Consider the following 115,343-nt stretch of genomic DNA (forward strand, 5'->3'; position numbering starts at 1 on the left):
GTATCCCGTAACCGCTTTCGCTTGCTTTTCCTTCCTCTACTATGGTTTTCCACAGCTCCGAACCTTCGGCAAGGGAAACACCTAAAGCTACCAACCCAGAAGGTTCTGAACCGAAGGTGGTCACCCCTTCCATGAACATAAGAACAGGCTTTCCTTCAATAGAAATCGGGACAATTAAAGACACTTTCCCAGATTGCTTCAACAGATCCAGATACTTGGAATATTCTTCGTAATCCTTCTCTACAAGCTTTTCAGGAAGAACTAAATATGCCGAACTGCTCATTTCATCAACCACTATTCCTAATTGAATGGTACTTGAAGCATCTTGAAGAATGGTTCGGAGGTTGGAAGCAACGGAGTACCCTCCTATAAGAGAGCTCCCAACGATTGTTTTCAAGTATCCACTGACTTCTTTAAACTTTTGGGAAACATACTTAGCAAGTGAGGAGACTGACTTTTCGGAAAACTCTTTTGTGTTGTTAATCAAAAGTTTTGAAGTGCTCCTTTGAACAAAATAGAAACTGACAACAAACGAAAGAATGACAACTACCATAACCAGAAGAACTCTCGACCTGACTTTCACATTCATCTCCCCTTTTTTTATTTCTATGGAAAGTACCCGGTGGCACTAACAACCACCGGGTACGGTTACCACCTTATTATCACCGAGCTGGTGTAATACTGACATCATCGAAATAGATCGTTGTAGGAGTATGCAGGCCAAGTTCAAAACTGATCTGAACAATCTCGTCCGCATCGCTGGGATGGGTGTAGGTGAAGGTAAAGGTTTGCCATTCGTTAGTGAGCTGCACTGTCTTTGCAAAGTAATTAGTCCATGGATCGTGATTTTGAAGGATCTTTACATTTATCGGTCTAGGCACATCTGCTTTTGCTTTGAAAGAAATGGTGTATGTTTTCCCAGGATACAAACCTATCCACTGGTTGAATTGTATGTGCCAGGTATCCGTTCCAGAATCCTCAACGGTGATATAAGCGTAACCATTTTTTACACCGTAATCAGACACACGTGCCCCACTTATTCCGTAATTTCCAGCTTGCCAGATGAACCACTCATCTGGATTGTTGGCCTGATCGTTAACTATAGGTTCATCAAAGGTTCCGTTGTTTATCGATTCGTATGTCACTTCGTGCCCTTGTGATTTTCTATACTTAATTTCATACCCACAATTGTCTACTTCGCCCGTGATTTTTTCCGGATTCATATCTTTGTAGACCCTTATGTAATCTATGTACATTCTCTGTGGAAACTGGGTTGTATTGTCTGGGTAGCCAGGCCAATATCCTCCCACAGCAACGTTCACAATCAAGAAAAATGGATGGTCGAAGACCCACTCAAGACCAAGTTCTTCCAATTCGTCTTTGCTGAGAACATGATATAGCTGACCATCTACATACCACTCAACTTCGTCTTCGTCCCACTCAATTGAAAAGACATGGAAATCTTCCGAAAAATCAGGGACTCCTTCAGGTAGCTTATAGGCTACACTTATACTTGCTCCGCCTGAATATCCCGGACCGTGCGCTGTTCCATAGACTGTTCTAGTGTCATGGCCCAACATTTCCATAATGTCGATCTCACCACAAGCGGGCCATCCCACTTCACCTATGTTGTTTCCAAGCATCCATAATGCAGGCCATATACCCTTCCCTTTGGGAAGCTTTGCTCTTATTTCTATCTTTCCATACTTTATCTCAAATTTGCCCTCTGTGGTCATTCTAGCAGACGTATAATCGTAAGTACCATACTCGTCTGTGACTTGTTCTTTCCTCGCTTCTATGACCAAACATCCGTTCTCAACGAACGCGTTTCTATCTGTATAGTACTCGAGCTCCCCGTTTCCCCATCCGGGAATACCCTTTGCATGGCCGTTACCTATTTCAAAATTCCACACGTTTGGATCTACCACACCATCGTCAAATTCCTGACTCCAAACAAGCTGCCAATCCTCCACTTTATCCTCGTCCTCCTCCGTGTAAATCTCGTTCTCTTCTCCACTCACTTTAAGAACTCCCACATCTTCCATAACAACGTCATCAATCCAAATCGTTCCCACCTGTTTTCCAAGCTGAAATTCAAAACGCGCATTGGGATCAGTTTCTTGTCTCATGACAAATTCGAATTCATAAGTTTGCCAGTCCGTTCCAAGCTCGAACACCATTCCACCGGATTCGTCTGTTCCCGGATTGTAGGCAGGCCATCCTCTTCCTGCTGTCCCACCTATCTTGACACCTATGTTTCGCTTAATCGAGGATTTTGCCCTGAAAGAAACTCTGTACTTGTGAAGTTTTTCAACGAGAATGGGAGATTGAAGAAGCTGGACAGACCATGTATGATCTCCTCCTCTCGAGATTTCCACCACAAGGACACCGTTTTCCACACGAGCTGTTCCCTCACCGTTGGAATTCGTGAAGAATACCCAGTTACTGTGCGTGTCTATGGAACCATCTGCAGCCGGCGGTTCAACATCAACTCCCGCAATGAATATGGGCTCATCAAAAGAGGAATTCCCAAGGATATTTTGTGCTAAGAAAACAACGGGGATCATCAACAAAGCAAAAACTAGCTTTTTCATACTTTCTACCTCCTCATCTTCACATCCCAAATTTTCTTTCCTCTTCTATTTTGAACATATCCTTCAATCTTATATCTCTCGAGGAGGCTCCAATCCTTACTTCGTATTCACCTTCTTCCACAATCCATCCGTTTCCATCGAAACTGGCAAGATCTCTGATAGGTATCCCAACGGAGATTGTCTCAGATTCTCCCGGATTCAATTCTTTGGTCTTGTAGAAAGCCTTGAGTTCCTGCAAAGGTTTGTCTATCTTTCCCTTAGGAGCTTTGATATAAACCTGAGAAACTTCTTTTCCTGACCTTTCACCAACATTGGTGATGGTGTAAGAAACTTTCAGTAAGTCGTTTTCAAGAGAAACTTTCAGGTTTCCATACTCGAATTTCGTGTATGAGAGACCATAACCGAATTCATAAGCTGGTTCCACCCCAAAAGTATCGTAATATCTGTATCCAACGTAGATATCCTCTTCATAAACGACTTTCAGTGGATTGTCTCTCGGTTCTCCAGGGAAAGTCCAAGACGGAACATCATGATAATCTTTCGGGAACGTAGTAGGTAATTTTCCAGATGGGTTTGCTTCCCCACTCAAAACGTCCGCCACTATCCTTCCCATTTCCTGACCTGCTTGCCAGACGAGAAGAATTCCATCCACTAAATCTCTCCAACTTGCGATTTCAATTGGACTACCAATGTTGAGCAAAACGACTACCTTCTTTCCAAACTCGTGGAACTCTCGGGATACCGTTTGAATGAGTTCCATTTCGTCGTCAGAGAGATAGAAATCTCCTTTTATCGGTTTTCTATCGTATCCTTCACCGGAAATTCTGCTGATCACAATTACTGCAACATCGTTCTTCTTCGCTATCTTCTTTATCTCTCTTTCGGAAAGAAAATTCTCGGGAAGCTTAGGCTTTATAACCGTTCCCCAAGAATCTGTTCTCGGTTTGTACTCTTCGGTTTCTCTCATTTTCTTAATATACTCTTTGTAACTGTTTACCAACTCTCCGTCGAGTTTCAAACCTCTTTCTTCCATTCCTTCAAGAATGGAAATGGTGTACCTCGGGTGAGTGTCTCCACTTCCAGTTCCACCTTTTACGGTCTCTATCTGACCCGTTCCAAAAAGAGCTATGGGAGTACCTTCAATCAACGGCAACACATTCTCGTTTTTGAGAAGAACAACCCCTTCTAATCCTGCCTTATAAGCAATCTTTGCGTGTGCGTCTAAGTTCGGTTTGTTAGAATATTTGTATCCTTTGAAAGAGGGAGCATTCATGAGAACCTTTAAAATGTTTCTCACACATTCGTCGAGAACTTCTTCACTCAATTTACCCTCTTTCAATGCTTCTTGAATCTCTTCTATTTCGTCTCTTCTTTCGGTGTTCACTTGATACACCTTTCCCGGCATTATGAGATCGTTCCCGGCTTTGAGCTGCTCCACAGGATTGTCTCCCGCGTACCAATCACTCATCACAAAACCTTCAAAACCCCATTCTTTTCTCAACACCTTTTTTAATAGCCATTCACTTTGAGAGCAGTATTTACCGTTCAATTTGTTGTAAGCACTCATTACACTCCAAGGTTTTCCTTTTTTAACAGCGATCTCAAAACCTTTCAAATACACTTCTCTTAAAGCCCTTTCAGAAACGATGGTATCCACGATCATTCTGTTGGTTTCTTGATTGTTCGCCACAAAATGCTTTATGCACGCACCAACCCCCTGCGATTGAACCCCCCTCACAAAGGCAGAAGCCAACTCCCCCGAAAGAACAGGATCCTCAGAGTAATACTCGAAATTTCTACCACACAATGGATTTCTGTGTATGTTCATAGCAGGTGCAAGAAGAACGTCTACTCCGTATTCTCTCGTTTCTTCCCCCATCGCCTTTCCAACTTCCTCAAGCAACTCTTTGTTCCAAGTGGAAGCAAGCATGATCTCCACAGGAAAAGCTGTCGTATAATAGGTGTTGTCATCACCTTCACGCGTTGGATTTATTCTGAGTCCTGCCGGTCCGTCTGCAAGAACAAACGCCGGTATTCCAAGCCTCGGTATCGGATGAGTTTCTCCAGCCGCACCTGCTACCCTTGAGTGAGGATTCCCAAAAAGTCCTGGGAGTCCCACTCCTACAACAAGTTTTATTTTCTCTTCTAAAGTAAGCTGAGAAACAATTTCATTCACCTTTTCCATTATCTTTTTCCCTCCTTTTCCTCTCCTTGAGCACTATGAAAAACAAGCAAGGAACAGTGAAAACAATCAAGCCAAGGTTCAAATAAAACTCAAGAGGTCTGATGCCTCGCCAGATGTAATAGGCAAGAACCATCATCTCAAGAATCAAAGCCCAAGAAAGGATAGTTATTACCGCTCGCGTGAACATCACAGATCCTCCAGTTTTCTGTACAACTTGGGGATACTACCAACAAGAATTTTCGTGTATTCATGGGAAGGTTCGAGAACCACTTTATCAGGATGTCCTCTTTCTACTATCTCTCCTTCTTTCATAACGAATATGTTGTCTGAAACGTAATAAGCAAGCCCAAGATCGTGCGTAATGAATATAATAGACGTTCCCTGTTCTTCTCTAAGTTCCTCAAGAAGTTTGATAATTCCTCCTCTCGAAGAAGCGTCTATCATGGAAGTTGGCTCGTCTGCAACTATCAAAAGAGGCTTTAAAATCCAACACCTAGCGATCATGATTCTCTGTTTTTGCCCGCCAGAAATCTGATGGGGATATTTTCCCAGTACATCCTTTGGATCTATTCCCACCCTGAAAAGGGATTCTTTTATGAGTTCAAGCGCTTCCTTTTTGTTCGAAGGCTTCTTTTCAAGGAGGTTTATCGCCTGCCAAAGGGTCCTTTCAACGGGATAAAAGGGATTGTAACTTGCAAATGGATCTTGGAACACAGCATGAACTTTCCTACGGAAATCCACAAGAGACTCTCTATCTTTCAAATCCTTCCATATGTCCTTACCCTCAAAGCGAATTTCTCCAGAGGTTGGTGGAAGAAGCCTCAGAATCATCTTCGCAGTCGTTGTTTTTCCGGATCCGCTTTCTCCCACCAAAGAGACAATCTCTCTTTCTTTAACCTCAAAAGAGACATTCTTCACCGCTTCTACATACCTCTTGGAGAAAAATCCCAACGAGAAAATCTTCGTAAGATTTCTTACTTCTAACCTGCTCATATTCTCTCCTCCATGTACAACCAACATGCCACTCTTCTTCCAGGTTCTATCTCAACGAGAGGCGGCTCCTTTTCTTTGCAAATTTCCATTGCGTGAGGGCATCTTGGATGAAACCTACATCCCGACGGCGGATTTATGAGGTTTGGTGGAGCTCCCGGAATGGTGGTAATGCCCCTCTTCTTGACCTCCGGCTCCGGTGTTAGAACCGAGTTGAACAATCCCTGAGTGTACGGATGAAATGGTTTTTCTAAAAGGGCCTCCACAGGAGCAAATTCCACGATCTTTCCAGCGTACATAATGATCATTCTATCCGCGATTTGCCTCACCGTAGCAATATCGTGTGTGATGAAGATAATGCTTTTCACAACACCTTGCTTTTTCAACTGCATGAGAACCTTCAAAAGAACCTTTTGATTCACAACATCCAATGCTGAAGTCGGCTCATCCGCTATCAGAAGACTTGGGTTCAATATGGTTGCAATCGCTATAACGGCTCTCTGCCTCATCCCACCACTGAGCTCGAATGGATACCTTTTGATCCACATGGGTTTCAAACCAACCTCTTCGAATCTCTTTTTTACTTTTTCCAAAAGCTCGTTTTCATCTATTCCATGGGACTCAGCAAGATGTTTTACATACTTTTCCATTCTGATAGTCGGCATCAACGCGTTCATAGCAGATTGGGGAATGATCGTAATCTCCTTTCCCCAAAATCTCTTCTTCACCTCGTCCCTCGTCATAGAGGAAATCTCCTCATACTTTCCGTTCACCTTCATAAAAATTTTCCCTTCAACCAAAGTGAGAGGCTTAACCATGTTCATGAATATCACGTTCGAAAGCGTTGTTTTACCACAACCGGATTCTCCTACAACTCCTATGACCTCATCTTCTAATATTTCGAAAGAAACTCCGTCTACCGCTTTCACAGAAACCTTTTCCAATTTATAGTAAGCCCTTACGTTCTCCGCTTTCAGAAGAATTTCCTTCATGTTCACTCCTCCCTCAAGCGTGGATTGAAAACTTCGTCCATTGCAGTGCTTATGACAAGCAAAGATGAGGTCAGTGCCACAATTGCAACTCCTGGTGGTACGAACCACCACCACAACCCTCTTCTCACAGCTTCCATTAAGACTGCCCACTGAAGCATGAGCCCAAGAGAAATTCCTTGTGTTGGTCCAAGACCTATCAAACTCAAACCAGCCTCTCCCATTATTCCGCCGTTTATGAAAAGAACGAAGGACATGAAAGCGTAAGTCGCTATAGTGGGAATCAGATCTTCTATTACAAGCCTAAGGTCTGAATACCCAGCCATTACCGAGAGGTACACATACTCTCTAGACATCACACTCATGAGTTGCGCTCTTATCGCCCTTGCAAACCACGGCCATTGAAACAAACCCAATATGACCGCAACCATTTCTATGCTTCGAACTTTCAAGTAACTCGCTATCAGGATTGCGATTAGAATGGAAGGAGTAGTTAGTACTATGTTCGTTAAAGCCATTAAAGTGTCGTCGACGATACCTCCCTTAACTGCTGAAAAACTACCTATGATTGTTCCTATTACGAGAGAGATAATAGCAGCCAGAAATCCTATGTAGAGAGAAGAACGTATTCCATGCAGGAGTTGAGCAAGTATATCTCTTCCATAAGTATCTGTTCCAAGCGGATGAGTTAATGAAGGTGGTTGTTCGACATCCCATGTCATTTCCGTTGGATCAACTCTGTAGAAAACTGGTCCAAAAATTCCCAGGAATAGGAATAACAAGAAAATTGAGAATCCTATTATGAATTTCTTGTTTTTGAAAAGAGGTCTTATCATCGCCGAAAACATATCTCATGCCTCCTGTCCTATTCTTATTCTTGGATCTATCAAGGCGTAGAGGAAGTCCACCACAAAATTGGCAATGTAGATAGACGCGATAAGAATCACAAAGATCCCCTGAATCAACGGATAATCAAGCGTAGTTAAAGCTCTAAACAACAGATATCCCGTTCCGGGATAATTGAACACGATCTCAGTAATCAGAGCGCCTCCCAATGCTCCCCCCAAACTTAAAGCGAGTCCTGTTATTTGTGGGAGAAGAGAATTCCTGAACACATATCTGAAAATCCTTCTGTCTTTCATTCCTAAGTACTCAGAAAACATAGCATAATCGCTTCCAAGCTCGTATATGACCATAAGCCTCATTCCGATTGCCCAGCCACCCATAGCAGAAACGACTATCGACAGGAAGGGAAGGATGTAATGTTTTGCCACATCTATGAAGAAAGACCAGCTGAGACTTGGAATGGTACCCTGGGAGTAAGCACCTTGAACAGGTAGCCAGTTGAGCTTCACACCGAAAAAGAAGATAAAAATCATTCCGAGCCAGTAGTACGGTATTTGAGACAATATGAGCGATGCCGTAAGAACACCTTTATCTATCCATGTGTTTCTTCTGTAAGCAGCCCACGCCCCAAGACTGTTTCCAAGGATCCATGCCACAATCGTTGCTGGAAGCAAAAGCGCTAACGTCCACGGTATAACAGGTATGATCAGGTCTATCACCTTTCTGGGGTAATAAGTAATCGACGTTCCAAGATCTCCTCTTAATGCCTTCCCAATGAACTCAATGTATTGAATATACAACGGTTTTCCTAAACCGAATTCTTCCATCAAATTTCTTTCAGCCGCCCTTATCGCTTCAGGATTGGCTTGAGCGACTCTGGAAAGATTAGACAACAATTGCGCCAAAGGATTTCCAGGTATAGCCCTTGGCAAAATAAATACGATCGTTGTCGCAACTATATAGGTAACTAAAAGAAAAATGAATCTTCTCAGAAGATACTTGAGCATGGACTTTGATCCCATCTATCTCTCACTCCCCGTTCAGTTTTTAAAACCCCGGCCCCGAAGGACCGGGGGAGAAAATCATTTGCCTGCCATCTGAAGATCTTCAAATATCTTTGCAGTCGGTATTTCTATTCCGCCTTCATCCACTGTTCCAAGCCAGGAAGGAATTGGTTGTGGATCGCTCTTCTTGGAAATCACAAACAAAGTGGGCCATGTATCCGCATGCCAGGGGGCCGGTCTGTACCAAGCAGGATTGTCCTCGTTTGGCCAATTGATCCAGTACCTCGTCGAGTATTCATACCAGTGAGCTCCATAGAACGCCGGAATGGATGGCAAATCTCTGTAGACTATCTCTTGAAGTCTGAAGTAGACCTGCTTTCTCGTTTCCAGATCGAGGGTAGAAACTGCTTTGTCAAGAAGTTCTACAACTTCATCGTTGTCGTACCTTTCCCAATCGCCAGCCCAGGTAACTTCACCTATGGGCTTGGACAATCTCTTGTCGAGAACGAATCTGTAGACGTTGAACGGATGATCAAAGCTTGGTCCAACACTCCAAGATATGATGAGATCAAAGGTACCCTTTGTCATTCTGTCTGCCCAAACTGAGAAGTCTGGGAATTCGGTTCTTACATCGATACCGATACTTCTCAAGTTCTTTGCGATCATTTCACACATCATCATCCAGTCAGTCCAACCGTAAGGAACAGATATCGTGTAAGGACCAAGCTTTGTCCCATCGGGCCCTACTCTTATACCATCGGGCCCTTTCTTATAGCCCGCTTCGTCGAGTATCTTGTTCGCCATTTCGAGGTTAGTCGGTATTCGCCCATCTTCTGTACCCCATGTTTTTCTGGCAAGATCGTAATCTATGTACTGCTTGTAGGGTTCGAAGAGGTCGATGACCATGGAAGGATGTGCCTGACTACCGTATCCGAAGTATGCTTTCACGAGCATTTCTTCGTAGGGGATAGCGTAGGCTATGGCTTTTCTCACAGCAGGATCTGAGAGACCGGGTTTCGTGTTGTTCACATACACGAGATCAAGACCATCGGGCAAGAAATATGGTTTGTTCTTGTACCATGTGCCAATAGGAAGACCTTTCTTTTCCCAGAGTTCCCAAACACTTGGAATGAAGAGCCCAGCCCAATCAACATCTCCTCTTTCAACCGCCAAGCTGGCGCTTGGATTGTCCTTGTAAATGGGATTAGCCAAGTATTTCGGTCTTGGAAGTCCAAAGATATCTTTGCCCCACCAATCATCGACTCTCTGGTAGACAACGATGTTGGGATCGTAATAGTAGAGCTTATAGGGACCTGAAACAACCTGTTCTTCAGGTTTGTCGTTGAGCCAGTCTTTTATGTTCATCTGTGCCCTGACTCTTTCATACACATGTTTAGGCATCGGTTGTGCTCCCAGAGAATAAGCGAGGAACTGGTAGTAATTCAAATTCTCTTCTTTTGCTTTGAACTCGACTACTTTGGTATCCACGGCTTTAACGTACTCGATGTAGGTATCCCAACCCGCACCTGGACCTATTCCGAGTTCCTTTGTTAATTCTAAAGCGTAAACAAAATCATCTGCCGTGATGGGAACTCCATCGCTCCATCTCGCCTCAGGTCTGATGTAGATTCTTAGAGTTTTGTCATCAAGGAATTCGTACCTTTCTGCAATGACGGGGATCCATGCGTCTCTACCAAGATCATATTGGAAAGCAGGAAGATACAAGAATTGATCCGTACCATACGTCGACTGAGGCGCATAGAGATTCCAAGTGGTAGCTGACCACAAAGCTCCTGAAATGTAGACAGTGTCCTCACGTGGCAAAGACACTTGGGCCAAGGCGAGAGCGAAAACAGTGAGGATCAACAGAAGAACAACGAAACGTTTCATAAAAACACCTCCTTATAAGAAATGGGGTAACTAACTCATATTTTTTAAAAATTCCTCAATGGCCAAAACGTTGGCTCCAACGAGAGACGGAGGAACTTCTTTGAAAATCGTATCTCTGATGATGACATTAGCTACCTCCCTGTCGGTTATCTTCTCTAACTCTTTCTTTATGAAAGAACTGAATGTATCCCACAAATCGTTCACTATTCCTCCAAGAACAATCACACCTGGATTGAGAAAGTATATAACATTTCTCAGGACAATTGCCACATAATAAAGGTAATCTTCCATTACTCTTTTCACATTGTTGTCTCCTGAAAACCACAATCGTTTGAGATATCTATATTTTTCTTCCAAGGATTCTCCTTGAAGATTCACAAATTTCTCCACTTTTTTTATCAACTTTGAAACAGAAAGGAATTCTTCCACCACTCGTAATTTATTCACATCGATGATAACTTGTCCGACCTCACCTGCCGCGAAATTCTTTCCCCTCACCACGTTTCCGTTCACCGAAATTGCTCCACCGATACCCTCACCAAAGTAAAGAAAGAAAGAAACAGCCGATTTTTTAACATCTTGTGAGAAAAACACTTCTGCGAGCAAGGAAAGATTCGAATCGTTTTCTACGAGAATGTCTATATTTAGATCCTGAAACTCCTTTTGAAAGTCAACGTTTCGCCATCCGAGATTCGGCGCGTGTACGAGGACAGCTCTCTCGGTGTTCACAATTCCTGGAAGTGAAAAGACAACTTTTGACACTCTTTCATCGAGTGTATAATTTTTGATAACTCTCTTGTAAGATTCTTTTACTCTTTTTACGAATTCTCCGATGTTTTCTGGGGTAGGAAATCTCTCTACTATTCTCCAAGCACCATCCAAAAAGCCCACTGCAACGAGTGTTTCTAAAACCTCAACATTGTATATGATCGCAGTGACAAAAGATCTTCTTGGACCGTAAGTCGTAGCCCTTCTCCTCCGGCCGATAGTCATACCTTTCTCCTCGATTAAACCTTCGTTTAAGAGTTCTTCTGTTATTCTCCACGTTGCACTTTGAGCAAGCCCCGTCTTTCTCGCGATCTCTACTCTGCTATGAGGGCCGCTTTCTATCAAGTACCTCAGAATCATTCTCTTGTTTTCTTGTTTCATTGATCGTGGATTCAACTTCTTTTGCAAAAAGAGCCCTCCTTTCAACCCTTTACAGAACCTGCAAGAAGTCCTCTTATGAAGTATTTCCCGAGAAATATATAAACTATCAAAGTTGGAAGAGCAGTGAGTATGGCTCCCGCCATCTGAACATTCCATTGAACAACTTGACTTCCTGCCAAGTTAACAAGCGCTACGGTAACAGGTTGTTTCGTAGGATCGTTTGTTATTGTCACCGCAAAAAGGAATTCATTCCAAATGCTGGTAAACTGCCATATTACAACTACTACAAAAGCGGGGATGGAGATAGGTAACAATATCTTCCAGTAAGTCTTGAAAAAACCTGCTCCATCGATATTCGCAGCTTCCACAAGTTCATCGGGAACCTCCATATAGTAATTTCTAAAGATCAGAGTAGTGATCGGTATACCGTATATTACATGTGTGATCACGAGACCAGGAATTGTTCCATAGAGCTTTATACTCTGAAGAAATCTTATTAAAGGAAACAAAATACTTTGATAGGGTATAAACATTCCAAAGAGGATAATGGCAAATATTAAATTAGACCATTTAAATTTCACTTTAGAAAATACATAACCGTTTATTGAACCAAGAAATGAAGAAATCACAGTAGCAGGGATAACCATTAAAAAACTGTTTTTTAAATTCATCTTAAGTTTATTGAAAGCTTCCACAAATCCTTCAAAAGAAGGTCTAGAAGGTAATTTCCACATGGCTGAAATAGAGACTTCTTTAAAACTCTTCAAGGATGTGGCAAGCAAAACATATATGGGTGTTAGAAAAAAAACCGAGAACAAAACTAATAAAATATAAGTTATAACAATGTCTGCTTTTTTGCTCATTCCTCTTCTTCACTCCTTTTTAAAAGCTGAAACAAGATAAGGAACGATTACAATCGCAACCGCAAGAAGCATCAAAATTGAGATGGCCGAACCCAAAGCGTATTTGTTCGATCGGAACGTTAGTTCGAACATGTATATAGCTGGCATGTCTGTTACATTGTTGGGGCCGCTTCCAGTCATTGCATAGATAAGGTCAAAAACTTTTAGGGATATATGTCCAAGAATTATCATTGCACTCAAAGTTACAGGCTTCAGCATAGGTATTTTCACTTTCCAGAACATTTTCCAAGATGAAGCTCCATCCACTTTTGCCGCTTCGATTATCGACTGTGGAATGCTTCTCAATCCAGCCAAATAGAGTGCCATAACGTATCCCGACATCTGCCATATAGCAGCAATTGCTACTGGTATCAACGCTAAATTGAAAGGTCCAATATGCTCCGTGGAAATGTACCACTTCCACATTAGGCTTTCAAATCCCAGTCCTTTCATCAAAAGGTTTATTCCAGAAGGGCTATCCGGTATTATTCCAGGATTGAAGATCCATCCCCAAACCGTACCAGTAACAACAAAAGCTACAGCCATAGGATAAAGAAATATCGTCTGAAATACCCTAGATCCCTTAACTCCTTTATCAACTAACAACGCAAGTATTAAACCAAGAGCTATGCTTCCGAACATAAACATAAGCGTGAAGAACAGCAAATTCCAAAGATCGGTGATAAATCTTTTGTCCATGAAGAGCCTTTCATAATTTCTAAAACCCACAAATCTGTACATACCCCTAGCAAGTTTGGAAAAACTGTTCCAATCGGAAGTTGAAACTCTGAAAGTCCAACTAATGAAACCGTAAACAAAAATAGCTATTGCTACTATCGAAGGAAGAACTATGAAAATTCCTATTATTTTTGTTTTCTTCCTCAAAAACGCTACCCTCCCCGTTTGGCTTACATCCTTGAAAAAAGGGCTGCACGGGGCAGCCCATTATTTTGTTTCGGTTACTCAGTGAGATAGCCTTCGTCTTCAGCGGCAATGAGCAGTTCTTCTAAAGCACTGTCTATATCCCTTGTAGTAACAAATCTATTGATAATATCATTGAGAGCTGTCACAAAACCTTCGGGAGCAGCTGAACCGTGAGCTATTGACGGTGAAAGTGCCTTTGTTGCAAAATCTTCCATTGACCACTGCAGATAAATATCGTATTTGCTTCTATCGGCATCTAAACGGGCAGGGATAGAACCTTTTATTGGATTGAAAGCATCTTGTCCTTCAACAGAAGCAACTATTTTAAGCCATTTCACAGCATTTTCCTTATGAGGAGCGTTTTTGGGTAGCCCAAAGGTATCAGATACAACCATGAAGGCATTCTGAGTCTCTGGAACAGCAAACCATCCGAAATCTTTACCAGGTTCCCATCCAACCGATTTTAAATATCCTTCTGCCCAGTCTCCCATAATATTTGCAAGGGCTTTTCCTTCATAGACAAGTCTTGTAGCATCTTGCCATGCAAGAGCGGCGTGGTCCTCGTTGACATAATCAAGTAGTCTATCCATTATTTCAAAAGCTCTTCTTATACGAGGATCTCTGAATGAAACTTCATTTTTCCACAATCCGTTGTAATCATTTGGGCCGAGGACACCAAGAAGAATCGTTTCAAAAAGGTGAAGGGCAGGCCACTTATTTTTATCACCAAGTGCTAGACCAATATATCCCTTTTCTTTAGCTTTCTGAAGATACGTAATGAATTCATCCCAGGTTTCAGGAGGTTCTTTCATACCTATTTCTTCCGCTATTTTTTTGTTGTAGAATACAACATTTCCTCTATGAACATTTACAGGCACTGAGTAAATTTCTCCTTTGTAGCTACACATTTCAAGAATCCCCTTCGGGAACTTATCTATTACGCCCCACTCTTTCAAAAGATTAGTGATAGGGGTCATATAACCTGGTATAACATACGTATCGATTAACTCCATGCCAGCGTGAACTTGAAACGAATCAGGAGGATTCCCGCCTAACATTCTCGTTTTCAAAACCGCCTTTGCGTTAGTACCAGCTCCCCCCGCAACTGTTGCGTTGATAACTTCAACATCCGGATAATGTTTGTTGAAAACTTTTATAAGAGCCTCTAAAGCTTCTGCTTCTCCTCCGGCTGTCCACCAACTGAAGATTTCCAGTTGAGACGCTGCTAAAACACCGACTAGGAAAAAGATCAACAGAAAAGATAAAATCAATCGTCTCATCACCTATCACCTCCATCAAAGAAATTGTATCTTCCTCAGAAAGAAATTCTAATGAATTGTTTCAAAAAATCCAAGAATCGTTATTGGTGATGATAGACGTTTATGCGGAGTTATACGGATTTATAGGTTATTATCATCCAATTTCTCATGTTTTCTCTCAATTACAACAAATTACAGTGAAATTAAAACTGCGACGTTCTTTCCAACGTATATCAACAATCTCACGGATGAGTCAAAAAAAACTGAGGTATGAAACACTTGAAAAAATGGTGCCAAATCGCATCATCAAAAAATGGATAATTGTGGTAGAATTTTTTCAGAAAAACATATATTCAGGGGAGCCCTTTGGGGTTCCCTCTTTAATTTTCAAGAAAGGAGGGAAACAGATGCCAGCTAAAGTTTATTTCACCGATATGACAACTAATCCGAACATGAATATGCTCCAAAAACTCGAAATTTTGCTCAAAAAAGTAGAGTTAGAGAACATTGTGAAGGAAGGAAATTTTGTGGCAGTAAAGCTCCACTTTGGGGAATACGGCAATCTTGCTTTCATTAGGCCCCAATACCTAAAAATCATCGTGGATGAGATAAAAAAACTCGGTGGTAAACCCTTTTTAACCGATGCCAACACTCTCTACACCGGTCACAGATCCAATGCGGTGGATCACCTTATAAATGCCTATTTGAACGGTTTCACGTACGAGGTTACGGGAGCCCCTGTCATCATCGCAGATGGTTTGAGAGGAGCTGATGAAATCAAAGTGAAAATAAATGGAAATTACGTGAAAGAAGCCAAAATAGGTGCTGCCATTGCTTTGGCAGATGTGATAGTAGCGGTGACACACTTCAAAGGTCATGAGGCAACTGGTTTCGGTGGAACGATCAAAAACGTAGGAATGGGAAGTGCTTCCAGAGCAGGCAAACTAGAACAACACTCCGATTCGAAACCGTACGTTGAAGAAGAAAATTGTGTTGCTTGTGGTATATGTGCCAAATTCTGCCCTGTAGGTGCCATCACGGTGACAAAGGTGGCCAAGATAGACTATGAAAAGTGCATTGGATGCGGTCAATGCATCGCTATGTGTTCTTACGGAGCCATGTCTCCAAAGTGGGATAGCTCAACAGATTCTCTGAGTAAAAAGATGGCAGAATACGCGAAAGCGGCGCTGAAAGATAAAAGGGCCGTGTTCATATCATTCATAATGAACATCTCACCCGATTGCGATTGTTGGAACATGAATAAACCACCCGTTGCACCGGATATCGGCATCGCTGTGAGTACAGATCCAGTAGCATTGGATCAAGCATGCATAGACCTTGTACTTCAAAAAACAGGAAAAGATCCGTTCCTCGAGGTTCACCCAAATGTGACGTGGAAGACCCAACTAGAGTACGCAGAAGAAATAGGCCTTGGAACGAGAGAGTACGAACTAGTCAAAGTAGCTTGTAATTTGAAGTAAAAAGTGATTTAATAGGTTTGTCAATTCAAATCGAGGAGGTTTTATTGTGAGAAAATTCTTATTGATCAGTTTGTTCCTTTTGGCAATTTTAGGATTATCTCAAGAATGGATTGAAAGAAGTTTTGGACCTGTTGTGTGGCGACAGCCTTCGGATTGGCAGGAAGCACCACCCTTAGGAGTGAATTCGTCAGGTTCGTTCAAAGGAAACACAGCCAATCAAACTTTAACTGAAGGAGTAGGTATCTTTTTTATCTACGATGTAGACGCTGAAGACTCTTTGATCTCCAGTTTATCTCAGAATGCCACGATTGTCGATCAAGGAGAAACAAGCTGGCAAGATCTCACGGGTAGATATTATAAGCTCGAAGGAAACAATCTTGTATTTACCATCAAAACGTTTCCTATTGGCATGAAAGACCTCGTCATTTGGAGTTTCGTGGTGGGTAATCCCTCTCAGGAAGATGTACAAACACTTGAAAAAATTCTTTCCTCTGTTAGCATGAATGAAGGTTTTCATTTGAGTAGTTGGAAGTCTAAAGACGGTACGCTCGATATTTCCCAGAATCGTAACTATGTCACTGGGACTTTTAAGGGGAAAATTATGGAGGGTGTTATCATAGAAAACAACATTTTCGGATGGTGGAAACAAAGAGATTCATCCGGAAAACTTGGTCCGGCGGGATTCTGGGACGGAGCTTTAAAAGGTAGATTCAATGATAACAAACTGTATCTCTCGTTCACAGACGAAGAAGATCCCTTCTCCGCAACTGATGGAACTTCTGTTGCTTTCGAAAAGATTTCGGGTGAACTTGCGACATTCCCTTTGGAAGAAGTTTCGGTGACTGAAACAATATTCTGCAGGAGTATATATGAAGATACACCTTTTGCAACTGATGAGACTTTCAATCTCTTTGATAAAAGAGTTGTTATGTGGAGCTCAACCGAAACTTTCGAAAATGCCCATGTGCTCAAATGGGAATGGTACGATCCCAAATCCGCTCTCAGGGAAACTGTTTATTACGTTGTTGTCCCCGTAACGGAAACAAGGTATGACCACTATGACAGCATTTGGAGCTGGGTGTCGATGAATAAAATGGACGACTCTGATTTAGGAAATTGGAGAGTAACTGTTTATGTGGATGGAAAAAAGGCAGATGAAAAATTTTTCACGCTCTCAAAAGAACCCGTAATGAAAGCTGTTGAAACTGATTCTTTCACCGTAGAAGTGCCTAGCTACACTTACTATGAACTCTCTGAAGGGATTCATTATTTCATTTTCGATATCTCAGATTTGATCTTTGCGGAAGCTCATTTCGAAGATACTCCACTTGAAAACGCTGAGGTGTATCACACACCAAAATACGAACTCAATTTCGTGGAAAGTTCCATGCCTGATCCCAGTACAGGACAAAATTTTGTCTACTGGGTAATTCAGTTCCCTGAAAGAGATGGTCAATATCTCTACATGAGCTTCTATGCACCAGAGGAAGATTTTAAAAGATTAGAGAGTGTATTCAGAAAAGTGGTAAACAGTGTTGAGCTGAAATGATAATTCTCATCACTGGGAGACCGGGAGTAGGTAAAACAACACTCATAAAGAAACTCGCCCGCCTCCTGCAAAACGCAGGAGGCTTTTACACTGAAGAAATCAGAGAAGCAGGAAAAAGAGTGGGATTCAAAATTCTCACCTTGGATGGAAAAGAAGGATTGCTGGCAAGAGTAGGTTTCCCATCAGTGTTTCGTGTTGGAAAATACGGCGTCAACTTAAGGGATCTAGAAAAAATAGGTGTGAAGGCCTTAGAAAAGGCTATTGCGGAGAAGGATATTGTGATAATCGATGAGATAGGAAAGATGGAACTCTTCTCCGACAAATTCCGTCAAGTCGTTGAAAAAGCATTCGATAGTGGAAAAGATGTGATCGCCACCATCAAAAAATCAAAAGACAATTTCTTGGATAAATTGAAAAACAAAAAAGGTGTTATTATCTTTGAAATGAACGAAAAGAACCGCGACCGTCTCTTCGACGAAATAGCCGAACTTTTCATGTTAAAATCTAATCGAGGTGGAAGAAAGTGATAAAAATTCTTGCAAATTTGCTTAAAACCATACCGTCTCTGGGGAAACATTCCTTTCAAGTGGCTTTTTTGTCCGCTCGGATCGCAGAAAAACTGCATTTGGAAACCGTAACTGCTTTTCTTGCTGGATTGTTTCATGATATCGGACTGATTCTCCCTTGGGATAAGAAAATCCCATTGGAGAATATTGATGACGCTTTCATAATCGCAAGAGATACCCCAGGAAAACCGCTTCATCTTCACTCCATTTTGGGAAGTTTTGTTGTCGAATACACGGAGAAGTTTAAATTTCTCTCTCCAATCATTTTGAAACATCATTTTCCTGCACTTTATTTGACATCATCGAAAAAAGAAGATGTTTTTTCAAACATCGTGTTCATATCGGACCAAGTTTCCCGATACTCACTCATCAACCTTGATGTTGATCCGAAAGCCATTTTGATACCTCTTGAAGAGATGAAAAGTTTCTTTTTTCCAGAGGTTTTTGAAGCTTGTAAGGAGACGTTGGAAACGGAATTTGCTCGCTGGCAGCTCGAACACATTCTCACCGAGTTCACTATAACGGATTATCTTCAAGATTACACAGACGACTGTCCAGAATACAATTTGGAAGATATTTCCCAATTTGGGAAAGTAGTCTCTTTCGTGGTGGACTCCAAAAGTGAATTCACCAGTGAACACACTTGGAGAGTAGCAAAAATCGCAGAGGGCCTTGCCAAATCAGCTGGCAGAGACGAAAAAACTCTTTTTGTTGCGGGGCTTTTCCATGATATAGGAAAAATAAGTGTAAGTTACAGAATCCTTGAAAAACCCGCCAAGTTGAGCGATGAAGAATTCAATTTGATGAAGAAGCATGTGTATTTTTCTTACCTTATTCTGCTTCCCGTAAGCGATAGAGAATGGTTCCTTCCAGCAGTAAGACACCACGAAAGAGTAGACGGTTCCGGATACCCATTCAAACTTAAGGGAGAAGAAATGTCATTTGAAGATAAAATCATCCAAGTAGCGGATGTGTTCGGAGCTTTGTTGGAAAAACGTCCCTATCGTTCCGCTTTGGATCCAGAGAAAGCTTTAGGCATTATAAAAGAAGAAGTTGAAGAAGGAAAATTGGATAGAGAAGTTTTTGAGATACTGGAGACAACGGTGAAGGACTTCAATTTTGAAAGCATAGAAATAGGCCGCAAACTGAGAGATGAGATTCAAAATTTTGTCAACAAAGCTGTAGAAAAATTTGGAGATTACGTACTGTAGCAGAGGTGAGAAAATGATATTGGTGAAGAGATTTTCTTTCGAAGCAGCGCACAACCTGACTAAATACCACGGAAAGTGTGAAAAATTGCATGGACACACTTACAGGTTGGCGGTCAAAGTAGAAGGTCCTTTGAACGAAGAGAAAATGGTCATAGATTTTTCAGAGCTGAAAAAAATCGTAGAAGAGAGAGTGATAAAGAAATTGGATCATACATATCTGAATGAACTTTTTGAGCAGCCAACAACGGAAAACGTGGCGATATGGATCTGGAAGCAACTCTCTAAACCGCTTGAAAGCCGTGGAGTACATCTTCTGGAAATAGAACTCTGGGAAACGGAGACAAGCGGGGTAATATACAGAGGTGAGGAAGATTGAGAGATGTTCAAAACGAAAAGGATCATAGAATGGTTCCTCTGAAAAAAGTGGGAATAAAAGATCTGAACTGGCCTTTAAAAGTTTTACTCAAAAACAACGGTTATCAATCTACAGTTGCTCACATAAATTGTTCAGTTGATCTTCACAGAGAAAAAAGAGGAATACACATGAGCAGATTTATAGAAGTTCTGAATAAGATGGAAATGATAACTCCTCATGTTTTCGAAGAAATATTGGACGACCTCATAGTAACAATGGAGGCAAAGAGAGCTCACTTGGAGATTCACTTCCCGTACTTCGTGTGGAAAGAATCCCCTGTTACTCGTAAAATGTCACCTTTGAAAGTAGATTGTTTTGTGGAAGCTGAAAGAAGCAAAACCTTTTCTTTCAAAATAGGAGTAAAAGTTCCTGTACACACTCTTTGCCCGTGCTCTAAAGAAATAAGTGATCACGGTGCTCACAACCAAAGGGCTTTCGTTGAAATACAGGTGAAAACGAAAAAATTCATATGGTTCGAAGATCTGGTGGAAATAGCCGAGAGAAATGCGAGCTCACCATTGTATACTCTTCTCAAAAGGCCTGATGAAAAGTTCGTTACGGAACGAGCTTATGAAAACCCAAAGTTCGTTGAAGACGTGGCGAGGGATGTTGCTCTGGAACTGGAAAGGGACAACAGAATCGCTTGGTACAGGGTGTACGTAGAGAGTATGGAGAGCATTCACAACCACAATGCCTTCGCATGTGTAGAAAAAGGTGATTTCATTCTGGAGGGATGAAAGTGATCTACAGAACTCCGTGGGACAGAGAGATCGTATTCGACAGAACCATGATAATGGGAATCATTAACGTGACACCCGATTCATTCTTTGCGGATTCGAGGAAACAGAGCGTGCCTGAAGCAGTCAAAACCGCTGAGAAAATGATAGAAGAAGGTGTTGACATAATAGACGTGGGTGGTATGTCCACCCGCCCTGGATCGGATCCAGTGGATGAAGAGGAAGAGATGAGGAGAGTAATTCCCGTGATAAAAGCTATTAGAGCTGTAACAAACATTCCTATATCTGTGGACACCTACAGATGGAAAGTCGCATTGAAAGCTATAGAAGCTGGAGCAGATATCGTTAACGACATCAGCGGTTACCAGTTCGATCCCGAAATCATTAAAGTTGTCTCGGAAAACAATGTTCCTTACGTGTTAATGCACATCAAAGGAACTCCCAAGACCATGCAAGAAAATCCATTTTACGAAAATGTGATAAGAGAAATAAAGGAATATTTTCGTACCAAAATAAACGACCTCGTATCGAAAAATGTCAAGCAGATTATCTTGGATCCAGGAATTGGATTCGGTAAAAGATACGAAGACAACCTCGAAATCCTCAGAAAAATAGACAGTTTTAAAGAATTTGGATTCCCACTGCTTGTTGGTGCTTCAAGAAAATCTTTCATAGGTCTCGCTCTTGGTAATGTTCCACCATCAGAGAGATTAGAAGGCACACTAGCTGTTACAGCGTATTGTGTAATGAAGGGTGTTAACATAGTGAGAGTACACGACGTTTTGGCAAACAAAAGGGTAATCAAAATGATGGAGGCGATACTCTGGCAAGGGTAGTGATAGCGCTAGGAAGCAATCTTGGAAATAGAAAAGCGAACATAGAAACCGCTATCGAAAAAATGAAAGAAAAAGGTCTCTCGATAGAAAAGATCTCAACAATAGTAGAGACGGAACCTTACGGTTATGTAAACCAGCCAAAGTTTTTGAACGCTGTTTGTCTTGCAAATACGTCTCTATCCCCCAGAGGTCTTCTAGAAACACTCTTGAGCATAGAAAAAGAGATGGGAAGAAAGAGGACAAGAAAGTGGGGACCCAGAATTATAGACCTAGACATTATATTCTACAATGAACTCGTTGTTAGGGAAAAAGACTTGGTCATACCACATCCTGATGCCCACAACAGGTTTTTCGTGTTGGAACCCCTGTGTGAAATAGCTCCAAATTTTGTACACCCTGTTTTTAAAAAAACAGTGCGAGAGCTTTTGGACGATCTCAGACAACGAAAATAGATCTTGGTAGTGTGGTGAGTATTTCACATCCTTGCTCTTTCAAAACCACATCCTCTTCTATCCTAATTCCAAATTCACCTTCCAGATAAATTCCAGGCTCTATCGTGACAACAGCATTTTCAGGAAGAGGAGAGTCATTCCTAAAGCTCACCACAGGACCTTCATGAACCTCAAGACCTATTCCGTGCCCTAAACTGTGTCCGAAGAACTCTCCATATCCTTTCTCCGATATGTAATCTCTCGCTATAGAATCGAGCTGCTTTCCCGTCAAACCTGCTTTGGCGTTTTTGAGAGCCCTTTCCTGTGCCTCCAGAACGATTTCATGTATTTCTCTTACGCGGTCAGAAGGTTCACCAATACAAACAACACGAGTGATGTCCGCACAGTAGTTTTCATAGACTGCTCCGAAATCCACAACAATCACGTCTCCCCTCTCCACAACTTTCTCTGATGCTTTCCCATGGGGAAGTGCAGATCGCCAACCAGAAGCTACTATTGTATCAAAAGCCGTCCCTTCGGCTCCCTCTCTTCTCATATTGTATTCGAGAAGAGCGGCTATTTCCTTTTCCGTCATACCCGCTTTTATCTGCTGAACAGTTTCAAGAAATGCCCTTTCAGAGATCTCTATGGCTTGTTTTATCGCCTCGATTTCATTTTCATCTTTTATCATCCTCAAACGTTTTACTTCCTCGTCAAAACCGACAAACTTTCTCTTTCCGAGAGCAGTTGAAATCCTCCTAAACAAAGCCAAAGATAGTCTTTCCTCTTCGAGAGCGATTGTTTTCAAATTAAGATCGCTTACCACGGTCTTTAAAACCTCGACAAAATCACCGTTTCTTACCTCCCTCACTTCAAAATCGGTTTCCTGTTTAGCCTGGCTGGTGTATCTCGGGTCGGTGATAAGAATCTTAGCGTTCTCAGAAATGAGAATGATTGAGAAAGAACCGGTAAATCCTGAAAAATAGAACGAAGAAGCTCTCGAAGAGTTTTCAATGTTCACCACGAGAAAAGCGTCTGCACCCTTTTCATTGATTAGCTCCGTTACTTTCTCAATTCGCTCCATATTTGTTTCCCTCCTCAAACACTCTCAAATTGAATTTGGTAAAGCTTGTAGTACACACCTTTCTTTTTGAGGAGATCAGAGTGCCTTCCTCTTTCTACAACTCTCCCCTCATGAACCACTACTATTTCGTCTGCGTCTTTTACAGTAGAAAGCCTGTGAGCGATCATTATCACCGTTCTTTCGCGCGAAAGTTCCCTCAGAGATTCCTGAATTCTCATTTCCGTTATCACGTCCACATTGCTGGTTGCCTCATCAAGGATGAAAATTTTAGCATCGAATAAGACCGCCCGGGCGAGAGCGATAAGTTGTCTTTCTCCTGCGGAAAGCGTGGTTCCTCTTTCCACAATCTCGTAATATATACCACCTGGCAATCTTTCTATTATGTCCAATGCATGAACTCTCTCTAAGGCCTCCAGAACCTGGTTCTCCGAAATTGTTTCATCGAAGAGACGTATGTTATCCAAAATCGTACCGCTGAAAAGTAGAACATCTTGAGGGACAGCAGCTATCTGCTTTCTGGCGAATCTCAGGTTGTATTCGAGCAGAGGAATATTGTCGATGTATATGGTTCCTCTCTGCGGCACGTAAAGACCGTTGATAAGACTCATCAACGTAGATTTCCCGGCACCTGTTTCTCCAACTATTGCATAAAGCTTTCCAGGGTGAAAGTCCAGATTCACATCTCTCAGAATCCAATCATTTCCATTGTAGGAGAACCAAACATTTTCGAAACGTAGAAAACCCTTAAAAATCCGACGCGGCCCATCTGGATTCCCAATGAACTCTCTCTTTTCTTTCAAAAGATTCACTATTTTCTCGGAAGAAGCCATGGAGTTCTGGATTATATCGTACTTTTCAGAAAGATCTCTCAAGGGTCTGAAGAACATGTCAAGATAGGACACAAAAGCGTAGAGAACTCCAAAACCAAGTGTTTTGTTCGTTACATACTTCGCGCCGTACCATATAATGAGGCTGACACCCAAGAAGTAAAGAAAATCCATTAGCGGTCTGAAAATACCAAAAACATATAGTTGTTCCATCAAAGATTTGTAGTAGTCGGATGAAACCTTTGAAAACTCTTTCTCTTTGTATTTCTCAAGATTCAGGATCTTGATGATACTCACACCAGCTATGTGTTCCGCCAAGAATGCATTGAGCCGAGCAAGGTTGGTTCTGACTTTCCTGTAAGCTTTCCTGTCGAAGTATCGGAAAAGCAGAATGGAAACCGCCACGAGTGGAAGAAGATAGTAAACATGACCGAAAAGTTCTTTACTGATTTGAACTAACGAAAAGATCACTGCTCCCAAAAGAAGGACGTCCATTATCACACTTGTAACAACAGAAGAGAAAAATTCTTGAATGTTCTGAGTGTCATTGACTATTCTCGTCGTGATGGTCCCAGAAGGCGTTCTTGTGAAAAAAGAATATGGAAGAGAAATGACATGGGAAAACACATCTTTTCTCATGAGAAAGACTATCTTTGCTCCTGCATAACCTGTTACATAGCTACTAGCGAATCCAAAAAGGAAAGAAAGAGCCCGTATTCCGAGTATAGCAAGAGCTATCGAGACAACTCCGTGGAAACGATCGGCTGATGATAACCCCCGTCCCGTGAGGAAAGCATCAATTGCCGTCTTCATAAGGCGAGGCGGTAGTACTTCCAGTATCGTAAGAATCAAGGAAAGTAATGTGCCTACAAGAAAAAGATACCAATACCTTTTGGCATACATCAACAGAAACTTCTCAGGACTCAAAATTACCACCTCTAAGTTGAAATTTTACCACTTCAGTGTGTTATAATCGAATGTGAAAAATCTATTAAGAGGAGGGAGCTTTCATGAAAAAATTTTTTGTGGCGCTGCTTGTAATCGTCGCAGCAGGTTTGTTCGCCTTCTCTATGGAGGATTTGAAACTCAGTTTCTTTGGAAATTACAATTTCACCGTTAGTGTTTCTTCAACTCCCACAACCGTTGAAGCAACCGCAGCTAGCTACTTTGACCTAGGATTGGATCTCACTTATCCAGTGGCGGAAAACATGGAGCTGGGTCTTGGGCTGGGATTCGCATACCTTATTGATTCTACTGCTTCTCCGCTGTTTTCTGTAGATGCAACACCGAGCCAAGCCGCTGTTGACCTCTTCGCCGTTTTCAAGTATTCTGTCGAGCTTGACAGAGAGTCCAGAATAGTCATAAGAGGGTTCGGTGGAGCAAGCTGGCCGTGGGAAAAAATCGCTCTTGACAGATTCGGATGGATGTTCGGAGCAGGTGTCAACTACAGCAAATATTTTGAGGATTTCATTGTTGGGTTCGGCGCAGGTGTTGAAATGAGGATCTATGGAAAGAATAGTGTGATCTCTGTTCCCGTTGGAGCGAACTTTGAAATCAACTTCTGAACGTTCGAAAGGAAACATTACCGGGGGCTTTTGCCCCCTTTTGTTTTGAGGTGATAAGGGTGGATAAAGAAAAATATGTGAAAGGAATAGAAAAAGCTCTCCAAAGAATCGCCGCACGTGATCTGAAAGATATAGATGTATCTGAAATATGGATAGAGACCGCCTTGCCAAAAGATCTCATTCTTGAAATTTTGAAAGAAAGCAATTTAAACGTACCCCCAGGTATTGAAATTATAAAGGATGGGAGGGAAATCCTCTGGAAAAGGTCTGGATCCTGAACGCAAAGGATTACGAAAGCGCACGTTTAAAGCTTCTAGAGCTTCTAAACACTCACTTTTCCAATCTCTTTTCCAGAGGAGATCGTGTTCTTGTGAAACCAAATTTAATCGCTGCCAGAAAACCAGAGGAAGCTGCCACAACCCATCCAACAATCTTGAGAACAGTTCTCGAATATTTGCTAGACAAGGGTGTACAACCTTTTGTTGGAGATAGCCCGGCGTTCAGCAATTTCAAAAGAGTGGTGAAAGTTACAAGAGTTGAAGAGGTTTGTGAAGAACTCAAGGTTCCTCTCACTCCCTTGGACGATCCTATCGAAGTGAACGGGGAAATATTCAGAAAAATAAAAATCTCACGGAAAGTTCTTGAGGCTGATAAAGTAGTTAATCTTCCAAAGTTCAAAACTCATTCTCAAATGGTAATGACTCTTGGGGTAAAAAACACTTTCGGATGTGTAACGGGGTTGGAGAAATCTTCTTGGCACATGCGCGCAAAGAATTACGATGATTTCGCTAATCTTTTGATAGATATACATCGAATCGTTTCTCCTATCTTGACAGTTCTGGATGGTATCGAGGGTATGGAAGGGAACGGTCCAACAAATGGAAGGAAGAAAAACTTTGGAATCATAGCAGTATCAAGGAATGCCTTTGCCTTAGACGACGCTATATGTTCCTTTCTTGGTATAGATCATCTTGTTTACACAGTGAAAAATGCACGAAGGAGGATGGTCACACCTGAATACGAAGTCTTTGGTTCATTTTCTTCTACTATTCAACTTCCTTCGACTGTGTCCACCTTCGAAAGATTCTCCAGAGCATTTTCGAGATTCTTCGTTAAATACCCCAGCATAGACAAGAGAAGATGTATAAAATGTAGGCTGTGTGAAGAAAGGTGTCCTGCCTCAGCGATTGATATCTCCAAGCAAGAGATCGATTATCAAAAGTGCATAAGATGTTATGTCTGCCACGAAGTATGCCCTCAAAATGCTATAAAACTTGTCAGAAAGCTTATATAATATTTGCATATATTGAGAAAAACGGAATTTCGGTGATATAATTTCTCTGTACAATGTTGAGAATGATTCTCAAAAAGGAGGAAAAAAGATGAGGCTTTCAGATCTCGTACCTGGTCTTCGTGCAAAAATTAAAAACTTGGATTTCCATGGAGATACTCATGAAAAACTTGTAGGGATGGGATTCGTACCGGGCGAAGAGGTTGAGATTGTTCAGGTGGCGCCCTTTGGAGATCCTATTGTCTGTAGAGTAGGACAAAGAAACATTACTCTAAGAAAAAGAGATGCTGAGAATATAGAAGTGGAAGTGCTATCCGAGGTTGTTCCTCTTCTCATAGCGAGAGACGGCATTTACGAAGTTGTGGCAATGAGAGGTGGAAGAAATTTTGCTCTCAGGATGAGGGCTTTAGGAATAGAAAAAGGTAAAAGAATACGCGTTTCCGGTGGTACGTATTACATCGAAAACAGACGTATTGCTCTTGGAAGAGGAGAGGCCATGAAGATTTGGGTGAGGAGGATCGGAAATGGCCCTGAAAAGTTCGATTCGTGAAAAAGAAGCCTCTCTCCAAACGATCAAAGTTGCTCTTGCAGGTTGTCCAAACGTTGGAAAAACTAGCCTTTTCAACGCTTTAACAGGAACGAAGCAGTACGTTGCCAATTGGCCAGGTGTCACAGTCGAGAAAAAAGAAGGCTTTTTCGATTACGAAGGATACAAGATTCATCTTGTCGATCTCCCTGGAACGTATTCTCTGGGATACTCCTCCATGGACGAAAAAATAGCGCGTGATTACATTTTAAAAGGAAATGCAGATATCGTGGTTGTTGTAGGGGACTCCGTCAATCCTGAACAGAGTTTATACCTATTACTCGAAATATTGGAAATGGAAAAAAAGGTGATATTAGCCCTCACTGCAATAGACGAAGCTAAAAAAGTTGGAATTAAAATCGACAGATATGAGCTCCAGAAGCATTTGGGAGTCCCGGTTGTCTTCACTTCATCCGTTACAGGAGAAGGAATCGAAGAACTCAAGGAAAAAATAGTAGATTACTCCCAGAAAGAAGATGTTCTTCACAGAATATTGATAAGATACGGGGATGATATAGAACGCAGGATATCTCAAATTGAGAGATTCCTTCACAGTAAAAGAATAAAAGTGAGTCCAAGATATTTTGCCTTGAAGTACCTTTCTGGTGATCCAGAATTTTACAAAGAAGGAGTGAAGATGGGTTTACCCGAGCTCGATGAAGAAGAAAGAATAGGTTACCGTCTCCTCATCTCCAAGAAAAAAAGGGAATACATCGAGAATGTCATAAAAGAAGCCTATTCAAACGCTATGGGAAAACCTTTTTCCTTGTCCGAAGCTATAGACCATGTATTGACGCACAAATTCCTCGCCTTTCCCTTGTTTTTTGCTCTAATGTATCTTGTGTTCAAATTCACATTTGATATCGCTCAGGTCTTTGCCGATTTGTTGGATTCAGCTTTTTCTCACTTGGGATCCTTTTTAGTAAATTCCTTCGGTGAGAATCTCTTCACTTCGTTCCTTGCCGATGGTATAGTCGGCGGTGTGGGAAGTGTTTTGGTGTTTGTTCCCAACATTTTTGCAATGTTTCTGGCCCTCGGCTTTTTGGAGGAAAGTGGTTATCTTCCAAGAGCCGCTTTTGTGATGGATAGAATCATGGAAAAGTTCAAGCTGAGTGGGAGAGCTTTCATGTCTCTTATTCTTGGATTTGGTTGTAACGTGCCTTCAATTATGGCCACTCGATCGATCGATGACCCAAAAGAAAGGCTCGTCACGATATTGATCGCCCCATTCATGAGTTGTAGTGCTAGGTTGCCAGTTTATCTTCTCATTTTGAGGATCTTCTTCCCGAATTATTCTGCTGCTATGCTTTTCATGATTTACTCTCTCAGCATATTGGTAACTCTTCTTTCATCCGTGGTTATAAACTGGCTGTTCTATCGGGGGAAAACTTCTCCTCTTATAATGGAACTCCCAAGATACAGGTTACCAACGTTCAGAAATCTGTACATTTATACTTGGAACAGGGGAAAACACTTTCTGAAGAAGGCTGGAACGATCATCTTCGTCTCTGCGATACTCATATGGGTCTTGAGTTATTTCCCTGCCGGTGGTGATGTGGAAAAAAGTTTTTCTGCAATGATTGGAAAATCTTTGGAATGGATTTTTAAACCTTTCGGTTATTCCTGGAAAATCGTCACATCTCTTTTCTACGGTGCTGTAGCGAAAGAAGTTATCGTTTCTACCATGGCGATGCTCTATGGATTCCAAGAGGAAACTCTGTCCGGAGCCAAAGAAGCACTGGCGATGGAAATGGACCCTGTTTCTGCCATTTCTTTTCTCCTATTTGTCATGGCTTACATTCCGTGTTTTGCAACGATCGCCACTATTTATTCTGAGACAAACAGTCTGAAATGGACTCTGTTTTCCATAGGATACTCACTGACTGTAGCATACAGCATTTCACTTCTTGCCTTTTATTTGGGTAAAATGGTGGTGATGCTCGTATGAATGTTCTCATGTTCTTTTTGACAATGCTTTCTGCCGTTTTTTATATGAGAGAGGATTTTCTTTTTGGAATCTTTCTCGGCGTGGTCTCTCTAGTGTTTCTTTTCGGTGCCTTCGAAACATCTAAAGAGAAGTACAAGGCACATTTGTTCGTTGGGAGTGTGATCGTTCTCTTCTTTGCAGGGATGAGTCTTTTGGAATACTCGGTCGGCTTCTTAAAGCCCCTTTTGGGTGAAGAGAAGGAGGGATTATCACTGGGTAACTTTATTTTGTTTTTTGAAGGCGTAGTTTCTCTCTTCTTTGTCTTCAAGAAAAGGGTGATAGGGTGAGGGTAAAAATCGTACTTTTTTCCCTCTTTTTCGGAGTGCTTACGTTCGGGTTCAATTTGATTCTGGAATCCACTCCTACTTTGTACGATGTGGTGGAATATTACGCTGGTGATTGGTGTATATTCAGAATGGTGTACGATGGAACTGTTGATCCGTACAATCCTCCTCTCCTCGAAACAAACGCAACAGTCGTTGGAAAGGTAATAAAGTGGAAAAGTCCCACGGAGAAATTGATAGAAATTCATCGAGATGAGTCCACTTTAAATTTGATAGTAATCCATGGAATGGACGCTAGAGAATACACTGGAGAAATGACCCCCTACAAAAAAGAGATCATCAAGATATTCAAAGAGTTGGGAGAAAGATTTAAAATAAACACTTTCTTGTTCGTGTATCCAACGCTTCTTGCTGATCCCAACAAATCAGCAGAAGCTTTTTTGAAACTCACCAAAAACATGGACAAAATCATCATTTTTGCACACAGCATGGGAGGTATCATAGCCGAACACATCGCAAACAAAAATCCAAATAATGTAAAAGGAATCATTTTTTCAGGAACACCACATCTTGGAAGTCCACTAGCCGATATAATATTCATTGACCCAAACGAATACGAAAAAGAATTGTTCATATCAAAGAAAGAAGCAGAAAATCTTAGAGCAGCTTTGTTCGTTTCTTATGCTGGATTCAGTGTGATATACGCTCCCGGATATAAGTACTTAACATGGGGGAGGGAACCGAAGTATTTCTCCAAAATACCCTTTGTGAATCTTGCTGGAGATATACCATTAGAAGGTGTGAAAAGCATTCCTGAAGTCTTCATAAATCTTGTGACTACATCCGCATGGGATACTCTGGGACTCATGGGTTTGAAGCTATTGGCAAACAGCGTATCAGTTTTGAAAGAAGATTTCAAAAGAACCGATGGCATGGTTCCATACATTAGCGCTTCTTATGGCGGAAACACTCTTACTTTTAACGCAGATCATGAAGATCTCTACAAACGAAAGGACATAATTTTGGAAGGAATTTCCTACCTTTTGCTCAGGATTTTAGAAAATGATAGAATGAATTGGTGAGAAAGGGGATGATAACGTGAAAAGTTTGTTTATTTCCCTCTCAATAAGTCTCTTTTTACTTGCAGCATGCACTCTAACGACTATGTTCACCACTCCTCCCATAGAGCAAAACATAACAGAAACACAGTGGATTAGTGCTACAATTGAATCTTCGGAGTCAACCTTCACTGTTGTTACACAGTCAGAACTCCCCGGAGCAGATGAGCACGGAACAGTTGTTTATGTTTCTCCTTCATCAACCGATACAACGGGGTTCATCAGTGTATGGTTTGATTTGAAAAAACTGCTCGGTGAAGAAGTGGGAATAAACGATTCTTTGCATTTTTCGATCGACGTTTTACAAACAAGAGTAAATCAAGCTACAGTGACGATGAACATAATTGAAGAAGACACTGAAACGGTAATATCCACAAAACTCCTCACAAAGAACGAATGGGAAACCTTTGAAGCGACTTATACACTTTCAGAAGATCCTGACAATCTAAGCAAGTTCCTCCTTGGGATAGTAGCCTCAGATCCCGCCACGCTTGATTTTTACATTGACGATCTAAAAATAAGTATCCAATTTTCAAGTGGCGGAGTCTCATAGCCTATGGAAATATCTTTCCCCTAACTCATTCAGGAAAAGCTATAAGGGCGAAAAATGCGACATATCGTTAAAAGAAAAGAGTCTTTGGTCCGTCGTAACACACGTGCTTCACGAGGCTTTTAGCTTCTCTGATAGGCACTTGTCCTCTTTCTACCATTTCTCCTACCACGTTCGAAAGAACTCTTCTGAATACTTCTGTACGCGAACCAAAGGAAAGCAATTTCCTGGAATCTGTTACCATTCCTGCGAGGTTGTAAAGAAGATCCACAGAAGCTAAGTATTTCAAATGTACCTCCATACCGAAAGGACTGTCATTGAACCACCAAGGTGCGCCTACGAACACATTTGGAAACGCTCTGGAGATGGTTGCAATCGTTGGAAGATGGGTCGGATCGAGAACATACAAAACGATTTTCAATTTTCCATCGAACTCGTTTAAGAAATATTCAAGACCTTCTGCGATCCTTAGGAAGTTGGTAGAGATATCCCCCCCGGAGTCCGGTCCCAGTGTTCTGAAGAGTTTCTTTCTATAATCCCTCAATGCCCCTATATGAAGCTGTGTAACCCAATTCATCTCTTGATTCATTTTCCCAAACTGAACCATCATGAAAGCCTTGTAATCGTTGATTTCCTCTTGTGAAAGTTTTTCACCCTTAAAAGCCTTCCTGTGGATTCCTTCTGCCCGCTTTCTTTCCACATAATGGATGAGTGGTTCAAGTAAGGCATGATCACTAGCTACGCATCCATGCGCCTTGAAATGTTCATGGGACTTCCACAAAGCACTCAAGAAACCTTCTAAATTCGAGGTGTCTTCCCCATATCTTTCTCCAAGGCGTTCCAAGTATGCTTTCCAATCTTCTTTTTCCAGGTTCATCGCCTTGTCTGGCCTCCAAGTAGGAAGTATTTTCACATCTTCCACAACCTCTTGAGCTTTTCTATGGTACTCTAGAGTATCGATGGGATCATCTGTTGTACAAAGAATCTCTACCCCCATATCTTTAAGAAGCTTCTGAGGAGTCATTGAAGGAAGTAACTTCTTTGTTTCCTCCCATATTTCTTCTGCAGTTTCCTCTGATATCACTTTCTTTATGTTGAATCTTCTCCATAGATCGAGATGGATCCATTCGTAAGTGGGATTCCCTACAAACTTTGGAAGCACTTTTGCAAGAGCGAACCATTTTTCTTTATCGTCCATAGAACCAGTTATGTATTCTTCTGAAACCCCACATCTTCTCATCAATTCCCATACGTAATGATCCGTTGCACCTTCGACCTCCCAAATGTCGTTCCAAGGCTTATTTTCAACAATATCTTTCGCGCTCAGATGGTTATGCGGATCAACTATGGGAAGTTCTTTCACCTCGTTGAACAATTTCTCAGCAGCTTTGTTTGTCAAAAGATATTTCTCCCCGAGGAACATGAGATCACCTCCTACTGTTGTGAAAACGGTCTTTCAAAAAGAAAGTCATTTGGTATTATTATAATGATCAAGTTGAGGAAAACAAAACAAAAGAAAAGATATTAGAAATTCCAGAGTAGGGTACAATTCGCTTTGTTCAAAAAGAAACCCTCTTGAGATTTTGGGGCAATCCTTCCACGATAAAATTTGAACTAAAGAACGATATCGAAATTTGAGAGCGGATCTTTCGTAAAAAATTAAAATTCGGCAGCAAAGAGAAGTTCTTTGTTTGTTGAAATCGCTTACTAAATATCAGATATCAGGAGGGATAATGATGGAAAAACTCCTAGAAAAACACAAGATCGTAGCTGTGCTCAGGTCAGGAAGTGTGGAGGAAGCAAAAGAAAAAGCTCAAGCTGTTTTCAAAGGAGGAGTGTGTCTCATCGAAATTACCTTCACCGTTCCAAATGCAGAGACCGTGATCAGAGAAATTTCGTTTTTAAAGGAAAAGGGTGCCATTATAGGAGCAGGTACCGTTACAAATGTTGAACAATGCAAAAAAGCCATCGAGAGTGGTGCAGAATACATCATCAGTCCTCATTTGGATGAAGAAATTTCGCAATATTGTAAAGAAAGAGGGGTTTTCTACATGCCGGGCGTTATGACTCCCACCGAGATCGTGAAGGCTATGAAATTAGGTCATACGATATTGAAACTCTTTCCTGGCGAACTACTGGGACCAAAATTCGTGAAATTAATGAAAGGGCCTTTCCCAAACGTAAAATTCGTACCCACAGGAGGTGTAAACTTGAACAATGTTTGCGAATGGTTCGAAGCAGGTGTTTTGGCAGTTGGTGTTGGTAGCGCACTCGTGAAAGGTACAACGGATGAGGTGACAAAAAAGGCGCAGGCTTTCGTCAAAAAAATAAAAGAATGCACGGAATGAAAGTGGTAACGTTTATGAAAACTGCAATGTCAAGAAGGAGGTGTAAGAAATGCGTTTAAACCGCGAAACAGTGAAAGAAAGAGAAGCATGGGAAAGAATAGGGGTTAGACCTCCTTATTTCGACCTCGAAAAGGTAGAGAAAAACACAAAAGAAAGGCCAAAGTGGGTTCATTTCGGTGGAGGAAACATTTTTAGAGGGTTTGTTGCCGCCGTACTCCAAAACCTCTTAGAAGAGGGAAAAGAGGATACAGGAATAAATGTGATTGAGCTCTTCGACTACGAAGTGATAGACAAGGTTTATACTCCCTACGACAACCTTTCGATAGCCGTTACCATAAAACCCGATGGTAATTTCGAGAAGAGAATCATAGCAAGCGTAGGAGAAGCACTCAAGGGTGACCCAACGCTCCCAGATTGGAACAGAATAAAAGAAATTTTCAGGAGTCCGTCTCTTCAGTTTGCTTCTTTGACGATCACGGAAAAAGGGTACAATATTGAAGACCAAACTGGAAATCTTTTCCCACAAGTCGTGGAAGACATGAAAAGCGGACCGTCTTCTCCTCGAACCTCGATGGGTAAGGTTACCGCCCTTTTGTACGAAAGATTCAAGGCTGGCAATTTACCTGTTGCGTTCCTCAGTCTTGACAATTTTTCTAGAAACGGTGAAAAACTTTATAATTCTGTGAGAAAAATTGCAGAAGAATGGGTAAAAAACAATCTAGTAGAAGAAGATTTCCTCACCTATTTGGAAAGAGGGGTTTCGTTTCCGTGGAGTATGATCGACAAGATCGTTCCAGGGCCTTCCGATTTTACCAAGAAACACCTTGAAGATTTAGGAATTGAAGGCATGGAAATTTTCGTCACATCGAAAAAGACTCATATTGCTCCTTTTGTGAATATGGAATGGGCACAGTACCTCGTTATAGAAGACTCTTTCCCCAACGGGAGGCCAAAACTTGAGGGAGCGGACAGGAATGTTTTCTTAACGGACAGAGAGACTGTCGAAAAAGCAGAGAGGATGAAAGTAACCACCTGCTTGAATCCCCTTCATACAGCTTTAGCGGTTTTTGGATGTCTGCTGGGGTACAAAAAAATTGCCGATGAGATGAGAGATCCTCTTCTAAGAAAGCTTGTTGAGGGGGTAGGAGAAGAAGGGATAAAAGTTGTGGTTGATCCTGGCATCATCAATCCGAGAGAATTTTTAAACGAGGTGATAAATATCCGTCTTCCTAACCCGTACCTACCGGATACTCCTCAAAGGATAGCAACGGATACTTCACAGAAGATGCCTGTTAGATTTGGAGAAACGATAAAATCTTATCACGAAAGACCAGACTTGGATCCTAAAGACTTGAAATATATTCCTCTTGTGATAGCTGGATGGTGTCGATATTTGATGGGAATCGATGACGAAGGCAGAGAAATGCAATTGAGTCCAGATCCCCTTTTAGAAAATCTCACATCGTATGTTTCGAAGATAAAGTTCGGCGATCCTGACTCAATAGACGATCATTTGAAACCCATTCTTTCCAGTCCTCAACTATTCCGAGTGAACCTTTATGAAGTTGGACTTGGAGAGAAAGTGGAAGGACTGTTCAAGAAGATGATCACAGGTCCAGGAGCGGTGAGGAAGACGCTTGAAGAAGCTGTGTAAAGCAAATAAAGCGTTATCTCCAAGAATTCATTTGAGGAAAGCCAAAGGTTTACCTGTGATGGGATGTTTTATGACAACAAATTCCGCTTCATAAATTTCTTGGAGCACCCTTTCGCTTATCACTTCATCGGGTGCTCCGATTTTTATCATCTCACCGTCCTTCATCGCTGCCAATCTGTCGCAAAGGTGTGAAGCAACGTTCACATCATGAAAAACCGCCACCACTGTTTTTCCAGACTTTTGGAGCTTTTTCATCACATCTCCAACGAGAATCACGTTGCTGTAATCCAGATGTGCGGTCAACTCATCCACAAGAATTATCCTTGTGTCCTGAGCAATAGCTTTTGCGAGAACCACCTTTCTTCTTTCTCCTGAACTCAGCGTTCCGATGTTCCTTGAGGAGTGTTGAAAAGTATTAGTCATTTTCATGCTTTTCAATACTATTTTTTCATCTTCTACAGTCGTACTTTCTAAAAGACCAAGGTGCGGAAGTCTGCCCATTTCAACTATCTCCTTTACGGTAAAGTTATAGGATGGGAAGAAATCTTGGGAAACGAAGGTAACGATTTTCGCCATTTCTTTTCTCGGAGTTTTCCATGGTATTTTTCCAAAGAGACAAACCGTTCCTTTTTGTGGTTTCAGAAGCCCTACCAAGATCTTCAACAAAGTTGTCTTTCCAGATCCGTTCGGACCGATTATCCCAAAAAATTCCCCTTCACTTATAGAGAAATTCACATTTTTCAACGAAAATCCTGTCTTATAGCTGAATGAAAGATTTTCTACCCTCACCACTTCCCTTCAAACACCTCTCTTCATAAGAAAAGCGAGGAAAGGAGCACCTATCAATGCAGTGACTATTCCAACTGGAAGTTCCGTCGGTGAAAAAAAAGATCTGGCCGCAGTATCACAAAGTGAAAGCAAAACACCCCCAACCAACGCACTCGTCATAGCAGATTTGAGAAAGTTCGGTCCGACAAGATAACGAGCGATATGAGGAACAATAAGACCAACAAAGCCTATAACTCCACTCCTAGAGACGAGAAATGCGGTAGTGAAATTTCCAAAAAGAAATGTGACCACCTTCAAAATCTCGACGTTAACTCCAAGAACGAAAGCTTCTTCCTCACCAAGAGCCATTGCATTTAAATGTCGAGAAAACACCAACGTATACAGAAAGAACGGAACAACGACTAAGGAAAAGAAAATCGTATCTTTCCACACTATTCCCGAGAAACTTCCGAAAAGCCACACAGATATGGTGGTGACATTTCTCTTGAGAAGAACGATCGTCGTGTAAGTGAGAGCACTGAACACAGTGCCTATTACAACACCTGAGAGTATAATCCCAGTAATGGGAAATCGCCCATCTTTTCTTGCAACAAGAAGGGTGAGAAACGATGAGATCAAGGAAAAACCGAAACTGAGAATAGGTATTCGATATATCCAGGAAACGCCAACTACCTCAGCTAAATAAAGTGAAAGGACTGTTCCGAAAGACGCCCCAGAGGATATTCCGAGAAGATACGGATCAACCAAAGGGTTTTTGAGAAGATTTTGAAACGTGTTTCCAACCAAAGAAAGCCCCGCCCCAACCACGAAACTGGCAAAAACTCTTGGAACTCTCAGAGAAAGTATTCTCTCAATCACAGGATCTTCTTCTAGACCAAACAGGACCCCCAAAGTCTTCAGGGGGTCCAAGGAAACACTTCCAAAAAAAATTCCTACGAGAAAACTTACAAAAAGAAGAGGTAGAACTATTTTTTTCATCAGTTACTACCTCCGTAGAAAAACTCATAGAAAACTTCAATGAGCTTGAAGATATCCGGTGAAGGTTGAGATGCCAGGTTTCCATCTATAGCAAACACCTTTCCAAACTTCACAGCATTCACTTCTTCGAAGGGCTTAAATTTCATGATCTTCTCTACTTCACTCTTTTCGGTTCCAGGCACGTACACCCCAACAACTATGACATCGGGATTCTGGGCCACAATGAATTCCAAAGACAACTGCGGCCAACCATTTGGGCCGGCAATACCTGAAGCGATATTAATTCCGCCCGCAATGGAGATTATCTCGTTCAAGTAAGATCCCGCCCCGCATGTCCACACTTCTTTCACTTCCGGCCCAGGTGCTGAAGTGAGATACAAAACTTTCGGTCGTTCAGAAGGAGGAACATTGTATGTTTTCTTGCCTATTTTCAACATCTCTTCACGCAATTCACTTGCTTTTTTCGCCGCATACTCTTGTTTATCGAAGATAATACCAAGAAGTACCACATCTCTTATTATGTCGTCGAGTGAAACGGGATTTATCACAAGTACCTTCAGACCAACTTTCTCCAGCTTCACAACTTCAGGCAACTGGAAACCTCCGAACATCAAAACCAAATCAGGATTGAGAGACACCACTTTCTCCACGTTCACAGGAACCATGGCACCAACTCTTTCAGCTTGATAACTGTCATAATCGGTTACACCGACTATCCTATCTTCTAAGCCCAGAAAGACCAAAAATCTTGTTGCAGAAGGAGATAGACTGACCACCCTCTCTGGAACGGTAGATATCTCGACAACCCTACCAACGTCATCCACTACCACTACAGCTAGACTAAAGATTCCAAAGAGGAGCATCAGGAAAGAAAGCCATCTCTTCACAAACATCCCTCCCTTTACAAAGAAATATTCCCACCTTCCTGGCGTCGAGGAAGGTGGTTCCCCTTCACCGTGGGCGGGTTTCCCGGCTTCCGGATCATCCTACTCCCCGCGCCTTCCCAGGGGAAGACCCCAGTGGCACTTTGCGGGTTTCGTCCCCGGTCACGGTGGCGGCCCCGCGCCGGATTCTCACCGGCTTCCCCTTTGAGCCCTAAAAGGGCACCGCACGATGAGGGAGGTATTCAGAAAAAATCATACCACAGATTTCGCCCGTTTCATTTCTTCGGAAAGATTATGTCTCAGCTCGTAATCTTCGTTTCCCAAGATCACCTGCATGCCTTTTTTTGCTTTCTGATTGATAACTATGGGGGCACGTAGATTGATGGTTGTCTCTTCGGGTTTTCCAGGAGGAATTGTCAAGACGCAAAAATACAAAAGAGAAGTTCGATCTGAAACGCCCATTTTTTCGAGGTCTTCCACTGAAACAATTGGATCGTAATCTGGTCTTACGAGTTTCGGATCTACGACAGGAAGACCCACACGGGGATCTTCCAGCGACAAAAGCCATCCTATGGGAAAGGTCTCTTGAGGAAAAATCAAAGAGAACTTTTTGAGATTTTCAAAGCCTGGAATTCCTTCTTCGAAAATATAGATTTGATCATCGGGAATTTCCACGTCGCCAATTTTTGTTTTATAAATCACCTTATCACCTCACAAAATCCACCAAAGTAGCCTGAAGTACTCGACTCGCTGACTTAAGTGCTGCTTCCAAAACGGATTGCTGCATCGCAAGATCTGTTACAAGTTCCGTTATATCAGCGTCTCTTTCTTTCGAAAGGTACTCGGTGAAAAAGAAATCTAAGTCTTCTATTCGCGAATTCATCATCTCAAGAAATCTACTCACTCCGCCGATCTTTCCTATCACTTTTGTGATTTTTTCTTCGAAAGATGACAGATCTTTCAATGCGACATTAGAAATATGAAGCGAAATTTGATCATCGTCGATGTTAGATCGCAAAATATTGGAAACCTCTTCCAACGTTTGAAAGACGTTCCTACCATCATCCAACTTGAAAACCTCACTCGCGGTGACACCGTAATTTACCGAGTATCCCAACACAACAACGGACCTTTTGCCTTCGGAAGCTGGGGAAGTCGTTATTTCCCAGGCTCCGTTCTTGAACTCCACAGGCCTGTTGAAAACATCGTATCCTGCAAAAATATAATCGTTACCAATCCTTGTATTCGCTATTTCCACAAGATTTTCCTTTATTTTGTCGATTTCTTCTGCTATTGCTTCCCTTTCATCTCTTGAAAGGGTCCCATTCGACGCTCTGACGAGGAGTTCTCGCAGCCTTTGAGAAACTGTCGAAACTGTCTGCAAAGCGCTATCGTACGCATTGACATAAGTTTGAACATGATCCAAATTTCTTTGGAATTGTTCCAACTCTCTTTTTCTCGTCATGATATCACTCGCTCTCTTGGCAACAACCGCGTCGTCACTTGGATACCTTACTCTGTAGCCAGAAGAGAGCTGATCATGAAGTTTAGATATTCTCTTCAAACTGGTTTGTATGTTGAACAAAACCCTGTCACTTATCATTTTGTTTGTCACACGCATGACGTATCACCCCACCATGTTGATCACAGCTTGTATCATCTCATCCACAGTGGATATGACCTTAGCGGCTGCATTGAACGCATGCTGATACTCTATCATGTTTGCCATCTCCTCATCAAGAGACACTCCTTTAACCCTTTCCCGTTCACCATCGATCTCTTGTCTCAGAATTTCGGTGTTCGTTTTGAGGTTACTGGCAGTTTCCGCCTCAACGCCAAGTTCGGCCACAACCCCACCAAAGAATTCGTGAAAACTTTCCTTTCCATTGGATAACAATCTCTTGTGATAAAGATCCTGCACGATCTCAAGAAGTTTTGGATTGGCACCACCTGTAGGTCGCAAGTCCTCTGCATTCCAATCGTTATTTTCCATGGTACGACCAATATCTACTGCAAGATTTGCAGGGTTTGAAACAAGAGAGGAACTCACATCGAATTGGTTCACGATATTCAGAGGCTCATCGTGAGTAACTCTGTCGAAAGTTACCACGTCAGCTATTTTGAATCTGTCTTTCAAAGTGTTGAAATCGTCGGTTCTTGATATCAAAGTGTACGAACTCGTCCAATCGAAAGTGGTAGGATCGTTGTCTGGGTCTACAAGGCCCAAAGCTTCAAACAATCCTTGAGGACCTATTATCTCCATCATTCTGAGATCGAAATCGTAAAGGGAAGTTGCTCTCAAAACGAAAGAATGGTGAGGCGTGAGATCTGCTAAGACTCCTGCATTTTTTTCGTTGATTTTTCCCACAAAGGACTCCAAAGTATCGATTGCTGGATCTATTTCTATATCTGTAGAGTTTATCGTTATGGTGAAAGGAAGGGTGGGATCGAACCCAGTTTGTCCATAGAATATATTTTCCAAAGTATCTTCGTATCTCAAAACTTCATATTCTCGAACGAAAGCTCCAGATTTTGTGAAAAAACTGCCATCACTGAGAACTTTCAACGATGATGGATCGAAATTCAACTGCTCGTCAGGAATGATTATCAACATGTTCTCCCCAGTGGAAGGATCAGTGTAAGTGTACGCTCTCAAATGCAAAGAAGAATTTATTGCAGATTCTATACTTGAAAGACTCACTCCCCCGGAGAGATCTATAGTTATCGTCTCCGACTGTTCGGTGCCGTCTTCAAGGGTATATTTGACATTTATTCTGTAAACATCCCTTTCAAGCGAAAAAATGTCGGATTCCCTTATGGTGAGGTATCCTCTGGTTTCCGTGTTGAATCCCATCTTCGATAGGGAGTCGCCAAGAGATAGGAACAGTTTGTTTCTAAGATTTCCCGCAGTGTCCTCCAGATACAATCTGTATCCTCCAGCGTGTGGTCCTATTTGAAGGGAAGTGCCCAGCAATCCCCATGCTGAAATAACATCCCCAATAGTTGATCCAGAAGAGATATTTATGGAATCGAAAGACCCACCTCCAGTGGCAAGAATGACATCATCCGTTTCGAAATATCTGTTGCTTATTTCCGAAGTATTTTCTGCAGAATGAATTCCCGTAACTGTATGATAAGGTCCCATTTCCAGTCTTCTGTTACCTTTAAGCCTGAAAATAGCTGGATCATCTGAAAAGGCTTCGATTTTCTTGAAAAAGTTCAGATTCGTCGTTACTCCGTTCGATTCGAATCCGTCCCTATGAACAAGATTCACACTATCCGTGGTAAAGAGAACGAATTCGTCAAGTTTTCTCATGTACCTCACTATGATGGAGTCGCGAAGATCGAGAAGAGCTTTCAATTTTCCATCGGTGAGGATCAATTTGGCATTGCCAACAAAGAGTTCGTGATATCCCTTGCCGTAAGGTCTTTCTAAGGCACGGAGTTTGTTATAAGTGGAACCGTTGAGGACAATTTGGTTTCCTATCCTCAAAGTGATTTGACCATCTTCCGCCTCTGTGTAACTTATGTTCGCCAGATCAGAGAGCTTGTCTAAAATTCTGTCCCTCTCATCTAAAAGATCGTTAGGAGGAGACTTGAGCGTCACACCTATTCGGACCTTGTTATTCAAATCTGCAAGTCTTTCTATCATTTGGTTTATCTCAGACACTCTTTGGACTATTTCATTGTCAATATCCTCTCTGAGTTGTTCGAGCCTCGAATAGAGATCTTTCACTTGAGAGACCATCTGCTGAGCTCTTGAAACCACTTCTGCCTTCGACGCTACATTCGTTGGATCAGACATAACCTCTTGAAATGCATTCCAAAAATTGTCAACAAGGCTTCTAATTCCATTCTCATTCGGTTCTGCTAAAAGCTGTTCCACAAAATGCAAGTTGGAAAGGATAGTATCCCAGTAATTGTAACGGTTGTTCACCTGCCTGTACTGAACATCAAGAAACGCATCCCTTAACCTGATGATCGTCTTAACACGAGAGCCGGTGCCCATCTGAAGTGGCACAGAAGGTTGTGTAAGCGTCGTGAGAGGAATAGGAGGAGTGGCTTCTATTATAGGCCTTTGTCTAGAATAACCTGGTGTGTTGGCGTTCGCTATGTTGTGTCCTACCACATTCATCGCCAATTTGTGAGTATATATTCCCGTGAGTGCTGTGTTGAGAATTCCAAACATAGACATGTCAGGCATTTTCAAGACCTCCCGTAAAATACAGAGGGCCCTTCTTTATCAAACGAGCCATCTTTTCTGTAGGTAATTTCGTTTCTTTGGAAACTGAACACGAAATCTATGTACCTTAAATGGAAATCTATCGCTTGCTTGAGTTTTTGGAGTTCAAAGGTGATTTTGTTCAGCGATTCGAAAAATTCTTTCAAGGTTATTATCATCTCTTCATCGTCTCGATAGATCTCCAAGAGATCGATGAGTTTTACACCTTCTCCGTATGTTTTCAACGTAGATTCAAGCTTTTCGTTAATCGAGCTCATTCGCATCGACATTTCTTCCAACTGCGGAAGAATCTCTTCCAACCTTTTGAAATCCTTACTCACAACAGCATCCAACTCTTTTTCCAAGAGCGTTCTTATTTTGTTCATAATTTCGATTTTCTTACAAAGTACCTCTTTCAGGTCATTTTTTATCATTCAGACAACTCCTTCAGAATGCTCCTTGCAAGCCTCTCTGTGTCTATGAAATAGTTACCGCTTTCTATAGCTTTTCTCAATTCCTCAACTAGTTCCTCTCGAATGGTTGAAATGTTCTTCGCTTCCTCAGAAAGTTTTTTTATGCTTTCGACGTTTTTGAACTCCACTCTGTCTGCTGAATCGTTTTTCTTTTTCTCTCTTGATCTTTCTACAGAAGGCCGTTTTATTCCTTCCAAGGGGTTGATTTCCCTTGGTCCGTTCACACCATCTATCATGCTTTTCACCTCCCGTATAATATTATCGGGCAGCTTTTTCCAAACTTGAATGGGAGGAACTGATGTGTCTAACACAAGAAAAACTCTCTCTTTCTCTGCAGGGACCCTTATCTCCAGAATCACCGGCCTCTTTCGCGATATCACTCTTGCTAGCGTTTTCGGTGCTTCATCTGTTTTGGACGCCTATTACATTGCCATCGTTTTCCCATTCTTTTTGAGGAGAACGTTTGCAGAAGGAGCTATGAGCTCGGCCTTTCTTCCTATTTACAACCAACTGAAGACGAAAGAGGAAAAAGAACGATTCACCTCTGCTGTTCTCACATCCCTTGGATTGATCACCCTCGGAGTTGTCATATTTTCCGAGATATTTCCTCGTTTCATGGTCTCCATATTCGCCACGGGAGCGGAAGAATCTATCAGATCACTCGCATCGTCTCTCCTTCGAATAACAGCTCCTTTCATCTCCATAGTCTTCGTTTGGGCAGTGTTTTACTCGATCCACAACTCCCAACATAGATACTTCCTTCCAGCTTTAACACCCATGTTCTCGAATATAGGAGTAATAATGGGAAGTCTCACGGGCGATATAAAATGGTCCGCTTTCGGATTCACAGCTGGAGGACTCATCGCTCTCCTTGTTCTACTACCTTACAGAGAAGGCTTCAAATACAGGCCCACTTTCAGAGGATTAAAAAAGTTTTACAGAATGTTTTTTGCAACTTTTTTAACAATGGCTGTTTCGCAGATTGCCACTCTAGTAGATGTGAACGTGTCTTCATTTTTGGATCCCGGATCTCTTTCTTTGATACAACTTTCTAGTCGCCTCTACCAACTCCCGTTGGGGATCTTTGGAGTAGCCGTCTCCACTGTGGCACTTTCAACGTTGAGCCAGGTGAAAGAAGAGGAATTCAACAGTAATCTGAGTGATTTCATCATCAAAAGTCTATTCCTCACCATACCATCAACCGTGGGATTGATTGTTCTGTCAAAGAGGTTACTCTCTCTTCTGTTTGGCTATGGTGCTTTCACAAGCAAAGATGTGAAAACGGCTTCCGAGATACTTTCGATGTACGCCCTCGGGCTGTGCTTTGTAGCGCTTTTTCATCTATTATCACGTGCTTATCATGCCAAAAGAAAAGCGAGGATCCCCTTTCTAGCGATGTTGCTCGTTTCGGTCGTGAATGTATGTCTCGACGTGGTCTTAGGACTCACTTTGAGAGCGAAAGGCATTGCTTTAGCAACTAGTGTTTCTTACATTGTAGGATTTTTCTTCCTCTTCTTCAAAATGAAACCATCTCTTGATAATCGGATCTTTAAAATCTTGGTTTCAGCGATTGTAATGGGGGTTACACTTCTCCTGATAAAAAACCTTTTCACAACAAGGATTGGTACGGTGTTCTTGGTATTTCTCGGCGCAGGTACGTATATTGGTGTTGGAAAGATTTTGAAGTTAAGGGAAGTGGAGGAGATCTTTAGAACAAAATTGCACTGAGGTATCCTACAACTTCCAAAGTATCACCGGAAACATCACCGCTGGTTGCATGCTTCAATATTTTGCTGTTCTGGAACTTCAAGTTCAAAACCGTCGCAACACCACCATATCCACACATGCTGATATCTTCTCTCACAAGGTATTCATAAAGCATCCCTGGATTTCGTTTTTCTATAGCTTCAATTATATAAGAATCTTTCCTCATAGTAGTTTTTTGATCTTCGTAATGATTCAAATCGGTCGATGCAACAACTAAGGTGCCTTCGAACTCCTTTGATAACGTATTTATTGCTTGAGCAAGATCTTCCGCAACCATAGGACTTTGATCCATCAAACAAATGGGAACGAAAGAAAAATCTCCGAAAACGAATTGTAGGAACGGGAGCTGCACTTCTATTGAATGTTCCCTCAAATGAGACAACGTATCTTCCTCCGCGTACCTGGAATTTTCTAAAATAATCTGGGCTGCTTTCTCATTTATCGGTACCGCACCGAGCGGTGTTTCCCAAAAACCATTCGGCCAAACTCCTACAGATTTGCCAAAACCCGTGTGATTAGGACCAACAATTACGACAAGAGAGGGTTTCCCAAATTTGGCAACCTCAAGATATCCCCACGCCGCCACAGGACCGCTGTACACATAGCCTGCATGCGGTGAAACGAGAGCAAGAAGTTTGTTAAGGGACAAATCAACAGGACCAGGCAGCTTGCCTGGTCCTATCCTTTCATCCAAGAAACACATCTTTATCATCTCTATCAACTCATCACTTCGAGAAGGATAGAAGAGGCCAGCAACAGCTGGCTTTCTGATCATGGTTCCACCACCTTGACCGTTACAAATATGATCAGATCCCTCTTTTCCTTGTTCTCCACCTTCGTTCTGAAGAACTGCCCCACTATCGGAAGATCTCCAAAGAAAGGCAACTTACTTTCCGTTACATTTGAAGTTTCCCTGATCAAACCACCTATCACTATAGTGCTGTTGTTTTTCACAATGAGATGAGTTTGAGCCTCTCTTGTTCTCTCACCTGGCACTTCGTTAACGTAGTTTCCAGGCTCACTCGCTTTTACGAAAAGATCGAGTTCTATAGTATCATCACTCCTAACGAACGGAGTGATAGAAAGTTCTATACCAGTTTCGAGAAATTGAACTTCAGGCGTTCCATCTCCATTTGTATCTGTGACGTAAGGAATTCTGTCTCCGATGAGAATCCGCGCTTCCTTACCACTGGTGGTTACAATCCTGGGACTAGCTAGCAGATCGTCCAAAGTATTGCTCTTTTGATCGCCGTAATGAAGAGACAACATACCGTTGAAGATGTCGTTGAACACTTTCTCAAAGTCAAGATAATCTGCTACTGAGAAAGAAATGCCAGCACCGGAAGATCCTAAACTCACACCTGCGCTGTCTAGAGTTAGACTCCTTTCTTTACTGAGTCTGTCTATCAAGGATTTATCCACTATTCTCGCGGAGATCTCAACCTGTTTGATGGGTTTCTTAAGTTTTTCTATGATCCCATCCAGTTCCTTCTTTATTGTCTCAGAGATACCCGTAACTACCATGAAATTGTTCAAAGAATCCACATAAACTGTCCCACCGTAGAATTCTACGAGGGCTTTTATTTGTTCGAAGTTGTGCGGAATTTCATAGATGTACCTTTTCGCCAAATCTTGCTTCGGTTTGGAGACAACGTATATTCCTTCCTTCTGTTCAAAGAGATACCCATAGTTTTGGGATATCAGTTTTAAGAATTCCTCCCAAGAAACATTCTTCACTTTTATAGTAACTTTTTCAGTGGGAGAATCTACAAACATGATGGATATTCCCAGCTCCTCAGCTGCCTCTTTGAGTAGATCGTACAATGGAGCTGCTTCAGTATTTATGAGAAGTTTCCCATCTATCACTTGAACATAATCCTTTGTTTCAAGAGTTTTAATCTTTTCTCTCTCCTCCTCTACAAGCTTGACGGCTTTTTCTACCACATCCTCCGGACCCTCGATCACCATTTGACCTATGTTCGGAAAGACTGTAATATCGATTCCGTCGAAGAGTTTTTTCAGATACGTAGCCACTTCGTTTGGATTCACACCGGTTGGTATTGAAACACTCTTCTTGGACAGACTTTCGGAAACACTTTTTACTTTCTCGAGGAAAACATCCAAAAGCTCTCTCACTTTATCGGATTGGGAAGCGGGCACTTCCACTAGGAGCAAATTCAACTTGTCAAGATAAACGATCTTCCTAACTTGGGGGACAAGGACCTCTAGGAAGGTTTTGAACTGATCGTACGAAAAACCTACGGGTACTTCCAATGTAAGGTGCTCGAACACATTCTCCGCAGCCATCTTTTGATGTCTTTCGAAGAAAGAATTGTATATCTTTAAAAGATCAGTTACCGCATCGGAAGATCCTTTAATAACAATCAAATTCAATTTCTCTAGATTCAAGCACATCACTTTTGGATACAACTTACCTGCCAAAGTAACGAACTCTTCAACTGGAAAGGAAGGATCTACTTCTATGAACTTTACAGTGTCTTCTTTTCGAATTTCTCCCAGCTTTCTCAGAATATCTTCGAATGTCTGCTTGGCCCTTTCGAGAGATTCTTTTGTTCCCTCGAACAAAACAGTTCCACCTATTATTTCGTACACAACACCTGAATTCTTACTCACCACATTTAGCAGTTGCTCAGGATTTTCCAACCACTCTGGTAGCTCCACGATCAACTGCGAGATCTCTTTTCTCGTGCTCAAGATCCTCTGAAGGAGATCACCTGCTTTTTCAACTTCCAGCTCATTCCCAACAACAACCAACTCACCTTCCAATTCCTCGACAGAGACGTCGTAGAGTTGGGTGAGAATCGTTTTTAGTTTGTCTACAGAAATGTCCCCTTCTTTTTTCACGAACTTGATAACTTTTTCTGTTGAAACGATAGCCTCTAACTCTTCCGCAGCTTTTTGAAGAACTTCTTCTTTCTTTCCAGCAAGCATGGCTACTTTCAGAGCAGGTAAATATTGAACTTCGACACCGTATTTTTCCAACAAGAATTTTTTGATATCTTCCAAGCTATCTTCATTTATGGAGACTTTTAAAAACCGTGTGTAACTACTCTGGAGTTTGTTCAAGTAATCAACAGCGTTATCGACAGAGTCTTGAAAACCCTCAACAAAGACAAAATTTCCTATTTTTTCTACTGAAACATCGTACATTTTAGAAACAGCTGTTAGAATCTCCTGTTGAATATCCCGTTTCAACACCAGATTCTTCATTACAAAGTTTTTCCTTCGAAAATTCAACAATTTTTCCAAAACAGGATGGATCCTTTCGTAGACATCCTTTGGAACAAAGAGGGACGCTTTGATAGTTTTGCCCTCGATGTTCAGAAATTTCAATCTGGAGTTTGAAATTCCGAAGAACTGAAGAGCTGATTTTAGAAACTCTTCTTCTCCCTTTCTCAAATCAATGTAAAATGCATCTCCAAGTTCGAGATTGTTTTCCGCGATGAAATTCACTAATTCTTTTTCCTTGTCAATAGGAACCTGACATACCACAAGATTCAGATCTTTGTAGGCTTGTGCTTCTACCCCAAGAACCAATTTGATCAAGTTGGCTGAAACTTCCGGATCATAAGCGTAAAAAACGAATTTCTTTGTGGGAACAACTTGGGGTTCTGGCTGCTGCTCTCCCGTTTCCAAAATCTTCAAGTACCGCTCGACTCTATTGATGGTTTCTGAGTCTCCCTCTAAGATAACTTTAGAGACAGGTTTCAAAAGATAATACTCAAATTGGTAAACGTTCTTCAAGGAAGCCAGCAACTCTTCTACTTTTTCTGCTCCCACAGAGAAGGAAACTTCCTTCCGTTGAAGAGGAGGTGAGACAGACAGGAGACTCGCTATCAAATCGTGCTCTTCGGAAGTACCGTAAACGAAGAGGACAGATTTTGATGGAAGGTAGTCTATCATGGCTTCCTGTGATATCAGACTCTTTATCTTGTCTGCTACAGTTTGATTCTCAACCTTGTATATTCCCCAGAACCTTTGAAATTTCCCAGAGACCTCATCGTACTTTCCAATAAACATCGTTCCATCTGGAAAATAAGCGTAGGCTACCTCACCGAAAGTAACAAGGAGATCCCTCAAAGCATCTTCAGGAGTTACACCGTTCAATTTCAAACTCGTGGTTGCTGTCTTCACACTCTCAGAAACAACAACGTTGAGGTTCAACCTTTCCGCAAGGTACTTCACCATGTCTTCGAAAGGCATGTTCTCAAAGGAAACATCTATTCTTTCTTCGCTTCGAGGAAACTTCATGACGACGCTGTTTCCATCAACTTCGTAATTCCCTGGAAACGGTACCAAAAGATTTGCGGACACCATTACTCCATTTCCAACGTTTACAACCCGCACTCCTTCAACTGGTCCAACAGCAACAGGCAACATAAATCTGCTTATTTTCATCTTCACTCCCTTCAAAAACAAGGAGAACACCGTTCTAGAAGAGTTCATTTCTGCCGAGATATCTTCTGCGGGATCAGAAAGAAGGATCCGTATCAAAACTTGGTTTTTTTCCACTTGGGGTAAGACACCCACGAGTTCAATAGAAAAAGAGATTATCGTTATCAGGAGAAAGATGAACACAAATCCTTTTTTCACAGCCATCACCTCTTTTCATCACCTTATTGAGAAAAATCTCCCATTTTTTACATCCAACACCAACACTCCTAAACTAGAAACATAGCTGACCACATAATTGTCAAAAACAGGATTATCTCCTGAAACTTCAAACTGTTTTTTTCCATCCGTGATGAACACTTTTATCCCGTTGTTCGTTCTTATGAACCCTAAAAATCTGTAATTCAGGGTTGGAAGGGTCATTATCAGAACATCGGCCGCTTCTTTTCCAAAGTTGAGTCTAGCCGGATTGAAAACACTCAGAGGAGATTTGATAGGATTTTCAAGAGCGAACTTCTTTAACTCAGGATCTACACGTATTTTGTTCACAAGAGATATGAAATTGACCTCACTTTCTTGTAAAGAGATTGTCTCCGTGTTTCCTTTGAGAAGGTAGAAAATGGCGACGAACCAAACTGTTCCCATAACAATTAGTAGAACAACAGTTCTTCGATTCATTCTTTCACCTCTTCTATTTCAACTGAAACTTTCACCTTCGGTTGAGATATTCGTAATCCCAAAAAATCAACAGGAATTATCCTTTTGGCGTCTATCATCAGCTGTTTCACTGCTACTTTCCGTGTTTCAATAAGTTGCCTCAAAAGGTGCTCGACTTCTTCTGTAGTGAATTCTCTTTTTTCCAACGTGAAATCAAAATCCGGCGTACTCTTTATCGCATTCAATATATCTTCGTACTCTTTCTGTTTCATACGAAAAATACGGTAGGCAGGGGCGAGATTTTGAAGCTTTTTCTCTACTTTCTTTGTGTTAGAGATGAATATCACAAAGTCCGGTATCACAAGACCAAACACCAACGCAAAAAGTGTTAAAATGGAGAACCAAATGGCAAATCTTCTGTTGATTCCTTTCATTTTCCCGCCACCTCGTATTCAATCTTGTATTTTCTCAAAAAGTAGCCTTCAGGTAACTTCTCCTCAAATTCAAGTTCGAATTTTGCTTTCTCTGGAAGTTCAGGAAAAAGACTGGTTTGTGATTCTTTAGAAACTTCGTAGAATTCCACCACAGCTCCTTCCTTGGAGAAACTCAAATAGCTTAACGTTCGTTTCTTCTCTTGGAAAATGTTGAGGAGTACCCTTGAAAAATCCTCCCAAGTTTTTCTTTTTCCAAGATAAGCATTTAAACTGTTCGTCTTGCTGTCGAGCTCCTTGATTTGGCTCACCAACGTATTTTCAATACGAGATACCTCTTCTAAATTCCGAAAAGAATCGATAGAGAGATCCACCGAATAAGCCCTTAGAATATCGGAGTATTCGTTTTCTAAACTCTCTATCATCTGTTCCTTAACATACCTGAAATAGATGTTGAAAGAAATGGGTGGTAAAAGCATTACAACGAGGAGGACAACGAAAGTGGTCACCTTTATCTTACGTTTTTTATACGGATATATGTTTAACTTTTCCAATTTCTCTCCCTCCCCTTAGCAAAAGGCCCAATCCTCCCAGAGACATCCTGGGTTTTATAGAAAGCACAGGACCTTCCTTCAATGTGACTCCTTCGAACTTTTTGAGCGTCTGCGAAAAAGCCTGTGAAAGAATGGGAGGATCGACAATGTAGAAAAACTGATCAGCTTTTTCTAAGGAAAGTTCATCCAGAGAAGCTTTTACTTCCCTATCCAGCTCTAACAAGAAATCCCCAAAATAAGGTTGCAGAAAATCTAAGGAAATTTCCACCATCCCTTCCACAATTTCTTTAGGCTGAATTCCTGTGTTTTCTGTGATAATATCCATGAAATCCCAAAAAACAGAAAACATCATTCTACAGCTTCGATAGCGATCATTTTGTAGAATCACCGTTGAATAATAATCGTTGAAAAAAGAAATCACAATCAACATCGAAATACCTTTCAAGCGTTTCTTGAAATAAAATTCGAAGATTTCCAAATATTTGGCAACGTCTGGTATCAAAATGTCTGTCTCAGGAAAACCACTTTTCATCAGATTATCAACGAAAGATTTCACTTGATCCACTTTTGAAACAAAAAACAATCCTTCCCCTTCATAGATATCGAGAGGCGCTACCAAAAGTTTCTCGGGAACTATCCCAAGATTTCTGGATATTTCCACAGCGGCATATTCTTTGACATCTTGTTTTCTCAATGTTGGAGGAACCTTTATTTTCATTATCAAAACATTCTCCATTGGCATGTTCGCTACGACAATGTCTTCGAGGTCCTGTTCAACACCATTCATCAGCTCAGCAATTACTTTTGTACCTTCGTTTTCATCGAACATTTCGACCAACTTCGATGAACGTTTTAAAAGACTCAACTTAGAACCCCTCATCCTAGCACGAGTAATTTCCAAAAAATGGGTACACATGTTCAACGCCAAAATATCGTTATAAAATAACTGCAAACTATCTCCTCCTGTATATCCTCATTCGTCCTGTCACGGGCTCGATAGTTACTCTCCAGCCCCCACCATACACAGTACCAGAAATGGATACAAAACCGTTTTTGAAAGTGATGTTTTTACCCGCAACAGGTCCTTCAGGGTAGATTTCAAAGGGAAAAGAGTACTCTATACTCCTGTTTTTTCTGGGGTCGTAAAAAACAATCTTTCCATTATTTTCTATCATTAAAAGGCCGTTTTTAGAAGTGCGCTCTATCATTTGTATTGTCTTTATCTTGAAAAGAATCGGTTGAACTAACGTTTCAGTTTTAATCCAAAGAATTGGCACGAAAAAGGCTATTATTAAGAAAGAGATCGCGAGAACGATGAGTACTTCAACCACATTCATCCACCGATGCTCCTTTGAAGTTGGAATACGGTGGTATATATGGAATACGCTAAGAATGCTACAAAGCCCCCCACTCCAGCTATCAAAAGGGGTTCGACTAAAGACACCAAACGTTTCACACTGTTCCGCACGATATCTTCGTAAAAGTCTGCAACTCTTTCCATTACTTCATCAACTTTTCCTGTTTCCTCTCCAGTACCTATCATCTCATATATCAACTGCGGAAACACACCACTCTCCGCAAAAGTATCTCTCAGTGTTTTCCCTTCTGAAATCTTCTGCACCATTTCATCACTCTTGCGTACAATTGAAGGAGAATCGGAAGCGTGAGCCGCCATTTTTATTGCATCCGTTATCCTAACCCCACTGCTTATGAGAATACCCAAAGTTCTCGCAAACCGTTCGAGCCCCATGTTTCGCCTGAGATTTCGGACTGGTGGAAACAAGAAAGATAAGTACTCTTTTATATAAACTCCATACCTAGATCTCATGATGATGAAAAGGATTACCACAACACCAACAACGAGGACAGAAAACCAAGGCCAATTTTTGCTGAGAAATTTGTTTGCCTTTAAAAGTGCTTGAATTGTTGGAGACAGGGGAATAGAAGTTCCAAAGGCTCGAACGAGGCTGGGAAGTATGTAAAAACTGATCACGAGAACTATAACGACAGCGAAAAAGAGAACAAAAAGAGGATAAGCCATGGCAGATTTCACTTCATCCTGAAGCCTTTTCACACTTTCGTAAAATTCAGCCGCCTTCCTCAAAGTTCTATCAAGAACACCACCTTCTTCACCTGCTTCCAACATGCTTATCAACACATTATCGAAAGCACCTGTTTTCCGGAAAGCATCGGCAAGAGTATCGCCCGTTTCCACATTGACCAGGATTTCCGTAATGATCTTTCTGAAGCGTCTTGAAAAAACTTCCTGACGTGCCAATATATTTAAAGCTTCCTTTATTCTAATGCCGGCCGAAATCATTATGGAGAGTTGACGACAAAAAGTGGCGATCTCGTTGATAGAAACCTGAAAAAAAGGGGATCTTCTTTTGAAATTTTTCTGTTCTTCGACGCGAACGACCATCAAACCTCTCTCAGCGAGTACGGAAATCGCTTTCACTTTATTCTCGGCTTCTATAACCCCCCTTATCTTTCTCCCACTCCCCTCCACGGCTACATACTTGTAGAAAGGCATCCTAAGCAATCATCCCCTTTACTCTGAGCAATTTCACAACGTGTTGCTTTTCTTGCTCTATTATACCCTTTACTAGAGATTTTGCTTTCTCGTTTTTCAAAAGCTCTAGAATCTCATAATAGAAGATTATGGTTTCTTTTTCCACGGATATAGAAAAATCGATAGCCTCTTCGACCGACTTTTCTTTCAGGTATTTTTCCATCGTTTCTGTGTCCGGAAAAAATCTTCCTTCGACGAAAGATTTCAAATACTCTTCTGCATCGCTGAGATCTAAATAAGTTTCCTCACTTACTTTCAATTCCTCTCCTATTTTTTCAAACGTTCGGGCATGTTCTGATTCTTGACGGGACATGTAAGAGAAAAATTCTTTTATATCAGGCTTGTCCTTGAAACGATCTGATAATTTTCTGTAGAACTCTTCCCCTTCTTTTTCCACTCTGATGGCTACGCTGAGTAATTCTTTCGCTGAAAACATTCTCACACCTCCTTGTGTTAGAATTATAACACTTTTATTCAAGTATTAAAAAGAGATCTTTTCTGCCTTTCTGACGAAAAACTTGTAAATTGCTTGCTTCAGATTACAAATATCTTCGATCTTCATTGCCTCATCTCTGAATCTCCGAGCTCCTTCTAAACCCTTCGTATATCCCGCCAAGAACTTTCTTATCTCCTTGGCCGCACCCCTTTCTCCCTTTTCCTTTATCAGGAGATCAATATGTTCATTCAAAGTCGCCAAGATATCTTTTAAAGAAGGTTCTGAATATGTACCATGCTGCAAAAAATCTCTTATTTGTTTAAATATCCACGGTCTTCCAATAGCTCCTCTTGCAACTAAAATTCCTTGACATCCACTTTCTTCCAAAGCTTCCTTCGCATTTTCTGGAGTGAAAATATCACCACTTACAAATGTTGGAATTTTCTTGTCGAGGACAGATAGACTTTTCCAGTTCGCTTTTCCAGAAAAACCCTGAACAACTGTTCTAGCATGTATGAAAACCTCGTCCACTCCTTCCTCAACAAGAATTCGATATATCTCGACTACATCGTTTTTGTTCCAACCAAGACGAGTCTTGACCGAAAACTTGCACTTCACACTCTTTCTAACCGCCCTCACTATTTCTCTAAATTTCGCCAAATCTCTTAAAAGACCTCCACCTGCCCCTTTTCTCACTACCTTTTTCACAGGGCAACCAGCGTTCAGATCTATCCAAGAATACCTTTCAGAAAGAATTTCAGCAGCCTTTGAAAGTTCTTCAGTCTCATTTCCAAATATTTGAACAGCCACGTTTCCCTCTTCAGGAAAAGGAAGTAGATCAACCGTTTTTAAAGATCCCATTAGAAATCCTTTTGTACTCACCATTTCAGAGAAAACGAAGTCCGCTCCCCACTTAGAACATACTGTTCGAAAAGCCCTATCGGTGTAACCCGCCATCGGTGCAAGACCTATCTTGACCATAGAAAGTCTCCACCTCTTTTCTTATTTCTTCCGGAACAAAGCCCTTCAACGTTTTTCCCTCGGTAGCTCTTTTACGAATCTCAGTAGAAGAAACCTGTATGATGGGCATATCGAGAAAAACTATTCTGCTTAAGTCTCCGAGTATCCTTTTTGCACGTTCGTGAAATGGTTTCCCACAATAACGCGGATAAACAACGAGCGTGGCTTTCTCAAGAATATCTTGATACCTGTACCATTTTTCAAAATAAGATAGAGCATCTTCACCAACTATGAAAAGAGGTTTTGTTCTGTAAAGATTCGAAAAATGCTCAATGGTGAATATTGAATAAGAAACCTCTCCTCTTTTCTTTTCGTAATCGCTTATCTCTATTCTCTTCATGCCGCTGAAAACTCTATTCAACCACTCGTACCGTTTTTCAAAAGGTGCCTGTGGTTTCTTATGAGGAGGGTTGTAAGCGGGTACGATTATAAGGTTATCCAATTTTAAGATCTCCAACGAATACACAACAACAAAAACATGTCCAACATGGAGAGGATCAAACGATCCACCGAATATGCCGATCTTCTTCATACCCCAATCTTACTCCTTGTATTCGAATTCAAAGTTTCCTATTTTGACAACATCACCTTCCTTCACTCCAATCTTTTTCAATTTCTCACTCAAACCGTTTTTCTCGAGAACCTGAAGAAACTGAAGACGCGCGTCCCTTTGGTTCAAGTCGAACCTTTCAACCCATACCCTAACTCCTTCACCGTCAATCACCCAGTATCCTTCATCTACCTTTGTAATCTCTATGTTGAACCTTCCCGGGAGCGCTCTCCAAACAGGTGCAGGCTTCACTGTTTTAACCTCAGATCCATCTTTTTCGCTTGCAGACCTTCCGACTTTTTCCCTCTTAACTATGTCTGTTAACCTTGCAAGGAACAGATCGATACCTTCTCCTGTTGCAACAGAAATTGGTATCACTTCCTTTCCGATTTTATTCGACAGAATTTCTATTTTGCGAACAAGATCACGCTTGTCCACAAGATCTATCTTGTTCGCTACAACTATCTCTGTTTTTCCAACTAAGAATGGCGAATACTTCTCCATCTCCTTTCTTATGACAAAGTAATCTCTAACAGGATCTTCCCTCTCAAAACCACTTATGTCGATCACGTGAACAATAACAACACATCTCTCTACATGCCTAAGAAAAACATTCCCAAGCCCCTTCCCTTCACTCGCTCCTTCGATGAGACCAGGTATATCGGCAACAACAAAACTGAAATCATCGTATTTAACCACTCCGAGATTGGGAACGAGCGTTGTAAAAGGATAGTTGGCTATCTTTGGTCTGGCACTACTAATCCGTGCTATCAGAGAAGACTTTCCCACGTTTGGATATCCTACAAGTCCTACATCGGCGAGTACCTTAAGTTCGAGTTCCAACCATCGGGCTTCTCCTTTCTCACCCCTTTCTGCGATGAAAGGCGCTTGCCTAGTAGGTGTTGCAAAGTGAGCGTTTCCTCTACCTCCCCTCCCACCACGAGCCACGCAAACGATCTTTCCTGGTCTATCCAAATCGGCTATCACTTTCCCGGTGTTTGCATCTTTTACTATGGTCCCAACCGGAACATCAATGTAGAGGTCCTTACCATTTCTTCCCTTCATCTTCTTTCCCATTCCATGCTTTCCGTTTTCCGCTACAAATTTCCTACGGTTCACAAACTCTATCAGTGTAGAAATGGATGGATTGGCCCTGAGAAACACAAAGCCACCATCTCCGCCGTCTCCACCGTCAGGGCCTCCCTTGGGAACATATTTTTCTCTTCTAAAACTCACACATCCATTACCTCCATCTCCAGCTTTCACAAAAATCTTTACACGATCCACAAACTCTGCTTTCTCCAAGTTCATCCTCGAAACCTCCTGAACATTTTTTCAATTACATCGAGTCTTCTCAAAAGGTTTATATTCTCAAGATCTTCGAAAGTGTCTTTTATCAGGACCTTTGATCGTTTGAATATGTTCAATTTCACGAGAAAATCAACCGCACCTTCGGTCGTTTCGATCTTCTTAGCAATTATCGCTTTGAACTTATTCTTGTAGCCTGATACCTCTGAAAAGAGAGGAAGGCGAAAAAATTTACCGTAATGAATTCTGTCACCGAAAGGGGACAATTCCAGATAGACTTCTTGATTTGAGTCTTTCAAGAAATGGTAAAGAAAAAATTCCTCGAGTCTAGTCAACTCAAAAACCTTCAAAAAATTTCTTGGTTTGATGTGAAGTTTTGGTACCTTAGAAGGTGTTGGTGCTTTCATCTTTTCGATTTCTCTCAAAATTTCCGACCTTATCGCACCGACTGCCACTGTAAACAAAGGACCTCCACCGAGCTCTAGAAAGACGGAGTGTGGAAAACTAAAGACCATCTGAATCACTTTGAGAAGAAAATCCGCCTCGTCAGAGGTTCCCCAGACCCTGATTTCAGAAAATTCCGCGTCAACAGATCTCGACACTTCGAAGTAGCTGGGTATCTCCTCTCTTACACTTTCCGATAACTTCTCCAACATTTCCAAGACCGAACCTCTCATGTTCTGAGGTTCGTGTCGCCATCCAATGTTGAAGACCATCGAAAAACAAAAACTTTTTGAAGGCCTTCCCTCGAATATCAACTCCATTCTTTCCAACTCCTCATTATCTCCTCAAAATCATACCCTTTCATCCCAGCTCTCTTTTTTACGAATTCCAAAAATTCCTCCTCGCTCATCATCTTAACCTTCAGAGTTTTCGCTTTCTCGTACTTGGAACCGGGATTCTCCCCAACTATAAGATAGTCAGTGTTTCTGCTCACCGAATTCACAACCTTGGCTCCCAATTTTTCGAGAAACTCAATTATTTCTTCCCTTGTGAAGTTTTTGAGAGTACCTGTGACAGCAAAGGTCAAGCCTTTCAATACATCGTACTTTACAATCCTTTCTTCAAGCTTTACACCCGCTCTTTTCAATTTCTCTATGATCTCTTTTGTTTTCGGGTTTCTAAAGTATTCAACTATGCTTTTTGCTATCTCCGGGCCAACACCGGGAATATCTACCAACACCTCGTAAGATGCATTAGCAATTGCTTCCAATGATCTGAAACGCTCTGCCAATATTTTTGCTGTTTTCTGCCCCACCATAGGTATACCGAGTCCCGTTATGAGTTTATGGAGGGGTCTTCTTTTTGCTTCTTCTATCTCTTGAAGAAGTTTGGCTATAGTTCTCTGGCCAATTCCAGGTCCCAATTGAGCAAGATCAAAAGGCGTGAGATAGAAGATGTCCGCGATGTCTTTCACCAAACCAGCATCGACCAACTTGTCTATGAGTTTCTCTCCGAGCCCTTCAATATCGAGGGCTTCTCGAGACACAAACGTTCTCAAAGCTCTTTTCAACTTGGCAGGACAGTGAGGATTCAAACACCTGAGTGCAACCTCATCTGGATTCAACTTTCCAACTTTTCCACCACACACTGGGCATTTTTCGGGTGGTTTTATTTCTTTTTCATTTCCCGTTCTCAATTCAGGAATAGGTTTGACGATTTGTGGGATGATTCCCCCGGCTTTTTCTATGAACACGTAATCCCCTATTCTTATATCCTTTTCCTTTATGTATTCAAAATTGTGGAGAGAAGCTCTTTTTACCATCGTTCCAGCCAATTGGACTGGCTCCAATTCCGCCACCGGTGTGAGAACTCCGGTTCGCCCCACTTGGATAGTGACATCCAGAACTCTCGTTCGTGCCTGTTCAGCAGGAAATTTGAAAGCAATCGCCCATCTGGGTGCTTTGGAAGTTTCTCCAAGAATTCTCTGAAAATCGAATCGATTCACTTTCACCACAATTCCATCAACCCAATAGTCAAGTTCGCGCTTTCTCTCCTTCCATTCCTTCCAATACGCGATTACTTCCTGAACATTCTTACACAACTTCGAATGTGGGTTCACCTTGAATCCTATTTCTTTTAGAAACTGGAGCGCTTCCCATTGCGTTTTGAGACCGTACTCTTCAGGATGGACAACGTAGTAAATGAAAGAATCCAACCTTCTTGAGGCAACAAGAGAGGTATCTAATTGACGTAAGGTACCAGCGGCCGCATTTCTTGGATTGGCAAAGGGAGGAAGTCCCTCTTCTTCTCTTTCATCGTTTATTCTTTTGAACTCATCCACAGGCATGTATATTTCTCCTCTCACTTCGATGGTAACGGGTTTCCTCAAACGAAGTGGAATGCTTCGAACCGTTTTTACATTCTCAGAAACATCCTCACCTTCTACTCCGTCCCCTCGTGTTGCACCCAAAACAAAACGTCCATCTTCGTATCTGAGAGCAATCGAAACCCCATCGATTTTCAATTCAGCAACGTACTCCACCTCGGACTCTTGAAGAGTTTTCTTAACACGTCGATCAAAATCCATGATTTCCTCTTCATCGTAAGTGTTGTCCAAACTCAACATAGGAACGGTGTGTTTTACCGTTTTGAAACCTTCCAAAACTTTTCCACCAACTCTTTGTGTTGGTGAATCGGGGGTGACTAGCTCCGGATACATCTTCTCCAGTTCCACGAGTCTTCGCATTAACTTATCATATTCCTCGTCAGTTATGACAGGGTCGTTCAACACGTAATACCTGTAATTGTGATACTCAATTTCCTCACGCAATCTTTCTACCTCTTCTATTATTTCTTTTGGAATCTGCCTCATATTGATCACCCCTTTTTTATAGTATAATCCCGAATGGGGAGTGAGATGATGAAGAGGACTCTTCTTTTAGCTATAGTGGTGATACCTTTATTCATTTTTGCGCTCGATGTAGAAAAAGTTATGTCACATTACGAAGAAATGTTGAAAGAGTACGAAAGTGAATCCTACCAAGATCCATTTGTAGGATACGTTCTAGACAATCTTCCGCAACTTCAAAAGTACAGGTTTTTCCGGAAGCTCCTTGTAGGTAGTGTAGAGAAGACAGAGTTTGCAAAAACAACGGGTGATTACCTCTTCGTTCTTTATAAGGATTGGGAAGAAAAAAGTTGGGAAAAGAAACTTGCCAACGCTCTTTTCCTTGCTTACATCCAATCTGAAATGTCCGGAATCAATCCTTCTAAGAGCTCCTTGAAAAACTCCCCTTCGTTCAATTCTTTCTTCGCTGAGTACAAATCTTATGTTAGGTCCAACGTGCTCAATCTCTTTCGATGGATTCTGGCATATTACACCGGCGGGATAGACACACCACCTCCTGTTGAATTCAGTCTGGAAGTTAGAAACATGGGCTTTGTTTTCAATGTGAACAGAGAGATCTCACCCGATGTCTTGAGGCTCCTACCTAGAAATCTAGAAGCCAATTTACTAGAATCCATAAAAACCGTTTTGAACTCGAGGAATCAGGCTGAATACAGGCGTAACATAAACAGGCAGGCCAGCCTCCTCTGGAGAGATGTGGAGGACAGAATTTCAGCAATTCAAAACGAGGTAGCCGACTCTTTTGAAACCGCTTCACCCAAGAAGCGAAATTTTCTGTGGTTCAGATATCTCATGTACGGTATCGTGTTACTACTTTTTAGAAGAAAATACAAGGCAGTTTTGCAACTGATTTTGGCTTCCGAAATTATCTTCATTTGGTTGTCAAACACATCTCATTTGAACACCATTGGTAATATGATTTTCGCTATCTTTTTGACTTTTGCTTTCATATTCATAAACCTCCAACTTCTAAGAGAAAGAAGATATCTATACACTCTTCTCACATTAACGTTTCTGATATCTTTTTTCGTGCCATCTTACATTTCCGTAAAAGAGTTGGGAATAGATTCAAAATTTGAAGAATCCCCTTATTATGATCAGCTCAAAAGCGATGTTTTTGAGGACGATTCTTCACGAATAAAATCGGTATTGAGGGAAATGTCTTCCATTTCTCTTGCAAGCAAAGAACATACAAAACAGATCGTGGAGTACTTAGGACTTTTCCCCGAGAAATTGTTGGAAAATGAGGCACTCAAGTCTCTTGAATTGACTTCGAAGGGCATTTTCATCCAAATAAATGAACGCTCTCAATTTTTCTCAACTTCGAACTTCGAGGAACGCCTGAAATTGGCAGACGATGTGGCAAACATGTTGAGAGACTATCTTTCTCAAGAAAAATCAAGGTCTAAGCGATACAAAAGTGCCCTCAAAGAGTTGGATCACTTATCTCAAAGGATTTTTTCCTACACTTCCGAAAAATTTGCGGAGGATTTCGAAGCCGAGATAATGGAAACTCTAAAAAAATATCCTTTGATCACGGATGTATCACTAACACCCTCAGAAGAGAAAAAGTATCCTTCTTTGAAACCATATCAAACCCTGTCCGGTTTGAAGGAAATTTTTTGGTTCTTCCTGCTATACTTTTCCATCCTTATAGGAGGAAGATACGCAGTTTTCCCAATCGTTGCCGTTCTTTTTGCAACTGTTTCTACAATCGCACGATGGAAACAGCTGGAAGTGTTTGTGGAAAGCGGAATTTTCCCAATGATCACTGAGACTTCTGCTTTCCATACTTTCCACATGGAAACATTTTTGATCGCTCTTTCTTTGATCTTCCTTTATAAAATCTTCAAGAAAAGGAGGGTGAAACTATGAGAAGATTCTTGATGATTCTTTTGTTGATTTCTGCAATTGCGTTGTTCGGTTTCAAAGTTGTCATGGTGACGGACGTTGGTGGTTTGGGGGACAAGTCTTTTAACGATGGAACTTGGGCAGGAATAAAACGAGCTGCAAATGAACTTGGGATTGAAGCAAAAGTTATCCAATCATACGAGCAATCCGACTATATACCAAATCTCAGCAAAGCCGCCGAAGAAGCAGATTTAGTTTTTGCGGTAGGTTTCATGATGACAGATGCTCTTTTCAAAGTGGCAAAGCAATATCCGGACACGTATTTTGTGGGAATAGACATCTCCCCAGAAGAAGGGCAGATTCTTCCAAACGTATTAACCTTCACGTTCAAAGAACAAGAAGCGGCTTTCTTGGTCGGATATGTGGCCGCTGCTATGACCCAGACCGGAACGGTGGGTTTCGTTGGTGGTATTCCCATTCCTCCTGTGGAGAGATTCAGATATGGTTATGAGGCAGGAATAAAAACCTACTCCGTTCTTCATAAAAAGAACGTGAAGATATTGAGAGGTTACACCCAAGACTTCGAAGATCCGAAAAAGGGTAAAGATCTTGCTATGTCGCAGTTTGCGGAGGGTGCCGATATCGTATTCCACGCTTCTGGCGCCTGTGGAAATGGAGTTATAGAAGCCGCTAGGGAAAAGTTCGCTGCACTTGTTGGATCTGACAATCTCGTTGATTTGATAGACTATTACACCACGAACAGAAAAAGCTTTTTCGCTATAGGAGTGGATATGGATCAAGATTATATGGCGCCTGGTGCTGTCCTTGCTAGTGCGATGAAGAGAGTCGACGTTGCCGCTTACTACGGTGTCGTTTGGGCATATGAAGGAACGTTCGAGGGTGGCCACAAGGTACTCGGAATAGCTGAAGATGCTGTGGGAATAAGTCCTATGAAGTACACAAAAGGAATCGTTCCGAACAGAGTAATAGCGGAACTTTTGTATCTCGAAAAGCTCATGAAAGACGGGACTTTGAAGGTTCCTGAAACACAAGAAGAACTCGATGCGTTCGAAGTACCAGAGATTGAATTTCCATTTTGAGGGGGCATGCCCCCTCTTTTCCCAGGGGTGATTCGGTGGAGTACGCAGTCGTAATGAAGGGGATAGTCAAGAGATTTCCTGGTGTTCTTGCGAACGATCACGTCGATCTCTTCGTAGAAAAGGGGGAAATTCATGCTATAGTCGGTGAAAACGGTGCCGGTAAGACTACTCTCATGAAACAGCTTTATGGATTGCTGAAACCCGATGAAGGAGAAATATATATAAACGGTAAAAAAGTTGAATTTTCTGGCCCAAGAGATGCAATAAAGCATGGAATAGGTATGGTTCACCAGCATTTTATGTTAGTTGATAATCTAACTGCTTTTGAGAACGTTATCATCGGTATGGAACCGAAGAAGGGTATCGTACTGAACAGAAAAGAAGCAAGAGAGAAAGTCAAAAAGCTTTCCGAGGAGTACGGTTTGATAATTGACGTCGACATGAAAATCGAAGATATGCCAGTTGGACTCCAACAAAGGGTGGAGATTATAAAGACACTTTACAGAGGAGCAGAGATCCTTATTCTCGACGAGCCCACCGCTGTTTTAACCCCGCAAGAAACGGAAGAACTCTTCGACGTTTTGAGGAGACTCAAGAAGAGTGGGAAAACCATCATATTCATTTCACATAAATTGAACGAAGTCATGGCGATTTCGGATAGGATTACCGTTATGAGACAGGGAAAGGTAACAGGAAATCTCATAACTTCCCAAACAACACCGCAAGAGATTGCAAGACTGATGGTGGGAAGAGATGTTGTCTTAACCGTCGAGAAAAAACCGAAAGAACCCGGTGAAGTTCTTCTTGAAGTTGAGAACCTCTGGGTTAAAGACAACAGAGGGTTAAATGCAGTGAGAGGTGTTTCCTTTGCGGTTAGGAAAGGAGAAATAGTAGGAATAGCCGGAGTGGCAGGAAACGGGCAATCCGAACTGGTGGAAGCTATAACAGGTTTGAGAAAAGTAGAGGAAGGTAGAGTAATTTTCAAAGGAGAAAATATCACTGGTTACGACCCCAAAAGGCTGAGAGACATTGGAATTTACCACGTACCAGAAGATAGATTGAAAAGAGGTCTGATAGTGGACTTCCCAGCCTATTTTAACATGATCCTCGGGAGACACATGGTGGAACCCTTTGTAAGAAATGGCTTCCTTAATATGAGAGAGATAAAAACTTTCTCAAAGCAACTTTTTGAACGTTTCGATATAAGGCCTAGAAATATAGAGCTTCTAGCTGGAAATTTCTCGGGTGGAAATCAGCAAAAGATAATAGTCGCCCGCGAAATGAGTTTTTCTCCGGAATTTCTTGTTGTAGCGCAACCAACTCGAGGCCTTGACGTGGGAGCTATAGAGTTCATACACAGAACTCTCGTGTCAATGAGAGATAGAGATGTAGGGATTCTACTTGTTTCCATGGAATTAGACGAGATCTTCTCTTTGAGTGATCGTATTCTCGTGATGTACGAAGGTGAAATAATGGGAGAAGTGAGGCCTGAGGAAACCACCAGAGAGGAAGTGGGATTGATGATGGCTGGACATAGACTGGAGGAGATCAGAAAATGAGTAGCAGGGTTTGGGCCTTTCTTGTACCATTTTTCTCTGTAATCATCGCTCTTCTTGTTGCCGCTGTTGTAATCATAGCGATAGGTCAAAATCCTTTCATAGCTTACAAAGCAATGATCGAAGGAGCTTTTGGCAATCTGCAAGCACTCGCAGATACAATTATAAAGACGACACCGCTCATATTAACAGGTCTCTCGGTCGGTTTCGGTTTCAGAGCAGGCCTTTTCAACATAGGAGCAGAAGGTCAAATGATTATTGGTGCCATCTTCGCAACGGTCGTAGGAATAAACATGAGAGGGATTCCTCCTACTCTTGCCATTCCCGTTACTATGCTTGCTGGTATGATCGGAGGAGCCCTGTGGGCCGCAATATCGGGATATTTGAAGGCAAAAACCGGTGCTCATGAAGTGGTAACAACGATCATGCTGAACTGGATCGCTACCTACATTTCTTCTTATCTCATAACCGGCCCGTTGGCTGTCGGTTCTGGTACCCCGAAAAGTCCAGAAATCGCTCCATCTGCGAAGCTTCCACCTATTGTTACAGTCGGTGCTCTCGAGATGACATCGGGAATAGCTATATCGATCATCGCCGCTATTGTTATGTACATTATTCTTGAAAAAACAAAAACGGGGTATGAAGTTAAAGCAACAGGTTTCAATCCATACGCCGCGGAATACGGTGGAATAAACATCTCTAAAAACATAGTCATGTGTATGGCTATCAGTGGAGCACTAGCAGGTCTTGCTGGAGCTTTGGAAGTCATGGGATTGCATCATAGATTTCTAGGAACGCTATCTGGAGGCAAAGGATTCGACGGTATATCCATCGCTCTCATCGGGCAAAATCATCCAATCGGGATCATCTTTGCTTCCTTCCTCATTGCCTCCTTGCGAACGGGTTCCAGTAACATGCAGTTTGTAGGCGTTCCCAAACACATCGTCACTATCATCCAAGGTATAGTGATATTCCTCGTAGCTGCTGATAGAATCGTTAAAACCCTTCTGAAAGCCAAGAAGGTGAGAAAATGAAAATATTCGAGGTTCTGTGGAATATATTCACGAATCCTCTCTTCTACAAACTCACTCTCACAGCTTCGACTCCTCTTCTTTTTGCCTCTCTTGGAGGTGTGTTCAGTGAAATAACAGGAGTTGTGAATATTGCATTGGAAGGTATAATGCTCCTCGGTGCATTTTCTTCGGTTGTGATTACCTACTACACTGGCAGCGTTTGGCTCGGTTTTCTGCTTTCCATTCCCATTGGGATAGGGTTTTCTTGGTTTCATGCGTGGGCCAGTATCAAATGGAGAGGAAATCAAATAGTGAGTGCTACCGCTCTAATCCTCATAGCACAGGGTTTGACAGGATTTCTTATGGAACCGATATTTGGGCAACCAGGTCAAACACCTTACGTTGGAAGGATAAACGAGGTTACAATTCCTGGATTGTCTAAAGTACCGTTCCTAGGAGAAGCAATTGGAACAATCAGTCCCATCGTTATTCTAGCGTTCGCAATGGTGCTTTTTGCTTGGTTTCTAATTTACAAGACTCCGCTCGGTTTGAGAATGAGGGCCGTTGGTGAAAACCCGGAAGCAGCGGATACTCTTGGGGTTAACGTTTTCAAGATAAGGTATTTCGGGGTGCTCATGAGCGGTGCTTTGGCATCGATGGGTGGTGCCTTCCTTTCTATAGGAGAAGTGGGGAACTTTCGAGAACTCATGACAGGCGGTAGAGGTTTCATCGCTCTTGCTGCAATGATTCTCGGTAACTGGAACCCCGTAGGTGCCATGTGGGCGTGCTTACTTTTTGGCATGTCGGAGGCGCTCGCTAACCAGCTTCAAAGCAGTCCCTTGCTCAATGTATCAGCAACCGTTAAACCTCTGTTCAATCTGTTCCCGTTCGTCGTCACGCTCGTAGTGGTTGCCGGTCTTATTGGAAGGACAAGACCTCCTGCTGCCGATGGTATTCCTTACGAAAAAGAAGAATGAGCTTTTAAAAAATCTAATACCTTTTTCGTTGCTCTTACATCATCTTCGTTGTAAAGAAGCATTTGTTGAAGAAGTTCTTCGTTTCTTGTTCTTTTCCATTTTTCATAGAGTGATAAGATTTCATAACCATTCAACGAAGTTCGCCATTTGTAACCCAGATACTTGGCGATTCTTTTCAGGGAGTAAGACATAACAGGAAAGACGAAATGTTGTCTTAAAATGGAAAATACGTCAATGAAGTTGAACTTTCTGTTTTTTCCAATGATTGATAGTATCTTTTTCTTCTCTGGACCATGATAATGATAGAAAGTTGCTCCATCTTCTAGAGAGTTCAAAAAATAGACTAGTGCATATTTCCCCTCTTCTAGCAGGAAATACTTGTATTCATCATCTACAAGGAACCCATAAAGAAAATCTCTCTCTTCAGATGGGTGGTATTCTATATCAACAACGATTCCCTCAGGGAGTACTCTTGGAGGAGTTATCATTATAACTCGATTTTCGAGGAAAGCTCTGGCCGCTATTATGAATCTTCTACTTTTTTCTTTCCCGAAAAACTTTTCCAATATCCTTGAATCGGCGTTTGCCAGATCGTCCAAAGTCTCTATCCCTATTTCATAAAACGTTCTGTAGGTCTCTTTCCCTATTCCATTCACAAGCATAAGACTTTTCTTATCTAACAATGTCTTTTCACACTCTTCCAAAAAATCACAATATCTGCAGTGTTTACCCACCCTTGGTTCCGGGTCATCTTTCATATTTATCATGGCCGCTAGGATATCTTCTACGACTGGTATCAGGTTTTTCCAGTTTTCCATCCTTCGCGAAAAGTTATCGCTCACCACTTCTATTCCTGATATTTCCAAACCAGATCTCGTAAAAACCAAAGCGTGAAATGTGGCTTCCAAAGCATATTTTTCTTTAAATCTCTTAGCCTTTTTCCTCAAAATTATTTTCCATCCTTCACCTTCTTTTACGACCAGATCGGGCGTTGAAATTAATTTCGCTCCTTCAATCTCACACACGACAACGGGATTTTCCACCGAAAAACCCAACTTCAAGAAATTTTCGGAAATTGTGGAATAAACCGCTCCGTCTTTCCTGGTGAAATAGAATTTCCGCGGGCAAGTTAAAAAAGCTTCTACTTCGTCATATCCGATCACCACTTTATCACCTCGTTTGAGTTCGTGTGGTAGAATATCTTCTAAGCGTATTATAATATTTTCGAGAAACTACGTGGGGGTGTTGAACATGGATGATCGCGAAGAACTTATTAGAAAAATCAACGAACTCGAAGAAAAACTCAAGAGGTGCCAACAGAGACAGCAAGAACTTGAAAATCTCATAGAAGAGTACAACGATGTATTGAAAAAACAATTTCAAGTTTTCGACGATTTTTTCGAAAAACTTGGAACGAAGAAAATGATAGATCCTTTGACAAGAGTATATTCGAAAGATCATTTCTTGAAACTCCTTTCTTACCAGCATCAAAGGTCTTTTGAAGAAAACACACCTTACACGATCTTCTTTGTAAAAGTGAAACTCCCTGAAGAAGAAAAAGAAAGAATTTTGATGAGAGTAGGAAAGGTTCTGAAAGAGTGTGTGAGGGTCCCCCTTGACAGTGTGGGAAGATACTCCGATGATACTTTTGCTCTGTTTGTAGTTGATGCCTCAAAAACCTTGGCACCGAAAATAAAAGAGAGAATCGAAAACTTTCTCAAGAATATTTCTGGGATTGATTACAAAGTCGTTTACAAATCTTATCCAGAAGATTTTATGGATTTGGATAAAATTCTTTCAGACCTGGAGAAGGCGGTGTCCTAATTGGGAAAATTCGTGGTACAAGGAGATACTGTTCTCGAAGGTGAAGTAAAAATATCTGGAGCCAAAAATGCCGCCTTACCTATAATGGCGGCATCGATTTTGTGCGATGAAGAAGTGGTTCTCGAGAACGTACCCAGGCTTCAGGATGTCTTCGTAATGAAAGACATCTTGCTTTCGATTGGTTTCAACGTGATTTTTGATAAGAACACCCTCATAGTGAGTAGAGCGAAGGACATATCTTGTGAAGTGCCTTACGAATTGGTCAGGAAAATGAGGGCTTCTTTCAACGTTCTAGGGCCAATAGCTGCCAGAGCTGGAAAGGCGAGAGTTGCTCTCCCAGGAGGGTGTTCAATAGGTGTAAGACCTGTAGATTTTCATCTAGAAGGGTTGAAAAAGCTGGGTTTCTCCATAAAAGTGGAACATGGTTTTGTGGAGGCAACCTTCGAGAAGAGAGTAGAGCATGCTACGATTACACTTCCTTTCCCCAGTGTTGGAGCAACAGAGCACCTGATGACAACTGCCTCGCTTTTGGAAGGTACCCACACCATTATAGAGAACGCTGCTATGGAGCCAGAAATCGTCGATCTACAAAATTTTTTGAACGCTATGGGTGGTAACGTTAAAGGAGCGGGAACGAGTCGCATAGAAGTCGAAGGTGTTAAAAAGATGAACAGTGTTCGATATAGGATCATCCCGGATCGCATAGAAGCAGGCACATATCTGATAGCAATCGCTGCAAGTGGAGGGATGGGTGCTGTTAAAAACGTGATCCCATCTCATCTTGCAAACCCTCTTGGAAAATTGGAACAGATAGGTGCAGATTTGAGAATCTATAAGGATACCATAGAAATCTCCATGGAAAAAAGGCCAAAATCTGTCGATATTACAACGAACCCCTATCCTGGTTTTCCAACAGATCTTCAACCACAGATGATGGTTCTTCTCTCCATTGCTAATGGGGTATCCGTTATCACGGAGAACGTTTTCAAAACAAGATTTCTTCATGTTGACGAACTCAAAAGAATGGGGGCAGATATAGAAGTTTCTGGAAATGTTGCGATAGTAAGAGGAGTAAAAAAACTGAGCGGTGCTCCCGTCGAAGGGACCGATCTTAGAGCAACCGCCGCGCTTCTCATAGCGGGTATAATCGCCGAAGGTTCAACGGAGATAAGTAACGTGGAACATATATTCAGAGGATACGAGAACGTAGTGGAAAAATTTGAAAATCTGGGGGCAAGAATCGAATATGTGCCAGGAGAAACTGAAAAAAATAGAGAAAATTGAAGAAACTCTATGGGAGAATCTTAAAAAGTGTACACTTTGTCCTAGAATGTGTGGCATAAATAGATATGAAAAAACGGGATTTTGTGGTTTGGGAGATAGGCCAAAAATCTCAAACGCAGTTTTGCACTTTGGGGAAGAACCTCCTATTTCTGGCAAAGGTGGAGCAGGTACGATCTTCTTCAGCGGCTGCAACATGAAATGTGTCTACTGTCAAAACATGGGATTCAGTCAGATGGGCGTAGGAACAGAAATCGATGTTGAGGATCTGGCTGACATATTTCTCATCCTTCAAGAGCACGGAGCACAGACTTTAAATCTTGTAACACCAACACCACAATTACCGTTCATAATTTCTGCATTGAGGATTTCACTTTCGAAAGGTTTGAAGATACCGATCGTTTACAACACGAGTGGATATGAAAATCCCGAAACTCTCAAATTGTTGGATTCCATCGTAGATATCTATCTAGCTGATTTGAGATATTCGAATGATTTTTCTTCACAAAAATACTCAAAAACACCAAATTATTGGACAATTGCACAGAAAGCTGTGATTGAGATGTTCAGACAAGTAGGTGCTTTCAACGAAGAAAAGATGAAAGGTCTGATTGTGAGAATTCTTATTCTTCCAGGCAAAGTGGTCGATTACAGGGAATTTTTTTCCTTCCTCTCAACGCTCTCCACTCGTATTCCTCTCTCTCTAATGAGTCAATATCTTCCACATTTCGATGCAAAGAAATTTCCAGAGATAAACAGAAGAGTTCATCAAACCGAATACGAGGAAGTTCTCGAAATGGCAGAAGAATTTGGATTTGTTGAAGGTTGGTATCAATCCGAAGAAAAAGAAAGGGTTACCGCAAGGGGTGTAAAAGAAATCTCCGAAAAATTAAAATCTCTCCAATTAAAAGCGTATAATTCTCTGTAAACACTCACAAGAGTCTGAAATGAGGCATTTTTGGCCTTGATTTTTAAATTACTTCCTGCATATAATTAATATGATACTCAACGATATCAAAAATCAAGAAAGGGGGTATTGACGCTGAAATACAACTCACCAAGGATAAAGATATTGAATAAAAAAAGCATTTTAAAAGTTATTCACGAAAATCACCCCATTTCTAGATCCGACATATCAGAGATCACAGGCCTCACACCGAGTAGTGTGACAAGACTCACCAAAGAACTCATAGACGAAGGGTACATAAAAGAAACTGGGACAATTGGAAAAAACACCCCCGGAAGAAGGAGAGTTCTTCTAGATTTGAAAAAAGAAGCCTTTTTGAGCCTCGTTTTTGATGTGGGTGTAAACATCACCACTTATGGAATAGGTTTCTTCGATGGTGAAGTTGAACCTAGAGGAACGTTCAATACTCCGAGAAATCCGGAAGATTTCTTCAAAACGATCAGAGAAATATATGAAAGAATCTCACGGTCTCAAAAGATCACGAGGATCTCCCTCTCTGTACCCGGTATGGTGGATATGAACGAAAGTAGAATATTACTCGCTCCGAATCTTGGGTGGGAGAATGTGGACATACGCGATTTCCTTGACGTCGATGTTCCGGTCCTAGCTGACAACGAAGCGAATCTTTCTATGCTTGCAGAGAAATACCATTCAGAAGATTTGAGAGATATCAAGGAAGCAGTTTTCATAATAGTCAGAGAAGGAGTTGGTACCGGTCTCATGATAGACGGGAAGATCCACAGAGGCCCGTCTTTCACCGCTGGTGAAGCGGGACATATGACGGTGAACATGTATTCCGATAGACAGTGTCACTGTTCGAATTGGGGCTGTTGGGAACTAGTTTCCTCCATTAACTGGGCGATCAGTCAATACGGAAAAGAACTTCAGGGAAAGAACGCCATAGAGAAGTTCCGTACATTGAAACAAAAAAACGACGCAAGAAGAATTTTGACAAAGCTAGCAGAGAACATCGCAGTAGGGATTGTCAATCTTGTGAATATTCTCAATCCAGAGATTGTGATTCTTGGGGGAGAAATAGCGGATCTCGGGGAGAGTTTCTTTTCTACAATAGAAGATTATGTGCATCAAAGAGCACTGAAAGCGGCTGTGAGCAAGTTGAAGATAAGACCAACTGTTTTTAGAAACATCAGCTCAAATCTTGTGGGAGCAGCCGTCCTCGCAGTGGAGGACATAATAGAAGAAGTTAAATGAAGGAGGTGGCAACATGTTCAAGGTATCTTACTATCTTCCAACCGAAATCGTGTTCAAGATTGGGGCGTTAAACGAACTGCCCGAAAAGGCTAAAAGCCTTGGAAAGAAAGCTCTCATTGTCACTGGAAGGACTAGTACGAAGAAAACCGGTTTGCTTCAAAGGGTCCAAAATCTTCTTAAAGAAGCAGGAGTAGAGAGTATAGTGTACGATAAGATCATACCAAATCCCATTTCAGACCATGTAGATGAGGCCGCGGAAATAGTGAGAAAGGAAGGCGTGGATTTCATCGTTGGACTCGGTGGAGGAAGCCCCATAGACAGCGCAAAAGCGATCTCTATTACCGCTCCTAACGAAGGAAAATTTTGGGACTACGTACCCGTTGGTGGTGGAAAGATTCCAGAGAAGTCCATTCCTGTAGTGGCCATTCCTACCACTCATGGAACAGGAACGGAAGCAGATCCTTTCGCAGTGATCACGAATCCAGAAACAAAGGAAAAGGTGGGAATTGGATATAGAAACACCTTTCCGGTTCTATCGATCGTAGATCCCGAGGTGATGAAGACACTACCCAAAGACCAAACTGCTTACACCTCAATGGACGCTTTTTATCACGCTATAGAAGCATTTTTAAATATAAATGCCAACCCGTACTCTGATGTGCTCGCATTGGATTCCATGAAAAGAATCGTCACGTATCTCCCCATCGCGTATGAAAACGGAGAAGATATCGAAGCAAGAACGAATTTAGCATGGGCTAGTACAGAGGCAGGGATCACTGAAACATTAACAGGGGTCATCGCAAATCATGCATTGGAACACGGATTGAGCGGATTTTATCCAGAGATCACCCACGGTCTTGGTCTCTGTATAACGGGACCATATCTTTTCGAGTACATATTCGATCACGCATACGAGAGATTGGCCATCGTCGGTAGAGAAGTTTTTGGAGTATATGAAACCAACGACAAAAAGGCTGGAAGATTGGCTATTAAAAAACTCAGAGATTTCCAAGAAATGTTCGGACTCAACAAAAAACTCAGCGAACTTGGTGTGAAAAAAGAAGATATTCCAAAGATCGCAGAAACTGGATACAGAGTCTTGAATGGAGTAGTGGTAGTCACACCAGGAAACCTGACAGCGAAAGATATGGAGGAAATACTCTACAGATGCTATTGAGGGGGAGGATAATTTGTCAACCAAATTCACCCGAAAAAGCTTCAGAGAGCTCGGACCACTCGTTGCTTTGATTAGTTTGGCTGTGTTCACAGCTATTTTGAACCCTCGATTCTTAACAACCTTCAACCTTCAAGCGTTAGGAAGACAGATTGCCATTTTTGGATTGCTGGCAATAGGAGAAACATTCGTAATCGTATCCGGGGGAGGTGCCATCGACCTCTCCCCGGGTTCAATGGTTGCTTTGACAGGTGTTATGGTTGCTTGGCTCATGACCCACGGTTTTCCTGTGTGGATATCCTTGATCCTAATTCTGATCTTTTCTATAGGAGTTGGAGCTTGGCATGGTTTATTCGTGACCAAACTCAAGGTTCCCGCATTCATTATCACACTCGGTACATTGACGATAGCACGCGGCATGGCAGCCGTGATAACAAAAGGATGGCCTATTATAGGACTCCCGTCCTCGTTCTTGAAGATCGGACAGGGTGAAGTACTTAAAATACCTATCCCTGTTTGGATTCTTTTGGTGGTGGCTCTCATCGCAGACTTCTTTCTTAGGAAGACAGTCTATGGGAAGCATCTGAGAGCTTCAGGTGGAAACGAAGTTGCTGCGAGATTCTCAGGTGTAAACGTGGATAGAGTGAGAATGATTGCTTTCATGGTCTCTGGTTTCCTAGCAGGTGTTGTCGGAATCATCATAGCAGCACGCCTTTCCCAAGGACAACCGGGTGTTGGCAACATGTACGAACTTTATGCCATCGCTTCCACCGTTATTGGAGGAACAAGTCTGACCGGGGGAGAAGGAAGTGTCTTAGGAGCCATCATAGGTGCCAGTATCATCAGTTTACTTTGGAATGCACTCGTTTTGCTCAACGTTTCCACATACTGGCACAACGTTGTTATAGGCATCGTGATAGTTGTAGCTGTGACCCTTGACATTTTGAGGAGGAGGCTTGCTAGTCGGTGAAAGTGTATGAATGCTTGGAATAAAACATCTTGTGAAGGGGGTGTTTTTCTATGAAGAAACTCTTGTTCGTTCTTTCGATTCTTTTGATCACCAGTTTGTCACTTGCTATCACCATCGGAGTCATTGGAAAATCGGTTCATCCATACTGGTCGCAGGTTGAACAAGGTGTAAAAGCAGCTGGAAAGGCATTGGGAGTGGAAACGAAGTTCTTCGTTCCTCAAAAGGAGGATATCAATGCGCAGCTTCAAATGCTGGAATCCTTCATAGCAGAAGGAGTGGATGGTATCGCCATTGCTCCGTCTGATCCAACCGCCGTTATTCCCACCATCAAGAAAGCCCTTGAACTGGGAATCCCCGTGGTCACACTCGATACAGATTCCCCAGACAGCGGAAGATACGTTTATATTGGAACAGATAATTACCAAGCAGGTTACACAGCAGGATTGATCATGAAAAAACTCCTCGGTGGAAAAGGAAAAGTCGTCATAGGAACCGGATCACTAACTGCCATGAACTCGCTGCAAAGGATACAAGGGTTCAAAGACGCCATAGCGGATTCCGAAATTGAAATACTTGATATTCTCAACGATGAAGAGGATGGTGCAAGAGCGGTGTCACTAGCTGAATCAGCATTGAACGCTCATCCAGATCTCGATGCATTCTTCGGTGTATACGCCTATAACGGTCCTAGTCAGGCTCTGGTTGTGAAAAACGCCGGGAAGGTAGGAAAGATAAAGATAGTATGTTTCGACACGACACCTGATATTCTTCAGTACGTTAAAGAAGGTGTCATCCAAGCAACTATGGGACAGAGACCATATATGATGGGATATCTTTCTGTCACAGTACTCTACCTGATGAACAAAATAGGTGTTCAGAACACTTTGATGATGCTTCCGAAGGTCAAAGTTGATGGAAAAGTTGATTATGTGATCGACACTGGTGTAGACGTTGTGACACCAGAGAATCTCGACGAATACTTGAAAAAAATGGAAGAATTGGGTATCCCCATAAAATTCTGAAACAACGGGAGGGGGGTCCCCCTCCCTTTATTCGAGGTGATCAAGTTGGAAATCCTGAAAGCAAAGGGAATTGTGAAACGCTTTCCAGGAGTTGTGGCTGTCAACAATGTTGACTTCGAAATTTACGAAAACGAAATAGTATCTCTGATCGGTGAAAACGGTGCTGGAAAGTCCACTTTGATAAAGATCATAACAGGCGTCTTGAAACCAGATGCAGGAGAGATCTTGGTTAATGGCGAGAAAGTGGAATTTCATTCGCCAGTCGAGGCTTTTGAAAAAGGCATCAGCGTTATACATCAAGAATTGAATCTCTGTGATAACTTAACAGTTGCAGAGAATATATTCCTCGCGTACGAAGTTGTCAACGGGAAAAAGAGAAATCTCTTTAGTAGGGTGAACGAATCGACAATGTATGAAAGATCGAAAGAACTATTGGAACTTATTGGCGCAAAATTTCCACCGGACGTTCTAGTTAGGGAGCTCACCACTGCTCAAAGGCAAATGGTGGAAATATGTAAAGCTTTGGTGAAAGAACCAAGGGTTATTCTCATGGATGAACCCACCTCTTCCCTTACGGTGGAAGAAGCAGAAAGACTTTTTGAAGTCATAAACATGCTTAAACAAAGAGGAATATCCATTGTTTTTGTATCACACAGATTAGACGAAGTCATGAGAATCAGCGATAGGATCGTTGTAATGAGAGATGGAAAGAGAGTAGGCGAGCTTAAAAAGGGAGAATTCGACGTCGACACAATAATAAAACTCATGGTGGGAAGAGAAGTGGAGTTCTTTCCCCATGGAATAGAAACGAAACCAGGAAAAGTTGCCCTTGAGGTTAGGAATCTGAGATGGAAAGACAGAGTGAAAAACGTGTCTTTTGAGGTTAGAAAAGGTGAAGTTTTAGGATTTGCAGGATTGGTGGGTGCAGGTAGAACGGAGACCATGCTTTTGATATTTGGAGTTAACAAAAAAGAATCGGGAGAGATATTCGTGAATGGAAAAAAGGTTGAAATAGAAAGTCCCGAAGATGCCATAAAAATGGGAATCGGCCTCATCCCAGAAGATAGAAAAATACAAGGACTCGTTTTGAAAATGACTGTGAAGGACAACATAGTCCTTCCTTCGCTGAAAGACATCAGCAAATGGCATCTCGTTTTGGATGAGGAAAAGGAGGAGAAAATATCTGAAGAATTCGTAGAAAGGTTGGCTATAAAAACTCCCTCCATTTACCAGATCACTGAAAATCTCTCAGGTGGGAACCAGCAGAAAGTGGTTCTCGCTAAATGGCTTGCAACGAAAGCAGATATACTGATCTTCGACGAACCCACTCGTGGCATAGATGTGGGTGCCAAAGCCGAAATACACAGAATTATTAGAGAACTGGCTGCTCAGGGAAAAGCCGTGATCATGATCTCCTCAGAACTTCCAGAGATCTTAAACCTCAGTGACAGAATTGTTGTTATGTGGGAGGGAGAAATTACAGCCGTCTTAGACAATAAAGAGAAAAAAGTAACTCAGGAAGAAATCATGTACTATGCTTCTGGACAGCGAAAGCAAAATGGGAGGGTAGCGTAATGGATCTGTACGTTGGATTGGACGTAGGAACGACAGGAGTGAAAGGCATCCTAGTAGATGAAACAGGAAAGATCCTTTCGATTGCCACCGAAAGACTATCCATGATCACTCCCCAACCCGCCTGGGCAGAACAAGAGCCTTTTTCCTGGTGGGAAGCGGTACGAAAGATCTTGAAAAAGTTATCGCTGAAAGCAAAAGAACACAGCAGCAAAATAAGAGCTATTTCCACCAGTGGTCAAATGCACAGTCTCGTGTTGATAGACAAAAATGGAGAAATTTTGAGGAACGCCATACTCTGGTGTGATCAAAGAACCCATAAAGAATGCGAAGAAGCAACGGAAAAGCTTGGTGGGGAAGGAAGTGTTCTCAATCTGGTTGGAAACCCTATCCTTCCTGGTTTTACACTGCCAAAACTACTTTGGATAAGAAATCATGAACCAGAGATATTCGAAAAAATAGAAAAGATCATGCTTCCAAAGGATTTCATAAACTACATGTTGACAGGAGAAGTGAAAACAGAGCATTCCGATGCATCCGGGACTGTGATGTACGATGTTTCCAAAATGGAATGGAACGACGAGGTTCTGAAAGAGCTCAACATCAGCAGAGATCTACTTCCTGAGATAATACCATCCAACGGCGTGGTTGGGAGATTAAAACCTGATGTGGCAAGAGATTTGGAACTCGAAGAAGATACGTTGGTGATCGCTGGAGGAGCGGATAACGCTTGTGCAGCACTTGGTATCGCAGTGGTGGAACCCGGTGATGTGATGGTGAGCCTTGGAACTTCTGGGACTGTCTTGGCACCAACATTAGGAGAAAAACCAGATCCAAAGGGCAGGGTACACTTCTTTTCCCACACAGTTCCAGGTATGAGATATCATATGGGTGTTATGCTTTCCGCTGCTTTTTCTCTGGAATGGTTCAAAGAAAAATTTCTGAGCGAAGATTATGAAACGATCAACGAAGAAGTGGAAAAAGTTCCCATAGGATCGAATGGAATCGTTTTTCTCCCTTACTTGAATGGGGAGAGAACGCCACATAGAGATCCATTCGCTAGAGGTGTATTCTTTGGTATTTCTTCGTACAACACCAAATGGGACATGGTACGCGCGATCTTCGAAGGCGTGGCATTCGGTATTAAAGATTCCTTTGATGTATTGAAGGAACTCGATGTGAAAATTACCAACGTGAGAATCACGGGAGGAGGTTCCAAAAGCAAAGTCTGGAACAAAATGCTTGCAGACATGATAAGTATGAAAATACAAAAGCCTGTTGTTGATGAAGGAGCATCCTACGGTGCCGCTATCCTTGCAGTATCAGGAGCCACAAGTGAAAACCCATCGAAAATATCAAAGAACTGGTTTAAGATCAAAAGTTCCACAGAACCAACAATTGAGAACACAAAAGTTTACGAAAGACTACACCAAAAATTTGTGAAACTGTACAGCTCTTTGAAAAATGTGTTCAGAATGTGAGGATACATCATTTTTTCAAGATCTCCAAAATCTTCTTTTTAGTGGATCTGAAGAAATCGTTCGTGAGTGCCCGGGAAAGACCATACCTCTTGTATAAATTTTCTACACGCCATTTGTAATGCATATCATCTATAAAAACACTATCTGCGTATGGTTTTACCATTTTCGCTAACTTTTCTGGATTCATAGGAAGCATTGGACTGATAAAAACAGAGGTTTTCAGTCCGTTTTCTTTGAGGAACCGCAAAGTTTCTAAACGTTCTTCTATTGAACTCGCTCGAGGCTCGAAAAGTTTTCTTATTTCGTCATTGTCAGTCGTAATCGTGAGTCCAACAGAGATCTTTTTTAGCTTCTTGAAAAGATCTAAATCTCTTAGCACTAAAGACGACTTTGTGAGTATCATGATCTCTACTTCTAAGAGCGGAAATTCTAAGAAGACCTCCAAACATTTTCGTGAAAGTTTGTAAACCTCTTCGAGCTGCTGGTAAGGATCACACATGGTACTCATGAAAACGTATCTTGGCCTCCTTTTTATGATATCTCTCCTCAAGGTTTCGACAATATTGATTTTCACCAGAATTTCTTCTTTCCAATCTATCTTTCTGTAGCGACGCGCGTAATCTCTGGCGTAACAATAAATACAGGCATTTGAGCACCCTACATACGGATTGAGGGTGTATCTGCTCTTTGCCTCGGAATAGTTCAAAGCAGTCTTTGTTTCAATCTCCTTAATCTTCATTTTATACATCACCTCATCAAAAAAGGATAACATGGGAAACGCTTTAGAAATTTCCCACTATTGTTTCCGATATTTCACAAAGGAATGAGGTATAATCTTTCGGGAAACTCCACCACATATCGTTTCTCAGTGAAAAAAAGCACAATATGTTGTTGAACAGAACAGGAGGGATAACTCTTTATGAAACTTTCCAGTTTGATTTCAAAGTGGATCGATGTTGAACCTTCTAGAAACGCACAAACTATTTTGAAGGATCGCTATTTTATGAGAGATTTAAACGGGGATTTCCTTGAAACAAAGTGGGAGGATGTGGCAAGAAGAGTGGCAAGAGTTGTAGCAACGGCAGAATTGCTGAATCCTTCGTACAAGAAAGGGGAAAAACTCGATAGGATAAAAGAATGGGAAGAAACTTTTTTCAAAATTTTGAAAGCAAGATTGTTTATTCCAAACAGTCCGACACTCTTCAATGCAGGCCTCGGGGTAAAATATGATCTTCTTTGGAAACCGATAGAACAAATGACTTTAGAGGATTATGAAGAAATATACAAAACAAGAAATCATTTACACATGCTTTCTGCCTGCTTCGTTGTTCCAGTGGAAGACAGTATAGAAGGTATTTTTGAAGCAGTCAAAGAATACGCACTCATAACGAAGGTTGGAGGTGGTGTGGGTAGTAACTTTTCAGAACTGAGACCCAAAGGTAGTTTTGTTGCGGGAACACACGGAAAAGCTTCAGGACCAGTATCTTTCATGCATGTTTTCAATACAGCCATTTCTGTTGTGAAACAGGGATACAGGAGACGGGGCGCCTTGATGGGTATTTTGAACATAAACCACCCAGACATAGAAGAATTTATAGATGCCAAGAGAGATAACACTGGTGAAGCTGTTTTGAACTTCTTCAATCTTTCCGTTGGCTTTCCGATGGACAAAAAGGAAATATTGAAATTATACGAAAAAGATGGCGAATTAGAACTATCTCATCCACGAAGCACAATAAGGAAGAGGGTGAAAGTCAGAGAACTCTTTAGGAAAATTGCTGCTAACGCTTGGAAAAGTGGAGATCCTGGTCTCGCATTTCTTGGAGAGATGAACAAATACTACCCTCTCTATCCCCACAAACAGATAAAATCGACAAATCCATGCGGAGAAATTGGTCTCTCCGACTACGAGGCTTGTAACCTTGGTTCCATAGATATTGCAAAATTTTACAACAATGGATTCGTCGATTTAGAATCTCTTCAAGAACTCGTCCAAATCGCTACTAGATTCTTGGACAACGTCATAGATGTGAACGTCTTTCCTATTGAAAAGATCACGAAAGCTGTTAAAGAAAGTAGGAGGCTAGGGCTTGGTATCATGGGCTTTGCCGATCTCCTTTACAAGTTGGAAATTCCTTATAACTCCCAAGAAGCTCGCGATTTCGCCTCTAACCTTATGGCCTTCATAGCGCTCCACGCTCACAAAGCTTCCTACGACCTTGGGAAAGAGAAGGGAAACTTTCCTCTTCTCGAGATTTCAAGATATAGAACAGAAAAAGAATTCGTGCCTTTTGCCATGGGGGCAAGCAATTACGATGATGAAATAAAAGAAGTAATGAAGATAACTAGGGAACACAGGAGAAATGTGGCATTACTCACAATTGCCCCGACTGGTTCCATTTCCAACATAGCTGACACATCGTCTGGGTTGGAGCCTAATTTCTTACTTGCATACACTCGATTTATCACAAAAGAAGATGGCTCCAAGGAACCTCTCCTTTACATAAATCAAGTTCTGAAAGAAAAATTGGATCCGGAAATCCTCAAAAGGATAGAAAAAGATCTCATAGAAAAAGGAAGTCTAAAAGATATACCAGATGTACCAGAGAAAATAAAAAGAGTATTTGTGGTCGCTTTGGACATTGATCCCATGGACCACCTTCTCATGCAAGATGCGTTTCAGAGGTACGTGGATAACAACATCTCTAAAACTATAAATATGCCTCAAAGCACCACTGTAGACGATGTACTCAACGTATACCTCGAAGCTTTGAAAACGAACGTCAGAGGGCTCACCATCTACAGAGATGGTTCACTTCAAACACAGGTTTTGACAAAAGCACTTAAAACTTCGGAAGCTCCAAAAGTGCAGTTTTTTGTCGTAGACGAAAAAATGAAACTTCATCCCAAACCTAGGAAAGATACCTTGAGGAGTGTTACACGAAAGTACAAAAGGCCCGATGGGACAACTTACATTACCATTTCCTTTGACGATACGGGAGAAGCGGTGGAGATATTCATCTCGAACGGTAGTGAAATGGCAGAAGTGATAGGAAGGTTATCTTCGATTGCTTTGAGAGCAGGGGTTTCAATGGATGAAATCATAGAACAACTCTCTAAAGTGAAAGGAGATTACTGCAAAGGTCTTGCAGAGGAGATAAAGAAAGCTCTTGAGGATTTTGAAAAGCTGTGGTTCAGGACAGGCGAGGAAGACCTTGAGATAGCGGAAGAACCTGTTGAGAGAGAAAAGTTCATCGTGGCGAACAACCTCAAATGGCAAAGTGGATACTATGTAGACGACGAAGGAAACGTTTACTGCCCTGTCTGCCTTTCGAAAAACTCTCTGATAAAACAAGAAGGATGTGTAAGCTGTAAAAATTGTGGATGGTCAAAATGCGAATGAGGAGATGGGATAATGAAAGTTATTTCCTCTCAGAAACATATCTATTTTTTTTCGACTGAAATGAATCCCGTGGAAGAGGTGTATCCGGGAGAGAAAGTGGTATTTGAAACCATAGATGCGTTGGGGGGAAATTACGAGAAAATCGATTTCTCGAAAGTCAATCCTGCCACCGGTCCCGTTTATGTCAACGGTGCAAAACCTGGTGACACACTGGTAATCCGGATAGAAAGAATTAATCTTCCTGAAAAAGGGGTCATCGTAACCGGTAAAGGATTCGGCGTTCTCAGTGACGAAATCGAGGGATTCCACACAAAAGAATTGAAAATTGAGAAATGGGCGGTTTTTTTCGACAACATAAGAGTTCCAATTCATCCAATGGTAGGAGTTATAGGAGTTGCTCCCGAAGAGAGGGAATATCCAACAGGAACTGCCCACAAACACGGTGGAAACATGGATACAAAGGAGATCACAGAGAAGTCAACAGTGTATCTTCCTGTTTTCCAAGACGGCGCTCTTCTTGCCCTTGGCGACGTTCACGCTACAATGGGAGATGGGGAAGTGTGTGTCTCAGCATGTGAAGTTTCGGCCAAAGTGGTTGTGGAGGTTGATATCGCGAAAGAGGAAATCAAATGGCCCATGGTAGAGACAAACGACGCTTACTATCTTATCGTGTCGCTACCGAGCGTTGAGGATGCGCTTAAGGAAGTAACCAGGGAAGCAGTTTGGTTCATACAGAGAAGAAAAGTTATTCCCTTCAAAGAGGCGTACATGCTCACAAGCCTTTGTGTGGACATTGGAATTTCACAACTTGTGAACCCGAACAAAACTGTGAAAGCAAAGATTCCAAAGTACATATTTTCGGAGGTTTGAGTATGTTGTACGAACTCGCAAAACGGCGAAAAACCGTTAGAAAGTTCAAAAAGGAAAAACCACCCATCGAAGATGTACTCTATTCAGTGAAAGTAGCCAACGAGGCACCGTCTGGTATGAATGCCCAACCCTGGCATTTTTTATTGATCGAAAGTCCTCAAAAGAAAAAGCAAATTAGGGAGGTTTGTGAAAAGGCGGAGAAATGTTTCTATGAAAAAGTAAGAGGAAAACTGAAAGAGTGGCTTTCTGAAAAGAATTTCAGCTGGAGAAAACCATTCCTTGAGGAGGCTCCTTATCTTCTTTTGGTCTTTTCACAGAAGGGAGCTCCCTATAGTAGGGAATCTGTTTGGCTTGCCATCGGATACCTTCTTCTTGCACTGGAGGAAAAGAAGCTTGGTAGTGTTCCGTACACCCCTCCTAATTTGAGCGAGGTAGCAAAGTTGGTGAATGCCCCAGAAAGCCTGAAATTAGAGGTGATTTTACCTATTGGCTATCCAGATGATCCAAAACCGAAGTATCCAAGAAATGAGTCCAATTTAAAAATAGACACTTTTTAGAAAGAAACACCCCTTACGGGGTGTTTCCTTCAAACTGTGTATTCCTCCACCAATTCCGTGTAGTCATCGAACCAGAGTGCTTTAGGATTTCTTTTGTAAACCATCACCTTTCTCCTGTTTCTTTCATCATGTGCTCTGTGGTATTTAAAAATGATAAAATTCCTTGTAAGCGCTGCTATCTCTATCTTCCCTGTCCTATGAGACATTACGTATCTGACCCTTTTGGCAACTCCGGATAGATTGCATACTGCCTTTGTAAAGATCTCATAACCTTTTTCCACAGGGACAGCAAATTTTTTGTTTCCCGAAACTGGTCTGTTTTGAAACACGTAGTAGGGAGTCACTCCCACAAATGAAAGCTTGTCCAAAAGGTCACCGAGCACTTCTGGATTGTCATTTATACCTCTCAAAAGAGGAGTCTGATTGCAGAGAACGGCACCTGCATTCTTCAACAGATTCACCGCTTTGATTGCTTCCCTAGTCAGTTCCTTGGGATGATTGAACTGTGTCATTACGTATATCTTTTTTTCTTCGGTACTGTACTTCCTGATCACCCGCAGCAATTCATCATCTTCAATAATTCTGTAAGGATTAAACGCCGGTATCTTGCTCCCAATTCTTATTATTTGAACATGATCTATTTCTCTGAGTGAACAAATGATCTTTTCCAGCTTTTCGGTGGAGAGTAACAAAGGATCACCACCTGTGAGTAGAACGTTCGTTATCTCTTTGTGAGAACGAATATAATCGAGCTGAGGTGTGATATCACGTATCACTTCCGCGCCAACGTTTATAAACAACCTTTTTCTGAAACAAAATCTACAGAATCCCCCGCAAACATCATTAACGAGGAAGAGAGCAGTATCGGGATATTTGTGTTGAAGCCCTTTTGCAACTGTGTAAGATTTTTCATTGGATGCATCCAAGTCTCCCCATTCTTCAAGTTCATCCTCTTCAGGAATCACGATTTTTCTAATTGGATCGTCCGGATCTGACCAGTCTATTAAATCCAAATAATAAGAATTTGCTCTGAATCGATATTTCTTTTCTACTTTCTTCAGTTTTTCTTTTTCTTCATCTGATAATTGTTTCACTTGGGAAACGCTAGTGTAGTATCTAACGTCCAATCGAATCACCTCCTATATTTATTTTTAACAAAGTTAGTTATTCAAAAACAACTCAGAAAAAAATCGAAGAATTGGCTTCGAGAAGTTTTACATATCTGCTTCCAGGATGGATTATACCATAATACAGCATAATCTCCAAAAAACATAAGACCTTTTAGGAAGCTAGTTGGATTATGTTTCAATAAACACTATTTTATGGATTAAAGAATTGACAAAAAAGATCTGTGATGATAGAATATTTTTGCAAATGATTTGCATTTGCAGGTGATAAAATGAGAATGACAAAGAACAGAGCGAAGATTCTAAATATAATCGAATCTTCAAAAGCTCCCTTAACAGCCGAAGAGATATATCGAAAAGTGGAAATGAATCTCTCAACTGTTTACAGAGCTCTGAAGTTTCTGGAACAACGAAAATTAATCGGTTCTTTCAGCATAGGTGGAGGAGCAAAATATTTTTTCAAAAAAGACAGGCACTATCATTTCATGGTTTGTGAGAAATGTGGTGAAATTTTTCCCTTTCGAGAATGTGCCAACGATTTTATCGAATCTTTGCAGACGAAGTATGGTTTTTCAGAAAGGTACCACTTGTTTTTAGTGTATGGAATCTGTGAAAAGTGTGGAAAGGAGGTTAAAAAATGAGAAAAATTTCTCTTCTTCTAATTCTTTTAATCTCCTCGTTTGTTTTAACAAAAACGATTGTTGTGACGATAAATCCATACTATTTGATCGTCTCACAAATGGTGGATGACGCTGTTGAAGTAAAACTTCTTGTTCCACCGAACGCGAATCCACACCTCTTTTCTTTGAAACCGTCCGACGCCAAACTATTGGAAAACTCGGATTTGATCATAGCTAATGGTATGCAATTGGAACCGTACCTTGAAAAATATCATGATAAGACAATTTATGTTTCTGATTTCATTCCTGACCTGTTCCTGGAAAAAGGTAATCAAAATCCTCACATTTGGCTCGACCCATTCTTCTTGAAGTATTACATAGTGCCCAACTTGTACCAGACACTATCAAAAAAGTTCCCAGAAATTTCAGACGAGATAAAGAAAAACACCTTTGAGATTCTCGAAGGATTGGATGATGTGATAAAGGATGCCTTTATAGTTCTTCTTCCACACAGGGAAAAGCTGGTTGTAATGACACACCCAAGCTTTTTCTATTTTTTCAAAGAGTTCGGTTTAGATCTGATGCCTCTTGCCACCGGTCACGAACACGCAACCAGCTTCGCTACATTGAAGAAGATTCTGGAGAAAAAGGACAACGTCATTGGGCTGTTCAGAGAACCACAGCAGTCTAGTGATATGATGGCGATCCTCGAAAAAGAATTGAAAATGAAAAGTTTTGTTCTAGATCCGTTAGGAGTGGGTAACGAAAAAACCATTTTGGAACTACTGAGAAAAAATCTCGAAACACTTAAGGAGGCACTGAAATGAAAATAGTTGAAGTCAAGAATCTGACTTACAGAGTCAATGGATTTGAGATATTAAGGAACGTTACATTTTTTGTAGAAGAAGGGGAATTCGTGGGAATAATAGGTCCTAACGGTGCTGGAAAGACCTCCCTAGTAAGAATACTGGTCGGCGAGATCAAGAACTATCAAGGAACGGTATCGGTGAGAGGTCAAATAGGTTATCTTCCTCAACATCAGGAAGTGCAGAGAGAATTCCCGATTACTGCAAAAGAATTTGCCGCAATGGGAATGTATGGTCGTCACAAAAAAATCGATTGGAAAAAGATTTCTTCTACTCTAAAAGATGTTGGTATTTCCCATAAAGAGAACGATCTGATAAGGAATCTATCCGGTGGCGAATTTCAAAGACTTTCCTTAGCAAGAGCGTTATTATCAGATCCGGATATTCTCATACTCGATGAACCGGAAGCTGGTGTAGATGAAATGGGAAAAGCTTCTTTTTATGAGCTTTTGAATCGTTTGAGAGAAGAAAAAAAGATAACGATTATCATGGTCAGCCACGATATTGGGATGGTTTTCAAAGAATGTACCACGGTTATGTGCCTCAACAAAACGCTCCATTGTCACGGTCCAACGGAAGAAATATCCCCGGAAGATTTGAAAAAAGTGTTCAGCGATTTCGACATCTGGATCAGGGGGACAAAACACTACGAAATGTTCCACAAGGAGTGAGAAAATTGGGTTTTCTCAGGGATCTCTATCAATACGAGTTCCTCAGAACAGCCTTCTTAGGAGGAATCCTTGTATCGATTTTGTCAGGAGTTGTTTCACCGATCGTGGTTTTCAAGAGAATGGAATTTATAGGAGACGGAACCGCTCATGCTGTCTTTGCGGGGCTCGCAATCGCAGCCTTGGCGGATGGTGATCCCAGATTAATGGCTTTTGCCACCTCGTTACTCTTTGCCTTCGCGGTGAGTACTTTTTCAAAATCAAAACTCAGTGAAAACAGTGCTATAGGTATACTTCTTCCATTTTTCATGGCCGTAGGTATCGTATTGTTTTCACTATCGGGAAAATATCAATCAGACGTGATGAGTTTTTTGTTCGGAGACATACTTCTTGTGAATCGAACAGATGTTCTAATAACTCTGTTCATTTTGATGACGAGCATGATCTTGATACTTATTTTCAGATGGGAGATGAAGTTCTTCATAGTCGATGAGAAAATGGCTCTGTTTTATGGTATAAAGACGAATCTCATTCGATTTCTAATCACCGCCTTCATTTCAATAACTGTTGTTACCACTGTCAAAGTGGTAGGGGTGGTTCTCAGCGGAGCTCTGCTTATCCTTCCCGGATTGGTTTCGAAAATCTTCAGCAAGTCTTTTGGATCACTCTTCACAATATCCGTGACTTTCAACCTATTGAGTTTTATCTTCGGTTTTCTAGTAGCTTACATTCTTAATCTCCCACCTGGTCCTGTTATTGTGATAATAGCTTTTCTTTTATTCCTACCGATGTTAAAATTCTCATGATGTGGAAAATTGCCGTTGTTGACGATGACAAAAAAATTCTTGAGATGCTTGAAAAAGAACTGTCTAAACTCGGGCAGGTGAGGACTTTCCTCACCGGTGAGGATTTTTTGGACTGTAATGAGTCATTCCATGTTGTAGTTTTAGATGTGATGCTTCCAGATTATAACGGTTACGAAATTTGCCGAACAATAAAAGAAATATATCCAGAGACGTGGGTAATACTTCTGACCCTTCTCTCGGACGATGAAAGCGTTTTGAGGGGGTTCGAAGTGGGAGCGGATGACTACGTGACAAAGCCATTCAATCCAGAAATTCTCGTCGCTAGAGTGAGAAGATTCTTAGAACGACAGAAAAAAAGTCTTTACGACTTTGGCGATCTCAAAATAGATGCGAGTGCCCGTACAGTGTATCTAAAGGGAAAAAAAGTGTATCTCCCAAAAAGAGAGTTCGAAGTTCTTCTTTTCTTGGTAGAAAATGCTGGTAGAGTTGTCACACGCGAGAGACTCCTAGAAACATTTTGGGAAAGAGACGTTTCACCCAGAGCAGTGGATACCGTGGTAAAAAGGATAAGAAAAGCCATAGAAGATGATCCAAATAAACCGAAATACATCAAGACCGTTTGGGGAATAGGATACACGTTCATGGAGGGAAAAACATGATTTCTCTTAGAACCTTTCTCTTTACTTTTCTCGTGAACGCCATACTCCTCAGCTTGTTTTGGGGAAACAAAATGGACTTCATCGATGTTACTATCTTTTCCTTCTTTTCAGCGTTCTTGATGGGAATTGCCACACAGATTCTCGTGGCGAAGAGACTTCAAAAACTCAAAGAAGCGGTATCGAAAAGACAACCGTTCGATGACTTCTTGAACGATGAAATAACAAAACTCTCAGAGGAGATAAACGTGCTAGTTCAAAGCAATATTTTACAGGAAAAAGAGACAGAAAAGCTAAAAGATGCTGTAACGGGCTTCATGCACGATATAAAATCTCTCCTTTGGAGTGAGATAAGCGATGAAAACATTCAGAAGATAATAGAGGAGTTCTACGAATTCGCAAAATTAGAAGCAGGTCTTGAGAGGTTGAGAAAAGAACCTGTTAATCTTGTGGAACTTATAAACGACGTGATAGAAAGGTTCCCGAATAGGATACACTTCGAATACAAAGATGAGATAACGATCGAGGCGGATCCTGTGAAACTTTTCAGAGCATTTTACAACATCATCGAGAATGCTATCAAGTACTCCACGGGTTCCGTCTTAGTTCTCGTGTCGGAAGAAAAAATAACTGTAAAAAGTAAAGGCTCCGAGATCCCTTACGAAGTGAGAGCGAATCTCTTCGAGAAGAAGAAAAAAAGCAAGGGTACAGGAGTTGGATTGTACCTTGCCAGAGAGTTTTTAGAAATGCATGGTTTCAGGATTTCTTACCGACGAGAAGGTGAATACAACGTGTTCGAAATTCAAATAGGATATACGGGCATTTCATCGGTAAAATCTGACAAAGATTCCAAATAATTGAAATCCACGCCTATTTTTTCCTCGTATTTCTTCCTCAAGAATTTCTTTCCAACTTCTCCAAGAATTATCGCTATGAGAAGATCTTCTTCGCTTTCACACAAAACTCCGAGCTCTTCTTTTGCTTTCTCCACTTCTGGTTCCAATAAATCTGCGGGTCTGCAACTTATTGGTTTCTCGTCCCCAAGAATTTTCTTCACCAGTTCTGGATCCATAGGAGCGGGTGGTCTGCCGTAAAGCCCCTTTACGTAATTTTTCGTTTCGTTTGTCACCCTTTCATACCTTCCATAGACAACGTTCAAAAACGCTTGAACTCCTACTATCTGACTGGTTGGTGTCACGAGTGGTGGATATCCAAGATCTTTTTGAACCCTTGGTACTTCTTCGAGGACCTTTTCTAACAGATTCTCCATCCTTTGCTCTTTAAGTTGCTTGAGAAGATTGGAATACATACCTCCGGGTATTTGAGAAAAGATGATTCTGGAATCCGGATACTTCATCCCAACATCGTATTCCACGTACTTCACCCTCACCTTGGTAAAGTGATCAACCAAAAATTTCAACGCTTCCCTGTCGAAATCCTCCTTTCCATTTCCTTTGAAAGCGTAGTACATCGACTCAAAGGTAGGTTGTGAAGTTCCCATGGAAAAAGGAGAAATTGCCGTGTCGAAAAAGTCGGCTCCCGCTTCAAAAGCCGCTTGATACGCTAAGGGAGCAAATCCCGTTGTACAGTGCGAGTGAATTTCTACAGGAATGGAGAACTTCTCCTTCAATGCCTTCACAAGTTCGTATGCCCTTTTCGGGGTGAGAAGTCCCGCCATGTCTTTTATACAAATGGAATCCACGCCCATTTCTACAAGCTTTTTAGCAAAGCCAAGATAATATTCTAACGTATGAACCGGACTTACTGTGTAACTGATCGCTCCTTGGACGTGTAAACCATGTTTTTTGGAAACTTCCACTGATTTCTGAAGATTTCTTTCATCGTTCAAAGCATCGAAGATTCTAATGATATCGAGGCCATATTCGGCAACTTTCTTTATGAAAAGTTCCACCACATCGTCTGCATAATGTCTGTAACCAACCAGATTTTGTCCCCTCAAAAGCATCTGTATCTGGGTATTTTTCAGACCCTCTCTTATTTTCCGCAATCTCTCCCAAGGATCTTCGTTCAAAAATCTTACTGCAACATCGAAAGTGGCTCCACCCCAAACTTCCATTGAATGAAAACCCATTTTATCAAACGCCTCAAGAGCGGGAATCATATCTGCTGTTCTCATCCTCGTTGCTATGAGAGATTGATGACCATCCCTCAAAGTAGTGTCAACGAACATTCCTTACACCTCCCAATCTTTTCAAGAGCTGAACCACAAGCTCAACTCTTTTCTCGAATTGATCAAGCCTGGCATACTCTTCCTCTGAATGCATTCTACCTCCTGGTATCCCGAGTCCATCCATCGATGGAACATCTTTTTGGGAGAAGAATGCAACATCCCCCCCACCTGTGGCTCTTACAAACTTCGGCTCCATCTTCATCTCCTTGGCCACAGATCTCACAAGCTCAACAAGGATCCTGCTTTCTTTCATAGGTAACCTTCGTATTTTCATCCTGTAAGAAAAAGTCGAGTCAGGATGTATGGTGGACAAATTGTCGAGCATTTTGTTCAAAAAGTCATATTCTTTATCCTCGTAAAATCGCACATCGAAGTAAACTTCCGCAAGATCGGGAGTAACGTTACTTTCCAAACCACCTTTAACTATGGTAGGATTCAAGGTTAAGTTTTCAAATCTACCGTTCAAAGAGAAGATTTCCATGATCTTATATGACAACTCAATAATTGCGTTTACACCTTCGTCGAGTCTGGAGGCGTGTCCTTTTTTCCCATGAACAAACACTGACAACGCCAGAATACCTTTTCTAGATGAAACAAACTCCCCATTCTCTCTACCGGGTTCAAAAGAGAGACAATAAGATGTTTTTTCAGCTATTTTTTCAAAGGTAGATTGACTGAAAGGAGAACCGATTTCCTCGTCTACATTCAAAACGATACAGAGGTTAGCATCGTCCCCTTCCAGGAATCTCTTGATAGACTCGAGGAGAACAACTATTCCACCTTTCATATCACAAACACCCGGACCTTTCGCTATGTTTCCCTCCACTTTGAAAGGTCTCTTTTTCGATTCACCTTCTGGAAAAACTGTATCGAGGTGACCTATGAGAGTGATATACGGAGGATGCCCATGAAAGGCAACATAAGCAGCATCTTCCCTTTCAACTTTGAAACCGAGTTCCTCAAGGATTTCTGCTAAGAAAAACGTTCTATTCAGCTTTTCATCTATCGAAATATCGGGTCCCGTATCTGTGTTTACCAATCTTTCGTAAATTTTCATCCATTCCATTTTCTCGCCTCCTTTACATTATAACACTTCGAATCTTAAAATTAATCTCAGGAAGGAGGTGTGCCTATGTCAAAGAAGCAGGCTCTTTTGTTTATCGTATTGTTAGGACTGGTTAGTCTCTTTGCGGATGTCACTTACGAAGGTGCCAGAAGTATCATAGGACCTTTCATGAAAACACTCGGTGCAAGTGCCGCGGTCCTTGGCTTCGCAGTGGGGTTCGGAGAGTTAATCGGGTACGCTTTCAGGCTCGTCTCTGGAATAATGAGCGACAGGACAAGAAAATATTGGCTTTTCACCATTCTGGGATACACAATAAATTTATTGGCAGTTCCTCTGCTTGCATTTGCCGGTAGTTGGCAGTTAGCCCTCACCCTCATAATAGCAGAAAGGTTTGGAAAAGCTCTGAGAACACCGGCAAGAGATACTCTTCTCTCTTTTGCATCCGAGGAAATAGGAGCAGGGAAAAGTTTTGGAATACATGAAGCCCTCGACCAAATAGGTGCCATTTCTGGCCCTTTAATCCTCACCTTTGCTCTCGCATACGGCAAAAGTTACAGATTTTGCTTTTTCATACTTTTCGTTCCGGCTCTTGCTGCGTTGTCATTTCTTCTTACGGCAAGAATAGTATTCCCAACACCAAGAGAATTCCAAAAAAGGAAGAAAATTGATAAAAGCGATTTTGGAAGAACCTATTGGTTTTATCTTTTGATCGTTTCAATGATTGCATTTGGGTTTGCAGACTTTCCCCTGATTGCATACCACATGAAAAATATCAGTGTAACAAAGGATTTCATAGTCCCTGCTACCTACTCATTGGCCATGGCTGTTGACGCGGTGAGTGCTCTCATTTTCGGTTACATGTTCGATAAGAAAGGATTTAAAGCTCTGTTTTACGCCACGCTCTTAGCCGCATTTTTCCCCATTTTCTCTTTCTCAATCCACTTTCCCTTCATTTTTCTCGGTGTGATTCTCTGGGGTATTGGGATGGGTGCCCAGGAGTCTATCATGAGAGCCGTTATCGCAAGGATTGTTGGTCCAGAGAAGCGCGGCTCCGCTTATGGCGTATTCTTCACCGGATACGGAATCTCCTGGTTTTTCGGATCCTGGATCATGGGTTTTCTCTATGACATCAATCGTCTTTATTTGATTCTTGTTTCCTTCTCAATGCAATTTCTAGCTAGTTTACTTCTTCTCAAACTCAAGGTGAAAGGATAGGAGGGAAATTGTGTTCTACTTTCCAGAAAGAGAAAAGAAACATTTCAAATTGATTGCTCCTGCCCTTCTCATAATCGATCTACAGAACTATTTCACCTCTCCCTTCTCACCAGCGTACCTAGAAGGAGTAGAATTCGCCATTGAAAACACGAAAAAGCTGAAAGAAAAATTTAGAACGTTGAATCTACCAGTGGTATCAACCGTTCACGTGGGAGCCTCTCGAACGATGATGAAGTGGTGGAGGAATGCAATAGGTGAAGAATGGTCTATCCCTACTTTTCCCGATACAGTAATTTTGAAAAAAGATACTTACGATGCGTTCTATTCGACAAATCTGGAGAGAATCCTCAGAAATTCTGATGTTGAACAGGTGATTATAACCGGAGTGATGACACATCTCTGTTGTGAAACAACAGCAAGAAGCGCCTTTGTTAGAGGATTCGAAGTTGTTATGGTAGAAGATGCTCTCTGGGACAAAAATGAATGGTATCATTTTTCCTCCTTGAAGAATTTGGCGCACGGAGTCGCTTATATCGCCAAAACGGAGGAGATCTTATGCGCGTTGGAATCGTTGGAGCAGGGCCAGCAGGTGTAGCGTCGGCTGTTTTCTTGAGGAGATATAATGTCGATGTTGTGGTGTTTGAAAAAGAAAGAGTTGGTGGCTTACTCTACAACGCTTACTTGGTGGAGAATTTTCCCGTGTTCAAACCGCTTCCTGGAAAAGAGATATGTCACATTTTGAAAGAAAGATTGATAAATTCTGGTGCCATTCTTTCAAGGGATGAAGTTATTAAGGTAAAAGGTCGGATGGTTTTCACACGAGATGAATCTTTTACTTTCGACTATGTGATAGTTGCAAGTGGTACGCTTCCAAAAAGAATACCTGACTTTGAGGTTTCCGAGAGAGTAGCTTACGAATTTTCCAAACTGCCAGACTTCGAGAAGCTTGCTATTTATGGAGCAGGGGATATTGCTTTCGATGGAGCCTTGAACGCTTTGATCAAAAACAAGGAGGTTCACGTTTTTAACAGAAGTAACAGAATCAGAGCAGTACCACTCTTAGTGAAAAGAACTGAGAAATTTGCAAAATTCTTTTATCATGAAAATTGCCCTATTTTTAAGGTAAAAGCAGAAATTGATGGGGTAAAATTATTCACAAAGTGTGGAACGTATCTTTTCAACGCTCTTCTAATCTGCATTGGTCGAATACCAAACGTTTCTTTCATAGAAAAAAGCGAAAATACGTTCGTTGTGGGAGACGCCAGGGGTGGTTTCAGGCAAACCTCAATCGCTATGGGCAGTGCTGTAGAAGCGGCTATGGAAATTTTAAAGAGAGAGGGAAAAGTGTGAAGGAAGTGAAAAGATTCATAACTTCCTCTCCTTTTAACGTGAATACGTACGTCTTCGAAATGGACGGAGAATTGTGTGTGATAGATCCTGGTGAGGATATATCGCGTTTTATCAAAGATCCCGTGGTTGTCCTCGTTACACACGGTCATTGCGATCATATATCTGGAATTCCGGAGCTTAAGGTGAAAAAACTCTACATTTCTGCAGAGGACGTTCCCATGCTGACCGATCCCGTTGCGAATCTCTCTCGAGATCTTATGGACCACCCCGTGAAAATAGAGTTACCTTGGGAAGACATAGACAAACACTTCAGAACATTAAAAGCTCCTGGTCACACCTTAGGGTCTCGTTTCATCGTTTTTGATGGGGTAGTTTTCACAGGAGATACCGTTTTTGTGGACACAATTGGACGAACAGATCTTGGCGGATCGAAAGAAAAAATGAAGGAAACATTGATAAAGGTGAAAGAGTTCTTCGAAAAGATTCCAAAAGAGTGGATCGTGTTCCCTGGACACGGTGAACCAGCAACAGTAAAAGATGTTTTGAGGAGAAACATTTTTCTGAGGGGGAATCTACTGTGAAGATCATTAAGAAAATAGGAAAAGAAGAGATCGCGTATGTCTACCTTGGCGAAACATCTAGAGGGAATCTCGTAGAGTTCGTGGAATCCGTACAACCACCCATTCCCAGAGAGGAAAAGTGGGTTCTCATCGTATCAACACTTGTCGGATGTCCCATAGGATGTCTTATGTGCGATGCAGGAGGGTTCTACAAAGGAAAACTTTCTTCTTCAGAAATATTCGAGCAGATCGATTATCTTGTGAAAAGCAGATATCAAGACAAAAAAATCCCTGCGAAGAAATTCAAAATACAGTTTGCAAGAATGGGAGAACCCTCTTTAAACGAATCCGTAATCGAAGTTCTCGAAGAACTACCGGCTAGGTATCATGCTCCTGGTCTTCTGCCTTCTCTTTCAACTGTCGCCCCAAAAGGAACGGATGCGTTTTTTGAAAAACTACTATCTATTAAGAGAAAGCATTACACAGGAAGATTCCAGTTGCAATTTTCTATCCATTCCACCGACGAAAAAGAAAGAGATAGAATCATTCCTGTGAGAAAGTGGTCACTCGAAAAAATAGCAGAATATGGAGAAGAGTTCGTAGAGGAAACGGACAGAAAAATAACGTTGAATTTTGCTGTAGCACAGAGTTATTCCTTGGACGCAAAGGTGATCATCGATAGATTCGATCCAAGAAAATTTCTTGTAAAGATAACGCCTGTGAACCCTACGTACAGATCTAAGGAAAACAAACTCAAATCGGACGTTGATGTTGAAAGACACTCTCTTATGAATCATCAAAGATTCGTAGATGAGTTGAGAAAGGCCGGTTTCGAGGTAATATTGAGTATAGGAGAACTCGAAGAGAACAAAATAGGAAGCAACTGTGGCCAATACGTCCAAAGACACCTAATAAGTGAGAAAAGATTGGAAGAAGGTTACGAATACGTTTGAAAAACCCCCGCCAACGCGGGGTCATTTTTTTCCCAACAATTCTTTGATTTTCTTTACAATCTTTTGAGGTATCTCTTCCTTTTCGCTCTCTTCCATGATCCTAACTAAGGCACTTCCCACGATCACACCATCTGCTATCTCCCAAATCTTTCTTACTTGTTCGTATTTAGAAATACCAAAACCCACAAAAAGTGGTAATCTTACTTTTTTCTTCACTTTCTTTATGTGATCAGCAAACGGCAGATCTTCTCTTTCCCCTGTTACACCGTACCTGGAAATGTAGTACACGAACGGAGCTCTCACACTGTTTATCAATTCGATTTCCTCATCCTTCGTGTTCGGAGCCACGAAAGGAACTATGGGAAAGTCGATGTCAACGTTTTTAACCTCTCTCAAAGGAAGATCTGGTATGATTAATCCTTTCACATCCAAACTCTTAAGTTCACCGAGAAGTTTCTCCTTTCCTTCGGGATAATTCACAAGGGGATTCAAATAACTCATGATATAAAGATCGTACCTCACAGGAATCCTGCGCAACATCTCCAGGATCTTCTTCAAATTGATTCCATTGTCTAGTGCCACTTTATGAGCGTTCTGTATCACAGGACCATCCGCCACCGGATCCGAGAATGGAACACCTATCTCCACTCCCGTTATATCCAACTCATCCAGGGCGAAAAGTATTTTCCTTGTGGTATCGAGATCTGGAAACCCAGCAGGAATGTATGCAATGAATCCTTTCATTTTATCCTCTCCTTGATATAAGGATGATTCAACACGGATTCGAGATCCTTATCGCCCCTACCGGAAAGGTTAACCACTACTATCTTCCCTTTTAAATCGAGTTTCCTCAGATACGCTAAAGCATGCGAACTTTCAAGAGCCGGAATAATTCCTTCCGATCTAGAAAGTTCTAGAAAAGCTTCCAAGGCTTCTTCATCTGTCACGACGTCGTAGAGAACTTTCCCTGTTTCCTTCCAATAAGCATGTTCCGGTCCCACTCCAGAATAATCGAGACCAGCAGAGACAGAATGAGTAATCTGAACCTGTCCCCATTCGTCCTGAAGCACAAAAGTTTTGCTACCGTGGAGGTAGCCCATTTTACCTTTGAGAAGTGAAGCAGCGTGTTTCCCTGTTTCCAATCCGTGTCCACCCGCTTCAACTCCCACTAACGCTACCCCAGAATCGATGAAAGGGTAGAACATTCCTGCCGCATTGCTCCCACCACCCACACACGCAACGATGTAATCTGGTAATCTACCTTCGCACTCCAATATTTGTCTTTTCGTCTCTTCACCAATCACCTTTTGAAAGTTTCTCACAATTAGTGGATAAGGATGAGGTCCGACAACAGATCCAATGACATAATAAGTGTTTTGAAGATTCGTTATCCAGTCACGTAAAGCCTCGTTTATTGCGTCTTTTAAAGTTCTACTACCACTCTTTACGGGTACTACTTTTGCACCCAATAGCTTCATACGTTCAACGTTGGGCTTTTGTCTGATGATATCCTCCTCTCCCATGTATATGACGCACTCCATTCCGAAAAGAGCAGCGGCAGTAGCCGTGGCCACACCGTGTTGTCCCGCTCCCGTCTCCGCGATAATCCTAGTCTTTCCCATCCTTTTTGCGAGCAAGACCTGACCGATCGCGTTGTTTATTTTGTGGGCTCCTGTATGAAGGAGGTCTTCACGTTTCAAATACACTTTTGCGTTGTACCTTTCACTCATCCTCCTCGCTAAATATAAAGGAGTGGGCCTCCCCGCGTAATTCCTCAGAAGATCATTGAATTCCTCCCAAAAACGTTCATCTTCAGCAACTTCTTCATAAGCTTTTTCCAACTCTTCCAAAGCGGGCATGAGTATTTCCGGAACATACTGTCCTCCATAAGTTCCAAAGTATCCTTTCATTTCCACAACCCCTTTGCCTTTTTTATGAACTCTTCGACCTTCCTGTGGTCTTTCTTTCCTGGAAACACTTCCACACCAGAAGAAACGTCAACCGCAAAAGGTTTCACCTTCCTCACAGCTTCTTCCACATTGTCAGGATTCAAACCGCCGGATAGAATGAGATATCGAAATTCCTTCCTGAAAGGCAATATCAAGGACCAATCGAACGTCTTGCCACTTCCACCGTAGGTATCTGTTTTTGTATCAAGAAGGATTGGAAATTTTTTATATTCAATGGCACGTTCGATATCAGAAACGTTCGAAACGCCGAAGGCCTTTATTACAGTAACCTTCTCGTTTATCTTTTCACAAAAACGCACATCTTCGCTTCCGTGAAGTTGTACAGCACTCAATTTCACAAATGAGGCAACTTTCAAGACCTTTTCTGGAGGTTCGTTTACAAAGACCCCCACTCGAGAGACGAAAGGGGGTAAATTGAAAGAGATTTCACGAGCTATTTCAGGGGGAATGTACCGTTTGCTTTTTGAATAAAATACAAACCCAATTGCGTCTGCTCCAGACTTCACGGCAAACAGAGCATCTTCCAAATTTGTTACACCGCATATTTTCACTCTGACCATGCTCTCATCTCTTCCAAAAATTTCCTAGGATTTTCAGCTTTCATAATGGATGTCCCCACAAGCACCGCGTTTACCTTTCCCTTTAAATCTCTCAACTCCACAGGTTCTTTTATTCCGCTCTCTGCTACAATCACGGTATCATCTGGTATCAAAGGAAGGAGATTGTACAATACATCCTTTTTTATCTCGAAAGTATCCAAATCTCGCGTATTTATTCCTAAAATCTTGGGCTTTATAACATCTAATACTTTCTCCAGATCTTCTCTAGAATGGATTTCTACAAGACAATCCATTCCTAAGCTTTCTGAAAGATCGTAAAGTGCTTTTATTTGATCCCTCGTGAGAATACGTGCGATTATGAGTATAGCGTCCGCTTCCACACTGGAGGCTAATTTCACTTGGATTGGATCTATGTAAAAATCTTTGGCAAGGATGGGCTTCTTCGTTAATCTTCTTGCGATTTTTATGAAACCAACATCACCTTTAAAAAAATGACGTTCAGTGAGGATACTGATCGCATCCACAAGTTCGTCGTAAAGTTTCACATATTCCTCTAGATTCGCCTTGGAGTTTATATCTCCAGCAGAAGGCGAAGCTTTTTTGAATTCCGCTATGATCTTCACTCTTTCCTTTCCAGAAAGAGCTCTAAGAAAGCCGTGGCTTCCTTTTTTGAGCAACAATTCCTCCTCTTTCAAGTCCAAAAGATCCTTTTTCTTCCTTTCAACTATTTCCCAAAGTTTTCTGATAATCCATTACCTCCTTTAATTTTTTATACGCCGAACCACTCAAGATCAAATCTATTGCTCGCTCTACACCATCTCTCATGGTATCACTCTCACCAATCAACCAGAATAGAACACCTGCATTGAGTGCGACCGTTTCTATCTGCGTTCTAAGAGCTTCACCTTTGAGCACTCTTTCCAAGAGGCGGTAAGCTTCTTTCGGCTTAGAAGGGCCTTTCAGATCATCTGGATTTCCTTTTTTCAATCCCAGATCCTGAGGATCTATCACAATTGGTACAATCTCGTTTTGTGTCACTAAGAGGACATTGTTCTCTCTGCAAGTGGTGAGTTCATCGGTGAATCCTCCCGACACAACTGCTGATCGCTTAGTTCCGAGTTTTTGAAGGGCTTGTGCGAGTTTGGGTGCAAATGAAAAATCGAACACACCAACGATTTGGTATTTTACACGAGCAGGGTTCGTGATGGGACCGAGAAGATTAAAAGCCGTTCTGATTTTGAGTTGTCTTCTAGCTGACATGACATGCTTCATCGCTGGATGAAGAAGTGGGGCGAAAAGAAAAGAAAAGTTCAGCTCCGCGAGTTCCTTTTCCATCTCTTTCGGTGACTTCTCCAGTTTGTAGCCTCCCGCTTCCAAAACATCGGCACTTCCAACTTTGCTCGAAACGGATCTGTTACCATGTTTGGCAACAGGAACTCCTGCGGCAGCAACCACAAACGCCGTTGCGGTGGAAATGTTGAACGTCCCAAATCCGTCTCCGCCTGTTCCACAGGTATCAACCGTTTGGGAAGATGGGGGAGAAACGAAAACAGCTTTCTCTTGCATAACAGAAGCCATACCACCGAGCTCATCACCGGTTTCTCCTTTCATCCTGAGAGAAACCAGAAAGCCGGCTATTTGAGCATCTGTAGCATCACCAGACATGATGTGTTCCATTACAAGGCGACTTTCTTCAAATGACAGATCTTTGTACTCTATGAGTTTTTTCACAGCGGAGACCACATCTATTTTTTCTGCACTTGATGAGTGCGCAACCATCTTCTCAAAATTCAAGAAATTCTTTATAATCTTTTTACCCTCTTCAGTCAAAATCGATTCCGGATGGAATTGTACTCCGAAGGTTGGATGTTCTTTATGTCTCAAACCCATGATTTCCCCGTCTTCGCTTTTTGCGGTGATTTCCAAGCACTCAGGTAGAGATCGTTCATTCACTACCAGGGAATGGTAACGTGTTGCAACAATAGGATTTTTGAGGCCATAAAAGATATCCCTTCCGTTGTGGACGATCTTGGATGTTTTACCATGAAGGATCCTTTTCGCGTGTACAATCTCTCCGCCAAAAGCGTATCCTATTACCTGATGTCCCAAGCACACTCCCAGTATAGGGACCTTCCCACTGAAATATTTCACAACTTCGGTCGAAATACCTGCTTCCTCCGGCCTTCCTGGCCCCGGAGAAATCACAATATGTGTGGGATTCTCTCTTTCGATTTCTTCAATGGTTATTTCGTCGTTCCTGAAGACTTCGATTTTACAATTTGGTTCAACTTCGCCCGTATACTGGACTATGTTGTAGACAAACGAATCGTAGTTATCTATTACTATCACCTTTTTCAAAATAATCCCCCCTGAATTCTTTGGGCAATTTCAAGACTTCTGAAAAGTGCACGGAGCTTGTTCAAAGTCTCTTGGTACTCACGTTCGGGTACGGAATCGTAAACGATCCCCGCCCCGGCTTGAATCCATCCTTGTTTTCCCTTGAAAAAGAAAGATCTGATAGTGATAGCAGAATCCATATTCATTCTCCCGAGTTCATCAGGGAACGAAAAGTATCCAACAGCACCTGCATAGGGTCCTCGTGGAGTTGGTTCCAATTCCTCTATGATTTCCATCGCTCTAACTTTCGGAGCACCTGAAACGGTACCCGCAGGAAAAGTAGCTTCAAAAACGTCTATAGCATCCTTACCCTCTTTAACTTCACCACTTACTTGAGAAACTATGTGCATAACGTGTGAATATCTTTCTATAACCATCTTTTTCTCTACTCGAACACTTCCTTCTTTGCACACTCTTCCAAGATCATTCCGGCCGAGATCGACAAGCATCACGTGTTCTGCTATCTCCTTTTCGTCATGGAGGAGTTCTTCTTCTAGTTTCAAATCTTCCTCTACGGTTCTTCCACGTGGTCTGGTTCCAGCAATCGGTTTCACTGTCGCTTTATTCTTTTCTACTTTTGCCATCGTTTCAGGAGAAGACCCAAGGACCACGATGTCACCAAATTTAAGGTAGAACATGTAGGGAGATGGATTTATCATTCTCAAAGCTCTGTAGATGCAAAATGGATCCAAAGTCGTTTTAAAAGTGAAACTCTGTGAAAGCACCACCTGAAATATATCTCCATCTACTATATACCTTTTTGCTTTTTCAACAGCTCTGTAGAATTGTTCTCGATCGAAATTTGATTCTGGTTCAGTTACGAAGGCGTTCTCCTTTGAAAATTTCTCAAGCGGCGTCATAATCTTTGCTGCCAGTTCCTCTGGGGTTTCGCTAACGATGAAGACATTGTTTTTTAAATGATCGAATATTATAAGGTGCTCGGGTATGATGAAATAAAAAGTAGGAAAAATAGATTCTCTAACACCTATTTTCTCTATGTACTTTATGTAATCGTAACTGACGAAACCAACAGCTCCTCCCCTAAAAGAAGGAAGTTCCTCGTGTTTTACATCGTATTTAAAAATTTCAAGCCAGTCCTTAATGACCTTTAGGGGGGAAGAAGAATACTCAAAGTTTCGACTCGAGGATTTCAAAACACCTTTTTCAAGAAAAAACACATCTTTCTTTCCAATACCTATGAAGGAATGCCTCCCAAAGGTAGATCCCAGCTCAACACTTTCCAACAAAAATGCGAAGTCCTCATTTTTGGAAACTTTCATGAAAGTTGAAACTGGTGTTTCAAGATCGGAAACCAGTTTCAATACATGCATCTTCCCACCTGCCATATTTTTTCAGTATTATATCACGAAGCGATCTTTTCCGGAACGCTTGGCAATGTAAAGCTTCTTGTCCGCCTCCTCTACCAAAGCAGCTGGGGAGATCGTCCCATTGGAAAAAGCTACTCCACCACTCAAGGTGACTTTTCTTTCAACTCCGAAAATCTTTTTCCAGTCGAAACTCCTAACTTTCCCCATTATTTCGTTCATTGTTTCCTCCACTGAATTACGATCGTTGGTTTCGAACACTATTATGAATTCTTCTCCACCGTACCTTCCTACTTTGCCGTTCATCACAGATTCTTTCAAAATTTTACCCACTATCTTCAAGACCTCATCTCCAACTGGATGACCAAAAACATCGTTTATCTTCTTGAAATCGTCGATGTCCATCATAGCAATTGCCACATCTGTGTTCTTTTTCAAAGAATCTTCTAAAACTTTTGTGATCGCTCTTTTATTCAACAAACCTGTGAGAGCGTCCGTCTCAGAGGCAACCATATAGTCTCGAAAATCGTTCAGATTTCTGAAAAGGATTCTCAAACTGGAAGCAGCTTCCTCGATAACAGACTTCAAAAGATAGCGGTTTTCTATTTCCTCAAACAGGAGAACCCCGAGTTCTTCTCCTTCGTCTTTCACAACCATGTGAAGAGCTTCCTCAGAGGGTACATTGTCACCAAAAACACCATGGAATGACCATAGGGAAGGAGAAATCGGTTTCTCCATCTTAGCGAGGAAAAACTGCTTCAGAGTCTCTCTTCTTACAGGCTTCCCAAAAGAATATATTCTTCCCTCACTTGTTGAAAGAAGAAGTACTCTGAATGAAGTGAACTTGGAAAAGTATCTGAAGAGAATCCCGAGCAGCGATACAACATATCTCTCGTCCCGGGTGAATCTCAGGTAAGATAGAATCTCCTTTTCCAAGATTTCTCTTTTCAATCTTTTTTCAACTATCTGAAAAATATTACCTCCTTCACTTTCGACTTCACTCTTAGACGTTTTATGAGGTGATTCCAGAAAAGATCTGATGTTTTTTTCAATTTCTTCTTTCTTTTCCTTTCTTATAAATACGTTCGCCCCACTTCTCTCCGCCCAAAGTTGATTCACCACGTCCGAAGACGCGGTCAAAATAGCTATACCAGTGTCTTTGAATTCATCCATTTCACGCAGAACAACAGAGAGATACAAACCCGAAAGATCGGGCATGTTGTAGTCAACGATAAGGTAATCAGGTTTGTATTTCAGAGCTTTTTGAAATCCATCAGTACCACTTTCCGCAAAAACGATCTCTATGTTACTTTCAATTTCCCTAACAATATCTCCAATCACCAGTCGCCAAAACTTGCTATCATCAACGATGAGAACTTTCTTCACATATCTTCCCTCCGTAATTTTTTTGTTCGAAAATTTTCACAGTTGGATTCCTTTCGATTTTTTCACTAGCTATTGTATCATTGTTATTCACACTAAGGCAGGTTCGATTCCTCCGCAAAAGATGTCTTATAGAAACGATTATGGAAATGAAATATTATAGAAATGTTTTTGTAGTCAATATTTCAAAGAAACTCTTCAATAACGGAAATCAAAAATTTTATAATTCTGGGTTAGGGAGGTGATATCTCATGAGCGGAAAGGGATGGGTCACGCTTATCGTTGCAATTTGGTTGATCGTTTCTGTGTTGATACCTGGCATTTCCGGATCCAAAGGAGCGAACCTATGGAATTTCTTGATAGTTGGTGCCATCTTTCTGATAACAGGTTTGGCAGCTTTAAAGGAAACGAGGATTTCGTGGATAGTTCTGTTATCAGGTATTTGGCTTGTTGTATCCTCGTTTATTTCGGGAATTACTGGTTCAAAAGGGGCTGCTATAGCCAATGGTCTCATCTTCGGTATTCTTAATTTGATCATGGCTTTCTACATGAGAAAGAAAAAGGAACAGACCAGTTGAACTGAACATGATTTGATGATATCATTTATAGATGGATCGGGGCGTAGCGCAGGCGGCTAGCGCGCCTGCCTTGGGAGCAGGAGGTCGCTGGTTCAAGTCCAGTCGCCCCGACCATCTTTTTATGTAGACCCATACTCAAGGAGGTGAAAAACGTGCCAATGTATAGATACGTGTGTGACGAATGCGGATACGAAACGACTGTCATGCACGGCATCAACGAAACACCCGAAATAGTATGTGAAGAATGCGGAGCTAAAATGAGAAAGGCAATAGGAAAAGTGGGTATCATATTCAAAGGAAGCGGTTTCTATATAACAGATTCGAAAAGGAGTGAAAAAAAGAAGGAAACAACTGTTTCTTCGAGCGAAAAGGAAAACTAAACGTTCAAATTCGGATCTGCGTTCAAATCTAAGGGGGAAAAGATCCCCCTTTTTGCTTTTTCATACCCGGCTTTCGCCACCATAAGAGCATTGTCTGTACACAATTTCAACGGAGGGAAAAATATCTCGTAATGCCATTTACTCGCTCTTTCTCTCACCTTTTCCCTCAACCTACTGTTCGCTGCGACTCCTCCTACAAAGGCGATCTTCCTTATACCAAGATTTCTTGCCAATCTGAAAGTTTTCTCTACCAAAACATCCATGACTGCTTCTTGAAAAGAAGCCGCCACATCTTCGACTCTATAATTTTCCTCCTTTTGGAGAAAGTATAGAACAGCGGTCTTCAAGCCAGCAAAACTGAAATTGTAACTCGAATCATCTAAGAGAGGACGAGGAAACCTGTACTTCTTTGGATCTCCTTTCTTTGAAATCTCGTCGATAACCGGCCCACCTGGATATCCTAATCCAAGGAGTCTAGCTATTTTATCGAAAGCCTCTCCCGCTGAATCGTCGAGGGTCTCTCCCAACACTTCCATACTGTAATCTTCGTTTACTTTCATTAACTGTGTATGACCACCGGAAACCATAAGAACAACTAAAGGGGGGGTCAAGTTCGGATTCGCTAGAAACACAGCGTACACGTGTGCTTCTATATGATTCACACCCACAAAGGGCCTTCCTAATGAAATGGCAAGCCCTTTCGCCGCAGACAATCCAACAAGCAAAGCTCCTATGAGACCAGGCCCATAGGTAGCTGCCACGACATCTATTGATTCTGGTGACACTTGCTTGAATACTTCTTTTAAGAGAAAAGATAAATTTTTTAGGTGGTGCCTCGCCGCCACCTCCGGCACCACCCCGCCGAATTTCTTATGGATCTCAATTTGGGAGATTGTGAAATCCAAAATCACATCTTTCCCATTGTCTAGAACAGCTACCGCCGTTTCGTCACAAGACGTTTCAATTCCCAAAACTCTCATGCAGATTCCCTCATAACAACTATTGGTTTTTCTTTCCCCAATGCAACTTCTTCTGTAATTACAACCTTTTCCACATTCTTCAAGTTAGGAAGTTCGAACATCATGTCGATCATCATCTCTTCGAACACGTTTTTCAATGCACGAGCCCCTGTTCCTCTCTTCAGAGCAGCTCTCGCTATTACCCGAAGAGCCTCATCTGTTACCTCCAACTTAACACCGTCTATCTCGAACAGCTTCTGATACTGCTTCACAACGGCGTTTTTAGGTTCTTTCAAGATCCTTATTAGATCGTCTTCTGTTAAATCATCGAGTGTGGCTATCACTGGCAATCGTCCGACGAATTCCGGTATTAGTCCATACTGTACCAAATCATCTGGAGTGACGTGTCTCAATATTTCGCCGAGTCTCATTTCTTTCTTGCTCTTTATCTCCGCTCCGAATCCCATTGTGGTACTCTGCAAACGACGCTTAATTATCTCTTCCAAACCATCGAACGCACCACCAACAATGAAGAGGATATTCCTCGTGTCCACTTTTATGAACTCCTGATACGGGTGTTTCCTTCCACCTTGAGGTGGTACGTTAGCAATCGTCCCCTCAAGTATCTTCAAAAGAGCCTGTTGAACTCCCTCACCAGAAACATCTCTGGTTATAGAAGGATTCGGTGATTTCTTGGCTATTTTATCGATCTCATCGATGTATATTATTCCGTACTGCGCTCTTTCAACATCAAAATTCGCCGCTTCTAAGAGCCTCAGAACAACGTTTTCTACATCTTCTCCCACATAGCCTGCTTCCGTCAGAGGTGTAGCATCGGCTATTGCGAAAGGAACGTTGAGGATCTTCGCTAAAATCCTTGCAAGATAAGTTTTCCCAGTTCCCGTTGGCCCTATGAGTAAAACGTTCGATTTTTCTATCTCAACATCGTTGGACTCGATGTTGGAGAAGACTCGCTTGTAATGGTTGTAAACTGCCACGGAAAGAATCTTCTTTGCCCTTTCTTGTCCTATAACGTATTTGTCAAGCTCTGCTTTGATGTCGGCAGGGGTCGGTATTTCTTTTATCTCATCCTTTATTCTCACCTTTTTGTCGCTTTTCAAAAGGTCGTGAAATAGATCAACACATTCATTACATATGTACACGTTGTTTGGCCCTGCTATAAGTCTTTCAACTTGATGCATTTCTCGACCACAAAAACTACAAAATTTTCCTGCCATCCTCTCATCCTCCTCAAATGCTGATCCTATCCGCGTCTATCCAAAGACCTTCCAAATCGTAAAAATCTCTGCCTTTCTCAGTGAAAATATGTATCACCACACTACCAGCATCTATGATCAACCATTCGTATTGTTCACCTTTGTCGTAGTATATAAGCGGTAGCGACGTCTCTTTTATCAAATCGACCAGTTCATCCCTCAAAGCCTTCATATGTGTGTAAGAATTGGCCGTAACGATTACGAAGTATTCCGTCGGAACAGGTGTCCTTCTCATGTCCAAAATAACGGGGTTCTCTCCTCCCTTTTCCGATATTTTCTCAAGTAACTTTCTCAGTATTTCGATCACCCGTTTTCACCTCCGGTTCTACTCAACCGTTACACTCTTTGCAAGATTCCTCGGCTTATCAGGATCGAGCCCTCTCAAATCGGCTATGTGATAGGCAAACAATTGTATAACAGGTGCCATCATCAATGGATAAAGACTTTCGTGGGTAGGAGGAACATAAATGATATCCTCTGTTATTTCTTCGAGACTTTTGTTTCCTTCGGTGCCGAGAATGATGATCTTCGCATTTCTAGACTTTGACTCTATCACGTTACTTTTGGTTTTGAAGAACAAGGAATCGTCGGGCATCACAGCGAAAACCGGAAAATTGGGATCCAATAAAGCTATAGGGCCATGTTTCAACTCTCCTGCCTGATAGGCTGTTGCATGGATGTAAGTGATTTCCTTTAGTTTCAGTGCACCCTCTAAAGCCGTTGGATATCCATAACCTCTTCCAATATACATGAAATGTTTGTAGTCTTTGTACTTCTCTGCTAGTTTCCTTATTTGATCATCTTTCCTCAACACGTTTTCAAGAAGTTCAGGTATACGAACAAGTTTGTCCAAGATCTCCTCTGCTTCCTTACTCCAATAACCGTTCAATTCCATGATCCTGAGTCCCAAAAGATAAAGAACGGACAACTCCGCAACGTACGTTTTCGTAGCAGCAACTCCTATTTCCGGACCTGCGTTCATGAAAAGAGACACGTCGGACTCTCTGTCTAATGTAGATCCCACTACATTAACTATGGAAATAATCTTCGCACCATGTTTTTTCGCTAGTCGAACAGATTCAAGAGTATCAGCTGTCTCCCCAGATTGGGAAATCGCTATAAGAATATCGTTCTCTTTTATATGGGGCCTTTTGTAGCGAAACTCTGAAGACACTTCAACGTCAACATCAACGTCCGTGTGATTCTCTACGAAGTACTTGAAAACAAGTCCCGCATAATAGCTAGTCCCACAAGATACCACGCGAATTCTGTCTATACCCTTGAGAAATTCTTCAAAGTGCTCGAGCTCTTCGAAAAAGGGACGACCGTTCTTTACTCTTCCAACAAGAGCATTCACGAGGGCCAAGGGATCTTCCATTATTTCTTTGTACATGAAGTGTTTGTATCCGCCCTTTTCAGCGGATTTTTCATCCCAATCTATATGATACATTTTCCGATTTTGCTTGACACCATCCAAATTGTAAATTTCAAAACCATCCTTTCTTAACACCATTACATCACCATCTTCTAGAAAAACTACATCCTTTGTGAACTTTAAAAGTGGAGTTACATCCGAAGCCAGTATGCCAACCCCATTGCCGGTTCCAGCAACGAGGGGGCTCCCTTTCCGAGCCGCGACTATCATATCGGGCACATTCTTATGAACGATTGCTATCGCATAAGCTCCTTTCAATTTCCTGACGGCCTTTAAGACAGCGTTGAGAAGATTTCCATCGAATTCCTCTTCCACAAGATGAGCGACAACTTCCGTGTCTGTTTCCGAAGAAAAAACATGTCCTCTGTGTTCCAAAAAATCTCTTATCTCCTTGTAATTCTCAATTATTCCATTGTGGACCACAGCGATTTCCTTCTTACAATCCATATGTGGATGTGCATTCGCATCACTTGGCTCTCCATGGGTTGCCCATCTGGTGTGGGCAATTCCCACAAAGAATTTCTCATTCATCCTTTGTTTGAGACCGTTTTTCAAAACATCTATTCTTCCTTTTCTCTTGTAAACGTCAAATTGTTTTCCAATATAGGCGATTCCAGCTGAGTCGTATCCTCTATATTCAAGTTTCTGAAGGGATGATACCAAGTCCTCCACTTTCAAATTTTCACCGACCATCCCCACTATTCCGCACACTGTTGATCCCCCTTCCAATCTCTTCAACGATTCTCATCTTGATGCCTTTTTCAGCAACCTTTATTGCATGCATAATTGCTTTCGCGTCTGAAGAACCGTGAGCTTTGACGACGATTCCTCTTACTCCTAGAATAAAAGTGCCGCCGTAAGATCTAGGATCGAGTCTTTCTTTAAGCTTATTCAGACTTCTTTTCATCAGAAGTGCTCCTAATAAAGATAAGATTCCACCTTCTTTTATGACTTTCTTCAGGGTGGTAGTGATCAACTTTGCCGTTCCTTCCATGGTTTTCAATGCAACATTTCCAGAAAAACCATCACTCACAACCACATCAACGGTTCCCGAGTTTATATCGTGTCCCTCGACGTTTCCATAGAAAACATCGCCAAGATTTTCTTTCAAAAGTGAAAAAGCCTTTTTGAGATCTTCATGCCCTTTTGTTTCTTCAGATCCGATGTTCAAAAGTCCCACTTTTGGATCCTCTACCCCAAGTACTTTCGCATAGGCAATTCCCATGAAAGCAAAATCAAGTAAATGTTCTGGTCGAACTTTAGCGTTGGCACCGGCATCTATCAATATTGTGACTCCTTTCAAAGAAGGAACAGCCACACCAAGGGCTGGCCTTTCAACCCCTTCCAGTTTTTTCACTATCGACGTAGCTCCAAGAAACAACGGACCTGTTGCCCCAGCACTCACAAAAGCGTCAACTTTTCCCTCCGAAACAAGTCTCAGTCCAATGTGCATAGAGGAATTCTTTTTTCTCAAAACTTCAAGAGGTGAGTCATCCATCTTCACAACCTCTGAGGATGGAACAAATTGAAGCCCCGTTTCTCCAACTATTCTTTCAGGACCTATCAATACGATTTCACTCTCAATCTCCTTTGAAGCCAAAAGAGCGCCCTTTAAAATTTCATTGGGCGCTCTGTCACCACCCATCACATCGATCGCTATCTTCACCGCATCACTCCGAAATCTCTAAAACCTGTTTTCCCTTGTAATAACCACAATGGAGACATATCCTGTGAGGCATTTTATACTCTCCACAGTTTGGGCATCTTTCTAAAGGAACACTTATGGCTCTGTAAATCTTTGCCCTTTTGTGATGCGTTCTCGACCTAGACCTTTTTTGCTTTGGAACCGCCATCTCACCTATACCTCCTTGCTTTCAAGATTCTTTTTCAGCTTTTCTAAGATCTCGAATCTACTGTCGACCACAGGAATTTTATCACACCGATGATCGGGTTCTTCGTTCAGATTCACCCCACAATATGGACAGAGACCTTTACAATCCGGACTACACAAAACCTTGTCTGGAACGGCTACAACTATAGCTTCAATTATTCTCTCACTCAGATCGAATTCCGTCTCATGATAGTATATTATGTTCTTCAAAGATTCAAGTTTCTCCTCCTTTACATTTTTCCGCATACTTTCTGGAAGATAAAGTGCCTCTATCACTCCGTTTATTTCTACTCGTGTTGGTTCTAAGCATCTGTCACAAGGATGTTCTATCACTGTTCTCACATAACCACCAACTGTAAAGCCATCTTTTGTTTTAGCTACTACCATTTTCACTTTTACAGGTTCTAAAAATTTACAGTATCCAATGTCGAGGTCGATTCCATCTTGCTCGAACTCTCCCTCTAAAAAGAAGCGTTTCTTTTTTTCTATCTCTGCTAGTTCGACTTTCCAATTCATTTTCATCACCTCTTTTCGAAACTATTATACTCTTAGTAGTAGTAGTAATAATAATACCATTGCAAAGTGGTAGGTTTAGAGATATGAAAATTTCTATTGTGCATCAGAAAAGGGATAGAATTGATACTGCAACTTACCACCCAGGTGGTAGGTCAGTGGTAGGTTAGTGGTAAGTTATTCTGAAATCGTCTTCAATAGAGCGATTTAGGGTGGTAGGTTTTCTGAAAAAGCCTTTTGATGAAGGTTTTAGAGTCTAAAAAATTCAGTGAAAGATTATTTTTAATGACTAAAGGTATCATCAAAAGCTTAAGATAAAAACCTACCACTCGTAAAGACCTTTATAAAGGTATTTTCAGAAAATGGTGGTAGGTTTCTTGTGAAAATATTCACTTTCTGGTTTTTTTTCGGAAACTTATACATCATGTTGTATGATATTCATGCCTAGTAACTACAAATTGTGTTCATAACTTACCACTAAACTTACCACTTGATTTTCCCAGAGGATCACTTTCAAAATTAATTTCATAATATCGACGGAAAAGGAGGTGTGATATTGTGAGCTTAAGGAACGAACTTTGGATGTGGAAAAAAGAAAAAGTTGCAGAGGTAGTCTCTAACAATTTAAAACGCAAAAAACATGAAGTTTGGATTCTTCAAGACGTAAAGGATATTCTCGAAAAAGTAAAAGAGCTTATCCCCGAAGGTTCAACTGTTGCGGTTGGTGGTTCTCTCACTCTATTGGATACCGGTATCTTAGATATTCTAAGAAGAGGGAAATACAACTTTCTTGACAGATACAGCGCAAAGACTCGGGAGGAGATAGAGGAGATCTATAGAAAAAGTTTTTGGGCAGATTACTACTTAACCAGTGCCAACGCTGTGACAGAGGATGGAAAGTTAGTCTTCCTTGATGGGAACGGAAACAGAGTAGCTGCTGTTGTTTACGGTCCACGGAACGTGATAGTGGTGGTGAGTGTGAACAAAGTTGTAAAAAATGTCGAAGAGGCAAGAGAAAGATTGAGATATATCTCTCCTATGAATTCGAAACGATTGAACCTCGAAACACCTTGCGCCAAAACAGGTTTTTGTGCAGATTGTTCTTCCCCCCAGAGGATATGTGATTACTTCATGGTGGTAGAGTCTGGTGTGAGACAGCCGGGAAGATTCAAGATATTGTTGACTTTGGAAGACTTTGGACTTTAAAAAGCGGGGAATTCTCCCCGCTTTAAAAGTTCATCGGTATGATTTTTAAATAATCTTCCAGTGAACCGTCGTCTAAGCAGCATTGTATAATTTCTCTTCCAACTGGGTTCAAATCATCGGTGAGGAATTTTTTTAGTTGTTTTTTGAAAAACTCTTTGAGTTCTTGAGAGCCTTTTTCAAATGCTTTTTCGCCAACCTCCGGTTGAAGATGTGGTTGTAAAAGCTCTTTTGGAATCATAATTCCTTCTATTTTCATCTCTTTCAACGAAAAACCAAGAAGTGTACACTTTGCCGGAACTAGCTGATTCGGTCTGAATCTTACACCACCTCTTCTTGAGAGATACTCTCTTGCAATCCATTCCGGCATAAATCCAACCTTGTAAGCACCAATATGCTGGTTGGGGACAAGAATGTATCTCGTTCCAGGTGTATCGATGATTTGTTCGAGCAGTATGTTAGCCAACCTTACCATTTTCCCGGAAGAAAAAGGCCAAAAGGTTCCTACTCCCTCACTTGTCATGCCTTTGGTGCTGACGATACTTGGATTGGCGAATCCCCTTGGCGCTGCCAGTCGCCAGAGCCATGCTATAGCTGGAGGTAGCACTTGCATGAGGCCTACGATCCCATACGTTGGCTTCTCTTTGGTACATGGAGGTGTCCTCACTCCAAAACTTCTAACGTCCACCTCTACAGGATCAGATATCGCGTCTTTCATGAAACGTTTTGGAAGAATAACTCGTGGGTTTGGACAAGGTTTCCCAGGTTCATCTTCTATGTGTTCCCAAATCAAAGCCGTTGAATTGGGGACAGCGTATATGTTGAAGAAAATAAGTGGTTCGGGCGGGTGAATGGTTAATCTTTCAAGATCTGGTGCACTTCCATAGTTAGTTATGTGATCCACTCTGATGAACCAACCAGCTTCTGCATCTTTCGCCACGAGTTTTTTTCCAGTTTGAAGTTTTGGATGACACATGAACATATCGTCTGCCACAGGTTGTAGCTTACAAGTTTCCTTGAGATCTATGTAGAAAACCTCTCCGGTTAGTATGTTTTCTGCCAATTTTATTCTTCCGTCTGGTTCTCTGTGGATTTCTTCGAGAATTTCACTTTTTCCACCGCCACTGGCACCCTCGTGCATGATCACGAGCTCGTTCTCGTAAGGAGTGATTACTTTCACTGCTGAAGCGTGTGCAGTAACCCATTTTTCTTTTTCCCCTATGTGAAGCAAGAAACCATAGACGCCCTTTTTCGCACTGGGACCAGGATAGAGGTTGTAAGAGAAGATTTCGTAATGAGAGTTGTGTCTGTAATGTACCACCACCTGCTTGCCTTCGAAGTGAGTATGTCTGAAAGGAGGGGCAAGAAACATGTACAACTTCGGTTTGAAATTTTCGGGGACTTCGTCTGCCGGGATAAAAAATTGTAGATCAGCAAGTCCCCCTACGAAGAATCCTGCGTTTTTCGGTGCTACTAGTACGGCAGGATATCCATAATCGTATCCTCCAGCCATGAAAGGCATGATGATCAGCTCTTGTCTTTTTAGCCATTCAAAGGTTTCCTCTCTCACGGGCTCAAAATCCATTCCAAATCTTTCTTTGAACCTTGGTTTATCTGTTTCCATATTGTCACCAACTACGAGTGCATTTGGATCTCTCCTTCTCATATACGGTTCTGGATAGTTTATCACCAATCCGTTTTTGCACCGTGTGACAATAGCTTCTACTACGAACCCTTTTCCAGGAACTTCGTAGCCCACCTCGAACAAATCCTTATCGGCTATTGCAATTTCAAGAATTTCTTTTCTACTTTCTGGTATTATTATTTCAGGAGCATTCTCTACAATATCTCTAACTTCTTCTGAAAATACAAATCTTTCTAAAATGCTTGTTTTCACATTATCACCCCTTTAAGATATGGTTTTCAAGGCAAATTATATCATGCACTGTTTTGCAATTTTATGCATGTGGTTAATGTTTTTTTTCTTCTTGTAGAAAAGCTACCGAATTTTGAGATAGATCAAGGAGGTTCAAGATGTTGAGAGTTTACGTGCACGGCGAGGGGAATTTGGTAAACGCTTTAATGAAAATCTTCGAAGATGTGGGCTGGGAACTCGCAGACTCGATTGACGAAGCACAAATAGTGGTGGCCAAAGACCTGTTGGAAGGAGATTGTTTCGAAAAGCCTTTGATAGACCTTTATCCTTTGAAAAAGAAGTCTACGTATCTGTACAAAGATCGTATAAACTCTTTTACCAGTATTTTTCCTGTTTTCTATGGAGAATTTGCTTTTTCTGAATTTTATATTCTTGAAGAAGGTGATGATGATTACACGAAGGCTTTCTTAGATTTAATGGCGAATCTAGGTGTGATCTTGAAGAGGATTTCGTGGAGTGAATACGTTGATATTTTTAACAAATATTGTTCTGTGCTTCTTCTTGCAAAAGTGTTTAAAGATCCATTGCTCATGGGGTATGTATCCCATCTTGTGGATTGGAAAGATGAAATCGAAACTTTCTTGAATCACGCAAAAAGGAGCATTTTGGAACTTCAAGTACATAACGCATCGATAGAGTCTGATCCGTTGGTAGGAGAAATCGCTCATATTCTCAAGGTGCCCACAAATTTGAATGAGATGAGGCAAAAAATCAGATTGATAGACTTCATCATTTTACGATTGATAGAAGAAAGGATGAAAGTGGCTGGTAGTATTGCTGTGGAAAAGAAGAGAACGGATTCCCCGATAGATCTCAGAGATGTTGAAGAACAGAAAATAAAAGAGATTCTCGATCGTTCCTATTTGAACCCTGTAAGAATGAGGCGAATATTCGAAGAAATCATGAAGCTTGCGAAAGAAGAAGAATACAGGCTCCTTGGAATATCGAGAACTGTGGGGGTACTGGGACCCATGGGCAGTTTTAGTGATGAGATGGCGTTAAAGCTGATCGGTTCAAGAATACCCATAAAGTACTGTGTTTCGACGGATGAGATTATAAAGATGGTGGAGGCAGGAGAGATGGATTATGGAATCGTTCCGATAGAAAATTCCACATATGGAACTGTCATTCCTGTTCTGGATGCTCTCTTAAATCACAATGTAGAAGTGTTTGGAGAAGCTAAACTCGAAGTACATCATTGTCTTGTTGCGAAAAAAAGGATGGATTTGAAGGAAATAAAGAGGGTGTATTCCCATCCACAGGCTATATCACAATCTCTTGGATTTTTGAACACCTACCTACCCCATGCAGAAATTCGTTACACTTCTTCAACGAGTGATGCTGTAAACCTTTTGGACGATGAATCGGCTGCTATAATGTCTGAAACGGCGGCGAAAATGTACGGTTTGTTCATATTGAGGAAGAGCATCCAGGATTTGAGAGAAAAAAATATAACGAGATTCTACATTATAAGACGAAGAACGGGAAAGATGGAGGGGAAATACACCTCCCTGTTTTTTGGTGTTCAGGACAAGCCTGGAGCTTTGAAATCGGTTTTAGATGTTTTTGCTAGCAGGGGAATCAATTTACGAAAATTGGAATCGAGACCTGCCAGGACTTTTCTAGGTGACTATGTGTTTTTCGTAGAGGTAGAAGCACCATTGAGAGAAAAGGATTTGAAAGATTTAGAAAAGGTAACCGCTTTTTACAAAATCATAGGAGTGTTCGATGAAATAAAAGAGTTGAATGTGTTTGAATGAGGGGGCGAAGCCCCCTCGTTTCATTTTATAGTAGGCTCTTTCACAAGGGGATATTGGAGTGTGTAGCCTGTGAGTCTCATGATGATCCTTGGAATTTCCGTGTTGTCCAAAAATCCTGTGAAGTTTTCCGCTCCAGGGCCAAAAGCATAAACGGGTACAGGGACACCGGAATGTGATGTGGTAGTCCATCCGACGTTTACTTTTTCGCTTAGAATTTTACCGAGCTCTGCACTTGGTTTTTTAGAAGCACTGATCCTCTCAAGATCTTCATCGGAAAGGGTCAAACCAAAGTACTCTTTAATAGCTTCTTTGAAACTTTCTTTATCTGCAGTTGAATAGTTTGCCATGATCCAATCTGCGGTTTTTGTGAATCCTCTGATTTTCTCCACGTCCACCATGTAATCTCCTGCAGAGAGACCAAGTCCTCCCGTTTCATGATCCGCTGTCACAACAACGAGGGTATCTCCTCTCCTCAAAGCAAAATCGAGCGCAACTTGAACTGCTTTGTCGAACTCGAGAACTTCTTTCCAAACACCGTAAACATCGTTGCCATGTGCTTCCCAGTCTATTTGTGAACCCTCAACCATGAGGAAGAAGGGTTCATTATCTTTTGAGAGTATCTCAAGAGCCTTTTCTACCATTTCGTAAAGCATGGGTTGGTCACCACTTCTCTCGCTTGCAGGAGCGAGATGACTCGGTGCGAAAAGTGCCAAAACTTTTTCTGCATCCGCTGGTAGTTGCATTAGATCAGATTTCGTTGTCACGTAGGCGTATCCTTTTTCCCTTGCTATCTCGATCAAATCGAGTTCGTCGTTTCTCTTTCCACCGAGGCTTTTCGGCAAGAAATTCGCCCATCCACCGCCCATGACCACGTCTATGGTTTCGCTTTCGATAAGTTGTTTTGCTATTTCATTTTCTTCACCACGACTTTTCACGTGTGCGTAAAAAGCGGCAGGTGTGGCATGGGTTACTCTACAGGTAACGATGATCCCTGTTTTGACACCGTAAGCTTTTGCCACCTCAAAAATTGTGGGAACTATGGTTCCATCGGGGAGAATGTTTATCATCCCGTTGTTGGTTTTGAATCCTGAAGCAAGAGCTGTTCCGGCCGCGGCAGAATCAGTTACCCAGCTGTTTGCAGAGTGTGTTTTCACAAGACCAACGTAAGGAGTTTTCATGAAGGATAGTGGACGACCCTCGATCATGCTTGTGAGATAGGCATGCGCTAACCCCATACCATCTCCGATGAAGTAGATAACGTTTTTCACCTGTGAGAAGGAAAGGGCGATCGCGAGAATCACAAAAAATAGGACGAACAATCTTCTCATACCAACCACCTCCTATCCCCAAGGATAGAAACAACATGTTCAGCGTATTTTAAGTTATTTTAAGATCATTAGCGTATGTTCTCCGAAAATAAGAGGTTTTTCATCTTTCAGGACCTTTTGTCTTCTGATGTTTCCAATGTACACTATGTGATCTCCTGCTTCGAAACTACCAGATTTCTCGCATTCGAGGTATGCGATAGTCCCTTCCGGAATTGGAAGGTTCCCTTCACTCATGGTGTAGGGAAACTTCTTGAACTTATCAACATTCCGCCCTGACACTGTTCCAAAGTATTCTGCAATATCTTTCGCTTCTTTTCCGAGAACACAAATGGCGAAGGAATCTGTTTTGTCCAACAATTCTCTAGTGTATCTGGTTTTCCCTA

110 protein-coding genes, 1 tRNA gene, 1 pseudogene and 1 riboswitch (1 of these 113 running past the window's edge) are annotated in these 115,343 nt (G+C 41.6%); of the genes and pseudogenes, 52 read left to right on the forward strand and 60 right to left on the reverse strand.

Annotated features, from left to right (window positions below; translation table 11 throughout):
• The 13 genes and pseudogenes from AS005_RS07140 to AS005_RS07200 form a co-directional block, all read right to left on the reverse strand.
• A pseudogene (locus AS005_RS07140) lies at positions 1–583 on the reverse strand (methyl-accepting chemotaxis protein); the annotation flags it as partial.
• A 79-nt stretch (positions 584–662) separates the two neighbouring features.
• Entirely contained in the window at positions 663–2,594 is a 1,932-nt protein-coding gene (locus tag AS005_RS07145; RefSeq protein ID WP_101511032.1) for a carbohydrate binding domain-containing protein, read from the reverse strand.
• A gap of 19 nt (positions 2,595–2,613) precedes the next feature.
• Entirely contained in the window at positions 2,614–4,779 is a 2,166-nt protein-coding gene (locus AS005_RS07150) for a glycoside hydrolase family 3 protein (protein ID WP_101511033.1), read from the reverse strand.
• Positions 4,763–4,966 (reverse strand): hypothetical protein, encoded by a 204-nt coding sequence (locus AS005_RS07155; protein ID WP_101511034.1) that lies wholly within the window; start codon positions 4,964–4,966, stop codon positions 4,763–4,765. Before AS005_RS07155 ends, AS005_RS07150 begins: the two co-directional genes overlap by 17 nt.
• Positions 4,966–5,772 (reverse strand): ABC transporter ATP-binding protein, encoded by an 807-nt coding sequence (locus AS005_RS07160; protein WP_101511035.1) that lies wholly within the window; start codon positions 5,770–5,772, stop codon positions 4,966–4,968. Before AS005_RS07160 ends, AS005_RS07155 begins: the two co-directional genes overlap by 1 nt.
• Complete coding sequence (locus tag AS005_RS07165) at positions 5,769–6,761, reverse strand: ABC transporter ATP-binding protein (RefSeq protein ID WP_101511036.1); 993 nt, start codon at positions 6,759–6,761, stop codon at positions 5,769–5,771. The genes AS005_RS07160 and AS005_RS07165 overlap by 4 nt, the downstream gene beginning before the upstream one ends.
• Positions 6,762–6,763: 2 nt before the next feature.
• Positions 6,764–7,606, reverse strand: coding sequence for an ABC transporter permease (locus AS005_RS07170; protein ID WP_101511037.1), 843 nt, complete (start codon positions 7,604–7,606; stop codon positions 6,764–6,766).
• 3 nt (positions 7,607–7,609) lie between these two features.
• Entirely contained in the window at positions 7,610–8,626 is a 1,017-nt protein-coding gene (locus AS005_RS07175; RefSeq protein ID WP_101511038.1) for an ABC transporter permease, read from the reverse strand.
• Between the two features lie 60 nt (positions 8,627–8,686).
• Positions 8,687–10,498 carry an ABC transporter substrate-binding protein gene (locus tag AS005_RS07180; RefSeq protein ID WP_101511039.1) on the reverse strand — a complete coding sequence of 604 codons (1,812 nt, stop codon included), beginning with the start codon at positions 10,496–10,498 and terminating at the stop codon, positions 8,687–8,689.
• Between the two features lie 30 nt (positions 10,499–10,528).
• Entirely contained in the window at positions 10,529–11,674 is a 1,146-nt protein-coding gene (locus tag AS005_RS07185; RefSeq protein WP_101511040.1) for an ROK family transcriptional regulator, read from the reverse strand.
• A gap of 14 nt (positions 11,675–11,688) precedes the next feature.
• Positions 11,689–12,510 carry a carbohydrate ABC transporter permease gene (locus tag AS005_RS07190; protein WP_101511041.1) on the reverse strand — a complete coding sequence of 274 codons (822 nt, stop codon included), beginning with the start codon at positions 12,508–12,510 and terminating at the stop codon, positions 11,689–11,691.
• 9 nt (positions 12,511–12,519) lie between these two features.
• A complete protein-coding gene (locus tag AS005_RS07195; RefSeq protein WP_101511042.1) occupies positions 12,520–13,434 on the reverse strand; it encodes a carbohydrate ABC transporter permease in 915 nt (304 codons plus the stop codon).
• 74 nt (positions 13,435–13,508) lie between these two features.
• Positions 13,509–14,753: an ABC transporter substrate-binding protein gene (locus AS005_RS07200; RefSeq protein ID WP_101511043.1), complete on the reverse strand. Its 1,245-nt coding sequence runs from the start codon at positions 14,751–14,753 to the stop codon at positions 13,509–13,511.
• 386 nt (positions 14,754–15,139) lie between these two features.
• On the opposite strand from AS005_RS07200, the gene AS005_RS07205 reads away from it, so the two are divergent.
• The 8 genes from AS005_RS07205 to folK are packed head-to-tail and all read left to right on the forward strand — an operon-like array spanning position 15,140 to position 21,979.
• Entirely contained in the window at positions 15,140–16,213 is a 1,074-nt protein-coding gene (locus tag AS005_RS07205; protein ID WP_101511159.1) for a DUF362 domain-containing protein, read from the forward strand.
• A gap of 46 nt (positions 16,214–16,259) precedes the next feature.
• Complete coding sequence (locus AS005_RS07210) at positions 16,260–17,762, forward strand: hypothetical protein (RefSeq protein ID WP_101511044.1); 1,503 nt, start codon at positions 16,260–16,262, stop codon at positions 17,760–17,762.
• Positions 17,759–18,289, forward strand: a complete 531-nt coding sequence (locus tag AS005_RS07215; RefSeq protein ID WP_101511045.1) for an NTPase — start codon at positions 17,759–17,761, stop codon at positions 18,287–18,289. The genes AS005_RS07210 and AS005_RS07215 overlap by 4 nt, the downstream gene beginning before the upstream one ends.
• Entirely contained in the window at positions 18,286–19,539 is a 1,254-nt protein-coding gene (locus tag AS005_RS07220; protein WP_101511046.1) for an HD-GYP domain-containing protein, read from the forward strand. The genes AS005_RS07215 and AS005_RS07220 overlap by 4 nt, the downstream gene beginning before the upstream one ends.
• A 13-nt stretch (positions 19,540–19,552) precedes the next feature.
• Positions 19,553–19,915 carry a 6-carboxytetrahydropterin synthase QueD gene (queD, locus tag AS005_RS07225; protein WP_101511047.1) on the forward strand — a complete coding sequence of 121 codons (363 nt, stop codon included), beginning with the start codon at positions 19,553–19,555 and terminating at the stop codon, positions 19,913–19,915.
• Complete coding sequence (folE2, locus tag AS005_RS07230) at positions 19,912–20,691, forward strand: GTP cyclohydrolase FolE2 (protein WP_101511048.1); 780 nt, start codon at positions 19,912–19,914, stop codon at positions 20,689–20,691. The genes queD and folE2 overlap by 4 nt, the downstream gene beginning before the upstream one ends.
• A 2-nt stretch (positions 20,692–20,693) precedes the next feature.
• Entirely contained in the window at positions 20,694–21,527 is an 834-nt protein-coding gene (folP, locus tag AS005_RS07235; protein WP_101511049.1) for a dihydropteroate synthase, read from the forward strand.
• On the forward strand, positions 21,527–21,979 hold the full coding sequence (gene folK / locus AS005_RS07240; RefSeq protein WP_233186285.1) for a 2-amino-4-hydroxy-6-hydroxymethyldihydropteridine diphosphokinase: 453 nt from the start codon (positions 21,527–21,529) through the stop codon (positions 21,977–21,979). Before folP ends, folK begins: the two co-directional genes overlap by 1 nt.
• Here the strand turns inward: folK and AS005_RS07245 are convergent.
• Both AS005_RS07245 and AS005_RS07250 read right to left on the reverse strand, forming a co-directional pair.
• On the reverse strand, positions 21,963–23,042 hold the full coding sequence (locus AS005_RS07245) for a Xaa-Pro peptidase family protein (RefSeq protein ID WP_101511051.1): 1,080 nt from the start codon (positions 23,040–23,042) through the stop codon (positions 21,963–21,965). The two genes, folK and AS005_RS07245, sit on opposite strands and share 17 nt — an antisense overlap.
• A gap of 14 nt (positions 23,043–23,056) precedes the next feature.
• A complete protein-coding gene (locus AS005_RS07250) occupies positions 23,057–24,796 on the reverse strand; it encodes an ABC transporter ATP-binding protein (protein WP_199203881.1) in 1,740 nt (579 codons plus the stop codon).
• Between the two features lie 83 nt (positions 24,797–24,879).
• Between AS005_RS07250 and AS005_RS07255 the strand changes: the two genes are divergently transcribed.
• The 8 genes from AS005_RS07255 to AS005_RS07290 all read left to right on the forward strand — a co-directional run bounded on the left by AS005_RS07255 (position 24,880) and on the right by AS005_RS07290 (position 31,253).
• Positions 24,880–25,434: a hypothetical protein gene (locus AS005_RS07255; protein WP_101511052.1), complete on the forward strand. Its 555-nt coding sequence runs from the start codon at positions 24,880–24,882 to the stop codon at positions 25,432–25,434.
• Positions 25,435–25,493: 59 nt separating this feature from the next.
• Complete coding sequence (locus tag AS005_RS07260; protein ID WP_199203882.1) at positions 25,494–25,712, forward strand: hypothetical protein; 219 nt, start codon at positions 25,494–25,496, stop codon at positions 25,710–25,712.
• Between the two features lie 92 nt (positions 25,713–25,804).
• Entirely contained in the window at positions 25,805–26,728 is a 924-nt protein-coding gene (locus AS005_RS07265; RefSeq protein ID WP_101511053.1) for a DUF362 domain-containing protein, read from the forward strand.
• 88 nt (positions 26,729–26,816) lie between these two features.
• Entirely contained in the window at positions 26,817–27,275 is a 459-nt protein-coding gene (locus AS005_RS07270; RefSeq protein WP_101511054.1) for a ferrous iron transport protein A, read from the forward strand.
• Positions 27,250–29,259, forward strand: a complete 2,010-nt coding sequence (feoB, locus tag AS005_RS07275; protein WP_101511055.1) for a ferrous iron transport protein B — start codon at positions 27,250–27,252, stop codon at positions 29,257–29,259. Before AS005_RS07270 ends, feoB begins: the two co-directional genes overlap by 26 nt.
• Complete coding sequence (locus tag AS005_RS07280) at positions 29,256–29,585, forward strand: hypothetical protein (protein ID WP_101511056.1); 330 nt, start codon at positions 29,256–29,258, stop codon at positions 29,583–29,585. Before feoB ends, AS005_RS07280 begins: the two co-directional genes overlap by 4 nt.
• The gene (locus tag AS005_RS07285; RefSeq protein ID WP_233186286.1) at positions 29,582–30,664 is read left to right on the forward strand and encodes an alpha/beta fold hydrolase; all 1,083 of its coding nucleotides are present in this window, start codon (positions 29,582–29,584) and stop codon (positions 30,662–30,664) included. Before AS005_RS07280 ends, AS005_RS07285 begins: the two co-directional genes overlap by 4 nt.
• Positions 30,665–30,680: 16 nt before the next feature.
• Positions 30,681–31,253, forward strand: coding sequence for a carbohydrate-binding protein (locus tag AS005_RS07290; RefSeq protein ID WP_101511057.1), 573 nt, complete (start codon positions 30,681–30,683; stop codon positions 31,251–31,253).
• Between the two features lie 67 nt (positions 31,254–31,320).
• Here AS005_RS07290 and uxaC read toward each other — a convergent pair whose 3' ends face one another.
• Positions 31,321–32,673 (reverse strand): glucuronate isomerase, encoded by a 1,353-nt coding sequence (gene uxaC / locus AS005_RS07295; protein ID WP_101511058.1) that lies wholly within the window; start codon positions 32,671–32,673, stop codon positions 31,321–31,323.
• Positions 32,674–32,986: 313 nt separating this feature from the next.
• Here uxaC and AS005_RS07300 point away from each other — a divergent pair, with 313 nt between their 5' ends.
• On the forward strand, positions 32,987–33,598 hold the full coding sequence (locus AS005_RS07300) for a bifunctional 4-hydroxy-2-oxoglutarate aldolase/2-dehydro-3-deoxy-phosphogluconate aldolase (RefSeq protein WP_199203883.1): 612 nt from the start codon (positions 32,987–32,989) through the stop codon (positions 33,596–33,598).
• A gap of 49 nt (positions 33,599–33,647) precedes the next feature.
• The gene (gene uxuB, locus AS005_RS07305; protein ID WP_101511059.1) at positions 33,648–35,252 is read left to right on the forward strand and encodes a D-mannonate dehydrogenase UxuB; all 1,605 of its coding nucleotides are present in this window, start codon (positions 33,648–33,650) and stop codon (positions 35,250–35,252) included.
• Between the two features lie 27 nt (positions 35,253–35,279).
• Here the strand turns inward: uxuB and AS005_RS07310 are convergent, their stop codons facing one another.
• From AS005_RS07310 to flgM, 8 genes are all read right to left on the reverse strand, one after another.
• Entirely contained in the window at positions 35,280–36,044 is a 765-nt protein-coding gene (locus AS005_RS07310) for an ABC transporter ATP-binding protein (RefSeq protein WP_101511060.1), read from the reverse strand.
• Between the two features lie 6 nt (positions 36,045–36,050).
• Complete coding sequence (locus tag AS005_RS07315; protein ID WP_101511061.1) at positions 36,051–37,019, reverse strand: iron ABC transporter permease; 969 nt, start codon at positions 37,017–37,019, stop codon at positions 36,051–36,053.
• Positions 37,019–37,912, reverse strand: a complete 894-nt coding sequence (locus AS005_RS07320) for a cobalamin-binding protein (protein WP_101511164.1) — start codon at positions 37,910–37,912, stop codon at positions 37,019–37,021. Before AS005_RS07320 ends, AS005_RS07315 begins: the two co-directional genes overlap by 1 nt.
• A gap of 48 nt (positions 37,913–37,960) precedes the next feature.
• Positions 37,961–38,146: riboswitch (cobalamin riboswitch) on the reverse strand.
• Between the two features lie 9 nt (positions 38,147–38,155).
• Entirely contained in the window at positions 38,156–38,605 is a 450-nt protein-coding gene (fliW, locus tag AS005_RS07325) for a flagellar assembly protein FliW (RefSeq protein WP_101511062.1), read from the reverse strand.
• Between the two features lie 4 nt (positions 38,606–38,609).
• Positions 38,610–39,524, reverse strand: a complete 915-nt coding sequence (gene flgL / locus AS005_RS07330) for a flagellar hook-associated protein FlgL (RefSeq protein ID WP_101511063.1) — start codon at positions 39,522–39,524, stop codon at positions 38,610–38,612.
• A gap of 6 nt (positions 39,525–39,530) precedes the next feature.
• The gene (gene flgK, locus AS005_RS07335; RefSeq protein WP_101511064.1) at positions 39,531–42,107 is read right to left on the reverse strand and encodes a flagellar hook-associated protein FlgK; all 2,577 of its coding nucleotides are present in this window, start codon (positions 42,105–42,107) and stop codon (positions 39,531–39,533) included.
• 2 nt (positions 42,108–42,109) lie between these two features.
• Complete coding sequence (locus AS005_RS07340) at positions 42,110–42,559, reverse strand: flagellar protein FlgN (RefSeq protein ID WP_233186287.1); 450 nt, start codon at positions 42,557–42,559, stop codon at positions 42,110–42,112.
• Positions 42,556–42,834, reverse strand: a complete 279-nt coding sequence (flgM, locus tag AS005_RS07345) for a flagellar biosynthesis anti-sigma factor FlgM (protein WP_101511065.1) — start codon at positions 42,832–42,834, stop codon at positions 42,556–42,558. The genes AS005_RS07340 and flgM overlap by 4 nt, the downstream gene beginning before the upstream one ends.
• A 64-nt stretch (positions 42,835–42,898) precedes the next feature.
• Here flgM and murJ point away from each other — a divergent pair, with 64 nt between their 5' ends.
• Positions 42,899–44,326 (forward strand): murein biosynthesis integral membrane protein MurJ, encoded by a 1,428-nt coding sequence (gene murJ, locus AS005_RS07350; RefSeq protein WP_101511066.1) that lies wholly within the window; start codon positions 42,899–42,901, stop codon positions 44,324–44,326.
• Here the strand turns inward: murJ and amrB are convergent.
• The 14 genes from amrB to ligA are packed head-to-tail and all read right to left on the reverse strand — an operon-like array spanning position 44,307 to position 59,127.
• On the reverse strand, positions 44,307–45,140 hold the full coding sequence (gene amrB, locus AS005_RS07355) for an AmmeMemoRadiSam system protein B (protein WP_101511067.1): 834 nt from the start codon (positions 45,138–45,140) through the stop codon (positions 44,307–44,309). The genes murJ and amrB overlap by 20 nt on opposite strands.
• A complete protein-coding gene (locus AS005_RS07360) occupies positions 45,137–48,985 on the reverse strand; it encodes a type IV pilus secretin PilQ (RefSeq protein WP_233186288.1) in 3,849 nt (1,282 codons plus the stop codon). The genes amrB and AS005_RS07360 overlap by 4 nt, the downstream gene beginning before the upstream one ends.
• Positions 48,986–48,997: 12 nt before the next feature.
• Positions 48,998–49,456 carry a hypothetical protein gene (locus tag AS005_RS07365; protein WP_101511069.1) on the reverse strand — a complete coding sequence of 153 codons (459 nt, stop codon included), beginning with the start codon at positions 49,454–49,456 and terminating at the stop codon, positions 48,998–49,000.
• Positions 49,453–49,869: a hypothetical protein gene (locus tag AS005_RS07370; protein ID WP_101511070.1), complete on the reverse strand. Its 417-nt coding sequence runs from the start codon at positions 49,867–49,869 to the stop codon at positions 49,453–49,455. Before AS005_RS07370 ends, AS005_RS07365 begins: the two co-directional genes overlap by 4 nt.
• On the reverse strand, positions 49,866–50,420 hold the full coding sequence (locus AS005_RS07375) for a hypothetical protein (protein ID WP_101511071.1): 555 nt from the start codon (positions 50,418–50,420) through the stop codon (positions 49,866–49,868). The genes AS005_RS07370 and AS005_RS07375 overlap by 4 nt, the downstream gene beginning before the upstream one ends.
• Entirely contained in the window at positions 50,392–51,372 is a 981-nt protein-coding gene (locus AS005_RS07380) for a hypothetical protein (protein WP_101511072.1), read from the reverse strand. Before AS005_RS07380 ends, AS005_RS07375 begins: the two co-directional genes overlap by 29 nt.
• A 1-nt stretch (position 51,373) precedes the next feature.
• A complete protein-coding gene (locus AS005_RS07385; RefSeq protein ID WP_101511073.1) occupies positions 51,374–51,757 on the reverse strand; it encodes a hypothetical protein in 384 nt (127 codons plus the stop codon).
• Positions 51,754–52,953: a type II secretion system F family protein gene (locus AS005_RS07390; protein ID WP_101511074.1), complete on the reverse strand. Its 1,200-nt coding sequence runs from the start codon at positions 52,951–52,953 to the stop codon at positions 51,754–51,756. The genes AS005_RS07385 and AS005_RS07390 overlap by 4 nt, the downstream gene beginning before the upstream one ends.
• A 1-nt stretch (position 52,954) precedes the next feature.
• Positions 52,955–53,428, reverse strand: coding sequence for a ferritin family protein (locus tag AS005_RS07395; protein ID WP_199203885.1), 474 nt, complete (start codon positions 53,426–53,428; stop codon positions 52,955–52,957).
• Between the two features lie 45 nt (positions 53,429–53,473).
• Positions 53,474–54,409 carry a tRNA-dihydrouridine synthase gene (locus AS005_RS07400; RefSeq protein ID WP_101511076.1) on the reverse strand — a complete coding sequence of 312 codons (936 nt, stop codon included), beginning with the start codon at positions 54,407–54,409 and terminating at the stop codon, positions 53,474–53,476.
• Entirely contained in the window at positions 54,366–54,980 is a 615-nt protein-coding gene (gene nadD / locus AS005_RS07405) for a nicotinate (nicotinamide) nucleotide adenylyltransferase (RefSeq protein WP_101511077.1), read from the reverse strand. The genes AS005_RS07400 and nadD overlap by 44 nt, the downstream gene beginning before the upstream one ends.
• 9 nt (positions 54,981–54,989) lie before the next feature.
• Positions 54,990–56,309, reverse strand: coding sequence for a GTPase ObgE (gene obgE / locus AS005_RS07410; RefSeq protein WP_101511078.1), 1,320 nt, complete (start codon positions 56,307–56,309; stop codon positions 54,990–54,992).
• A complete protein-coding gene (locus AS005_RS07415) occupies positions 56,306–57,070 on the reverse strand; it encodes a hypothetical protein (protein WP_199203886.1) in 765 nt (254 codons plus the stop codon). The genes obgE and AS005_RS07415 overlap by 4 nt, the downstream gene beginning before the upstream one ends.
• A complete protein-coding gene (gene ligA, locus AS005_RS07420; protein ID WP_101511166.1) occupies positions 57,061–59,127 on the reverse strand; it encodes an NAD-dependent DNA ligase LigA in 2,067 nt (688 codons plus the stop codon). Before ligA ends, AS005_RS07415 begins: the two co-directional genes overlap by 10 nt.
• A 42-nt stretch (positions 59,128–59,169) precedes the next feature.
• On the opposite strand from ligA, the gene AS005_RS07425 reads away from it, so the two are divergent.
• The 5 genes from AS005_RS07425 to AS005_RS07445 are packed head-to-tail and all read left to right on the forward strand — an operon-like array spanning position 59,170 to position 65,654.
• Complete coding sequence (locus tag AS005_RS07425) at positions 59,170–61,032, forward strand: hypothetical protein (protein WP_101511080.1); 1,863 nt, start codon at positions 59,170–59,172, stop codon at positions 61,030–61,032.
• Positions 61,029–62,108, forward strand: a complete 1,080-nt coding sequence (locus AS005_RS07430) for a BMP family protein (RefSeq protein ID WP_101511081.1) — start codon at positions 61,029–61,031, stop codon at positions 62,106–62,108. Before AS005_RS07425 ends, AS005_RS07430 begins: the two co-directional genes overlap by 4 nt.
• Before the next feature lie 35 nt (positions 62,109–62,143).
• The gene (locus tag AS005_RS07435) at positions 62,144–63,667 is read left to right on the forward strand and encodes an ABC transporter ATP-binding protein (RefSeq protein WP_101511082.1); all 1,524 of its coding nucleotides are present in this window, start codon (positions 62,144–62,146) and stop codon (positions 63,665–63,667) included.
• Positions 63,664–64,698, forward strand: a complete 1,035-nt coding sequence (locus AS005_RS07440; protein ID WP_101511083.1) for an ABC transporter permease — start codon at positions 63,664–63,666, stop codon at positions 64,696–64,698. Before AS005_RS07435 ends, AS005_RS07440 begins: the two co-directional genes overlap by 4 nt.
• Complete coding sequence (locus AS005_RS07445; protein ID WP_101511084.1) at positions 64,695–65,654, forward strand: ABC transporter permease; 960 nt, start codon at positions 64,695–64,697, stop codon at positions 65,652–65,654. The genes AS005_RS07440 and AS005_RS07445 overlap by 4 nt, the downstream gene beginning before the upstream one ends.
• Here AS005_RS07445 and AS005_RS07450 read toward each other — a convergent pair.
• Positions 65,636–66,820, reverse strand: coding sequence for a TM0106 family RecB-like putative nuclease (locus AS005_RS07450; RefSeq protein WP_101511085.1), 1,185 nt, complete (start codon positions 66,818–66,820; stop codon positions 65,636–65,638). The two genes, AS005_RS07445 and AS005_RS07450, sit on opposite strands and share 19 nt — an antisense overlap.
• An 85-nt stretch (positions 66,821–66,905) precedes the next feature.
• On the opposite strand from AS005_RS07450, the gene AS005_RS07455 reads away from it, so the two are divergent.
• The 9 genes from AS005_RS07455 to xylB all read left to right on the forward strand — a co-directional run bounded on the left by AS005_RS07455 (position 66,906) and on the right by xylB (position 77,157).
• Positions 66,906–67,478 (forward strand): diguanylate cyclase domain-containing protein, encoded by a 573-nt coding sequence (locus AS005_RS07455; protein WP_101511086.1) that lies wholly within the window; start codon positions 66,906–66,908, stop codon positions 67,476–67,478.
• Positions 67,479–68,762, forward strand: coding sequence for a UDP-N-acetylglucosamine 1-carboxyvinyltransferase (gene murA / locus AS005_RS07460; protein WP_101511087.1), 1,284 nt, complete (start codon positions 67,479–67,481; stop codon positions 68,760–68,762).
• On the forward strand, positions 68,725–69,687 hold the full coding sequence (locus tag AS005_RS07465; protein WP_101511088.1) for a radical SAM protein: 963 nt from the start codon (positions 68,725–68,727) through the stop codon (positions 69,685–69,687). Before murA ends, AS005_RS07465 begins: the two co-directional genes overlap by 38 nt.
• Positions 69,688–69,801: 114 nt before the next feature.
• Entirely contained in the window at positions 69,802–70,938 is a 1,137-nt protein-coding gene (locus tag AS005_RS07470) for an ROK family transcriptional regulator (protein WP_101511167.1), read from the forward strand.
• A 13-nt stretch (positions 70,939–70,951) separates the two neighbouring features.
• Positions 70,952–72,115: an iron-containing alcohol dehydrogenase gene (locus AS005_RS07475; protein WP_101511089.1), complete on the forward strand. Its 1,164-nt coding sequence runs from the start codon at positions 70,952–70,954 to the stop codon at positions 72,113–72,115.
• 13 nt (positions 72,116–72,128) lie between these two features.
• Positions 72,129–73,082: an ABC transporter permease gene (locus AS005_RS07480; RefSeq protein ID WP_101511090.1), complete on the forward strand. Its 954-nt coding sequence runs from the start codon at positions 72,129–72,131 to the stop codon at positions 73,080–73,082.
• Between the two features lie 50 nt (positions 73,083–73,132).
• On the forward strand, positions 73,133–74,104 hold the full coding sequence (locus AS005_RS07485) for a sugar-binding protein (protein WP_101511091.1): 972 nt from the start codon (positions 73,133–73,135) through the stop codon (positions 74,102–74,104).
• 45 nt (positions 74,105–74,149) lie between these two features.
• On the forward strand, positions 74,150–75,679 hold the full coding sequence (locus AS005_RS07490; protein ID WP_101511168.1) for a sugar ABC transporter ATP-binding protein: 1,530 nt from the start codon (positions 74,150–74,152) through the stop codon (positions 75,677–75,679).
• Positions 75,679–77,157, forward strand: a complete 1,479-nt coding sequence (gene xylB / locus AS005_RS07495; protein WP_101511092.1) for a xylulokinase — start codon at positions 75,679–75,681, stop codon at positions 77,155–77,157. Before AS005_RS07490 ends, xylB begins: the two co-directional genes overlap by 1 nt.
• 7 nt (positions 77,158–77,164) lie before the next feature.
• On the opposite strand, the gene AS005_RS07500 is transcribed toward xylB, so the two are convergent.
• The gene (locus AS005_RS07500) at positions 77,165–77,896 is read right to left on the reverse strand and encodes a DUF5131 family protein (protein ID WP_101511093.1); all 732 of its coding nucleotides are present in this window, start codon (positions 77,894–77,896) and stop codon (positions 77,165–77,167) included.
• 180 nt (positions 77,897–78,076) lie between these two features.
• Between AS005_RS07500 and AS005_RS07505 the strand changes: the two genes are divergently transcribed.
• Genes AS005_RS07505 through AS005_RS07515 form a run of 3 tightly spaced genes read left to right on the forward strand, consistent with a single transcriptional unit; the run spans position 78,077 to position 81,987 of the window.
• The gene (locus tag AS005_RS07505) at positions 78,077–80,560 is read left to right on the forward strand and encodes an adenosylcobalamin-dependent ribonucleoside-diphosphate reductase (RefSeq protein WP_101511094.1); all 2,484 of its coding nucleotides are present in this window, start codon (positions 78,077–78,079) and stop codon (positions 80,558–80,560) included.
• A gap of 12 nt (positions 80,561–80,572) precedes the next feature.
• A complete protein-coding gene (locus AS005_RS07510) occupies positions 80,573–81,430 on the forward strand; it encodes an acetamidase/formamidase family protein (RefSeq protein WP_101511095.1) in 858 nt (285 codons plus the stop codon).
• Positions 81,431–81,432: 2 nt separating this feature from the next.
• Positions 81,433–81,987: a nitroreductase family protein gene (locus tag AS005_RS07515; RefSeq protein WP_101511096.1), complete on the forward strand. Its 555-nt coding sequence runs from the start codon at positions 81,433–81,435 to the stop codon at positions 81,985–81,987.
• 29 nt (positions 81,988–82,016) lie between these two features.
• On the opposite strand, the gene AS005_RS07520 is transcribed toward AS005_RS07515, so the two are convergent.
• Complete coding sequence (locus tag AS005_RS07520; protein ID WP_199203887.1) at positions 82,017–83,114, reverse strand: KamA family radical SAM protein; 1,098 nt, start codon at positions 83,112–83,114, stop codon at positions 82,017–82,019.
• A gap of 272 nt (positions 83,115–83,386) precedes the next feature.
• Between AS005_RS07520 and AS005_RS07525 the strand changes: the two genes are divergently transcribed.
• From AS005_RS07525 to AS005_RS07550, 6 genes are read left to right on the forward strand one after another with little or no spacing between them, the layout of a single operon-like run.
• Complete coding sequence (locus AS005_RS07525) at positions 83,387–83,755, forward strand: Fur family transcriptional regulator (protein WP_101511098.1); 369 nt, start codon at positions 83,387–83,389, stop codon at positions 83,753–83,755.
• A complete protein-coding gene (locus AS005_RS07530; protein WP_101511099.1) occupies positions 83,752–84,561 on the forward strand; it encodes a metal ABC transporter substrate-binding protein in 810 nt (269 codons plus the stop codon). The genes AS005_RS07525 and AS005_RS07530 overlap by 4 nt, the downstream gene beginning before the upstream one ends.
• Positions 84,558–85,271 (forward strand): metal ABC transporter ATP-binding protein, encoded by a 714-nt coding sequence (locus tag AS005_RS07535; protein ID WP_101511100.1) that lies wholly within the window; start codon positions 84,558–84,560, stop codon positions 85,269–85,271. Before AS005_RS07530 ends, AS005_RS07535 begins: the two co-directional genes overlap by 4 nt.
• Before the next feature lie 5 nt (positions 85,272–85,276).
• Complete coding sequence (locus AS005_RS07540) at positions 85,277–86,074, forward strand: metal ABC transporter permease (protein ID WP_101511169.1); 798 nt, start codon at positions 85,277–85,279, stop codon at positions 86,072–86,074.
• Positions 86,071–86,733 (forward strand): response regulator transcription factor, encoded by a 663-nt coding sequence (locus AS005_RS07545; protein WP_101511101.1) that lies wholly within the window; start codon positions 86,071–86,073, stop codon positions 86,731–86,733. The genes AS005_RS07540 and AS005_RS07545 overlap by 4 nt, the downstream gene beginning before the upstream one ends.
• On the forward strand, positions 86,730–87,587 hold the full coding sequence (locus tag AS005_RS07550) for a HAMP domain-containing sensor histidine kinase (protein ID WP_101511102.1): 858 nt from the start codon (positions 86,730–86,732) through the stop codon (positions 87,585–87,587). Before AS005_RS07545 ends, AS005_RS07550 begins: the two co-directional genes overlap by 4 nt.
• Here AS005_RS07550 and AS005_RS07555 read toward each other — a convergent pair.
• The gene (locus AS005_RS07555; RefSeq protein ID WP_101511103.1) at positions 87,533–88,921 is read right to left on the reverse strand and encodes a pyruvate carboxylase subunit B; all 1,389 of its coding nucleotides are present in this window, start codon (positions 88,919–88,921) and stop codon (positions 87,533–87,535) included. The two genes, AS005_RS07550 and AS005_RS07555, sit on opposite strands and share 55 nt — an antisense overlap.
• A complete protein-coding gene (locus AS005_RS07560; RefSeq protein WP_101511104.1) occupies positions 88,911–89,987 on the reverse strand; it encodes a M20 family metallopeptidase in 1,077 nt (358 codons plus the stop codon). The genes AS005_RS07555 and AS005_RS07560 overlap by 11 nt, the downstream gene beginning before the upstream one ends.
• 66 nt (positions 89,988–90,053) lie before the next feature.
• On the opposite strand from AS005_RS07560, the gene AS005_RS07565 reads away from it, so the two are divergent.
• From AS005_RS07565 to AS005_RS07585, 5 genes are read left to right on the forward strand one after another with little or no spacing between them, the layout of a single operon-like run.
• Positions 90,054–91,202, forward strand: a complete 1,149-nt coding sequence (locus tag AS005_RS07565) for an MFS transporter (RefSeq protein WP_101511105.1) — start codon at positions 90,054–90,056, stop codon at positions 91,200–91,202.
• Positions 91,203–91,212: 10 nt separating this feature from the next.
• Positions 91,213–91,797, forward strand: a complete 585-nt coding sequence (locus AS005_RS07570; protein ID WP_101511106.1) for an isochorismatase family protein — start codon at positions 91,213–91,215, stop codon at positions 91,795–91,797.
• Positions 91,758–92,552 (forward strand): NAD(P)/FAD-dependent oxidoreductase, encoded by a 795-nt coding sequence (locus AS005_RS07575; RefSeq protein ID WP_101511107.1) that lies wholly within the window; start codon positions 91,758–91,760, stop codon positions 92,550–92,552. The genes AS005_RS07570 and AS005_RS07575 overlap by 40 nt, the downstream gene beginning before the upstream one ends.
• Positions 92,549–93,133, forward strand: a complete 585-nt coding sequence (locus tag AS005_RS07580; RefSeq protein WP_233186290.1) for an MBL fold metallo-hydrolase — start codon at positions 92,549–92,551, stop codon at positions 93,131–93,133. The genes AS005_RS07575 and AS005_RS07580 overlap by 4 nt, the downstream gene beginning before the upstream one ends.
• Positions 93,130–94,065, forward strand: a complete 936-nt coding sequence (locus tag AS005_RS07585; RefSeq protein WP_101511108.1) for a radical SAM protein — start codon at positions 93,130–93,132, stop codon at positions 94,063–94,065. Before AS005_RS07580 ends, AS005_RS07585 begins: the two co-directional genes overlap by 4 nt.
• A 21-nt stretch (positions 94,066–94,086) precedes the next feature.
• On the opposite strand, the gene trpA is transcribed toward AS005_RS07585, so the two are convergent.
• Genes trpA through AS005_RS07620 form a run of 7 tightly spaced genes read right to left on the reverse strand, consistent with a single transcriptional unit; the run spans position 94,087 to position 101,703 of the window.
• The gene (trpA, locus tag AS005_RS07590) at positions 94,087–94,809 is read right to left on the reverse strand and encodes a tryptophan synthase subunit alpha (protein WP_101511109.1); all 723 of its coding nucleotides are present in this window, start codon (positions 94,807–94,809) and stop codon (positions 94,087–94,089) included.
• Complete coding sequence (trpB, locus tag AS005_RS07595) at positions 94,806–95,975, reverse strand: tryptophan synthase subunit beta (RefSeq protein WP_101511110.1); 1,170 nt, start codon at positions 95,973–95,975, stop codon at positions 94,806–94,808. Before trpB ends, trpA begins: the two co-directional genes overlap by 4 nt.
• Positions 95,972–96,595, reverse strand: coding sequence for a phosphoribosylanthranilate isomerase (locus tag AS005_RS07600; RefSeq protein ID WP_101511111.1), 624 nt, complete (start codon positions 96,593–96,595; stop codon positions 95,972–95,974). The genes trpB and AS005_RS07600 overlap by 4 nt, the downstream gene beginning before the upstream one ends.
• Positions 96,583–97,341 (reverse strand): indole-3-glycerol-phosphate synthase, encoded by a 759-nt coding sequence (locus AS005_RS07605; protein ID WP_101511112.1) that lies wholly within the window; start codon positions 97,339–97,341, stop codon positions 96,583–96,585. The genes AS005_RS07600 and AS005_RS07605 overlap by 13 nt, the downstream gene beginning before the upstream one ends.
• Positions 97,316–98,944: a bifunctional anthranilate synthase component II/anthranilate phosphoribosyltransferase gene (locus AS005_RS07610; RefSeq protein ID WP_233186293.1), complete on the reverse strand. Its 1,629-nt coding sequence runs from the start codon at positions 98,942–98,944 to the stop codon at positions 97,316–97,318. The genes AS005_RS07605 and AS005_RS07610 overlap by 26 nt, the downstream gene beginning before the upstream one ends.
• A 5-nt stretch (positions 98,945–98,949) precedes the next feature.
• The gene (locus AS005_RS07615; RefSeq protein WP_101511114.1) at positions 98,950–100,323 is read right to left on the reverse strand and encodes an anthranilate synthase component I family protein; all 1,374 of its coding nucleotides are present in this window, start codon (positions 100,321–100,323) and stop codon (positions 98,950–98,952) included.
• A gap of 27 nt (positions 100,324–100,350) precedes the next feature.
• Positions 100,351–101,703 (reverse strand): diguanylate cyclase, encoded by a 1,353-nt coding sequence (locus AS005_RS07620; RefSeq protein WP_101511115.1) that lies wholly within the window; start codon positions 101,701–101,703, stop codon positions 100,351–100,353.
• Positions 101,704–101,951: 248 nt separating this feature from the next.
• On the opposite strand from AS005_RS07620, the gene AS005_RS07625 reads away from it, so the two are divergent.
• The 3 genes from AS005_RS07625 to AS005_RS07635 all read left to right on the forward strand — a co-directional run bounded on the left by AS005_RS07625 (position 101,952) and on the right by AS005_RS07635 (position 102,658).
• Entirely contained in the window at positions 101,952–102,278 is a 327-nt protein-coding gene (locus AS005_RS07625) for an SPW repeat protein (protein ID WP_101511116.1), read from the forward strand.
• A gap of 37 nt (positions 102,279–102,315) precedes the next feature.
• Positions 102,316–102,392: transfer RNA gene (locus AS005_RS07630), tRNA-Pro, on the forward strand.
• A 44-nt stretch (positions 102,393–102,436) separates the two neighbouring features.
• Positions 102,437–102,658: an FmdB family zinc ribbon protein gene (locus AS005_RS07635; RefSeq protein WP_233186294.1), complete on the forward strand. Its 222-nt coding sequence runs from the start codon at positions 102,437–102,439 to the stop codon at positions 102,656–102,658.
• On the opposite strand, the gene tsaD is transcribed toward AS005_RS07635, so the two are convergent.
• From tsaD to AS005_RS07670, 7 genes are read right to left on the reverse strand one after another with little or no spacing between them, the layout of a single operon-like run.
• Complete coding sequence (tsaD, locus tag AS005_RS07640; protein ID WP_101511118.1) at positions 102,655–103,638, reverse strand: tRNA (adenosine(37)-N6)-threonylcarbamoyltransferase complex transferase subunit TsaD; 984 nt, start codon at positions 103,636–103,638, stop codon at positions 102,655–102,657. The genes AS005_RS07635 and tsaD overlap by 4 nt on opposite strands.
• A complete protein-coding gene (gene clpX, locus AS005_RS07645; protein WP_101511119.1) occupies positions 103,635–104,855 on the reverse strand; it encodes an ATP-dependent Clp protease ATP-binding subunit ClpX in 1,221 nt (406 codons plus the stop codon). Before clpX ends, tsaD begins: the two co-directional genes overlap by 4 nt.
• A gap of 13 nt (positions 104,856–104,868) precedes the next feature.
• Positions 104,869–105,201 (reverse strand): ribosome silencing factor, encoded by a 333-nt coding sequence (gene rsfS, locus AS005_RS07650; RefSeq protein ID WP_101511120.1) that lies wholly within the window; start codon positions 105,199–105,201, stop codon positions 104,869–104,871.
• An 18-nt stretch (positions 105,202–105,219) separates the two neighbouring features.
• Positions 105,220–107,040, reverse strand: coding sequence for a glutamine--fructose-6-phosphate transaminase (isomerizing) (gene glmS / locus AS005_RS07655; protein WP_101511121.1), 1,821 nt, complete (start codon positions 107,038–107,040; stop codon positions 105,220–105,222).
• Complete coding sequence (gene plsX / locus AS005_RS07660) at positions 107,012–107,995, reverse strand: phosphate acyltransferase PlsX (protein WP_101511122.1); 984 nt, start codon at positions 107,993–107,995, stop codon at positions 107,012–107,014. The genes glmS and plsX overlap by 29 nt, the downstream gene beginning before the upstream one ends.
• A 4-nt stretch (positions 107,996–107,999) precedes the next feature.
• Positions 108,000–108,182, reverse strand: coding sequence for a 50S ribosomal protein L32 (gene rpmF / locus AS005_RS07665; protein ID WP_101511123.1), 183 nt, complete (start codon positions 108,180–108,182; stop codon positions 108,000–108,002).
• A 5-nt stretch (positions 108,183–108,187) separates the two neighbouring features.
• Complete coding sequence (locus AS005_RS07670; RefSeq protein WP_101511124.1) at positions 108,188–108,736, reverse strand: DUF177 domain-containing protein; 549 nt, start codon at positions 108,734–108,736, stop codon at positions 108,188–108,190.
• Between the two features lie 555 nt (positions 108,737–109,291).
• Here AS005_RS07670 and AS005_RS07675 point away from each other — a divergent pair.
• The gene (locus tag AS005_RS07675; RefSeq protein WP_101511125.1) at positions 109,292–109,939 is read left to right on the forward strand and encodes a lactate utilization protein; all 648 of its coding nucleotides are present in this window, start codon (positions 109,292–109,294) and stop codon (positions 109,937–109,939) included.
• A 22-nt stretch (positions 109,940–109,961) separates the two neighbouring features.
• Here AS005_RS07675 and AS005_RS07680 read toward each other — a convergent pair whose 3' ends face one another.
• The gene (locus AS005_RS07680; RefSeq protein WP_101511126.1) at positions 109,962–111,833 is read right to left on the reverse strand and encodes a DUF4914 family protein; all 1,872 of its coding nucleotides are present in this window, start codon (positions 111,831–111,833) and stop codon (positions 109,962–109,964) included.
• 137 nt (positions 111,834–111,970) lie between these two features.
• Here AS005_RS07680 and pheA point away from each other — a divergent pair, with 137 nt between their 5' ends.
• Positions 111,971–113,632, forward strand: a complete 1,662-nt coding sequence (pheA, locus tag AS005_RS07685) for a prephenate dehydratase (protein WP_233186291.1) — start codon at positions 111,971–111,973, stop codon at positions 113,630–113,632.
• 20 nt (positions 113,633–113,652) lie between these two features.
• Here the strand turns inward: pheA and AS005_RS07690 are convergent, their stop codons facing one another.
• Together AS005_RS07690 and AS005_RS07695 are read right to left on the reverse strand one after the other, a co-directional pair.
• Positions 113,653–114,960: an alkaline phosphatase gene (locus tag AS005_RS07690; protein ID WP_101511127.1), complete on the reverse strand. Its 1,308-nt coding sequence runs from the start codon at positions 114,958–114,960 to the stop codon at positions 113,653–113,655.
• 54 nt (positions 114,961–115,014) lie between these two features.
• A protein-coding gene (locus AS005_RS07695) for a flavin reductase family protein (RefSeq protein WP_101511128.1) crosses the window boundary here: on the reverse strand, positions 115,015–115,343 show its 3' portion. It continues 130 nt past the right edge of the window; the window shows 329 of its 459 coding nt (coding positions 131–459); its start codon lies off the right edge, out of view — the gene reads right to left on this strand; its stop codon occupies positions 115,015–115,017.

Source organism: Thermotoga sp. KOL6, assembly GCF_002866025.1.
GTDB lineage: Bacteria > Thermotogota > Thermotogae > Thermotogales > Thermotogaceae > Thermotoga.

Excerpts from the sequence above, each read along its gene's own strand:
- AS005_RS07255 (WP_101511052.1), top strand. The coding sequence starts at position 24,880 with ATGAAAAAATTTTTTGTGGCGCTGCTTGTAATCGTCGCAGCAGGTTTG.
- AS005_RS07160 (WP_101511035.1), bottom strand. The coding sequence starts at position 5,772 with ATGAGCAGGTTAGAAGTAAGAAATCTTACGAAGATTTTCTCGTTGGGA.
- xylB (WP_101511092.1), top strand. The coding sequence starts at position 75,679 with ATGGATCTGTACGTTGGATTGGACGTAGGAACGACAGGAGTGAAAGGC.
- AS005_RS07455 (WP_101511086.1), top strand. The coding sequence starts at position 66,906 with ATGGATGATCGCGAAGAACTTATTAGAAAAATCAACGAACTCGAAGAA.
- AS005_RS07555 (WP_101511103.1), bottom strand. The coding sequence starts at position 88,921 with ATGTTCGTTGACACTACTTTGAGGGATGGTCATCAATCTCTCATAGCA.
- nadD (WP_101511077.1), bottom strand. The coding sequence starts at position 54,980 with ATGAAGAAGATCGGCATATTCGGTGGATCGTTTGATCCTCTCCATGTT.
- trpB (WP_101511110.1), bottom strand. The coding sequence starts at position 95,975 with ATGAAAGGATACTTTGGAACTTATGGAGGACAGTATGTTCCGGAAATA.
- AS005_RS07510 (WP_101511095.1), top strand. The coding sequence starts at position 80,573 with ATGAAAGTTATTTCCTCTCAGAAACATATCTATTTTTTTTCGACTGAA.
- AS005_RS07400 (WP_101511076.1), bottom strand. The coding sequence starts at position 54,409 with ATGGTCAAGATAGGTCTTGCACCGATGGCGGGTTACACCGATAGGGCT.
- tsaD (WP_101511118.1), bottom strand. The coding sequence starts at position 103,638 with ATGAGAGTTTTGGGAATTGAAACGTCTTGTGACGAAACGGCGGTAGCT.
- AS005_RS07600 (WP_101511111.1), bottom strand. The coding sequence starts at position 96,595 with ATGGTCAGAGTGAAAATATGCGGTGTAACAAATTTGGAAGATGCTCTG.
- AS005_RS07200 (WP_101511043.1), bottom strand. The coding sequence starts at position 14,753 with ATGAGACGATTGATTTTATCTTTTCTGTTGATCTTTTTCCTAGTCGGT.
- AS005_RS07445 (WP_101511084.1), top strand. The coding sequence starts at position 64,695 with ATGAAAATATTCGAGGTTCTGTGGAATATATTCACGAATCCTCTCTTC.
- AS005_RS07505 (WP_101511094.1), top strand. The coding sequence starts at position 78,077 with ATGAAACTTTCCAGTTTGATTTCAAAGTGGATCGATGTTGAACCTTCT.
- AS005_RS07280 (WP_101511056.1), top strand. The coding sequence starts at position 29,256 with ATGAATGTTCTCATGTTCTTTTTGACAATGCTTTCTGCCGTTTTTTAT.
- AS005_RS07560 (WP_101511104.1), bottom strand. The coding sequence starts at position 89,987 with ATGGAATGGATGAAAATTTACGAAAGATTGGTAAACACAGATACGGGA.
- AS005_RS07175 (WP_101511038.1), bottom strand. The coding sequence starts at position 8,626 with ATGGGATCAAAGTCCATGCTCAAGTATCTTCTGAGAAGATTCATTTTT.
- AS005_RS07150 (WP_101511033.1), bottom strand. The coding sequence starts at position 4,779 with ATGGAAAAGGTGAATGAAATTGTTTCTCAGCTTACTTTAGAAGAGAAA.
- AS005_RS07145 (WP_101511032.1), bottom strand. The coding sequence starts at position 2,594 with ATGAAAAAGCTAGTTTTTGCTTTGTTGATGATCCCCGTTGTTTTCTTA.
- flgL (WP_101511063.1), bottom strand. The coding sequence starts at position 39,524 with ATGCGTGTGACAAACAAAATGATAAGTGACAGGGTTTTGTTCAACATA.
- AS005_RS07415 (WP_199203886.1), bottom strand. The coding sequence starts at position 57,070 with ATGGAGTTGATATTCGAGGGAAGGCCTTCAAAAAGTTTTTGTTTTTCG.
- AS005_RS07340 (WP_233186287.1), bottom strand. The coding sequence starts at position 42,559 with ATGATAAAAAATGACCTGAAAGAGGTACTTTGTAAGAAAATCGAAATT.
- AS005_RS07205 (WP_101511159.1), top strand. The coding sequence starts at position 15,140 with ATGCCAGCTAAAGTTTATTTCACCGATATGACAACTAATCCGAACATG.
- AS005_RS07625 (WP_101511116.1), top strand. The coding sequence starts at position 101,952 with ATGAGCGGAAAGGGATGGGTCACGCTTATCGTTGCAATTTGGTTGATC.
- clpX (WP_101511119.1), bottom strand. The coding sequence starts at position 104,855 with ATGGCAGGAAAATTTTGTAGTTTTTGTGGTCGAGAAATGCATCAAGTT.
- AS005_RS07395 (WP_199203885.1), bottom strand. The coding sequence starts at position 53,428 with ATGTTTTCAGCGAAAGAATTACTCAGCGTAGCCATCAGAGTGGAAAAA.
- AS005_RS07475 (WP_101511089.1), top strand. The coding sequence starts at position 70,952 with ATGTTCAAGGTATCTTACTATCTTCCAACCGAAATCGTGTTCAAGATT.
- AS005_RS07535 (WP_101511100.1), top strand. The coding sequence starts at position 84,558 with ATGAAAATAGTTGAAGTCAAGAATCTGACTTACAGAGTCAATGGATTT.
- AS005_RS07385 (WP_101511073.1), bottom strand. The coding sequence starts at position 51,757 with ATGAATGTGGTTGAAGTACTCATCGTTCTCGCGATCTCTTTCTTAATA.
- AS005_RS07270 (WP_101511054.1), top strand. The coding sequence starts at position 26,817 with ATGAGGCTTTCAGATCTCGTACCTGGTCTTCGTGCAAAAATTAAAAAC.
- uxaC (WP_101511058.1), bottom strand. The coding sequence starts at position 32,673 with ATGTTCCTCGGGGAGAAATATCTTTTGACAAACAAAGCTGCTGAGAAA.
- AS005_RS07670 (WP_101511124.1), bottom strand. The coding sequence starts at position 108,736 with ATGAATTGGAAAGTCGAACTAGCAGAGATAGAAAAAAAGAAACGCTTC.
- AS005_RS07430 (WP_101511081.1), top strand. The coding sequence starts at position 61,029 with ATGAGAAGATTCTTGATGATTCTTTTGTTGATTTCTGCAATTGCGTTG.
- pheA (WP_233186291.1), top strand. The coding sequence starts at position 111,971 with ATGTTGAGAGTTTACGTGCACGGCGAGGGGAATTTGGTAAACGCTTTA.
- AS005_RS07320 (WP_101511164.1), bottom strand. The coding sequence starts at position 37,912 with ATGTTTGTGAAGAGATGGCTTTCTTTCCTGATGCTCCTCTTTGGAATC.
- AS005_RS07215 (WP_101511045.1), top strand. The coding sequence starts at position 17,759 with ATGATAATTCTCATCACTGGGAGACCGGGAGTAGGTAAAACAACACTC.
- AS005_RS07370 (WP_101511070.1), bottom strand. The coding sequence starts at position 49,869 with ATGAAAGGAATCAACAGAAGATTTGCCATTTGGTTCTCCATTTTAACA.
- amrB (WP_101511067.1), bottom strand. The coding sequence starts at position 45,140 with ATGATCAGAAAGCCAGCTGTTGCTGGCCTCTTCTATCCTTCTCGAAGT.
- AS005_RS07180 (WP_101511039.1), bottom strand. The coding sequence starts at position 10,498 with ATGAAACGTTTCGTTGTTCTTCTGTTGATCCTCACTGTTTTCGCTCTC.
- AS005_RS07170 (WP_101511037.1), bottom strand. The coding sequence starts at position 7,606 with ATGTTTTCGGCGATGATAAGACCTCTTTTCAAAAACAAGAAATTCATA.
- AS005_RS07575 (WP_101511107.1), top strand. The coding sequence starts at position 91,758 with ATGCGCGTTGGAATCGTTGGAGCAGGGCCAGCAGGTGTAGCGTCGGCT.
- rpmF (WP_101511123.1), bottom strand. The coding sequence starts at position 108,182 with ATGGCGGTTCCAAAGCAAAAAAGGTCTAGGTCGAGAACGCATCACAAA.
- AS005_RS07360 (WP_233186288.1), bottom strand. The coding sequence starts at position 48,985 with ATGGCTGTGAAAAAAGGATTTGTGTTCATCTTTCTCCTGATAACGATA.
- queD (WP_101511047.1), top strand. The coding sequence starts at position 19,553 with ATGATATTGGTGAAGAGATTTTCTTTCGAAGCAGCGCACAACCTGACT.
- AS005_RS07245 (WP_101511051.1), bottom strand. The coding sequence starts at position 23,042 with ATGGAGCGAATTGAGAAAGTAACGGAGCTAATCAATGAAAAGGGTGCA.
- AS005_RS07465 (WP_101511088.1), top strand. The coding sequence starts at position 68,725 with ATGTGCCAGGAGAAACTGAAAAAAATAGAGAAAATTGAAGAAACTCTA.
- flgK (WP_101511064.1), bottom strand. The coding sequence starts at position 42,107 with ATGCCTGACATGTCTATGTTTGGAATTCTCAACACAGCACTCACGGGA.
- flgM (WP_101511065.1), bottom strand. The coding sequence starts at position 42,834 with ATGATAGATGGTGTGAACGGACCAAGGGAAATCAACCCCTTGGAAGGA.
- AS005_RS07425 (WP_101511080.1), top strand. The coding sequence starts at position 59,170 with ATGAAGAGGACTCTTCTTTTAGCTATAGTGGTGATACCTTTATTCATT.
- AS005_RS07365 (WP_101511069.1), bottom strand. The coding sequence starts at position 49,456 with ATGAATCGAAGAACTGTTGTTCTACTAATTGTTATGGGAACAGTTTGG.
- AS005_RS07515 (WP_101511096.1), top strand. The coding sequence starts at position 81,433 with ATGTTGTACGAACTCGCAAAACGGCGAAAAACCGTTAGAAAGTTCAAA.
- AS005_RS07165 (WP_101511036.1), bottom strand. The coding sequence starts at position 6,761 with ATGAAGGAAATTCTTCTGAAAGCGGAGAACGTAAGGGCTTACTATAAA.
- AS005_RS07390 (WP_101511074.1), bottom strand. The coding sequence starts at position 52,953 with ATGCCTTTCTACAAGTATGTAGCCGTGGAGGGGAGTGGGAGAAAGATA.
- uxuB (WP_101511059.1), top strand. The coding sequence starts at position 33,648 with ATGCGTTTAAACCGCGAAACAGTGAAAGAAAGAGAAGCATGGGAAAGA.
- AS005_RS07690 (WP_101511127.1), bottom strand. The coding sequence starts at position 114,960 with ATGAGAAGATTGTTCGTCCTATTTTTTGTGATTCTCGCGATCGCCCTT.
- AS005_RS07615 (WP_101511114.1), bottom strand. The coding sequence starts at position 100,323 with ATGCATGTATTGAAACTGGTTTCCGATCTTGAAACACCAGTTTCAACT.
- AS005_RS07190 (WP_101511041.1), bottom strand. The coding sequence starts at position 12,510 with ATGAGCAAAAAAGCAGACATTGTTATAACTTATATTTTATTAGTTTTG.
- AS005_RS07635 (WP_233186294.1), top strand. The coding sequence starts at position 102,437 with ATGTATAGATACGTGTGTGACGAATGCGGATACGAAACGACTGTCATG.
- AS005_RS07315 (WP_101511061.1), bottom strand. The coding sequence starts at position 37,019 with ATGAAAAAAATAGTTCTACCTCTTCTTTTTGTAAGTTTTCTCGTAGGA.
- AS005_RS07500 (WP_101511093.1), bottom strand. The coding sequence starts at position 77,896 with ATGAAGATTAAGGAGATTGAAACAAAGACTGCTTTGAACTATTCCGAG.
- AS005_RS07485 (WP_101511091.1), top strand. The coding sequence starts at position 73,133 with ATGAAGAAACTCTTGTTCGTTCTTTCGATTCTTTTGATCACCAGTTTG.
- AS005_RS07550 (WP_101511102.1), top strand. The coding sequence starts at position 86,730 with ATGATTTCTCTTAGAACCTTTCTCTTTACTTTTCTCGTGAACGCCATA.
- obgE (WP_101511078.1), bottom strand. The coding sequence starts at position 56,309 with ATGAACTTGGAGAAAGCAGAGTTTGTGGATCGTGTAAAGATTTTTGTG.
- AS005_RS07525 (WP_101511098.1), top strand. The coding sequence starts at position 83,387 with ATGAGAATGACAAAGAACAGAGCGAAGATTCTAAATATAATCGAATCT.
- feoB (WP_101511055.1), top strand. The coding sequence starts at position 27,250 with ATGGCCCTGAAAAGTTCGATTCGTGAAAAAGAAGCCTCTCTCCAAACG.
- AS005_RS07545 (WP_101511101.1), top strand. The coding sequence starts at position 86,071 with ATGATGTGGAAAATTGCCGTTGTTGACGATGACAAAAAAATTCTTGAG.
- trpA (WP_101511109.1), bottom strand. The coding sequence starts at position 94,809 with ATGAAAGGATTCATTGCATACATTCCTGCTGGGTTTCCAGATCTCGAT.
- AS005_RS07300 (WP_199203883.1), top strand. The coding sequence starts at position 32,987 with ATGGAAAAACTCCTAGAAAAACACAAGATCGTAGCTGTGCTCAGGTCA.
- AS005_RS07565 (WP_101511105.1), top strand. The coding sequence starts at position 90,054 with ATGTCAAAGAAGCAGGCTCTTTTGTTTATCGTATTGTTAGGACTGGTT.
- AS005_RS07530 (WP_101511099.1), top strand. The coding sequence starts at position 83,752 with ATGAGAAAAATTTCTCTTCTTCTAATTCTTTTAATCTCCTCGTTTGTT.
- AS005_RS07155 (WP_101511034.1), bottom strand. The coding sequence starts at position 4,966 with ATGTTCACGCGAGCGGTAATAACTATCCTTTCTTGGGCTTTGATTCTT.
- AS005_RS07440 (WP_101511083.1), top strand. The coding sequence starts at position 63,664 with ATGAGTAGCAGGGTTTGGGCCTTTCTTGTACCATTTTTCTCTGTAATC.